General features: G+C 73.0%; 74 protein-coding genes, 2 tRNA genes, 8 pseudogenes and 1 riboswitch (1 of these 85 running past the window's edge). Of the genes and pseudogenes, 47 read left to right on the forward strand and 37 right to left on the reverse strand.

Annotated features, from left to right (window positions below; all coding sequences use genetic code 11):
- The first annotated feature begins 355 nt into the window (after positions 1–355).
- The 6 genes and pseudogenes from NX801_RS19595 to NX801_RS19620 all read left to right on the forward strand — a co-directional run.
- On the forward strand, positions 356–2,281 hold the full coding sequence (locus NX801_RS19595) for an outer membrane protein assembly factor BamB family protein (RefSeq protein ID WP_258789091.1): 1,926 nt from the start codon (positions 356–358) through the stop codon (positions 2,279–2,281).
- A gap of 326 nt (positions 2,282–2,607) precedes the next feature.
- Positions 2,608–3,285, forward strand: a complete 678-nt coding sequence (locus tag NX801_RS19600) for a helix-turn-helix transcriptional regulator (protein ID WP_258789092.1) — start codon at positions 2,608–2,610, stop codon at positions 3,283–3,285.
- A gap of 146 nt (positions 3,286–3,431) precedes the next feature.
- Positions 3,432–4,556: a galactose-1-phosphate uridylyltransferase gene (gene galT / locus NX801_RS19605; RefSeq protein WP_258789093.1), complete on the forward strand. Its 1,125-nt coding sequence runs from the start codon at positions 3,432–3,434 to the stop codon at positions 4,554–4,556.
- Positions 4,553–5,596 (forward strand): UDP-glucose 4-epimerase GalE, encoded by a 1,044-nt coding sequence (gene galE / locus NX801_RS19610; RefSeq protein WP_258789094.1) that lies wholly within the window; start codon positions 4,553–4,555, stop codon positions 5,594–5,596. The genes galT and galE overlap by 4 nt, the downstream gene beginning before the upstream one ends.
- Positions 5,593–6,924 (forward strand): galactokinase, encoded by a 1,332-nt coding sequence (gene galK, locus NX801_RS19615; RefSeq protein ID WP_258789095.1) that lies wholly within the window; start codon positions 5,593–5,595, stop codon positions 6,922–6,924. Before galE ends, galK begins: the two co-directional genes overlap by 4 nt.
- Positions 6,925–7,257: 333 nt before the next feature.
- Positions 7,258–8,010, forward strand: a pseudogene (locus NX801_RS19620) (LuxR C-terminal-related transcriptional regulator); the annotation flags it as partial.
- Between the two features lie 168 nt (positions 8,011–8,178).
- On the opposite strand, the gene NX801_RS19625 reads toward NX801_RS19620, so the two are convergent.
- The gene (locus tag NX801_RS19625; protein WP_258789097.1) at positions 8,179–8,676 is read right to left on the reverse strand and encodes a MarR family winged helix-turn-helix transcriptional regulator; all 498 of its coding nucleotides are present in this window, start codon (positions 8,674–8,676) and stop codon (positions 8,179–8,181) included.
- A gap of 156 nt (positions 8,677–8,832) precedes the next feature.
- Between NX801_RS19625 and NX801_RS19630 the strand changes: the two genes are divergently transcribed.
- Positions 8,833–9,672, forward strand: a complete 840-nt coding sequence (locus NX801_RS19630; RefSeq protein ID WP_258789098.1) for a trans-aconitate 2-methyltransferase — start codon at positions 8,833–8,835, stop codon at positions 9,670–9,672.
- A 405-nt stretch (positions 9,673–10,077) separates the two neighbouring features.
- Here the strand turns inward: NX801_RS19630 and NX801_RS19635 are convergent, their stop codons facing one another.
- The 3 genes from NX801_RS19635 to NX801_RS19645 all read right to left on the reverse strand — a co-directional run bounded on the left by NX801_RS19635 (position 10,078) and on the right by NX801_RS19645 (position 13,930).
- Positions 10,078–11,889, reverse strand: a complete 1,812-nt coding sequence (locus tag NX801_RS19635) for an FG-GAP-like repeat-containing protein (protein WP_258789099.1) — start codon at positions 11,887–11,889, stop codon at positions 10,078–10,080.
- 335 nt (positions 11,890–12,224) lie between these two features.
- Positions 12,225–12,905 carry a TetR/AcrR family transcriptional regulator gene (locus NX801_RS19640; protein ID WP_258789100.1) on the reverse strand — a complete coding sequence of 227 codons (681 nt, stop codon included), beginning with the start codon at positions 12,903–12,905 and terminating at the stop codon, positions 12,225–12,227.
- Positions 12,902–13,930 carry an acyl-CoA desaturase gene (locus tag NX801_RS19645; protein WP_258789101.1) on the reverse strand — a complete coding sequence of 343 codons (1,029 nt, stop codon included), beginning with the start codon at positions 13,928–13,930 and terminating at the stop codon, positions 12,902–12,904. The genes NX801_RS19640 and NX801_RS19645 overlap by 4 nt, the downstream gene beginning before the upstream one ends.
- A 652-nt stretch (positions 13,931–14,582) precedes the next feature.
- Here NX801_RS19645 and ppc point away from each other — a divergent pair.
- Positions 14,583–17,312, forward strand: a complete 2,730-nt coding sequence (gene ppc / locus NX801_RS19650; RefSeq protein ID WP_258789102.1) for a phosphoenolpyruvate carboxylase — start codon at positions 14,583–14,585, stop codon at positions 17,310–17,312.
- A gap of 232 nt (positions 17,313–17,544) precedes the next feature.
- Here the strand turns inward: ppc and NX801_RS19655 are convergent, their stop codons facing one another.
- The 7 genes from NX801_RS19655 to NX801_RS19685 all read right to left on the reverse strand — a co-directional run bounded on the left by NX801_RS19655 (position 17,545) and on the right by NX801_RS19685 (position 23,548).
- Positions 17,545–18,015, reverse strand: coding sequence for a hypothetical protein (locus NX801_RS19655; protein ID WP_258789103.1), 471 nt, complete (start codon positions 18,013–18,015; stop codon positions 17,545–17,547).
- 87 nt (positions 18,016–18,102) lie between these two features.
- Positions 18,103–18,699: an aminoacyl-tRNA hydrolase gene (gene pth, locus NX801_RS19660; RefSeq protein WP_258789104.1), complete on the reverse strand. Its 597-nt coding sequence runs from the start codon at positions 18,697–18,699 to the stop codon at positions 18,103–18,105.
- A 169-nt stretch (positions 18,700–18,868) separates the two neighbouring features.
- Positions 18,869–19,468 carry a 50S ribosomal protein L25/general stress protein Ctc gene (locus NX801_RS19665; RefSeq protein WP_258789105.1) on the reverse strand — a complete coding sequence of 200 codons (600 nt, stop codon included), beginning with the start codon at positions 19,466–19,468 and terminating at the stop codon, positions 18,869–18,871.
- A 437-nt stretch (positions 19,469–19,905) separates the two neighbouring features.
- On the reverse strand, positions 19,906–20,883 hold the full coding sequence (locus NX801_RS19670; RefSeq protein ID WP_258789106.1) for a ribose-phosphate diphosphokinase: 978 nt from the start codon (positions 20,881–20,883) through the stop codon (positions 19,906–19,908).
- Positions 20,884–20,992: 109 nt separating this feature from the next.
- Positions 20,993–22,444 (reverse strand): bifunctional UDP-N-acetylglucosamine diphosphorylase/glucosamine-1-phosphate N-acetyltransferase GlmU, encoded by a 1,452-nt coding sequence (gene glmU / locus NX801_RS19675; protein WP_258789107.1) that lies wholly within the window; start codon positions 22,442–22,444, stop codon positions 20,993–20,995.
- A gap of 144 nt (positions 22,445–22,588) precedes the next feature.
- Positions 22,589–22,660, reverse strand: a tRNA-Gln gene (locus tag NX801_RS19680).
- A complete protein-coding gene (locus NX801_RS19685; RefSeq protein ID WP_258789108.1) occupies positions 22,661–23,548 on the reverse strand; it encodes a hypothetical protein in 888 nt (295 codons plus the stop codon).
- Between the two features lie 158 nt (positions 23,549–23,706).
- On the opposite strand from NX801_RS19685, the gene NX801_RS19690 reads away from it, so the two are divergent.
- On the forward strand, positions 23,707–25,113 hold the full coding sequence (locus NX801_RS19690) for a sensor histidine kinase (protein ID WP_258789109.1): 1,407 nt from the start codon (positions 23,707–23,709) through the stop codon (positions 25,111–25,113).
- A 270-nt stretch (positions 25,114–25,383) separates the two neighbouring features.
- On the opposite strand, the gene NX801_RS19695 is transcribed toward NX801_RS19690, so the two are convergent.
- On the reverse strand, positions 25,384–25,872 hold the full coding sequence (locus NX801_RS19695; protein WP_258789110.1) for an SUKH-3 domain-containing protein: 489 nt from the start codon (positions 25,870–25,872) through the stop codon (positions 25,384–25,386).
- A gap of 11 nt (positions 25,873–25,883) precedes the next feature.
- On the reverse strand, positions 25,884–26,396 hold the full coding sequence (locus NX801_RS19700) for a YwqJ-related putative deaminase (RefSeq protein WP_258789111.1): 513 nt from the start codon (positions 26,394–26,396) through the stop codon (positions 25,884–25,886).
- 248 nt (positions 26,397–26,644) lie between these two features.
- Here NX801_RS19700 and NX801_RS19705 point away from each other — a divergent pair, with 248 nt between their 5' ends.
- Together NX801_RS19705 and NX801_RS19710 are read left to right on the forward strand one after the other, a co-directional pair.
- Positions 26,645–27,625 carry an SMI1/KNR4 family protein gene (locus NX801_RS19705; protein WP_258789112.1) on the forward strand — a complete coding sequence of 327 codons (981 nt, stop codon included), beginning with the start codon at positions 26,645–26,647 and terminating at the stop codon, positions 27,623–27,625.
- Positions 27,626–27,632: 7 nt separating this feature from the next.
- Positions 27,633–30,365: an SUKH-4 family immunity protein gene (locus NX801_RS19710; protein ID WP_258789113.1), complete on the forward strand. Its 2,733-nt coding sequence runs from the start codon at positions 27,633–27,635 to the stop codon at positions 30,363–30,365.
- Positions 30,366–30,491: 126 nt separating this feature from the next.
- Here NX801_RS19710 and NX801_RS19715 read toward each other — a convergent pair whose 3' ends face one another.
- Positions 30,492–32,345, reverse strand: a complete 1,854-nt coding sequence (locus tag NX801_RS19715) for an MDR family MFS transporter (protein WP_258789114.1) — start codon at positions 32,343–32,345, stop codon at positions 30,492–30,494.
- A gap of 291 nt (positions 32,346–32,636) precedes the next feature.
- Between NX801_RS19715 and mfd the strand changes: the two genes are divergently transcribed.
- The 7 genes from mfd (at position 32,637) to NX801_RS19750 (ending at position 50,168) form a co-directional block, all read left to right on the forward strand.
- Complete coding sequence (mfd, locus tag NX801_RS19720; protein WP_258789115.1) at positions 32,637–36,167, forward strand: transcription-repair coupling factor; 3,531 nt, start codon at positions 32,637–32,639, stop codon at positions 36,165–36,167.
- A gap of 42 nt (positions 36,168–36,209) precedes the next feature.
- Complete coding sequence (locus NX801_RS19725) at positions 36,210–36,509, forward strand: ribbon-helix-helix protein, CopG family (RefSeq protein WP_258789116.1); 300 nt, start codon at positions 36,210–36,212, stop codon at positions 36,507–36,509.
- A complete protein-coding gene (locus NX801_RS19730; RefSeq protein WP_258789117.1) occupies positions 36,506–36,913 on the forward strand; it encodes a hypothetical protein in 408 nt (135 codons plus the stop codon). Before NX801_RS19725 ends, NX801_RS19730 begins: the two co-directional genes overlap by 4 nt.
- Before the next feature lie 55 nt (positions 36,914–36,968).
- Positions 36,969–37,727 carry an HNH endonuclease family protein gene (locus tag NX801_RS19735; RefSeq protein WP_258789118.1) on the forward strand — a complete coding sequence of 253 codons (759 nt, stop codon included), beginning with the start codon at positions 36,969–36,971 and terminating at the stop codon, positions 37,725–37,727.
- A gap of 584 nt (positions 37,728–38,311) precedes the next feature.
- Entirely contained in the window at positions 38,312–38,656 is a 345-nt protein-coding gene (locus tag NX801_RS19740; RefSeq protein WP_258789119.1) for a hypothetical protein, read from the forward strand.
- The gene (locus tag NX801_RS19745; RefSeq protein WP_258789120.1) at positions 38,653–39,297 is read left to right on the forward strand and encodes a BMP family ABC transporter substrate-binding protein; all 645 of its coding nucleotides are present in this window, start codon (positions 38,653–38,655) and stop codon (positions 39,295–39,297) included. The genes NX801_RS19740 and NX801_RS19745 overlap by 4 nt, the downstream gene beginning before the upstream one ends.
- A gap of 128 nt (positions 39,298–39,425) precedes the next feature.
- Complete coding sequence (locus NX801_RS19750) at positions 39,426–50,168, forward strand: LamG-like jellyroll fold domain-containing protein (protein WP_258789121.1); 10,743 nt, start codon at positions 39,426–39,428, stop codon at positions 50,166–50,168.
- A 747-nt stretch (positions 50,169–50,915) separates the two neighbouring features.
- Here the strand turns inward: NX801_RS19750 and NX801_RS19755 are convergent.
- Positions 50,916–51,707: a class I SAM-dependent methyltransferase gene (locus tag NX801_RS19755; protein WP_258789122.1), complete on the reverse strand. Its 792-nt coding sequence runs from the start codon at positions 51,705–51,707 to the stop codon at positions 50,916–50,918.
- A gap of 371 nt (positions 51,708–52,078) precedes the next feature.
- Here NX801_RS19755 and NX801_RS19760 point away from each other — a divergent pair, with 371 nt between their 5' ends.
- Positions 52,079–61,753: a polymorphic toxin-type HINT domain-containing protein gene (locus NX801_RS19760; RefSeq protein ID WP_258789123.1), complete on the forward strand. Its 9,675-nt coding sequence runs from the start codon at positions 52,079–52,081 to the stop codon at positions 61,751–61,753.
- 13 nt (positions 61,754–61,766) lie between these two features.
- Positions 61,767–62,315 (forward strand): hypothetical protein, encoded by a 549-nt coding sequence (locus NX801_RS19765; protein ID WP_258789124.1) that lies wholly within the window; start codon positions 61,767–61,769, stop codon positions 62,313–62,315.
- Between the two features lie 75 nt (positions 62,316–62,390).
- Here the strand turns inward: NX801_RS19765 and NX801_RS19770 are convergent.
- A pseudogene (locus tag NX801_RS19770) lies at positions 62,391–62,746 on the reverse strand (replication initiator); the annotation flags it as partial.
- Between NX801_RS19770 and NX801_RS19775 the strand changes: the two are divergent.
- From NX801_RS19775 to NX801_RS19785, 3 genes and pseudogenes are all read left to right on the forward strand, one after another.
- Positions 62,739–62,837 (forward strand): annotated as a pseudogene (locus NX801_RS19775) (XRE family transcriptional regulator); the annotation flags it as partial. The pseudogenes NX801_RS19770 and NX801_RS19775 sit on opposite strands and share 8 nt — an antisense overlap.
- A 2-nt stretch (positions 62,838–62,839) precedes the next feature.
- A pseudogene (locus NX801_RS19780) lies at positions 62,840–62,950 on the forward strand (DNA mismatch repair protein MutT); the annotation flags it as partial.
- A gap of 276 nt (positions 62,951–63,226) precedes the next feature.
- Positions 63,227–63,865: a SurA N-terminal domain-containing protein gene (locus NX801_RS19785; RefSeq protein ID WP_258789125.1), complete on the forward strand. Its 639-nt coding sequence runs from the start codon at positions 63,227–63,229 to the stop codon at positions 63,863–63,865.
- Between the two features lie 52 nt (positions 63,866–63,917).
- On the opposite strand, the gene NX801_RS19790 is transcribed toward NX801_RS19785, so the two are convergent.
- Positions 63,918–65,903, reverse strand: a complete 1,986-nt coding sequence (locus tag NX801_RS19790) for a tachylectin-related carbohydrate-binding protein (protein WP_258789126.1) — start codon at positions 65,901–65,903, stop codon at positions 63,918–63,920.
- Between the two features lie 174 nt (positions 65,904–66,077).
- Between NX801_RS19790 and NX801_RS19795 the strand changes: the two genes are divergently transcribed.
- The 8 genes from NX801_RS19795 (at position 66,078) to NX801_RS19830 (ending at position 76,257) form a co-directional block, all read left to right on the forward strand.
- The gene (locus NX801_RS19795; protein ID WP_258789127.1) at positions 66,078–67,133 is read left to right on the forward strand and encodes a nucleoside triphosphate pyrophosphohydrolase; all 1,056 of its coding nucleotides are present in this window, start codon (positions 66,078–66,080) and stop codon (positions 67,131–67,133) included.
- Between the two features lie 922 nt (positions 67,134–68,055).
- Positions 68,056–69,333 carry a cytochrome P450 family protein gene (locus NX801_RS19800; protein ID WP_258789128.1) on the forward strand — a complete coding sequence of 426 codons (1,278 nt, stop codon included), beginning with the start codon at positions 68,056–68,058 and terminating at the stop codon, positions 69,331–69,333.
- 159 nt (positions 69,334–69,492) lie between these two features.
- Positions 69,493–70,611, forward strand: a complete 1,119-nt coding sequence (locus tag NX801_RS19805) for a LysM peptidoglycan-binding domain-containing protein (protein ID WP_258789129.1) — start codon at positions 69,493–69,495, stop codon at positions 70,609–70,611.
- A gap of 307 nt (positions 70,612–70,918) precedes the next feature.
- Positions 70,919–71,091: riboswitch (cyclic di-AMP (ydaO/yuaA leader) on the forward strand.
- Between the two features lie 3 nt (positions 71,092–71,094).
- A complete protein-coding gene (locus tag NX801_RS19810; protein ID WP_258789130.1) occupies positions 71,095–71,856 on the forward strand; it encodes a LysM peptidoglycan-binding domain-containing protein in 762 nt (253 codons plus the stop codon).
- Positions 71,857–72,652: 796 nt separating this feature from the next.
- Positions 72,653–73,939, forward strand: a complete 1,287-nt coding sequence (gene eno / locus NX801_RS19815) for a phosphopyruvate hydratase (protein WP_258789131.1) — start codon at positions 72,653–72,655, stop codon at positions 73,937–73,939.
- A 200-nt stretch (positions 73,940–74,139) separates the two neighbouring features.
- Entirely contained in the window at positions 74,140–74,628 is a 489-nt protein-coding gene (locus NX801_RS19820; protein ID WP_258789132.1) for an FtsB family cell division protein, read from the forward strand.
- A gap of 172 nt (positions 74,629–74,800) precedes the next feature.
- Positions 74,801–75,337 (forward strand): DUF501 domain-containing protein, encoded by a 537-nt coding sequence (locus tag NX801_RS19825; RefSeq protein WP_258789133.1) that lies wholly within the window; start codon positions 74,801–74,803, stop codon positions 75,335–75,337.
- The gene (locus NX801_RS19830; RefSeq protein WP_258789134.1) at positions 75,334–76,257 is read left to right on the forward strand and encodes a Ppx/GppA phosphatase family protein; all 924 of its coding nucleotides are present in this window, start codon (positions 75,334–75,336) and stop codon (positions 76,255–76,257) included. The genes NX801_RS19825 and NX801_RS19830 overlap by 4 nt, the downstream gene beginning before the upstream one ends.
- A gap of 121 nt (positions 76,258–76,378) precedes the next feature.
- Here NX801_RS19830 and NX801_RS19835 read toward each other — a convergent pair whose 3' ends face one another.
- Together NX801_RS19835 and NX801_RS19840 are read right to left on the reverse strand one after the other, a co-directional pair.
- A complete protein-coding gene (locus NX801_RS19835) occupies positions 76,379–76,648 on the reverse strand; it encodes a type II toxin-antitoxin system RelE family toxin (RefSeq protein ID WP_258789135.1) in 270 nt (89 codons plus the stop codon).
- Positions 76,645–76,923, reverse strand: a complete 279-nt coding sequence (locus NX801_RS19840) for a type II toxin-antitoxin system Phd/YefM family antitoxin (RefSeq protein WP_258789136.1) — start codon at positions 76,921–76,923, stop codon at positions 76,645–76,647. Before NX801_RS19840 ends, NX801_RS19835 begins: the two co-directional genes overlap by 4 nt.
- Positions 76,924–77,444: 521 nt before the next feature.
- Here NX801_RS19840 and NX801_RS19845 point away from each other — a divergent pair.
- Both NX801_RS19845 and NX801_RS19850 read left to right on the forward strand, forming a co-directional pair.
- Positions 77,445–78,827, forward strand: a complete 1,383-nt coding sequence (locus NX801_RS19845; protein WP_258789137.1) for an NAD(P)/FAD-dependent oxidoreductase — start codon at positions 77,445–77,447, stop codon at positions 78,825–78,827.
- 528 nt (positions 78,828–79,355) lie between these two features.
- Positions 79,356–80,648 (forward strand): SAM-dependent methyltransferase, encoded by a 1,293-nt coding sequence (locus tag NX801_RS19850; protein ID WP_258789138.1) that lies wholly within the window; start codon positions 79,356–79,358, stop codon positions 80,646–80,648.
- A gap of 401 nt (positions 80,649–81,049) precedes the next feature.
- Here NX801_RS19850 and NX801_RS19855 read toward each other — a convergent pair whose 3' ends face one another.
- Together NX801_RS19855 and NX801_RS19860 are read right to left on the reverse strand one after the other, a co-directional pair.
- The gene (locus NX801_RS19855) at positions 81,050–83,581 is read right to left on the reverse strand and encodes an ABC transporter permease (RefSeq protein ID WP_258789139.1); all 2,532 of its coding nucleotides are present in this window, start codon (positions 83,579–83,581) and stop codon (positions 81,050–81,052) included.
- Between the two features lie 187 nt (positions 83,582–83,768).
- Complete coding sequence (locus tag NX801_RS19860; protein ID WP_258789140.1) at positions 83,769–84,539, reverse strand: ABC transporter ATP-binding protein; 771 nt, start codon at positions 84,537–84,539, stop codon at positions 83,769–83,771.
- Between the two features lie 600 nt (positions 84,540–85,139).
- Here NX801_RS19860 and NX801_RS19865 point away from each other — a divergent pair.
- Positions 85,140–85,221, forward strand: a tRNA-Leu gene (locus NX801_RS19865).
- A 202-nt stretch (positions 85,222–85,423) separates the two neighbouring features.
- On the forward strand, positions 85,424–86,302 hold the full coding sequence (locus NX801_RS19870; protein ID WP_258789141.1) for a Bax inhibitor-1/YccA family protein: 879 nt from the start codon (positions 85,424–85,426) through the stop codon (positions 86,300–86,302).
- A 218-nt stretch (positions 86,303–86,520) separates the two neighbouring features.
- On the opposite strand, the gene NX801_RS19875 is transcribed toward NX801_RS19870, so the two are convergent.
- Positions 86,521–86,751 carry a DUF4287 domain-containing protein gene (locus NX801_RS19875; RefSeq protein WP_258789142.1) on the reverse strand — a complete coding sequence of 77 codons (231 nt, stop codon included), beginning with the start codon at positions 86,749–86,751 and terminating at the stop codon, positions 86,521–86,523.
- 101 nt (positions 86,752–86,852) lie between these two features.
- Between NX801_RS19875 and NX801_RS19880 the strand changes: the two genes are divergently transcribed.
- Positions 86,853–87,197 carry a hypothetical protein gene (locus NX801_RS19880; protein WP_258789143.1) on the forward strand — a complete coding sequence of 115 codons (345 nt, stop codon included), beginning with the start codon at positions 86,853–86,855 and terminating at the stop codon, positions 87,195–87,197.
- Here the strand turns inward: NX801_RS19880 and NX801_RS19885 are convergent.
- The 3 genes from NX801_RS19885 to NX801_RS19895 form a co-directional block, all read right to left on the reverse strand.
- Positions 87,181–88,005, reverse strand: coding sequence for a hypothetical protein (locus NX801_RS19885; RefSeq protein ID WP_258789195.1), 825 nt, complete (start codon positions 88,003–88,005; stop codon positions 87,181–87,183). The genes NX801_RS19880 and NX801_RS19885 overlap by 17 nt on opposite strands.
- A gap of 511 nt (positions 88,006–88,516) precedes the next feature.
- The gene (locus NX801_RS19890; protein ID WP_258789144.1) at positions 88,517–89,737 is read right to left on the reverse strand and encodes an acetyl-CoA C-acetyltransferase; all 1,221 of its coding nucleotides are present in this window, start codon (positions 89,735–89,737) and stop codon (positions 88,517–88,519) included.
- Positions 89,738–89,965: 228 nt separating this feature from the next.
- Positions 89,966–90,967, reverse strand: a complete 1,002-nt coding sequence (locus NX801_RS19895; RefSeq protein WP_258789145.1) for an SGNH/GDSL hydrolase family protein — start codon at positions 90,965–90,967, stop codon at positions 89,966–89,968.
- 105 nt (positions 90,968–91,072) lie between these two features.
- Here NX801_RS19895 and NX801_RS19900 point away from each other — a divergent pair, with 105 nt between their 5' ends.
- Positions 91,073–92,458: a cystathionine beta-synthase gene (locus tag NX801_RS19900; protein WP_258789146.1), complete on the forward strand. Its 1,386-nt coding sequence runs from the start codon at positions 91,073–91,075 to the stop codon at positions 92,456–92,458.
- A gap of 289 nt (positions 92,459–92,747) precedes the next feature.
- Here the strand turns inward: NX801_RS19900 and NX801_RS19905 are convergent, their stop codons facing one another.
- Positions 92,748–93,161: a hypothetical protein gene (locus NX801_RS19905; RefSeq protein ID WP_258789147.1), complete on the reverse strand. Its 414-nt coding sequence runs from the start codon at positions 93,159–93,161 to the stop codon at positions 92,748–92,750.
- A 267-nt stretch (positions 93,162–93,428) separates the two neighbouring features.
- Positions 93,429–93,932: pseudogene (locus NX801_RS19910) on the reverse strand (helix-turn-helix transcriptional regulator); the annotation flags it as partial.
- Positions 93,933–93,935: 3 nt separating this feature from the next.
- Between NX801_RS19910 and NX801_RS19915 the strand changes: the two are divergent.
- The gene (locus tag NX801_RS19915) at positions 93,936–94,313 is read left to right on the forward strand and encodes a hypothetical protein (protein WP_258789148.1); all 378 of its coding nucleotides are present in this window, start codon (positions 93,936–93,938) and stop codon (positions 94,311–94,313) included.
- An 8-nt stretch (positions 94,314–94,321) separates the two neighbouring features.
- Here NX801_RS19915 and NX801_RS19920 read toward each other — a convergent pair.
- Positions 94,322–94,536: pseudogene (locus NX801_RS19920) on the reverse strand (aconitase family protein); the annotation flags it as partial.
- A 213-nt stretch (positions 94,537–94,749) separates the two neighbouring features.
- Here NX801_RS19920 and NX801_RS19925 point away from each other — a divergent pair.
- Positions 94,750–95,586 (forward strand): MurR/RpiR family transcriptional regulator, encoded by an 837-nt coding sequence (locus NX801_RS19925; RefSeq protein WP_258789149.1) that lies wholly within the window; start codon positions 94,750–94,752, stop codon positions 95,584–95,586.
- 161 nt (positions 95,587–95,747) lie between these two features.
- Here the strand turns inward: NX801_RS19925 and NX801_RS19930 are convergent, their stop codons facing one another.
- The 7 genes and pseudogenes from NX801_RS19930 to NX801_RS19955 form a co-directional block, all read right to left on the reverse strand.
- Positions 95,748–96,122 carry a hypothetical protein gene (locus NX801_RS19930; protein ID WP_258789150.1) on the reverse strand — a complete coding sequence of 125 codons (375 nt, stop codon included), beginning with the start codon at positions 96,120–96,122 and terminating at the stop codon, positions 95,748–95,750.
- The gene (locus NX801_RS19935; protein ID WP_258789152.1) at positions 96,080–96,535 is read right to left on the reverse strand and encodes a roadblock/LC7 domain-containing protein; all 456 of its coding nucleotides are present in this window, start codon (positions 96,533–96,535) and stop codon (positions 96,080–96,082) included. The genes NX801_RS19930 and NX801_RS19935 overlap by 43 nt, the downstream gene beginning before the upstream one ends.
- Positions 96,536–96,614: 79 nt before the next feature.
- Positions 96,615–97,394 (reverse strand): transcriptional regulator, encoded by a 780-nt coding sequence (locus NX801_RS19940; protein ID WP_258789153.1) that lies wholly within the window; start codon positions 97,392–97,394, stop codon positions 96,615–96,617.
- Positions 97,391–97,579, reverse strand: a pseudogene (locus NX801_RS31035) (hypothetical protein); the annotation flags it as partial. The gene NX801_RS19940 and the pseudogene NX801_RS31035, both read right to left, overlap by 4 nt.
- Before the next feature lie 654 nt (positions 97,580–98,233).
- Positions 98,234–98,443: pseudogene (locus NX801_RS19945) on the reverse strand (roadblock/LC7 domain-containing protein); the annotation flags it as partial.
- 221 nt (positions 98,444–98,664) lie between these two features.
- Positions 98,665–100,056 carry an APC family permease gene (locus NX801_RS19950; protein ID WP_258789155.1) on the reverse strand — a complete coding sequence of 464 codons (1,392 nt, stop codon included), beginning with the start codon at positions 100,054–100,056 and terminating at the stop codon, positions 98,665–98,667.
- A gap of 563 nt (positions 100,057–100,619) precedes the next feature.
- Positions 100,620–102,137: a type III PLP-dependent enzyme domain-containing protein gene (locus NX801_RS19955; RefSeq protein WP_258789156.1), complete on the reverse strand. Its 1,518-nt coding sequence runs from the start codon at positions 102,135–102,137 to the stop codon at positions 100,620–100,622.
- Between the two features lie 261 nt (positions 102,138–102,398).
- On the opposite strand from NX801_RS19955, the gene hutU reads away from it, so the two are divergent.
- The 4 genes from hutU to hutI all read left to right on the forward strand — a co-directional run bounded on the left by hutU (position 102,399) and on the right by hutI (position 108,143).
- Positions 102,399–104,135: a urocanate hydratase gene (gene hutU, locus NX801_RS19960; protein ID WP_258789157.1), complete on the forward strand. Its 1,737-nt coding sequence runs from the start codon at positions 102,399–102,401 to the stop codon at positions 104,133–104,135.
- Positions 104,136–104,152: 17 nt separating this feature from the next.
- Positions 104,153–105,343 carry an allantoate amidohydrolase gene (locus NX801_RS19965; RefSeq protein ID WP_258789196.1) on the forward strand — a complete coding sequence of 397 codons (1,191 nt, stop codon included), beginning with the start codon at positions 104,153–104,155 and terminating at the stop codon, positions 105,341–105,343.
- On the forward strand, positions 105,334–106,671 hold the full coding sequence (locus tag NX801_RS19970; RefSeq protein ID WP_258789158.1) for a formimidoylglutamate deiminase: 1,338 nt from the start codon (positions 105,334–105,336) through the stop codon (positions 106,669–106,671). The genes NX801_RS19965 and NX801_RS19970 overlap by 10 nt, the downstream gene beginning before the upstream one ends.
- Positions 106,672–106,889: 218 nt before the next feature.
- The gene (hutI, locus tag NX801_RS19980; RefSeq protein WP_258789159.1) at positions 106,890–108,143 is read left to right on the forward strand and encodes an imidazolonepropionase; all 1,254 of its coding nucleotides are present in this window, start codon (positions 106,890–106,892) and stop codon (positions 108,141–108,143) included.
- 301 nt (positions 108,144–108,444) lie between these two features.
- On the opposite strand, the gene NX801_RS19985 is transcribed toward hutI, so the two are convergent.
- Positions 108,445–109,404: an RNA polymerase sigma factor SigF gene (locus NX801_RS19985; RefSeq protein WP_428986183.1), complete on the reverse strand. Its 960-nt coding sequence runs from the start codon at positions 109,402–109,404 to the stop codon at positions 108,445–108,447.
- Between the two features lie 248 nt (positions 109,405–109,652).
- Here NX801_RS19985 and NX801_RS19990 point away from each other — a divergent pair, with 248 nt between their 5' ends.
- Together NX801_RS19990 and NX801_RS19995 are read left to right on the forward strand one after the other, a co-directional pair.
- Positions 109,653–110,021, forward strand: a complete 369-nt coding sequence (locus NX801_RS19990; protein WP_258789160.1) for an STAS domain-containing protein — start codon at positions 109,653–109,655, stop codon at positions 110,019–110,021.
- A gap of 225 nt (positions 110,022–110,246) precedes the next feature.
- Entirely contained in the window at positions 110,247–110,810 is a 564-nt protein-coding gene (locus NX801_RS19995) for an ATP-binding protein (RefSeq protein WP_258789161.1), read from the forward strand.
- Positions 110,811–111,656: 846 nt separating this feature from the next.
- Here NX801_RS19995 and NX801_RS20000 read toward each other — a convergent pair.
- Positions 111,657–113,174, reverse strand: coding sequence for a peptide MFS transporter (locus tag NX801_RS20000; protein ID WP_258789162.1), 1,518 nt, complete (start codon positions 113,172–113,174; stop codon positions 111,657–111,659).
- Positions 113,175–113,700: 526 nt separating this feature from the next.
- Here NX801_RS20000 and NX801_RS20005 point away from each other — a divergent pair.
- Both NX801_RS20005 and NX801_RS20010 read left to right on the forward strand, forming a co-directional pair.
- The gene (locus NX801_RS20005) at positions 113,701–114,378 is read left to right on the forward strand and encodes a response regulator transcription factor (RefSeq protein WP_258789163.1); all 678 of its coding nucleotides are present in this window, start codon (positions 113,701–113,703) and stop codon (positions 114,376–114,378) included.
- 404 nt (positions 114,379–114,782) lie between these two features.
- Positions 114,783–115,343: the start of an ATP-binding protein gene (locus NX801_RS20010; RefSeq protein ID WP_258789164.1), read on the forward strand. 726 nt of this gene lie beyond the right edge of the window; 561 of the gene's 1,287 nt are visible here — the first part of the coding sequence; the start codon lies at positions 114,783–114,785; its stop codon lies beyond the right edge, outside the window.

Genomic DNA, 115,343 nt, shown 5'->3' on the forward strand with positions numbered 1-115,343 from the left:
TGAAACAAAACGGGGCTCTTCATCACAGGGGCGGGCGGAACCGGCGCGAAAACGACGGGGGCAGAAAGGAGGAACGGGCGTAGCACGGCTTCGGGAAGGTGCGGCCGGGGGGGGGGGGGGCGGGCGGGGGGGGCCCCGCCGCCCCCGCCCCGCCCCGACGCCGTTTCCCCCGCCCCGACGCCGTTTCCCCCGCCCCGACGCTGTTTCCCCCGGCTCACGGCCGTTTCCCGGCCTGCCGCCGTTCTCCGCCCCATCGCCGTTTCCGGCCCCGCAGCCGTTCCCGGCTCACCGACCGGCCGTGCTCCGTGCTCCCCTCCCCGCTCATTCCGCAGAGGCCCGTAGAGGTACGCAGACGATGACCCAGCCCCCGCCGCCCCCGAACCAGCCGCCCCACCAGCCCCCGGCCCAGCCGCCGCCCCCGCCCCCCGCCCAGCCGCCGGCGCCTCCCGCCCAGCCGCCGCAGGGCGGGTTCGGCGCCCCGCAGGACCCGCCGCCCGGTGGCTTCGGCGCCCCCACCGCGCCTCCGGAGGACCCGGGTCCGGGCTACGGCTACCCGCAGGCGCCCCCGCCCCCGGGCGGTGCCGGTTACGGCTACCCGCACCCCGCCGCCCCCGGCCCGCAGGCCCCGTACGGTCAGCCGGGCCAGCAGCCGCCCTACGGCCAGCCGGGTCAGAACACCTACGGCCAGCAGCCCTACGGCGGGCCCGCCCCGCAGCAGCCGTACGGCGGGCAGCCCCCCGGCCACGGCCCCGGCGGGTACGGCTACGGCCACCCGACCGCGCCCGTCCCGGCGGCCGGACCCCAGGGGAGCGGCGGCAAGAAGCTCTCCACCCAGATGCAGATCGTCATCGCGGCCGCCGTCGCCGTGGTGCTGATCGTCGGCGCCGGCGTCTGGTACGCCGACTCCGGTGACTCCGGCAACCGCGCCGAAGCCACGGGCTCGGCCGGCACCACCGGCGGCGCGGACGGCTCCACGGGCGGTGGCGGTTCGGCGAAGGACGGCCCGGGCCAGGAGAAGGCGCCCGACGACACCGCGGCGAAGATCGGCGTGCAGCTGCCGCCGCCCCCGATCACCGACCTCACCGGGGTGATGGGCTCCTGGCTCACCGAGAAGGCGTATGTGAAGCCGAGCGTCGACTCGGTGGTCGCCTACGACCGGGACAAGGGCACCCCGCTCTGGACCCTGACGCTCCCCGGCCAGGTCTGCGCCGCCTCCCGGCACGTCAGGGACGGCAGGACGGCCATCGCCTTCGAGGCCACCAAGCGGGTGCCGCCGAAGAACTACCAGCCCTGCACGGAGGTCGGCGCCATCGACCTCGCCACCGGCAAGCTGCTCTGGAGCAAGTCGGTGAGCGGCGGCACCGGGGGCGACGAGAAGGTCCGGTTCGACGAGGTGACCGTCGGCGCGTCCACCGTCGCGGCGGGCGGCACCAAGGGCGGCGCGGCCTGGGACCTGGCCACCGGCAAGGAGCACTGGCGGCCGCAGGTCAACGCCGAGTCCTGCTACGACATGGGCTACGGCGGCGGCGAGGCCCTGGTGGCCGCCCGCAAGTGCGGCCCGTACGGCAGTCAGTACGTGGTCGTCCAGAACCTCGACCCGGTCTCGGGCGCCCCGCTCTCCTCGTACAAGATGCCCGCCGGTGTGGAGTACGCGGGCGTGGTCTCCACCAAGCCGCTGGTGGTCGCCGCCGATGTGGGTGACACCGCCGGGGACGGCTCCAGCATCTCGGACTTCTTCTCCATCGACGAGAAGACCGGAAAGCTGAAGGCGAAGATCGCGGCCGACGCGGACCGCTATGACGCCGAGTGCGGTTCCACCGAGGTGGAGGAGTGCAACCGGGTGGTCGTCGGCAACGGCCGGCTCTATCTGCCGACCGAGCGGCACGAGGGCGGCGGCGAGTACGGCGACACCAACGAGATCGTCTCCTTCGACCTCACCACCGGCAAGCCCACCACCGACAAGGCGGAGGCGGGCGACCGCTACTCGATGTTCCCGCTGCGGATGGACGGCGGCAATGTCATCGCGTACAAGATGGCCCCCTACGACAAGGGCGGACAGGTCGTCAGCATCGACGGCGGCACCTTCAAGCAGACCCTGCTGATGGAGAACGCGTCCGACGAGGCGTCCCGGAACGCGGAGCGGAGCTTCTCCCTGGAGGACGCCGAGATCCGCTACGGCGACGGACGGCTGTTCATCTCCAAGAGCCTGCTCTCCAGGCCGAGTCCCGTCGCGGACAGCAGCCGTAAGGTCTACATGGCGCTCGGGTACACCACCCACTGAGCCCGTCGTCCGGTCCCTTTCCGCCGTCCGGCCCGGCACACCGACCCCGGTGTGCCGGGCCGGCGCCGTTCCGGGCGGACCGCGGCCGGCCGTCTCTCCGCCCCCCGACCCCTCCCCCCCCGTCCCTCGTCCTCTCTCCGGCCGGGAAATCGCACCGGGGAGGGAACCGAATTCGACAATCCGGGGGGTATCTGTCAGGTAACCGGTCCATGACGTCGAACAAGCGTGTAGCTTGCCGGGGCGAACCGGGCCGGGGGCGGCGGTTCGCGGGGGCCGAGGGGCTCCGGGGCGCTCCGGGCCCAGGGGAGTGGGGGAGGCAACGGCGCATGGGCGTGCGGCTGATGGTGGTCGACGATCACCGATTGCTCGCCGAGGCACTGGCCTCGGCGCTGAAGCTGCGCGGGCACCGGGTGCTCGCCGCCGCCGCGCCGGTGGCCGGGGCGGCCGAGCTGGTGGTGCAGCGGGCACCCGAGGTGTGCCTGCTGGGCACCGCCGCGCCCGCCGAACCGGGTGCCTTCGATCCCGTCGTACGGATCAAGCGGGAGCGGCCCCAGGTGGCGGTGGTGGTGCTCGGGCCGGTGCCCAGTCCGCGCGGCATCGCGGCGGCCTTCGCGGCCGGCGCCTCCGGCTATGTGCGCCACGACGAGCGCATCGAGGGTGTCGAACGCGCCATGGTCAAGGCCCGAGCGGGTGAAGCCGCGGTGGCCCCGCAGCTGCTCCAGGGTGCCTTCGACGAGCTGCTCAACCCGCCCGTCCAGCCCGACGACGAGGGCCGCCGGCTGCTGCGGATGCTCACCCCGCGCGAGGCGGAGGTGCTGGTGCGGGTGGCCGAGGGAGAGGGCACCCGGGGCATCGCCGCCGGGATGGGGATCGCCCCCAGCACCGCCCGCACCCATGTGCAGCGGGTGCTGATGAAGCTGGGCGTCGGCTCCCGGCTGGAGGCGGCCGCCCTCGCCGCCCGCACCGGACTGCTGGACCGTACCGGGGGGCCGGGCAGGCGGTAGGGCCGTACCGATGTCGAGCCGGCCCGCGAGCGGGTGGCCGACCACCGCCGGACCCACCCTGTCGATGTTTGATTCTGATTGTTTACTCGTGTTTATGTTGGGGAGTGTTGCCGGGGTGTGCTGAGGAGCGGAAGCTGAGGTAGGGCGTGCGCAAGACATCGGTCCGGCTGGCCGACGGCCGGGAGCTGATCTACTACGACGCGGACGCCGTCAGGGACGGCGTCACGAGCGGCGACGCGGGCGGCGTCAGGGACGGCGTCACGGGTGGTGCCACGGACAGGGCCACCGGGGGCTCCCGCCGGGACGTCCCCGACACCCGGCCGCTCGATCCGGTGGCCACCGGCTCCGAGATCCGCCGGGACCCGCTGCTCGGGGAGTACGTCGCCGTCGCCTCGCACCGCCAGGGCCGTACGTACCACCCGCCGGCCGACGCCTGTCCGCTCTGCCCCTCGCGGGAGGGTCGGCCCAGTGAGATCCCGGCCGGCGACTACGACGTGGTGGTCTTCGAGAACCGCTTCCCCTCGCTCGCCGGTGACACCGGGCGCTGCGAGGTGGTCTGCTTCACCGCCGACCACGACGCCTCCTTCGCGGACCTCACCGAGGAGCGGGCCGCCCTGGTCCTGGAGGCGTGGACCGACCGCAGCGCCGAGCTGGCGAGGCTGCCGGAGGTGGCGCAGGTCTTCTGCTTCGAGAACCGGGGCGCCGAGATCGGTGTCACCCTGGGCCATCCGCACGGCCAGATCTACGCGTACCCCTTCGTCACCCCCCGGACCGAGGCGATGTGCCGGTCCGCCGCCGCCCACCGGGCGCGCACCGGCGGGAACCTCTTCGACGAGGTGGTGGCCCGGGAGCGGAAGGAGGCCGAACGGGTGGTTCTGGAGACCGACGAGTGGATCGCCTTCGTGCCGTACGCCGCCCACTGGCCGTACGAGGTGCATCTGCACCCCCGCCGCCGGGTGCCCGACCTGCCGGCCCTGGACCGCGCCGCCCGCGCCGAATTCCCGCGCGTCTACCTGGAGTTGCTGCGCCGCTTCGACCGGATCTTCGGTCCGGACCAGCCTCCCACCCCGTACATCGCCGGCTGGCACCAGGCCCCGCTGCGGGACCCGGAGCGCGAGGAGTTCGGACTCCATCTGGAACTTTTCACCGTCCGCCGTACGTCGGGCAAGCTGAAGTTCCTCGCGGGCTCCGAGTCCGGGATGGGCGTCTTCATCAACGACGTACCGCCGGAGGCCGCGGCCCGGCGACTGCGAGAGGTGGCAAGCGCATGAGGTACCTGGTGACCGGCGGGGCCGGCTATGTCGGCGGGGTGGTGGCCGCCCGGCTGCTGGCCGAGGGACACACGGTGACCGTGCTGGACGACCTCTCCACCGGCTTCCGGGAAGGGGTGCCGGAGGGTGCCGCCTTCATCGAGGGCCGGGTGCAGGACGCCGCCCGCCATCTGGACCCGTCCTATGACGCGGTGCTGCACTTCGCCGCGTACTCCCAGGTCGGGGAGTCGGTCGCGGACCCGGAGAAGTACTGGACCAACAATGTCGGCGGCACCCTCGACCTGCTCGCCGCGATGCGCGGGGCAGGGGTGCGCAGGCTGGTCTTCTCGTCCACCGCGGCCACCTACGGGGAGCCCGTCTCCGAGCGGATCACCGAGACCGACCCCACCGCGCCCACCAGCCCCTACGGCGCCACCAAGCTGGCCGTGGACCACATGATCGCGGGCGAGGCGGCCGCGCACGGACTGGCCGCCGTCTCGCTCCGGTACTTCAATGTGGCGGGCGCGTACGGGAGTTGCGGTGAGCGGCACGACCCGGAGTCCCATCTGATCCCGCTGGTCCTCCAGGTCGCCCTCGGCACCCGGGAGTCCATCTCCGTCTACGGCGACGACTACCCGACCCCGGACGGCACCTGCGTCCGCGACTACATCCATGTCGCGGACCTCGCCGACGCCCATCTGCTGGCCCTGAGGGCCCTGGAGGGCGGCGAGGTGCCGGCCGGCGAGCATCTGATCTGCAACCTGGGCAACGGCAACGGCTTCTCGGTCCGCGAGGTCGTGGAGACGGTCCGCGCGGTCACCGGTCACCCGGTCCCCGAGGCGGTCGCCGCCCGCCGCCCCGGCGACCCGGCGGTACTGGTCGCCTCCGCCGACCGGGCCCGCGCCCGGCTCGGCTGGAAGCCCACCCGGCCGGAGCTGGCCGGAATCGTGGCGGATGCCTGGGAGTTCGCCCGCGCCCGGGCCGCCGGGGCCGCGACCCGGGACGTCGCGGGGGCGGACGGCGGGGCCGCCGACCGGGCCGCCGGAGGGGCGGACGCATGAGCGGTACGGGCGCGGCGGCGGCACACCGGGGCGCGATCCCGGGTACGGACCCGGCCGCACCGCCGCCGGCCGCCGCTTCCGCCGCCGAACCGGCTGAGCCGCCGGCCGCCGAGGAGCGGGCGGAAGCGGTGGCGGCCCGGTTCCGGGAGCTGTACGGCGCCGCGCCCGAGGGAGTGTGGGCGGCGCCCGGCCGGGTCAACCTCATCGGTGAACACACCGACTACAACGAGGGGTTCGTCCTTCCGCTGGCCCTCCCGCACACCGTGGTGGCGGCCGTCTCCCGGCGCACCGACGGCCGGCTGCGCCTCCACTCCGCCGACACCGCCGACACGGACGGCACCGACGACACCGCCGACACCGCCGGCACCGCCGGCACGGACGGCGACGGGGTGCGGGAGACGACCGTCGCGGAGCTGGCGCCGCCCGGCGGCGGGCTCGGCTGGGCCGCCTATCCGGCCGGGGTCGTCTGGGCGCTGCGCGAGGCGGGCCACCCCGTGGCCGGTGGCGCCGACATCCATCTGGCGTCCACCGTGCCGACCGGCGCCGGGCTCTCCTCCTCGGCCGCGCTGGAGGTGGTCACCGCGCTGGCCCTGGACGAGCTCCACGGCCTGGACCTCGGGCGGAAGCGGCTGGCGCTGCTGGCCCAGCGCGCCGAGAACGACTTCGTGGGCGTCCCCTGCGGGGTGATGGACCAGATGGCCTCCGCCCGCGCCACCGAGGGCCACGCCCTCCACCTGGACACCCGCGACCTCGGCGTCCGGCAGATCCCGTTCGACGCGGCGGCGCACGGGCTGCGGCTGCTGATCGTGGACACCCGGGTACGGCACGCCCTCGGTGACGGCGCCTATGCCGACCGGCGCGCGGCGTGCGAGCGGGGCGCGCGGGAGCTGGGGGTGCGCACACTCCGCGAGGTGGCGTACGAGGGGCTCGCGGAGGCACTGGACCGGCTGGCCGATGCCACCGTGCGCTCCTGCGTCCGCCATGTGGTGTCGGACAACGAGCGGGTGCGGCGGGTGGCCGCGCTGCTGACGGCCGGCGACATCCGGGCGGTGGGCCCGGTGCTGACCGAGGGGCACGCCTCGCTCCGGGACGACCTCCGGGTCTCCTGCCCCGAACTGGACCTCGCCGTGACGGCCGCGACCGGCGCCGGGGCGCTGGGCGCCCGGATGACCGGCGGCGGCTTCGGCGGCTCGGCGGTGGTCCTGGTGGCGGAGGCGGACGCGGACCGGGTGGCGGCGGCGGTGACGGAGGCGTTCGCGTCCGCCGGACACACCGCGCCCCGGATCTTCCCCGCCGTACCCTCGCCGGGCGCCCGCCGCCTGGTCTGACGGCTGGCCTGACGGCTGGTCTGACGGCGCCCGGCGGCTGCCCGGTCCGACCCGGTGCGTCCCGGTCCGGCCCGGCGCGCGTACCGCTGCCGCCCGGTGGTACGGGGCGGGTCCCGGGCCGAGTTCCGGCGTTCGGGTCCCCGCGCGGGGCGCCCGGCCGTACCCTGGGCACGGCGCCGGTGGGGGCCGGTGCCGATCAGGGGGCGAGACAGCCGGGTACGACGTACGGCGCGGGGGCGGCACTCCCGCCCGGCGGCGGCCGCGGGGGACCGTGGCCCCGGCACCGGCGCCGTACCCGCCGCCGCTCCGCTTCCTTGACCCTTGGGAGTGTCCGTGGTCCGTATCCGGGTTCTGGTGGTGGACGACCACCGCATCTTCGCCGAGTCGCTCGCCGCCGCACTGGCCGCCGAGCCCGATGTGGAGGTGACGGCGGCCGGCAGCGGTCCGGCCGCGCTGCGCTGTCTGGAGCGGGCCGCCGCCGAGGGCCGCCGGGTGGACGTCCTGCTGGTCGACGCCGACCTGGGCGCCGCCGCGCCCGGCGCCATACCCGGGACCGCCGGTGTCCCCGGCGCCACCACCGGTACGGCTCCGGGCGCCGGGGACGGCATCGCGCTGGTCGCCGCCGTCCGGGAGGTCCGGCCCGAGGTGCGCCCGGTGGTGCTGGCCGCCCGGGACGACTGCCGGCGGGCGGCGGTGGCGCTCGGTGCCGGAGCGTGCGGCTGGGTGGCGAAGGACAGCTCGCTCCAGCGGCTGCTGGCGGTGATCCGGGGCGTGCTGCGCGACGAGACCCATCTGCCGCCCGCCCTGCTGACCGGGGTGCTGCGGGAGTTGACGGCCGCCCGGAACCGGCGCACCGAGAGCGAGGTGCTGGTCGAGTCGCTGACCCCGCGCGAACGGGAGGTGCTGGGCTGCATGGTGGCCGGGCTCGGCCGCAAGGCGGTGGCCGAGCGGCTCTATCTCTCCCCGCACACCGTGCGGACCCATATGCAGAACGTGCTGGGCAAGCTGGGCGTGCACTCCACCCTGGCGGCGGTGGCACTGGCCCGGCGGGCCGGCGTGGGCCCCGCACCGGCCGTCGCTCCGGCACCGGCCGCCGCTCCCGCCACGAGCGCGGCTTCCGTCACGAGCGCCGCCGTCCCGGCTCCCGCCGCGTCCGCCGGCCCGGTCCCGGCCACCACGGGCCGTGACGCCACGGCCGGCTCTCCGGCCGCCGCCGCTCCGGTCCGGTCCGCCGCCCGGTCCGCCGTTCCCGCGTTAGCCGGGGACGTTGTCGAACGGGGCGGTCAGCCGGCGTAGCAGGGCGGCCAGTTCGGCCCGCTGGGCGCCGGACAGCTCGGCCAGGATCGCCCGCTCCTGGGCCAGCAGCCCGGCGAGCGCCTGATCGGCCCGGTCGCGGCCCTCGGCGGTGAGCCGGACCAGCACCCCGCGCCGGTCGCTGGGGTCGGGGAGCCGTTCGACCAGGCCCTTCTTGGCGAGCCGGTCGATCCGGTTGGTCATCGTGCCGGAGGTGACCAGCGTCTGGGTGAGCAACTGACCGGGGGAGAGCTGATACGGCGCTCCCGCGCGGCGCAGCGAGGTGAGGACGTCGAACTCCCAGGGCTCCAGCTGGTGCTCCGCGAAGGCCAGCCGCCGGGCCCGGTCCAGGTGGCGGGCGAGCCGCGAGACCCGGCTGAGCACTTCGAGCGGCTCCACGTCGAGGTCCGGGCGCTCCCGGCGCCATGCTGAGACCAGACGGTCGACCTCGTCCTCCATGGCGATCAGTGTAGGCGATCTGTCGATGTAAAGTCTCTTGACGTCAAGATACTGTTCCCTTGACCACTGTCCGAATACCGCCCCCGCCGGTTGGGCAGGACGGGGCGGGGACATGATTCCGCTTCGGCACACCGTTCCAGCAAGGGGGCTTCGAACATGCATTCCGCACCAACGTCCGCACCGACGTGGGACCCGCAGCAGTATCTGCGCCACTCCACTCTCCGGACCCGGCCGTTCCTCGACCTGCTCGCCCGGATACCGGAGCTCCCGGCCACCGCCGCGGGGCGGCCCGCCCGGATCGCGGACATCGGCTGCGGCCCCGGCAATGTCACCGCCCTCCTCGCCGACCGCTGGCCCGACGCCCGGATCACCGGCTTCGACGTCTCGCCGGAGATGCTGGAACAGGCGGAGAAGCACCACGCGGGAACCACCCACGGCGGCGGCTGGCTGGACTTCCGCCCCGCCGACGCGGCGCACTGGAAGCCCGACGAGCCCTACGATCTGATCGTCTCCAACGCCGCCCTCCAGTGGGTGCCCGGCCACCCGGAGTCCTTCCCGGAGTGGATCGCCGGCCTCGCCCCCGGCGGCACCCTGGCCTTCCAGGTCCCCGGCAACTTCGTCTCCCCCAGCCACGCGCTGCTGGGCGAGCTGTGCGACACCCCGCGCTGGCGGGAGCGGCTGGGCGGCCGGGGGCGGCAGTTCGTCCATGTGCTGAGCCCGGCCGAGTACCTGGACCGGCTGGCCGCGCTGGGCTGCGACGCGGAGGCGTGGGAGACCACGTACAGCCAGCTGATGCACGGCCCGGACCCGGTGCTGGACTGGGTGAAGGGCACCGCTCTGCGCCCGGTGCTCACCGCGCTCGACGGCGACGACGAGGCCGTGGCCGCCTTTGTCACCGAATACCGCGACCTGCTGCGCCGGGCCTACCCGGCGGGGCCGCACGGCACGGTCTTCCCGTTCCGCCGGGTCTTCGCGGTCGCCCGCCGCCGCGACTGACCCGCCGCCGCGACTGACCCGCCGCCGCGACTGACCCGCGTCATGCCTGCCCCGCGCCGTGACTGACGCCCCGCTGTCGTGACTGATCCCCTGTCGTGACCGATCCGCTGTCGCGACTGACCCGCTGTCGTGACCGATCCGCTGTCGCGACTGACCCGCCGTCGTGAGTGACGCCCCGCTGCTGTGACCGATCCGCTGTCGCCGCCGGGCCGCCTTCGCCGCCGGCCCTCCGGAGGGGTGGGTGCCGGGCGGCGGGCGGAGGGCCCGGGCGGATGGGGAACCCGGGCCCGCGCCCCGCCCGTACCGGCCGTCGACCGGTACGGGCAGACAGCACCGGCCGTCACCGCGGGCCGTCGGTACCGGCCGTCAGGTCAGGCCGTCGCCGCGGGCCGCCGGTACCGGCCGTCAGTGCAGGCCGCGGTAGGTGTTCCAGCCGGTGCCCAGGCTCACCCGGGGGCTGAAGACGGCCGTGCCCGCGCCGCCGGTCGCGGTGTAGCGGTAGAGCGTGCCGCCCGGGGTGGCGGCGACCAGGTCCGCCCGGCCGTCGCCGGTGAGGTCGCCGGGCGCAGCCAGCTGGGCGTACGCCTGCCAGCCGGAGCCGATCAGCACCCGCGCCCGGAACGGCGCCGAGGCGCTGCCCGTACCGGCGTACAGATAGAGGGCGCCGCCGGGGGTGCGGGCCAGCAGGTCGTCCCGCCCGTCGCCGGTCATGTCCCCGGCGCCGACCAGCTTGTCGTACGCGTTCCACCCCGCGCCCAGCGCCACCCGCGAGCCCAGCCCCCGGCCGGTGCCGTCGCCCCGGTAGAGGTACAGCACCCCGCCGGAGGTGCGGGCCAGCAGATCACCCCGGCCGTCCCCGCTCAGATCGCCCGGTCCCACCAGGGCGGTGAACGCGCCCCAGCCGGAGCCCAGTTCGACCGGGCCCTCCGGGGTGTGCCGGTACAGCCGGCCCGCGTAGACCTCCAGCAGATCGGCGCGGCCGTCCCCGTCCAGCGAGGAGGTGTGGAGCACCTTCGCGCCCTGGAAGCCGCCCACGTCGCTGAGCTGGTAACGGGCGCTCAGCCTGCCGTTCTCGGCCGACCAGTACTCCCATAGAGTGCCCTTGGTGTCGAGACCGAGCAGCTCCTGCTTGCCGAAGTCCGGGTTGCCGCCCGTCCCTGCGAGCAGCGGCACGCTCCAGCCGGAGCCGAACCGGGTCGCCGCCGCCAGGGCGCCGTGGGTGGTGGCCCGGTAGGAGAGCAGGGTGCCGTCGAGCTTCCGCCCGATGAGGTCGGCGCGCCCGTCGCCGTCGAGGTCGTCGATGCTGAAGATCTGGTTGTAGACCCCCCAGCCGGTGCCGACCCGCACCCGCGCCCGGAACGGCGCCACCGGGTTCCCGGAGCCCGGGTAGAAGTAGAGCTCGCCCGCCGGGGTGCGGGCGTACAGGTCCGCGACCCCGTCGCCGTCGGAGTCCGGCACCCCGACCAGCTGGTCGTACGCCGCCCAGCCGGTGCCGAGCCGGACCCGGCCCGCGAACGGGTCGGTGAGCGAGGTCTTCCCCCGGTACAGATACAACTCGCCGCCCGGAGTGCGGGCCAGCAGGTCGTTCCGCCCGTCGCCGGTCAGGTCCCCGGGGACGACCACCTTGTTGTACGCCGCCCAGCCCCGCCCGGACCAGACCGCCGGGCCCGTCCCCGAGGTGCCCTGGGCGGTGTACGCGGAGAGCGTCCCGTCGAAGGAGACCGTCAGCAGATCCGGGTTGCCGTCGGCGTCCGGGTCGCCCAGCGGCACCACGTCCTTGAGCTGCTCGCCCGGCCGGCTCCGCAGCGCGAACTCCGGGTTCTCCGGCCGGTCCGAGAGCACCGACCGGTACACCCCGTCGAAGCCCCGGTACAGGCCCTCGCTGAAGCCGTCACCGGTGAGGTCGAAGCGCGGCTTCGGCACGGCGGCGGCCCCGGTGCGGCCGGCCTTCCGGTCCTCGGCGGCGGCCCCGGTACGCGCCGCCGCCCGCTCCTTGAGCAGCCCGGCCGACGGGGTCAGCCGGGGTGCGGCGGCGGGCGGCGCGACCCGCTCCCGCAGGGCGCGTCCGGGCGCCGGGTGGTCCTCCGCCGTCGCGGGCGGGGCCAGCAGGGCGCCGGCGGCGAGCACCAGCGCGGTGCAGGCGGCGAGCCGCACCCGGCGGGTGCGGCCGGCGGCGGGCCGGGTGCGGGCAGGGCCGAACGATTCCAGGTAAGACAAGATCCCCCCACGGAAGCGATGGAACCGGGCCGGAGAGGTCCGCCCGCCGCGCGCCCCCATCCCCGTACGGCGGCCGTACGGCGAAGTGATGCGAAGGGCGCCGTGCGAGGCCGTACGGAGCGGTGCGGGAACTGCGGAGGTACGCAGCAGGTACGCAGGTGCAGAGACAGACAGATACGCAGGTGCAGAGACACGCAGAATCAGAGACACGCAGATTCGGAGGTACGGAGGTACGGCGGTACAGCCGTGCGGTGCGGGGCGGACCGAGCCCGGTGAGCCGGGAGCCTACCGCCGGACACGGACAGGAGTGGAGGAAAAAGCGAAGATCACGCGCGTCAGCTCTTGCGGTGCCCTATCAGCCGCGGCTTCGCCTCCAGGCCGTCCAGCCCGTGCCAGGCGAGATTGACCAGGTGGGCGGCCACCTCGGCCTTCTTCGGGCGGCGGGCGTCCAGCCACCACTGGCCGGTCAGTGCCACCATGCCCACCAGCGCCTGGGCGTAGAGCGGCGCCAGCTTGGGGTCGAAGCCCCGGGCCTTGAACTCCAGGCCCAGGATGTCCTCCACCTGCGTGGCGATGTCGGAGATCAGCGAGGCGAAGGTCCCGGTGGACTGGGCCACCGGGGAGTCCCGGACCAGGATGCGGAAGCCGTCGGTGTACGCCTCGATGTAGTCGAGCAACGCGAACGCCGCCTGCTCCAGCAGCTCCCGGGGGTGCCCGGCGGTCAGCGCGCCCGTCACCATGTCGAGCAGCTGGCGCATCTCCCGGTCGACCACGACCGCGTACAGCCCCTCCTTGCCGCCGAAGTGCTCGTAGACCACCGGCTTGGAGACCCCGGCCTTGGCCGCGATCTCCTCCACCGAGGTGCCCTCGAAGCCGCGCTGGGCGAAGAGCGTGCGACCGATGTCGAGCAGCTGCTGCCGGCGTTCCGCACCGGTCATCCGGACCCGGCGCCCGCGCCTCGGCTTGTCACTGCCACTGTTGGTGTTGCTTGCATCGATCGCCACGCCGTCCATCATGCCGCGTCGGCGGACCGGCTCCCGCGCCGGGCGGATCCCGGGTCACCGGCCTCCGCCCGCCTGGCGTCCAGCCGGGAGGCCGTCGGCCAGCGCACGTCGTACGCCCAGCCCAGCTTCTCGAACCAGCGGATCAGCCGTGCCGAGGAGTCCAGCTGCCCGCGCATCACCCCGTGCCGGGCCGAGGTCGGGTCGGCGTGGTGGAGGTTGTGCCAGGACTCGCCGCAGGAGAGCACCGCCAGCCACCAGACGTTGCCCGACCGGTCCCGGGACTTGAACGGCCGCTTGCCGACCGCGTGGCAGATGGAGTTGATCGACCAGGTGACGTGGTGGAGCAGGGCGACCCGGACCAGCGAGCCCCAGAAGAACGCGGTGAACGCGCCCCACCAGGACATGGTCACCAGCCCGCCGACCAGCGGCGGCAGCGCCAGCGACACGACGGTCCACAGCACGAACTGCCGGGAGACCGCCCGCAGCGCCGGGTCCTTGATCAGATCGGGCGCGTACTTCTGCTGCGGGGTCTGCTCCTCGTCGAACATCCAGCCGATGTGCGCCCACCACAGGCCCTTGAGCAGCGCCGGTACGGTCTCCCCGAACCGCCAGGGGGAGTGCGGGTCGCCCTCGGCGTCGGAGAACTTGTGGTGCTTGCGGTGGTCGGCCACCCAGCGCACCAGCGGCCCCTCCACCGCCAGCGAGCCCATCACCGCGAGGGCGATCCGGAGCGGGCGCTTCGCCTTGAACGAGCCATGGGTGAAGTAGCGGTGGAAGCCGATGGTGATCCCGTGGCAGCCGATGTAGTACATCGCCACCAGCAGTCCCAGGTCGAGCCAGCTCACCCCCCAGCCCCAGGCCAGCGGCACCGCCGCCAGCAGGGCGAGGAACGGCACCGTGATGAACAGCAGCAGCGCCACCTGTTCGAGTGAGCGCTTGCTGTCCCCGCCGAGCGTGGCGGACGGCAGCCCGGGGGCGGCTCCGGCGGTCCCGGCGCTGCCGGCGGGGTCGTCGAGCACCTCGGGGGTCATGGTCATGGATTTCCTCTGGGGGTGAGGGGCACATGGACGGCCTGGTCACGGTCGCGGTCACGATCGCCGGGCCAGGGGCGCGATCGCTGGTCGGGGCGTGGTCACCGGACCCGCGCCACCGGACCCGGGGCCCGCGCCCCGGATCCCGGACTCCCGGCCCGGCGCTCCCGGGTCCGGTACTCCCTGGCCCGGTACTTCCCGGCCCCGGACCCGGTCCCGTGTTCCTGCGGCTTCTGCGGTTCCTGCGGCTCTTCTGCGGTCTCTGCGGTCTCCACAGTTCCTACGGTTCCGTAACCTACGGCTTCGTAAGTATGGCAGTGCCCCGGCGCGCGGCAAGGGGGTCGGCCGGGGCGCGGCGCGAAGCCGGGGGGCGAAGCGGGGCGAAGCCGGACTCCGGGCGCCGGGGGAAGCCCGGCCCGCGACGGAGGGGCGCCGCCGGGGCCCGGCCCGGCTGCCGGGGCGCCGCGGCCCAGGTCCGGGGCACGGCCCCGGGAAACCCCGGCCCGGCCCCGGGGCGCCGCCCCCCGGGGAAAACCGGGAAGCGGCCGGGAGAAAATGCCGGGAAGCTGACACCTATCCTGGGAGGCGTCGGACAGCGCGGTCCGCCAGCCTCCAGTACCCCTCCAGACGTGCTTCAACATCGCTAGGAGCCGCACCTGTGAGCAGTGCCGACCAGACCCCAACCGCCAGCGCCGAGCTGCGTGCCGACATCCGCCGACTGGGCGATCTGCTCGGGGAGACGCTCGTCCGCCAGGAGGGGCCCGAGCTCCTCGAACTCGTCGAGAAGGTGCGCCACCTCACCCGGGAGGACGGTGAGGCCGCCGCCGCGCTGCTGGGCGACACCGACCTGGAGACCGCCGGGCGGCTCGTACGGGCGTTCTCTACTTACTTCCATCTGGCGAACGTCACCGAGCAGGTGCACCGCGGCAAGGAGCTCCGCGAGCGACGCGCCGCCGAGGGCGGACTGCTCGCCCGGACGGCCGACATGCTCAAGGACGGCGACCCCGACCACGTCCGGGACGCCGTGCGGAACCTCAACGTCCGGCCGGTCTTCACCGCCCACCCCACCGAGGCCGCCCGCCGCTCCGTCCTCAACAAGCTCCGCCGGGTCGCGGAACTCCTGGAAGCCCCGGTCAACCCCTCCGACCGGCGCCGCCACGACCTCCGCCTCGCCGAGTGCATCGACCTCATCTGGCAGACCGACGAGCTCCGGGTGGTCCGCCCCGAGCCCGCCGACGAGGCCCGCAACGCCATCTACTACCTGGACGAGCTGCACGCCGACGCCGTCGGGGACGTCCTGGAGGACCTCGCCGCCGAGCTCGAACGCGTCGGCCACGAGCTGCCCGCCGGCACCCGGCCCCTCACCTTCGGCACCTGGATCGGCGGCGACCGGGACGGCAACCCCAACGTCACGCCCGCCGTCACCTGGGACGTCCTGATCCTCCAGCACGAGCACGGCATCACCGACGCCATCGAGCTGATCGACCACCTCCGCGCCCAGCTCTCCAACTCCATCCGCTACGCCGGCGCAACCCCCGAGCTGCTCGAATCCCTCCAGCGGGACCTGGACCGGCTCCCCGAGATCAGCCCCCGCTACAAGCGGCTCAACGCCGAGGAGCCCTACCGGCTCAAGGCCACCTGCGTCCGCCAGAAGCTCGTCAACACCCGCGACCGGCTCGCCAAGGGCACCCCCCACCAGGACGGCCGCGACTACCTCGGCACCGCCGGGCTGCTCCAGGATCTCCAGCTCATCCAGACCTCGCTCCGCGCCCACCGGGGCGGCCTCTTCGCGGACGGCCGGCTCGACCGCACCGTCCGCACCCTCGCCGCCTTCGGCCTCCAGCTCGCCACCATGGACGTCCGCGAACACGCCGACGCCCACCACCACGCCCTCGGCCAGCTCTTCGACCGGCTCGGCGAGGAGTCCTGGCGGTACGCCGACATGCCTCGCGAGTACCGGCAGAAGCTGCTCGCCAAGGAGCTGCGCTCCCGCCGCCCGCTCGCCCCGACCCCCGCCCCGCTGGACGCGGCCGGCGAGAAGACCCTCGGCGTCTTCCACACGGTCAAGGAGGCGTTCGAGCGGTTCGGCCCCGAGGTCATCGAGTCCTACATCATCTCGATGTGCCAGGGCGCCGACGACGTCTTCGCCGCCGCCGTCCTCGCCCGCGAGGCCGGCCTGATCGACCTGCACGCCGGCTGGGCCAAGATCGGCATCGTCCCGCTCCTGGAGACCACCGACGAGCTCAAGGCCGCCGACGTCATCCTCGACGGCATGCTGGCCGACCCCTCCTACCGCCGGCTGGTCGCGCTCCGGGGCGACGTCCAGGAAGTGATGCTCGGCTACTCCGACTCGTCCAAGTTCGGCGGCATCACCACCTCTCAGTGGGAGATCCACCGCGCCCAGCGCCGGCTGCGCGACGTGGCCCACCGCTACGGCGTACGGCTCCGCCTCTTCCACGGCCGGGGCGGCACCGTCGGCCGGGGCGGCGGCCCCTCGCACGACGCCATCCTCGCCCAGCCCTGGGGCACCCTGGAGGGCGAGATCAAGGTCACCGAGCAGGGCGAGGTCATCTCCGACAAGTACCTCATCCCGTCCCTGGCCCGGGAGAACCTCGAACTCACCGTCGCCGCCACCCTCCAGGCGTCCGCCCTGCACACCGCGCCCCGCCAGTCCGACGAGGCCCTGGCCCGCTGGGACGCGGCCATGGACACCGTCTCGGACGCCGCCCACCAGGCGTACCGGAAGCTGGTCGAGGACCCGGACCTGCCCGGATACTTCTTCGCCTCCACCCCCGTCGACCAACTCGCCGAACTCCACCTCGGCTCCCGGCCCTCCCGCCGCCCCGACTCGGGCGCGGGACTCGACGGACTGCGCGCCATCCCCTGGGTCTTCGGCTGGACCCAGTCCCGGCAGATCGTCCCCGGCTGGTTCGGTGTCGGCTCCGGCCTCAAGGCGCTGCGCGAGACCGGACTCGACGCGGTGCTGGACGAGATGCACGAGCACTGGCACTTCTTCCGCAACTTCATCTCCAACGTCGAGATGACCCTCGCCAAGACGGATCTGCGGATCGCCCGCCACTACGTCGAGACCCTCGTCCCGGAGAACCTGCGGCACGTCTTCGCCACCATCGAGGCCGAGCACGAGCTCACCGTCTCCGAGGTGCTCCGCATCACCGGCGGCAAGGAACTGCTCGGCTCCCACCCGGCGCTCCAGCAGACCTTCGCCATCCGCGACGCCTATCTGGACCCGATCTCCTACCTCCAGGTCGCCCTGCTGGCCCGCCAGCGCCGCACCGCCGAGGCCGAGGAGGACCCCGACCCGCAGCTCTCCCGGGCCCTGCTGCTCACCGTCAACGGTGTGGCGGCCGGCCTCCGCAACACCGGCTGAGGCCCGGCGCCCCCGCTCTCACGGCGAAGGGGGCGCCCGCTCACGACGAAGGGGGCGCCCGGCAGCTCATGCCGGGCGCCCCCTTCGCGCTCACCATCGCCGGACGGCCGACGGAGACAACCGGCGGACGGCCGGTGGACGACCGGGCGCGGTCGGGCCGGGGCCGGCCGGGCAGCCGACCAGCCGGTCGGCCGGACGACCAGCCGGTCCGACGACCGGCCGAGTCGGCGGGTCAGACGATCAGAAACGTCCCCACCAGCAGTGCCGCGCCCGACAGCGCCGAGATCCAGGCCGCCCGGGTCAGCCGCAGTCCGCCCGCGAGCACCGGGGCCGCCAGCAGCAGCGCCCCGCCCAGCGGCAGCCAGGCGTGCAGCCCGCCCGCCCATCCGGCGCGGACCGTCTCCCGGGTGCCCGGCTTCACCACCACCGGGTACGACTCGCCCTTCACCACCGCCACCGAACGGTCGATGGTCAGATCCGTCCGCACCCCGGCGGGGCCGTCCGGGTCGAACCGGCCGGTGCATATCTCCGCACCGCACCCGGTGACCGTCAGCACCCCGTGCTCGCGCCCCTTCGACAGCAGCACATGCTGTGCCGTCCCCCAGGACGCCCACACCCCCGCCACCACCAGCACCAGCGTGACCAGCGTCATCGCGACGATCCGGGCCCAGGGAAGGACGGAGAACTTCCGCTTCTTGCTCATGGGCCCGGATACTCGATGATCTGACCGCACGCGGTCAATCCGAGCGGGCGCCGGGCGCGGGCCGGGCGCGGGCCGGGCGGGGGCCGCTCAGGAGTTGTACGCCGACTGGGCGCGCTCCAGGCCCTCGGTCACCAGGCACTCCACCGCGTCGGCCGTCCGGTCGACGAAGTACTCCAGCTCCTTGCGCTCGGCCGAGGAGAAGTCCTTGAGCACGAAGTCCGCCACCTGCATCCGGCCCGGCGGACGCCCGATCCCGAACCGCACCCGGTGGTACTCCGGGCCCATCGCCTTGGTCATCGACTTCAGCCCGTTGTGCCCGTTGTCGCCGCCGCCCAGCTTCAGCCGCAGCGTCCCGTAGTCGATGTCCAGCTCGTCATGGACCGCCACCACCTGGGCGGTGGGCACCTTGTAGAAGTCGCGCAGCGCCGTGACCGGGCCGCCCGAGAGGTTCATGTACGACATCGGCTTGGCCAGGATCACCCGCCGGTTCGCCGGTCCGGGCGGGCCGATGCGGCCCTCCACCACCTGCGCCTGCGCCTTCTGGGCCCGCTTGAACTTCCCGCCGATCCGGGCCGCGAGCAGCTCGGCCACCATGAACCCGACATTGTGCCGGTTGCCCGCGTACTCCGGGCCGGGGTTGCCCAGCCCCACGACCAGCCAGGGCGCACCGGTGTCCGTCGTCATGTCCCCTCAGTCTCCTCGGCCAGTACTACAGAAATGCGGTGAAGCGGAACGGAGCAGCCAAAAAGAGGGGGTGGCGGGCCGTGGCCCACCACCCCGTCGCAGACACCCGCACCACCGCGGTGACGTCGATACGACCGTCACACCGGTGCGGCTGTCATGCCGGTACGGCTCAGGCCTCGGCGGCCTCGTCGCCCTCGGCCTCGGTCTCCTCGGCGGCCGGCTCCTCGGCCTGCGCGGCCAGGACCTGGAGGACCACCGCGTCCTCCTCGACGGCCAGCGAGACGCCCGACGGCAGCGAGATGTCCTTGGCGTGGACGGAGGCACCGGCCTCCAGGCCCTCCACGGAGACGGAGAGGGACTCGGGGATGTGGGTGGCCTCGGCCTCGACCGGCAGCGCGTTGAGGACGTGCTCCAGCAGGTAGCCGCCCGGGGCCAGCTCGCCCTCGGCCTCGACCGGGACCTCGACGGTGACCTTCTCGCCGCGCTTCACCAGCAGCAGGTCGACGTGCTCCAGGAAGCCCTTCAGCGGGTCGCGCTGCACGGACTTCGGGATGGCCAGCTCGTTGGTCTTGCCGTCGATGTCCAGGGAGATCAGGACGTTCGGGGTACGCAGCGCCAGCAGCAGGGCGTGACCCGGCAGGGTCAGGTGCTGGGGCTCGGAGCCGTGGCCGTACAGCACACCGGGAACCTGGTCGGCACGGCGGATGCGGCGGGCGGCACCCTTACCGAACTCGGTACGGGTCTGGGCGGTGATCTTCACCTCGGACATGGGCACTCCTCGTCAGCGGAAGCGAAAGTCGGAAACGGTCGCGGTCACCCGGCCACGACTGGACTTGGCCTGCTACGAAGAGCGCGTCGATAACGGACCGCCGCACCCATCGGTGCGGCCTCCCTCGCCGAGCAACTGCAACAGTCTACGCACGCCCGGCCGTCCGCCCAAGTCGATCACCCGGACCGGTGCCGGAGCGGGGAACGGGGCGGGGAGCCGGGCCGCGAACGGGACCCGGGCGGGGACGTGAACGGGACGGGAACGAGAGCGCGAACGGGACCCGAGCGGGGCCGTGAACGGGACGGAAACGGGAGACAGGAGCGGGGACGCGAGCGGGGGCCGCTCCCCGAAGGGAACGGCCCCCGCTCACGTACGGTCGGCCCGGCCTCCGGAGCCCCTCGGGTCCGCGCCGGAGCCGGGGCCGGAGTCGGAGTCGCTCAGCCCTGCTCCTCGAAGAGGCTGGTCACCGAACCGTCCTCGAACACCTCGCGCACGGCGCGCGCGATCGTCGGGGCGATCGACAGCACCGTGATCTTCTCCAGCTCCAGCTCACCCGGGGTCGGCAGGGTGTTGGTCAGCACGAACTCGCTCACCTTGGAGTTCTTCAGCCGGTCGGCCGCCGGGCCGGAGAGAATGCCGTGCGTCGCCGTCACGATCACGTCCTCCGCGCCGTGCGCGAAGAGCGCGTCGGCGGCGGCGCAGATGGTGCCACCGGTGTCGATCATGTCGTCCACCAGGACGCACACCCGGCCCTCGACCTCACCGACGACCTCGTGCACCGTCACCTGGTTGGCGACGTCCTTGTCGCGTCGCTTGTGGACGATCGCCAGCGGCGCGTCCAGCCGGTCGCACCAGCGGTCCGCGACCCGCACCCGGCCCGCGTCCGGGGAGACCACGGTCAGCTTGTTCCGGTCGACCTTGGCGCCCACGTAGTCGGCCAGCACCGGCAGCGCCGACAGGTGATCCACCGGGCCGTCGAAGAAGCCCTGGATCTGGTCGGTGTGCAGATCGACCGTGAGGATCCGGTCCGCGCCCGAGCACTTCAGCAGGTCCGCGATGAGCCGGGCCGAGATCGGCTCCCGGCCGCGGTGCTTCTTGTCCTGCCGGGCGTAGCCGTACGACGGGATGATCACGGTGATGCTCCGCGCGGAGGCCCGCTTCAGAGCGTCGATCATGATCAGCTGCTCCATGATCCACTTGTTGATGGGAGCCGTGTGGCTCTGCATCAGGAAGCAGTCGGCGCCGCGCGCCGACTCCTGGAAGCGGACGTAGATCTCGCCGTTGGCGAAGTCGAAAGCCTTCGTCGGCACCAGGCCGACTCCCAGCTGGTGCGCGACCTCCTCGGCCAGCTCGGGGTGGGCGCGGCCGGAGAAGAGCATCAGCTTCTTCTCGCCGGTCGTCTTGATCCCGGTCACAGCACTGTCTCCTCAGACGTGTTCCCTGGCCGCGGACCACCGACGCGCGAGCCAGCCGAATTTATGTGCATGTATCACGGTACGCCGAGAAAGGCGCGCCTGTTTCCGGTCAGCCCTCTCCACCGGACCGCCGCTCGGCCTCGGCGGCGGCCTGCGCCGCCGCGCTCCCCGGGCGCTTCCGGGCCACCCAACCCTCGATATTCCGCTGCTGACCACGGGCCACGGCCAGCGAACCGGCCGGCACATCCTTGGTGATCACCGAGCCGGCGGCGGTGTAGGCACCGTCCCCGACCGTGACAGGAGCCACAAACATGTTGTCCGAGCCGGTCTTGCAGTGCGACCCGATCGTGGTGTGGTGCTTGCTCTCGCCGTCGTAGTTCACGAACACGCTCGCCGCGCCGATGTTGGTGTACTCACCGATCGTCGCGTCCCCGACGTACGACAGATGCGGCACCTTGGTGCCCTCACCGATCGACGCGTTCTTCATCTCGACGTACGTCCCCGCCTTGGCCCTGGCGCCCAGCCGGGTGCCCGGCCGGAGGTACGCGAACGGCCCCACCGACGCCGACTCGCCCACCTCGGCGCTGTCCGCCACCGTGTTGTCCACCCGCGCGCCCCGGCCCACCGTGGTGTCCCGCAGCCGCGTGTTCGGACCCACCTCGGCGTCCTCCGCGATGTGCGTCGCGCCCAGCAGCTGCGTACCCGGGTGGATCACCGCGTCCCGCTCGAACGTCACCGTCACGTCCACCAGCACCGAGGCCGGGTCCACCACCGTGACACCGGCCGTCATCGCTGCCTCCAGCAGCCGCCGGTTCAGCAGCGCCCGCGCCTCGGCCAGCTGCACCCGGTTGTTGATCCCCAGGATCTCCCGGTGGTCCGCCGCCACCGACGCGCCCACCCGGTGTCCCGCCTCGCGCAGGATCCCGAGCACATCGGTGAGGTACTCCTCGCCCTGGCTGTTGTCCGTCCGCACCTTGCCCAGCGCGTCCGCCAGCAGCTTGCCGTCGAACGCGAACACCCCCGAGTTGATCTCCCGGATGCCGCGCTGCGCCTCGGTGGCGTCCTTGTGCTCGACGATGGCGGTCACCGCGCCGGTCGCCTCGTCCCGCACGATCCGGCCGTACCCGGTCGCGTCCGGCACCTCGGCCGTCAGCACCGTCACCGCGTTCCCGTCGGCGGAGTGCGTACCGGCCAGCGCGGCCAGCGTCCCGCCGGACAGCAGCGGGGTGTCGCCGCACACCACGACGACCGTGCCGCCCAGCGCCCCGGCGCCCAGCTCCTCCAGCGCCATCCGCACCGCGTGCCCGGTGCCGTTCTGCTCGTACTGCACCGCGGTGCGGGTGCCCGCGTAGTGCTCGTCCAGATGCGCGGTCACCTGCTCCCGGGCGTGCCCGACGACGACGCAGAGGTGCTCCGGGTCCAGCTCGCGGGCGGCGGAGACGACATGTCCGACGAGCGACCGCCCGCAGATCTCGTGCAGGACCTTGGGGGTCTTCGACTTCATGCGGGTGCCCTCACCCGCTGCGAGGACGACGACGGCGGCCGGGCGTGTGGCGCTCACGGGAATGCCCTTCGGCTTTCGGGTGGGGTGGACACCCGCAGGATACCTAGGGGTTTCCGAGCCGAAACGGGGGCGGGGGCCACCTGCGGGAAGGCCCGAGGCGGGCGGGGGCCTTCCGGGGGGAGCGGAGAGGTGCGCGCGCGGCTCCGCCGGCTGGATTCGAACCAGCGTCTCAAGGTTCCAAAGACCTGCGGGATGCCACTACCCCACGGCGGATCACTGCCTCAGACCATACCCGAGCCTGACTTGTGCTTCGGCGGCGATTCCGTGCCAGCTCCCTTCGATACGGCGGTAGAGGTCGGCGGCGCGCAGCACCCCGATCACCAGGCAGCCGTGATAGCCCTCGCCCACATTCTTCCGCCTGGTCTTCGGGTTGTGCTTCTTGAGCGTCGTCTTCCCGAGGGCCTCCGGACCGATTCCCGCCAGCGCGGACCAGTACCGCTCGGCGCCGGTCACATCGGCCGACTCGAGGATCATCACCCGGAGCCGCAGTCTTTCCCGCTCCACGCCGAGCAGATCGAGCCAGGCGAGAAAGGTGAGGACCATGTCGGGGTCGCTGTTCACGAAGACCACCGACTCGCGGCGGTCGTACGACTTGTCCTTGGCGCCCTCCGCCCAATAGAGCCCCACTCCGACGAGGAACAGCTCCCGGTCGGTCAGCCGGCCGACGGCCTCCCGGGCGGCCGCCTTCGCACGTCGGCGCTCGGCGCCCCGCACCTCCCTCTCGTGCTCCCAGCGCTTGCGACCGGCCAGACGTGCCTGTTCGTCGGGCGGACGCCGGGCGGGCTTGGGCAGGTCCCGCACCCAGAGCGAGATGGAGCTGGTCGAGCACCCCAGCTCGGCCTGGATCCGGTCGTAGGTCATGCCCTGGAGGCGCAGCTCGCGCGCCCGGGCACGGAGGTCGTCCTTGGCGTTGGGGCGCCTGGTCCAGTCCGGCGGCGGCTCGCCCTTCACCAGGCGCTGGAGGAGGTCGTGGTTGTGGACGCCCAGCCGGTCGCGGATCTGGCGCAGGCTGAGCCCCGACCGCCGGAGGGCGACGGCCTGGCTGCGCAGGCTCTCGAAATCGGCGTACTTCTCGTGAACCTTGCTGCGAACGGAGGTCATAGAGGAGAGCTTCGGGCGGAATGCGTGATTCCTGGTCGAAATGGTGAGCGATTCATTTGTTCGGGTGAAGAAGGGGTGCTTTCGCTGGTCAAGGGTGGGGACGTGTGCTGATCGCCCCGTTCGGAAATCGGGTGGCGGGCGACCGTAGGCTGGGAGGCATGAGCACTACGGGGGCCCATCGGGCAGCTCCGGGCCGGGAGGTCCGGGGCTGGTGGTGGTGGGAGCGGCGGCGGGGCGCCGTGCTGGATGTGACGCTCGGGCTGCTGTCGGCGGCCGAGTGCGCGGCGGAGGGGCCGGGGTTCGCGGACGCGGCGGGGCTGCCGGTGCCGGTGGGGGTGCTGTTCGGCCTGGTGGCCGGGGCGGTCCTGGTGGTGCGGCGGCGGTGGCCGGTCCTGGTGGTGCTGGTCTCGGTGGCGATCACGCCCGCCGAGATGGGCTATCTGATGTCCTTCGTCGGCCTCTACACGCTGGCCGCCTGCGAGGTGCCCCGGCGGATCATCGGGGCGCTGGCGGGCATGTCGTTCGTCGCGTTCTTCCTGGTGACGTTCCTGCGGGTGCGGCAGGACGTGGCGTCGGCGGACCTGGATCCATGGCCCTGGTACGTCCCGGTGATGGCCCTCCTGGTGTCGCTGGGCCTGAACGCGCCGCCGCTCCTCTCCGGCCTCTACATAGGGGCCCGCCGCCGGCTGCTGGACAGTCTGCGGGAGCGGGCGGACAGCCTGGAGCAGGAGCTGTCGCTGCTGGCCGACCGGGCGGAGCAGCGGGCGCGGATGGCGCGGCAGGAGGAGCGGACCCGGATCGCCCGGGAGATGCACGACGTGGTGGCGCACCGGGTGAGCCTGATGGTGGTGCACGCGGCGGCCCTCCAGGCGGTGGCGCTGAAGGACCCGCAGAAGGCGGCGCGGAACGCGGCGCTGGTCGGGGACATGGGCCGGCAGGCGCTGACCGAGTTGCGGGAGATGCTGGGCGTGCTGCGGACGGCGGAGCCGGAGCCGGGTGCCGGGCCGGCCGGGCCGGGTCTCCGGGCCTCCGCTCCGGCCGGCGGCCCGCCGCCGGGAGCCGGGGGAGCGGCGGCGGCCGGGGCGCCGGGGGCAGCGGGTCCCGGGCCGGTGGTGGCGGTGGCGGCGGGCCGGGCGGTTACGACCCCGACCCCGATCGACACGGCGGAGGACGGGCCGTGCCTGGACGAGCTGCCGGATCTGGTGGAGCAGTCGCGGCAGGCGGGCATGGCGGTGGAGCTGCGGGTGAGCGGTGCGGTGCGGCCGTACGCGCCGGCGGTGGAGCGGACGGCGTACCGGGTGGTGCAGGAGGCGCTGACCAACGTCCACAAGCACGCGGCCGGCGCCGCGGTGGTGGTCCGGCTGGCACACCGGGAGGCCGAGGTGGCCATGCAGGTGCAGAACGGTCCCTCGGACGGCGCGGCGGCGGACGCGGGACTGCCGAGCGGCGGCAACGGCCTGCTCGGCATGCGGGAGCGGGTGACCGGCCTGGGCGGGGTCTTCGTGTCCGGGCCGACGGACGAGGGCGGTTTCCGGGTCTCGGCGGTGCTCCCGGTCGGCTCCTGAGCCGGGACACGCGGTGCTCCGGGTCGGTTCCTGGCCTCGGGCACGCGGTGCTCCCGGTCGGTTCCTGAGCCGGGACACGCGCTGCCCCCGGCTCCCGGTCGGTTCCTGGCCTCGGGCACGCGGTCCTCCCGGTCGGCTCCTGAGCCGGGACACGCGGTGCTCCCGGTCGGCTCCGTCGGCTCCCGAGGACCGGGACCGGCCCCGTACCCCGGCGGGGAGCCCGGAGGATCCCGTACCCCCTGAAATCCGGAAACCGTGAAACGGGCCGGTTCAGGGGGAGGCGAGGCGGGTGGGCTGGATGCCGGTGACCAGTGCGGTGAGGGCGTGGTCGACGGTCGGCCCGAGGTACCAGTCGCCGGCGTGGTCCAGGCTGTAGACCCGGCCCCGGGCGTCGATGGCGAGCACCGCCCCGCTGTGGGTCTCCTCGCCGATCGGCGCGGTCTCGGTGTCCAGGGCACGCCCCAGGTCGGCCAGGCTGCGGGCGAGGTGGAGCCCGGCGAGCGGGTCCAGGTGCAGCGGGGCCGGGGCGATCTGGCGGCCCGGGCCCGGCGGGGTGACCCGGAGCCCGCCGAACTCGGCCCACGCCTCCACGGCGGCCGGGAAGACGCTGTGCCGGTGCCCGGCCGGTGAGGTGTGGGCGCGCAGGGTGTCGGCCCACTGCTCGGCCTGGCGCATGTCCCAGCGGCCGGGCTGCCAGCCGGCTTCGCGCAGCGCGGCGTCCACGTTGACGGGGAAGCGCGTGGTGTTGAGGTCGGGCATGGGGAGCGGGGTCAGCCCTTCTGGGCGGTCGGGTCGACGGGGCGTACGCCGAAGTGGGCGAGGAGCGCGGCGCAGGAGCGGCAGGGGGCGGCGTAGCTGCCGTGCAGCGGGTCGCCGTCCTCGCGGATGCGGCGGCTGGTGAGCTTGGCGTTCTTCAGGAAACGGCGGGCCTCGCCGGCGGTGAGCGGTTTTCGCCGGGCCCGTTTGGAGCGGCCGGCCTCGGCCGCGGCGAGGTGGCGGGAGAGCAGGATCGCCTCGGGACAGCGGCCGGTGAAACGTTCGCGCTGGCCGCTGGTGAGGGTGTCCAGGAAGTCCTGCACCAGCGGGTGCAGGACGGGCGGCCGTTCGCTGCGGCCGGCCGTGCAGGTGAGGGTCTCGCCGCGCACGGAGAGTGCCGCCCCGATGGTGGGCAGGATGCCGTCCCGGCGGTGGCGCGGGACGGGTGCGCGGCCGGGGTCGCTGCTGCCCCAGCTCAGTCGTGGATCGCCGGTGGCCGGTGTCGTGGCTGGTCGTGCGGTGGTCATGGTGCGGTCGTCCCCTCTTGCGCAATCCCCCCAGTTGCGTGGGACAGCCTGCCAAATGGGTGAGCGAATGGGGAAGCTGGGGCGCGGAAAGACACCGGTACGCGTATGTCGGTCATGTCGTGGTGACGGCTGGTCATCCTGGGGTGTCGCCGTTCACCGTGGTCACCGGTGCCGTGACCGGGTTCCCCCGGATGGCCCACCGCTTAGGCTGTGCGGAACCAGCGAGCACGCAGCAGGGGGCTACCGCCATGACGACAGGTCGGCTCGGGCACGCCGCGCCACCGAACGCGGCCTACGCCGGGCAGGTCGTGCACTTCCCGGACCCGGTCCGGGCCGCCCGGCACCCGCACGGGGTGCGGATGGACGGCGACGGCCACCCGGACTTCTCGCCGTACGCGCGGGCCGCCGCCGAGATCGCCGAGCCGCCGGAAGGATTCGGCGTGGACGAGCTGCGGCTGACGGACTATGTCTCCGCCAACGCCGCCCTGCACGCGGCCGGCCATGAACTCTGGGACACCCTCGGCCCGGTGGCGACCCCGCACGGCTGGACCTGGCACCACGTGGCCGGCACCCGGCGGATGGAGCTGGTGCCGGTGGAGGTGAAGGCGCTGCTGCGGCACCACGCGGGCCTGACGACCACCCCGGTGGACCTGGAGAAGCGGGGCACCCGGCCGCTCCAGGAGGCGCGCCCGGCGCACTTCGCGGTGCCGAAGGGCGACCCGGCGGTCCCCGAGGCGCAGCTCCAGGGCGTCGAGGAGGACCTGGGCCACCGGCTGCCGGGGGCGTACCGCTCCTTCCTGAAGGCGGCGGGCGGCTGCGCCCCGGTGGGCGTGGCGCTCGATCCGGAGCTGGGCCTCCTGGTGGACCAGCCGTTCTTCACGGTCCGGGACCGGGCGGCGGTCAACGACCTGGTCTATATGAACAAGTGCCTGCGGGATCATCTGACCAAGGAGTACCTCGGCGTCGCCTTTGTGCAGGGCGGGGTGCTGGCGGTCCGGGTGCGGGGCACGGACGCCGGTTCGGTGTGGTTCTGCGCCTACGACGACGCCCGGGACCGGGACGGCTGGTCGGTGGCGGAGCGGGCGGAGCGGCTGCTGCTGCCCTGCGGCGCCGACTTCGACGCGTTCCTCGGGCGGCTGGCGGGCAGTCCGCCCGAGCTGGAGACGGTGGCGAATCTGATGGTGGACGGTGGCTTCGCGCGGGCCGTTCCGGTGACGGGTGAGGAGTGACGGCCCGGTGGTGACGTACGCGCAGGCGCAGGAGCGCGCCGAGGAGTGGATCAACGGCGACATGCCGGCCTACCAGCACCGCGAGGTGCGGGTGCGGGAGTTCGAGCTGGGCTTCGTGGTGTGGGCGGAGGACCGCCCGGACGGCCCGGTCTCGGACGGCGGCCGGCAGCGGCTGGTGATCGCCCGCGACAGCGGTGAGGTGACCCTGTGGCCGGGGCTGCCGGTGGGCGAGGTGATCCGCCGGTACGAGGAGGAGTACGGCGCTCCCGCCGAGGCGCCGGGCCAGGTCTCCCCGGCCCCGCCGGAGCGGATCGACCTGAACCAGACGTCCTTCCTGCTGACCCCGCCCGAGTGGCTCCAGGACGCGGCCGACCGGATGGGCGTCCCGGACCGCCGCCCGGGGACGGACGACACCTCCGGGGCCGGGGCCTCCGCTGTCGGTACCGCCGGGGCGGACGCCTCCGGGGTGGACCCGGCCGGCGCCCTGGTGGCGGCCGGCGCGGAGTCCGCCGGTCCGGCCGGTGACGCCGGGGCGCCGGAGTCCGCCGGTGCGGCCGGGACCCCGCCGGCCGCCGCCGCGCACCCGGACGCCGACCTGGACGCGGACGCGCACTCGCGTGCGGGCACGGCTCCGGACTCTCGCGCGGAAGCAGAAGCGGGTGCGGGCGTGATCGCCGAGGCGGACGCGGGCAGGAACGCGGGCCTGGCGCCGGACACGGGCTCCGCCGCCCCGGCCACCGGAAGCGCCCCGGCCCCTGGAGCCCCGGCCCCCGGAAGCGCCCACGTCCCCGGAGATCCGGCCGCCGGGGACGGGGTGGCCGCCCCGGCCGCGTCCTGGGACGCCGTGGACGCCCGGCGGGGCAAGGGCGGTGCCGGCGGCGACAGCGGCGACGACGGCTCCGTACCGCTGCCCGCCACGGTGTTCGCGCCGCCGCTCTCGGGCGCGGACACCGACGACACCCCGCCGCCCGTCGTGGGGCCCGACGCCCCCACGGCACTGCTGCCGGGCGGCAGCGCGCTGCCCGCGACGCGGATCACCCCGCTGCCGGACCCGCAGGGGGCCGCGCCGCACGCCCCGGAGACCGCCGGCGCCGGTTCCGGCACGGACGCCGGTCCGGGTGGGGACTCCGGTTCCGGTACGGGCACGGCGGCCCCGGCGGCCGGTTCCGGCGCGGGCTCCGTTCCCGGTACGGGCGCGGGCTCAGGTTCCGGTCCGGGCGCGGCCGGCGGGTACGTACCGACGCAGCTGGTCTCGCAGCTGGGTCCGGAGGGACCGCCGCCGCCCGGCGCGCCGGCCCCGCACCAGCAGCGGCAGCCCGCCCCGGGGGCGACGGGCACTCCGCCGCCTCCGCCCGGGCCCCCGCGTCCGCCCGGGGCCACCCCGGCGCCCGGGGGCGACGCCCACCACGCGGCCACCATGCTGGCCCGGCCCGGTGCGGGGGGCGCCACCCCGCCGCCTCCGCCCGGTCCGCCGCGCCCGCCCGGCGCCACCCCGCCCCCGCCCGGCGCCCCCGGGGTGCCCGGCGGCGGGGTCCACCAGGCCGCGACCATGCTGGCCCAGCCCGGCCCGGGTGCGCCCGTGCCCCCGCCCGGCCCGGCCCCCGCTCCGGGCGGCACCCCGCCGCACGGCGCCCCCGGCATGCCCGCCGGGCCGGTGCCGCCGCCTGGCGCCCCCCCGGCCCCGCCCGCGCCCGGTCACCCGGGCTCGCCGGTCCACAGCCATCCGGCCCCGCCCGCCCACGGCCACCCGCAGCAGCCGGCCGGGCCGCCCACCGTCGGGCCCGGCTATCAGGCGGTGCTCCGCTACCGGGCGCCGGACGGTTCGGAGGCCCGGCTGATCCGCCGCTCGGCGCCCGGCACCCCGCACCCCGAGTGGCAGATCCTGCACGAGCTGCGGGCCCTGAACGTGCCCCCGCAGCAGGTGCTGGAGCTCCACACCGAGCTGGAGTCCTGCGAGCTGCCCGGCGGTTACTGCGCCCGGATGATCCGGGAGACCTGGCCGCAGGCCCGGATCACCTCGATCGCCCCGTACGGCCGTGACCACGCGGGACGCCGGCAGGGCATGGACCAGCTCCTCGCGCACCAGGGCGAACTGCACCAGGTGGCGGACGGTCCCGCGCGCCCGGCTCCGGTGCGCGCTCCGCTGCCGCCGGTCCAGCCGGCGCCCCCGCTGCCGCCGGAGGGCGTGGCGCAGGAACTGCTGGCCGCGTTCGGGCCGCAGGGCTTGTGCCGCTTCGACCAGCGGGCGGTCTCCCGCCAGGGGGTGCCCGAGCTGGTGGCGCGGACGCTGGTGTGGGCGGGGCTGCCCGCCGACTTCGGCCCGTTCTTCTGGGCCCAGCCGGCCCACCCCGTGGTGCCGACGCTCGCGGAGCTGGCGGCGCAGCGGCAGGTGGCGGCGGCACCGGACGCCGCCTCGTATCTGGTGGTCGGCTCCGACTTCGGGCGGGCCCTCTGCGTCCAGTACGGCACCGCCCATATCGTCGCCGTACCGGTGGAGGCCGGGCCCGGTGGCGGGCCGGTGGCGCCGCAGTTCGTCAACTCCGGGCTGCCCGAGTTCACCCGCTGCCTGGCGCTGCTGGGCCGGATGTGGCGGCTGCGCTACGGGCTGACGCCGGAACAGGCGGGCCGCTGGACGGTCGACTTCCAGGCCCAGCTGGCGATGCTGGACCCGGCGGCGCTGGCCTCGCCGGAGAGCTGGTGGTCGGTGCTGCTGGAACAGATGTGGGACGGCCTCCTCTGAGACGTCCCGCAGGACGCCCCGCGAGACGTCCGCGGGCCACCCTCCCGGCCCCGGGTCGGGCGGCGGCCCGCTCGGCCCGGGCCCGGTGTCAGGCCCGGTCCCGGGCCGACCGGGCCTGACACCGGGTCACTCGGCGGCCCGGGAGGGAGCCGTCCGTTTCCCCTCGGGCCCGTCCGCACCGCCGGCCTCCTCGGCCCCGTCCGCCCCGTCGGCCCCGTCAGGGTCTCGTACCGGAAAGCGGCGCGGGGCGAGGGTCAGCAGCACCAGGACGGCGAGCAGTCCGGCCCCCGCCGCGCCGAGGAACACGTACTCGACCGCCGTGTCCACCGCCTCCGGGGTCAGTGCGGCCGGGTCGTCCAGGCGGCCCTCGCCGACGCGGGTGCCGAGCACGGCGTTGGCGATCGCGCCGAACAGCGCGGCGCCCAGGCTCTGGCCGACCTGTCGGCAGAAGAGCACCGAGGCGGTGGCGGTGCCTCGCTCGGCGTGCCCGACGGTGGACTGGACGCCCACGATCAGCGGCAGCTGGAAGAGGCCGAGCGCCGCGCCCAGCGCCAGCGTCACCAGGGTCGGCTGCCAGGGCTCCCCGGGGTAGGGCAGCAGCGGGAAGGCGAGCAGCGAGAGCACGGCCAGCGTCATCCCGGTGACCGCGCTCAGCCGGAAGCCGATCCGGCGGTAGACCCGGTTCGACAGGGCGGCGCTGATCGGCCAGGTCAGCGTCATGGCGGAGAGCACGAACCCGGCCGCCACCGGCCCGAGTCCCAGCACCGACTGGGCGTACATCGGCAGGAAGGCGGTCGGGGCGACCATCAGCAGGCCGAGGGCGCCGAGCGCGAGATTGACGGCGGCGATGGTACGGCGGCGCCACACCCAGCCGGGGATCACCGGCTCGGCCGCCCGGCGTTCGACGGCGACCGTGAGCGCCGCTCCGGCGGCGGCACAGCCCAGCAGGGTGAGGGACGGCGCGGAGAGCCAGGGCCAGGCCACCCCGCCCTGGACCAGCGCGGTGAGCAGCAGGGCGCCGGTGGCGAAGACGCCGAGCGCCCCGGCCCAGTCGACCGAGATGGGGGCGCCGGCCGGGCGGGCCGGTTCGCGGAGGTGGCGGGCGATCAGCCAGAGGGCGACGAGCCCGACGGGCAGGTTGACCAGGAAGATCCACCGCCAGCCCGCGTGTCCGGCGAAGCCGGCGGATCCGGCGAGCAGCCCGCCGAGCGCCGGTCCGGCCAGCGCCGACACGGCCCAGACCCCGGAGAGCCGGGCCTGGATGCGCGGGCGCTCCCGGAGCGGGTACAGATCGGCGGCGATGGTCTGCACGGTGCCCTGGAGCGCGCCGCCGCCGAGCCCCTGGACGACCCGGAAGGCGATGAGGGAGGCCATGTTCCAGGCGGTGGCGCAGAGCAGTGAGCCGGTGAGGAACAGCAGGATGCCGGCGAGCAGCACGGGCTTGCGGCCGAAGGTGTCGGAGAGCTTGCCGTAGACCGGCAGGGTGACGGTGTTGGCGAGCAGATAGCCGGCGAACAGCCAGGAGAAGACGGAGAGTCCGCCGAGGTCCCCGACGATCTGCGGTACGGCGGTGGAGACGACGGTCCCGTCGAGCGCGGCGAGCGCCATGCCCAGCATCAGCGCCGCCACCACCGGCCCCCGTCGGCCGGGCGTGGTGGCCGGAGCGGCGGCCTCCCCGGTACGCGCCCCACCCGCCCCGCCCGTCCCGCCCGCCGCACGGACCCTGTCCGCCCCGCAGGACTCGTTCGTCCCGCCCGCCTCGGCCGCCTCGTGTGCCTTGCCCGCCCCGGTACGCGTCCCGCCCGCCCTGCCCGCCTCGCTCCCCGCGCCGGTCCCGCTCGCCCCACCCGCCTCGGGCGCCCCGTGCGCCTTGCCCGCCCCGGTACGCGTCCCGCCCGCCCTGCCCGCCTCACCCCTCTCGCGCGTCTCGCTTCCCCCACCTGTCTCGCCGACCCCGTTCGCCTCGCCTCCCTCGCCCACCGAAGTCCCTTCCCCCTGCACGTATATGGCCCGGGTCAGCCTCTCACCGCCACCCGCCGGGCGCGAGGGGGCGACCGCGACGAGAGCGGCCGACGAGGCCGGCCACGACAGGCATCCCCTGCCCGTGGCCCGGCCCCCGGCCGCGGGGCCCCGTCCCCGGCCCCCGCCCGGGCCGCCCGGACCCGTTGATCGGTGGGCGGCGGGGGTCCCACTGGGCGTACGCTGGGAGACCCCCGGCCCGTGCGACGTGTCGGGCGGTTCGCGTTGCCCCACTCCCTGGGATGGAAGCCCATGAGCCTGCACGGCCTGCTGGACGTCGTCGTCAAGGACCCTGCCCTCGGCCAGGCCGTCAAGGCCGCCGCCGACGGCCACCGGCCGCAGGTGGACCTGGTCGGGCCGCCCGCCGCGCGCCCGTTCGCGGTGGCCGCGCTGGCCCGGGACGCCGGGCGGCCGGTGCTGGCGGTGACGGCGACCGGCCGGGAGGCGGAGGACCTGGCGGCGGCGCTGCGCACCCTGCTGGACCCGGACACGGTCGCGGAGTACCCGTCCTGGGAGACGCTGCCGCACGAGCGGCTCTCGCCCCGGTCGGACACCGTGGGCCGGCGGCTCGCGGTGCTGCGGCGGCTCGCCCACCCGGCCCCGGACGACCCGGCGACCGGTCCGGTCTCGGTGGTGGTGGCGCCGGTGCGCTCGGTGCTCCAGCCGCAGGTCAAGGGGTTGGGTGACCTGGAGCCGGTGAGCCTGCGGACCGGCCAGCAGGCGGACCTGGAGGAGATCGTCGCGGGGCTGGCGGCAGCGGCGTACAGCCGGGTGGAGCTGGTCGAGAAGCGCGGCGAGTTCGCGGTGCGCGGCGGCATCCTGGACGTCTTCCCGCCGACCGAGGAGCACCCGCTGCGGGTGGAGTTCTGGGGCGACGACGTCGAGGAGATCCGGTACTTCAAGGTGGCCGACCAGCGGTCGCTGGAGGTGGCCGAGCACGGGCTGTGGGCACCGCCCTGCCGGGAGCTGCTGCTCACCGACTCGGTGCGGGAGCGGGCGGCGGCGCTGGCCGAGGCCCATCCGGAGCTGGGCGAGCTGCTCGGGAAGATCGCCGAGGGGATCGCGGTCGAGGGCATGGAGTCGCTGGCCCCGGTGCTGGTGGACGAGATGGAGCTGCTGCTCGACGTGCTGCCCGCCGGGGCGATGGCGGTGGTCTGCGATCCGGAGCGGGTGCGCACCCGGGCGGCGGACCTGGTGGCGACCAGCCAGGAGTTCCTCCAGGCGTCCTGGGCGGCGACGGCGGGCGGCGGGGAGGCGCCGATCGACGTGGGCGCGGCCTCGCTGTGGGGGATCGCGGACGTCCGGGACCGGGCCCGCGAGCTGGGCATGCTCTGGTGGTCGGTGTCGCCGTTCGCGGCCGACGAGGAGCTGGACGAGGACACCCTGACGCTGGGGATGCGTGCCCCGGAGACGTACCGGGGGGACACCGCCCGGGCGCTGGCGGACACCAAGGGCTGGCTGGCGGACGGCTGGCGGACGGTCTTCGTGACCGAGGCGCACGGCCCGGCCTCCCGGACGGTCGAGGTGCTGGGCGGCGAGGGGATCGCGGCCCGGCTGGACCGGGACCTCACCGAGATCTCGCCGTCGGTGGTCCATGTCTCCTGCGGCGCCATCGACCACGGCTTCGTGGACCCGGGGCTGCGGCTGGCGGTGCTCACCGAGACCGACCTGTCCGGGCAGAAGGCGGCGGGCAAGGACGGCGGCCGGATGCCGACCCGCCGCCGCAAGACGATCGACCCGCTCACCCTGGAGGCGGGCGACTACATCGTCCACGAGCAGCACGGCGTGGGCCGGTACATCGAGATGGTGCAGCGCACCGTGCAGGGCGCCACCCGCGAGTATCTGCTGGTGGAGTACGCGCCCGCCAAGCGCGGCCAGCCGGGCGACCGCCTGTACATCCCCACCGACCAGCTGGAGCAGGTCACCAAGTACGTCGGCGGCGAGGCGCCCACCCTGCACCGGCTGGGCGGCGCGGACTGGACGAAGACCAAGGCGCGGGCGAAGAAGGCGGTCAAGGAGATCGCCGCCGACCTGATCAAGCTCTACTCGGCCCGGATGGCCGCGCCCGGCCACGCCTTCGCCCCGGACACGCCGTGGCAGCGGGAGCTGGAGGACGCCTTCCCGTACGCGGAGACCCCCGACCAGCTCTCCACCATCGCCGAGGTGAAGGAGGACATGGAGAAGACGGTCCCGATGGACCGGCTGATCTGCGGTGACGTGGGGTACGGCAAGACCGAGATCGCGGTGCGGGCGGCGTTCAAGGCGGTGCAGGACGGCAAACAGGTCGCCGTCCTGGTGCCCACCACCCTCCTGGTCCAGCAGCACTTCGGCACCTTCTCCGAGCGGTACGCGCAGTTCCCGGTGGTGGTCCGGGCGCTCTCCCGGTTCCAGAGCGACACCGAGGCGAAGGCGACCCTGGAGGGGCTGCGGGACGGCTCGGTGGACCTCGTCATCGGCACCCACCGGCTCTTCTCGTCGGAGACCAAGTTCAAGGACCTGGGCCTGGTCGTCGTCGACGAGGAGCAGCGGTTCGGCGTCGAGCACAAGGAGCAGCTGAAGAAGCTGCGCGCCAATGTGGACGTGCTCACCATGTCCGCGACCCCGATCCCCCGGACGCTGGAGATGGCGGTGACCGGCATCCGCGAGATGTCGACCATCACCACCCCGCCGGAGGAGCGGCATCCGGTCCTCACCTTCGTGGGGCCGTACGAGGAGAAGCAGATCGGCGCGGCGATCCGCCGTGAACTCCTGCGCGAGGGCCAGGTGTTCTACATCCACAACCGGGTGGAGTCGATCGACCGGGCGGCCGCCCGGCTGCGCGAGATCGTGCCGGAGGCGCGGATCGCCACAGCACACGGGCAGATGTCCGAACAGGCCCTGGAGCAGGTGGTGGTGGACTTCTGGGAGAAGAAGTCCGATGTGCTGGTGTCCACCACGATCGTGGAGTCCGGCATCGACATCTCCAACGCCAACACCCTGATCGTGGAGCGCGGCGACAACTTCGGTCTCTCCCAGCTCCATCAGCTGCGCGGCCGGGTGGGCCGGGGCCGGGAGCGGGGGTACGCGTACTTCCTCTACCCGCCGGAGAAGCCGCTCACCGAGACCGCCCACGAGCGGCTGGCGACCATCGCCCAGCACACCGAGATGGGCGCCGGCATGTATGTGGCGATGAAGGACCTGGAGATCCGGGGCGCGGGCAATCTGCTGGGCGGTGAGCAGTCCGGTCATATCGCGGGCGTCGGCTTCGACTTGTACGTACGGATGGTGGGCGAGGCCGTCGCCGACTACCGGGCGTCCCTGGAGGGCGGGGTCGAGGAGGAGCCGCCGCTGGAGGTCAAGATCGAGCTGCCGGTCGACGCGCATGTCCCGCACGACTACGCGCCCGGCGAGCGGCTGCGGCTCCAGGCGTACCGGGCGATCGCCTCGGCCACCACGGAGGAGGACGTCAGGGCGGTCCGCGAGGAGCTGACCGACCGCTACGGCAAGCTCCCCGAGCCGGTGGAGAACCTGCTGCTGGTGGCCGGCCTGCGGATGCTCGCCCGCGCCTGCGGGGTGGGCGAGATCGTGCTCCAGGGCCCCAACGTCCGGTTCGGACCGGTGGAGTTGCGTGAGTCCCAGGAGCTGCGCCTCAAGCGGCTCTACCCGCGCACCGTCATCAAGCCGGCCACCCACCAGCTCCTGGTCCCGCGCCCCACCACCGGCAAGATCGGCGGCAAGCCGGTGGTCGGCCGCGAACTCCTCGCCTGGACCGGCGAGTTCCTGACCTCGATCCTGGGCTCGTAGGGAAGCAGGGCACTGGTTCATACGCGGCCTTACCCTGGCCTCATGGCCAAGACCAGGGTGACCTTCACCATCGATCCGTCGGACGCGGACCGGCTGCGCCGGGCCGCTCGGAACGCGGGGCTGACCGTCTCCGCGTTCATCGAGGCGCGGGTGCTGGAGGCGGTCGGGCAGGACGAGGCCATAAGGGCCGCCTTCCGGGACGCGGACGCGGCGACCGCCGCCGCCTACGCGGCGGCGGATGCCGCGATCCGGCCGGACCCGGAACCGCTGTCCGAGCGGGACAAGGCGGAGGCGGATGCCGTACTGGACCGGATGTTCGCGAAGCTGCGGCACACCGCGTGACCGCGGATGTCGTCTACGACGCCGGTGCCCTGATCGCGGCCGAGCGGGGAAGCGCCAAACTGCGCTACTTGCACCGGGCGTGGCGTACCGCCGGGGTCGTCCCGGTGGTGCCGGGACCGGCACTGGCTCAGGTGTGGCGTGGCGGCGCCCGGCAGTACGCGGTGGCAGAGTTCCTCAAGCAGTGCCAGGTACTCACGGCGTACTCCGTGGACGACTACCGGCGAGTCGGCTGGATGCCGGGGCAGGCCGATCTCCCGTCCAAGAAGCGTCCGGACGTGGTGGCCGCCCTGGTCGTCCTGACCGCTGTGCTGCGTCACGCCGAGGTGATCGTCACCTCGGACCCCGAGGATCTGGCCGCCTGTGCGGCGACCCTGGGCTGGAAGGCCGATCTGGTCACTCCGTAGCCCCTCGGGGCACCGCCCCCTCGGCAGCGCGCGCGGGCGGGCCTACCATGCGGGGATGGCCGCTTCGACCCGCGCTCGTACCGTACTCGCCCTCACCGCCGCCACCGCGCTGCTCGCCGGATGCGAGGGTCTGCCCGCCGACCAGCCGTCCGGGGGGTCCGGCGCGGCGGCTCCGGACGGGCGGTCGGCCCGGCCGCTGGACAACGCGGACGGTACGAAGCCGGGGCTGGCCGCGCTGGTCTCGGCGGCCGACCGGGCGGAGGGGCGCCGGCTGGTGGAGCGGCTCACCACCAAGGGGCGCGGCCCCAAGACGGGGTACGAGCGGGACAAGTTCGGGCACGCCTGGCTGGACACCGCCGACGGGGTGCCGCTGGCCCGCAACGGCTGCGACACCCGCAACGACGTACTGCGCCGGGACGGCCGGCAGCCGGCCTTCCGCAAGGGCTCGGACTGCGTGGTGGTCTCGATGACCCTCCACGACCCGTACACCGGCAAGGACATCGCCTGGAAGAAGGCGGAGGCGGCCCGGGTGCAGATCGACCATGTGGTGCCGCTCTCCTACAGCTGGCAGCTGGGTGCCGCCCACTGGCCCGAGGCCAAGCGCCGCCAGCTCGCCAACGACCCGCTCAACCTGCTCCCCGTGGACGGCCCCACCAACGGCCGCAAGAGCGACTCCGGCCCGGCCGCCTGGCTGCCGCCGGACAAGACGATCCGGTGCGCCTACGCCACCCGCTTCGCCCAGGTCGCGCTCAAGTACCGGCTCCCCGTCACCGCCCCCGACAAGCAGACCATGCTGGCCCAGTGCGCCGGCTGACGGAGGCGCCGGGCGGGGACCGAGCGGGCGCCACGCAGGAGCCGGGCGGGCGCTGAGCCGGCCGGCCGGGCCCGGCCGGGTGCGCCGCCCGCGTTCCCGGACCCGCCCGCGCTCCGGGACCCGCCCGCGCTCCGGGACCCGCCCGGGTGCGGTGGGCCCGCGCCGAACGCGCCGGAGCCGTACGGCCCGAGCCGGAGCCGTACGACCCCGAGCCGAAGCCGTACGACCCCGAGCCGAAGCCGTACGACCCCGAGCCGGAGCCGTACGACCCCGCGCCGGGCAGCCGGCCCCGGCGTCCGGCTGCCCGGCCCGCGCGGCGGGGCGCTCGCCGGGCTGCCCGCCCCGGTCCGGCGGCCCGTCGGTGGTACCCCCGGAGCGGAGGGTTCCGGAAGCAGGATGTACCGTACGGCGGTCCCGTGCCCGTACCGCCGGGCGCGGTCGCCGCGGCCGCCCCGACATGGCCCGGCACGCCCGTGGCGCCGCGCCGCGCCGGTGTGCCCGGGTGCGTACGGGACCGCGACCCCGGCCCGTATCGCCGTACCGCCTATCGCTGTACCCCGCCCGTCCCCGAGAGGTGTCCCAACGTGAAGCAAGCCCTGGCCGTCGAGAGCGCGGCCCGTCCGACGACCGGGAACCCGCCGGGGGCGGGGCCCCGGCTGCTGCTGGCGCTGGTGCCGGTGGTGAGCCTGGGTCTGCTGGGGGCGCTGCCCTCGCTGGTGCTCGCCTGGCGCACCGGCCGCCGGGCGGAGTGGCTGGCCGCGGTCGGCTTCACCGCCGTGACGGTGGCCTGGCTGTTCGAGGCGGTGCTGACCCCGGAGGAGACCCATGGCGCCGCGTTCGGCCTGGACCTGCTGCTGATGTCGGCCGCCACGGTCGGTGCCGCCGCGCACTGCCTGTGCGTCCGGCCGGGCCGTGGGGAGCGGGCGTGAAGACCCGGCGGACCTGGCGCGGTTCGGCACCGCGCCCGTCGGACTCCCGGGCCGCCCGGGTGCGCGGGGCGCTGGCCGCCGGGGCGGGGGCGCTGCGCGGCCGGAACGGCTGGGCGCTCGGCGCGGTGGCGGTGCTGGTGCTCGGCGTGGTGGCGGCGGTGCTCATCGCCGGGCGCGGCGGCGAGAGCGGGCCGCCCGACCCCCGGGCCCGCCAGTACAAGGAGTTCGACGCCTGTCTGCTGACGGACGAGAAGGGCATCGCCGAGGGTGCGCCCGGGGCGCCGGTCTGGGCCGGGATGCAGCGGGCGTCCCTGGAGACCCGGGCCCGGGTCACCTATGTCCCGGTGGTGGGCGAGCAGTCGGTGAAGAACGCCGGGCCGTTCCTCAACGGCCTGCTCCAGCGCGACTGCGAGCTGGTGCTGGCGGCCGGCCGGGCGCCGGTGGCGGCCGTCACCGCCGCGGCGGGCGACCACCCGGACCTCCGGTTCGTGGTGGTGCCCCCCGCGGGCTCCACGGGCTCCACCGACCCGGCCGCCAAGGGCGGGACGGCGAAGAACGTGACGGCGGTGGCACCGGGTGCGGGCGTCCCGGACGAGGTGGCCGAAAGGCTTCGACGGGCCGTCAAAGCCGCTGGTCTATAACGCTCCAGCACCAGCGAGGCGTGTCCGATAACAATCGGATCTCCTGGCCGGTCTGGAGTGGAACGCTTGTGCGTGTATCAGGCAAGCTCACGAGGCTCATATAAGCATCGTGTAAAGAAGGCTCGCCCATGCGCGTTCGCTGGGTCCGTAGCCCTCGCCTCTTCCCGCCGGGTCGCTCCGGCAGGCGCAGAGCGAGGGCTACGGCTCTTTCGGTTCTTGTCACCTTCTCCTTCGTCCTCAGCACCGAGACGGCCGCCGCCACCGGCGCCACCCTCCCCGCGCTGAGCATGCCCCGGCTCTCCCTCTCCGAACTGCTGGACTTCGGCGGCGACGCGGCCCCCGACACCCCCGACCAGGAGGGCGGGACCGCCGGGGGGAAGAGTCACACCGCCTCCGCCGACGCCACCAGTGCCGACGGCGGGTCCGGGCGGGAGCCCGGCAAGGGCAAGGGGGAACTCGACCCCTATCAGCGGCCCGTCGACAAGCCGCCGACGGCCACCACCGCCGCCGCCCCCGGCACGGCGGCCAGCTTCGACTCGGACACGAGCGAGCGGGACGCCCGCAAGTCGACGGCCACCTCGGACTACTACGTCAACGCCGACGGCTCCACCACCGTGCGCCACTTCACCGGGCGCGCCAACTTCAAGGCCGGCGACGGCACCTGGAAGCCGATCGACACCCGGCTGACCGAGGACGCCGACGGCCGCTTCCAGCAGCGCGCCAACTCGCTGGACGTCGAGTTCGCCCCGGACGCCGCCGACCGGCAGCTCGCCTCCGTGGACTTCGGCTCCGGCCGCAGCCTGGCGTACGCGCTGCGCGGCGCCGCCGGGGCCGAGCCCGCGGTCGCCGCCGACGGCACCGTCACCTACCCGGGCGTGCTGCCGGCCACCGACCTCCAGCTGGTGCCGCTCGCCGAGGGCTTCAAGGAGAACATCGTCCTGCGCTCGCGGGACGCCGCCAACTCCTGGCTCTTCCCGCTGGACGCCAAGGGTCTGACGCCCCGGATCGCGGACGACGGCGACGTGGAGTTCACCGCTGCCGACGGCACGGTGACCGCCACCATCCCGCACGCCTACATGACGGACGCCAAGACCGACCCGCGCTCCACCGACCCGGTCCAGTCCCGCGCCGTCAGCTACGAACTGACCACCGCCGACGGCAAGCCCGCCCTGCGGCTGACCGCCGACCGGGCCTGGCTCGACGCCCCGGAGCGGGTCTACCCGGTGACCGTCGACCCGACCGTCACGGCGAGCAACTCCACGTACGCCCAGAACACCATCGCCGGGGACCACTCCACGGAGAACATCCTCAAGGTGGGGTCGTACGACTCCGGCACCAACCAGGCCGTGTCGTTCCTCCAGTTCCCCTCGCTGGGCACCACGCTCAAGGGACAGCGGGTCACCGCGGCCAAGCTCAACATGTACGCGATCTGGTCCGCGACCTGCACGGCGATGCCGTTCTCGGTCCACCCGATCGTCAAGACCTGGACCCCGTCCGGCGTCAAGAGCTACCCCGGCCCGGCGTTCGACCCGACCGCCATCGGCACCGCGTCGGCCGCGCCCGGCGCCTCCTGCTCCAACGCGGACGGCTCCACCGACGTCGGCGTGAAGATGCCCGTCACCCTGGGCACCGACTGGTTCGACTACCTCGCGGCGGGCGGGGCCAACAACGGTCTCGCGCTCAGCGCGCCGGTCAACGACGGGCTGCACTGGAAGAAGTTCCACAGCGACAACTCGGCCACCGCCGCCTGGCGCCCGGCCCTGGAACTGACCTACTCGCCCAACACCAAGCCGCAGGTCAACGCCCAGTACCCGCCGGAGAACTTCCAGGCCAACACCCTTCAGCCGGAGCTGCTGGTCTACGCCAGCGACGCCGACAAGGGCCCCTCGCCGCTCGGCTACACCTTCGAGGTGTACGACGCGGACAGTGACAGCACCACCCCGGTCGTCAGCTCCGGCGCCACCCCGCTGACCAAGAGCAACTGGAAGATCCCGGCCGGGAAACTCTCCTGGAGCAAGAACTACGTCTGGTACGTCGGCGTCAACGACGGGCTCGACGAGGTCACCTACTCCAGCCGGTTCTCCACCGCCGTCCCGCAGCCGCCGGTCACCTCGGGCCTCGCCCAGAACACCGACGGCCACGAGTTCGACCCCAGCGACGGCAACTACACCACCGACGACACCGACGCCGATGTGGAGGTGGTCGGCCCCTCGCTGGAGATCGACCGCTCCTACAACAGCCTCGACCCGCGCACCGACAGCGCCTTCGGCGCCGGCTGGTCCACCGTGGCCGACATGCAGGCGGCCGAGGTCAAGGACGGCGCCGGGCAGATCGCGAGCGTCGTCGTCACCTACCCGGGCGGCGAGCAGGTCGCGTTCGGCCGCAACGGCGACGGCACCTTCGTCCCGCCGCTGGGCCGGTACGCCCGGCTCCAGCCGGTCAGCGGCGGCGGTTACACGCTGACCGACAAGGACTACACCGTCTACACCCTGACCCAGGCCACCGGCCGGGCGGGGGTGCGCGCGATATCCCGGATCACCGACTTCGCGGGCCGTGCGGAGACCTTCGCGTACGACGGCTCCAGCCGGCTGACGAAGATCACCAACACCAGTTCCCAGCGGTCCCTGACGCTCACCTGGGCCACCCCCTCGGGGGCGAGCGCGCCGCACGTCGCCACGGTCACCACCGATCCGGCCACGCCCGGCGACGCGTCCACCGCCCAGCTGTGGAACTACGGCTACTCCGGCGACCAGCTGACCAAGGTCTGCCCGCCGTCGGGCACCAGCGCCTGCGCCACGTACGGCTACACCACCGGCAACCACTACCGCACCACGGTCCTGGACGCCGACCCGTTCGCCTACTGGCGGCTCGGGGAGACCTCCGGCACCCAGGCCCGGGACAGCGTCGAGAACAACCAGGGCCGGTACAACGGCACCTACCGCGGTGTGACGCTCGGCTCGTCGTCCGTGCTGGCCGGCTCCACCCAGAAGACGGCCACCTTCAACGGCACCACCTCGTACGTCGAGATGCCCAGCGCCCCCGGCGCCACCCCGTCGTACATGACCGTCTCGCTGTGGTTCAGGACGACCCAGAAGGGCGGTGTCCTCTTCTACTACGGCGACAAGCCGCTGAGCGCCGCCGACCCGGTCGGCACCACCACCAAGAACACCCCCGCGGTGTACGTCGGCACCGACGGCAAGCTGCGCGGCTGCCTGGCGATGTCGCCCGGCTGCATGTCCACCACCGTCTCCAAGACGGCCGTGGACGACGGCAAGTGGCACAACGCCGTCCTCACCGGGGTGGCCACCAGCCAGACCCTGTACCTCGACGGCGCCGCCCAGGGCTCCCTCTCGGGCGCCATCAACGACTGGGTGCAGCCCTACATCTCGCTCGGCGCCGGGGTGAACACCGACGGCTGGCCCGCGATGAACGCCTCCGACAAGCTGGGGCACTTCGCCGGCCAGCTCGCCGAGGTGGCCGTCTACGCCGAACCGCTCGACCCCACGGTGATCACCGCCCAGTACCAGGCGGCCACCCGGCCCGCCGGGCTGCTGAACAAGGTGACCGCGCCGAGCGGCAAGGTCCAGTCCTCGGTCGTCTACGGCACCACCGACGACCTGGTCCAGCAGGCCACCGACGCCGACGGCGGCACCTGGAAGCTCAACCCGGCCACCGTCACCGGCTCCTCGCAGGTCTACCGCTCCGCCGTGATGGGCTCGGCCCCGGCCGGCTACTGGCGGCTGGACGACACGCTGGGCGCGCCGCAGGCGGCCAATGAACTGCACACCGGGTTCGGCACCTACAACACCGTGACCCAGGGCGTCGCCGGTCCGTTCGGCTCCGGGGACGCCACCGCCGCGCAGTTCGACGGCACCACGTCCTACGCCGAGGTGCCCTACGGCGTCTGGCACGGCAAGAAGGACCGCGCGGTCGAGCTGTGGTTCCGTACCACCAAGCCCGGCGCCCTGGTGACCGACCAGGACGGCGCCCTCACCGACGCCGCCCCGGGCTCCCACTCGGGCGTGCTGTACGTCGGCTCGGACGGCAGGCTCCGCGGCCACTGGTACAGCGGGGGCGGCAGCGGCGGCGCCGACGTCGGTTCGGCGAAGACCGTCACCGACAACGCCTGGCACCACGCGGTGCTCTCGGCCACCGGTGACACCCAGACGCTCTACCTGGACGGCGCGAAGCAGGCGACCCACGCCGGCGCCGCCAAGGACGAGAACAACCGGCACACCTACATCGGCGCCGGAGCCCTCAAGGACTGGAAGAACGCCCCGGCCGACGTCAGCCGCTTCACCGGCGCCATCGCCGAGGTCGCGGTCTACGCCCAGGGGCTGTCCGAGGACGAGGTCCAGCAGCACTGGTCCGCGTACAAGGCGTCCTCCGGCGTCGCCCCGGTCCGCACGGTCCGGCTCACCGACCCCCGCGGCAGGACGCTGACCTACGCGTACGACGCCGAGATGGGCAACCGCCTGCTCGCCGTCACCGACACCAACGGCGCCCGGACCACCTACGGCTACGACACGGCGGGCTTCCAGCGCACCGTGACCGACGCCAACGGCAACCGGAGCGTCACCGGCCACGACATCCGGGGCAACACGGTCTCCCAGACCGACTGCCAGGACACCGCGGCCGGCAAGTGCGCCACCGAGTACTACACGTACTTCCCGGACGCCACCACCGCGTTCCCGCCGATGGACCCGCGCAACGACCTCCCGCTCACCGAGCGGGACGCCCGGTCCAGCGGTCCGGCGGACAACACGTATCTGACCAGCTACACCTATGACGCGGCCGGCAATGTCACCTCGGTGACCACCCCGCCGGTCGCCGGGCAGCCGGCCGGCCGCACCGCCACCACCACCTACACCACCGCCGCCACCCCGGCGGCCGAGGGCGGCACCGCCAAGGCGCCGGCCGGGCTGATGGAGACGGTGACCACACCGGGCGGCCGGAAGACGACGTACCGCTACTCCGCCGGCGGCGACCTCGCCTCGGTGACCGACGCCAACGGCGCCGTCAAGAAGTTCACCTACGACGCGCTCGGCCGGAAGCTGACCGAGACCGAGGTGACGGAGGACCGGCCCGACGGGCTGACCACCACCTTCACCTACGACAAGAACGACCAGGTCGCCACCGAGACCGGCCCGCCGGTCACCAACCGGGTCACCGGCGCGGCGCACCAGGCGCGGACGACCACCTCGTTCGACCTCGACGGCAATGTCGTCACCCAGTCCGTCACCGACCTGACCGGCGGTGACGCACCGCGTACGACGACGATGACGTACGACGGGCACAACCACCTGGAGTCCCGGACCGACCCGGGCGGGGACACCACCTCGTTCGGCTACGACGACTACGGCAACAAGGTCCGCGAGACCGACCCGGCCGGCAACGTCAACACCTACACCTTCGACGGCGAGGGCCGGCCCCTCACCACCAATCTGCTGGACTACACCGGCGACCCGGCGGACCCGTCCGAGCCGTCCACCCTGGTGCAGGAGTCCCGGGCGTACGACCCGGCAGGCCGGCTGGCGTCCATCACCGACGCCATGGGCTGGGTGACCGCGTACACCTACACCGACGACGGGCTCTCCGCCTCGGTGACGCGCCAGGACCCCGCGAGCGGGAAGTCCTTCACCGAGCAGTCCAACACCTATGACATGGCCGGGAACCTGACGAAGCAGGTGACCAACGACGGCCGCACCACGACCACCTTCGCGGTGGACGCGGCGGACCGCACCACGTCCACGGTGATCGACCCGGCCGGTGCCAACCGGACCAGCACGGTCTCCTACGACCCGGACGACAACCCGGTCTCCGAGACCGAGCACGACCCGGCGACCGGGGACACGGCGACGACCGACACCACGTACGACAACCTCGGCAACGTCACCGGCTTCACCACCCACGACGGGACCACCGCCCCGGTGGCCCGCTACCGGCTCGACGAGACGTCCGGCAGCACGCTGACCGACTCCTCGGGCGGCAACCGCAACGGCGTCTACGGCTCCGCCGCCGGCCACGGCACCGAGCGCGGCGGCAGCGCCGTCCTCGCCGGCAAGGCCGACGCCTGGGCCGGGACCGAGGGGCCGGCCGCCGACACCGGCGGCAGCTTCACCGCCGCCGCCTGGGTCAAGCTGGGCTCCACGGCGACCAACCTCACCGCCCTGGGCCAGGACGGCGACTACCACTCCGGCTTCTACCTGGGCTACCTCCAGACGGCCAACCGGTGGGCGGTCCGCTTCCCGACCCGGGACGACTCCTCCGGGGGGCTCACGCAGCAGCAGGTGACCTCCACGGCGGCCCCGGCCACCAACCAGTGGACCCACCTGGCGACCAGCTACGACGCCACCACCGGCAAGATCGCGCTCTATGTCGACGGCGTCCTCCAGGGCACCGACGACCGCACCTCGGTCTGGTCCGCCACCGGCGGCCTCCAGATCGGCCGGGCCAAGTACAAGGGCGCCTACGTCGACGCCTGGAACGGCGCGATCGACGACGTCCAGGTCTACGGCGAGGCGCTCACGGCGGCCGAGGTCGCCGGAGTCAAGGGCGGCACCCTGCCCGCCGCGGGCAGCGCGGTCCGCGCCACCACCTGGAAGCTGGACCAGCGCGGTCTGCCGCTCGCCATGACCGACCCGAACGGCAACACCACCGACTACGGGTACGACGAGGCGGGCCAGCAGGCCACGGTCACCGAGCCGGCGGTCCAGGCCGAGCGCGGCGGCACCGCCCCGGTGACCGTCCGGCCGGTCTCCATGACCGGCTACAACACCTTCGGCGAGACCACCGAGGTGTCCGACCCGCTCGGCAACGTCACGGTCACCGCGTACGACGCCGAGGGCCAGGAGACCTCGACCACCTCGCCGGAGTACACCGCGCCCGGCGCCGGCACCCCGGTCCGCGCCACGTCCTGGAACGAGTACAACAAGCTCGGCCAGGTCACCGCGGAGGTGGACCCGCTGGGCAACCGCACCGGCTACACCTACACCCAGCTGGGCGACCTCGCCTCGGTCACCGAACCGGGCGGCGGCACGACCCGCTACACCTACAGCGCCAACGGCGACCAGCTCTCGGCGGTCCGCCCCGACGGCGCGCGGCAGGAGACCACCTACGACTACCTCGGCCGGCCGCTGACCGACACGGACATCGTCCGCCAGCCGGTCCGGCGGGCGTACACCTCGATCAACGAGTACGACGCGCCGGGCGGCGAGCTGTCCCGGACGGTGAGCCCGACCGGCGTCACCCAGTCGTACACGTACAACGCCCTGGGCGAGACCACCGGCGTCACCGACGGCGCCGGCAACACCTCCGCCTTCACCTACGACATGGACGGCCAGGTCCGCACCGCGACGGACCCCGACGGCACCAGCACCCGCAACAGCTACGACGGCTTCGGCCGGCTCGTCGCCACCAGCGACCTGGACGCCACCGGCAAGGTGCTGCGGACCGCGCGCGCCGAGTACGACCGCGCGGGCAACGCCGTGGCCACCACCGACTACCGGAACCACACCACCCGGCTGACGTACGACGCCTCGGGCCTGGTCACCAAGGTGGCCGAGCCGGTCTCCGCGACCGAGTCGATCACCACGACCTACGGCTACGACGCGGGCGGCAACCGGACCCGGTTCACCGACGGCCGGGGCAACCCGTTCCTGACCACCTACAACTCCTGGGGGCTGCCCGAGTCGCTGATCGAGCCGTCCACCCCCGCCCATCCGGACCTCGCGGACCGCACGTTCACCAATGTGTACGACGCGGCCGGCCGGATGAGGCAGCAGCGCGCTCCCGGCGGGGTGACGGTCGACCACGAGTACGACGCCAAGAGCCGGCTGACCCGCCAGACGGGCCGCGGCGCCGAGGTGGAGACGCTCGACCACACCTACGCGTACGACGCCGACGACCGGGTGACGGCCGTCGCGGGCGCCGGGGAGGACAAGGACACCTTCTCCTACGACGACCGGGGTCTGCTGCTCTCGGCGACCGGGCCCTCGGGCGACTCGTCCTTCGCCTACGACGGCGACGGTGCGATGACCTCGCGGACGGACGCCTCGGGCACCTCGTCGTACGGCTACGACACGGCGGGCCGGCTGAAGACCGTCAAGGACGGGATCACCGGCACCCAGGCGACCTACGCCTACGACGTCAACAACAAGGTGACGTCGGTGGACTACGGTCCGGGCAAGGCCAAGCGGACCTTCAGCTACGACGCGCTGGAGCAGATCACCGGCGACCGGCTGACCTCCGCCTCCGGCAAGCAGGTCTCGTCCCTCACCTACGGGTGGGACGAGAACGGCAACATGACGTCGAAGAAGACGGCCGGCGTGGCGGGCGCGTCCGACAACACGTACACCTACGACTGGTCGGACCGGATCACCTCCTGGAACAACGGTTCCGCCACCGAGGTCTACGGCTACGACGCCTCCGGCAACCGCACCCGGGTCGGCGGTGACACCTACACCTACGACGCCCGCAACCGGCTCACCTCGGACGGGCACAGCAACTACGCCTACACCGCCCGGGGCACGCTCTCCTCGGTGACCGCCGAGGACGGGACGCAGACCGCGCTCCGCTCCGACGCCTTCAACCGGGTGATCACCGAGGGGGACCGCACCTACACCTACGACGGACTCGACCGGCTCCTGGACGCCAAGTCGGCCCAGGACGGCGGGGCGTCGCTGCACACCTTCCGCTACAGCGGCGCCGGCAACGACGTGGCCTCGGACGGTTCGACGTCCTACAGCCGCGACGCCGACGGCGGGCTGCTGGGCGTGCGGACGGCGGTCTCGTCCGTGCTCGCCCTGACGGACGTGCACGACGACGTGATCGGCCAGTTCACGGCGGACGGCGAGGCACTGACCGGCTCGGCGAGCTACTCGCCGTTCGGCAAGGTGCTGAACAGCCAGAACCTGCTGGGACAGCTGGGCTACCAGTCCGGCTGGACCGACCCGGAGACCGCCAAGGTCAACATGGCGGCCCGCTGGTACTCGCCGGAGACCGGCCAGTTCAACAGCCGGGACTCCGTGGGGCTCGACCCGGTCCCGGACTCGATCGAGGCCAACCGGTACGCCTACGCCAACGACAACCCGATGACCGGCACGGACCCGACCGGCCACTGGTTCGGCTTCGTGAAGAAGGCGTTCAAGAAGGTCGCCCGCAAGGTCAAGAAGGCCGTCAAGTCGGCCTACCACAAGGTCAAGAAGGCGGTGAAGAAGGCCGCCAAGGTGGTCCGCAAGGCCGCCAAGCGCATCAAGCACGCGGTCAAGCGGGCGGTGCGCAAGGTCTACCGGGCGGTGCGCAAGACCGTGCGGTACGTCTCCGACAGCGTCCGGCGCGTCAAGAGATACGTCAAACGCACCTATCACCGGGTCAAGCGCTACGCCCACAAGGTCGTCAAACACGTCAAGCGGGCGGTGCGCAAGGTCGCCAAGGCCGTCAAACACGTCGCCAAGAAGGTGGTGAAGGCGGCCAAGAAGGTCGGCAGAGCCGTCAAGAAGGCGGCCAAGGCGACGGCCAACTTCGTCAAGCAGCACGCCTCCACCATCGCCTCGGTGGCGGTGGGCGTCGCGGTCTTCGCCGGCTGCACGGCACTGACCGCCGGCGCGGGCGCCATCGCCTGCGGTGCCCTCGCGGGCGCGGCGGCCAACGGCGTCGGCTACCTGATGAGCGACGGCCCGAAGACCCTGGGCGGCTTCGCCATGGCGGCCGGCGTGGGCGCCGTGACCGGTGCGCTCGGCGGCGCGGCGGGCGGCGCGGCCTCCGGCGCGGTGGGCCGGCTGCTCGCGGGCGCCGGCGGCCGGGTGGCGACCGGCGCGGCCATGGGCGCGGCGGGCGGTGGTGCCGAGGGCGCCGTCGGCTACGGCGTCTCCTGCGTGGCCAGCGAGGAGGGCTGCAGCGTCGGCGGCGCGGCCAAGGCCACGGCCATCGGCGCGGCCACCGGCGGCATCTTCGGCGCGGCGGCGAGCAAGTTCGGCCCCAAGTCGAAGTCCCAGCGCTCCGACGACGCCTCCCCCGACACCCCCCGGGGCTGCCCGGCCAGCCGTACGCCGCACAGCTTCACCGGCCTCACCGGTGTGCTGATGGCCAACGGCACGGTCAAGCCCATCTCCCGGGTCAAGGCCGGCGACACCGTCCTGACGGCGGAGCCCGGCTCGAAGAAGAAGGAGAAGCACAAGGTCAAGGCGGTGATCGTCACCAAGACCGACAAGGAGTACGTCGACGTCGTCGTCTCCACCAAGGCCGGTCCCCGGACGATCCAGACCACCAGGCACCACCAGTTCTACGAGGTCATCCGTAACTCCTGGACCCAGGCCACCGACCTCGCCCCCGGCCGCCGCCTCCAGAACGCCGACGGCACCCCGACCCCCGTCCTCGACATCAGGCGCTACACGGCGCACCGCGTCACCTACGACCTGAGCATCGAGGGCCTGCACACGTACCATGTGCTGGCGGGGGCCACTCCGGTCCTCGTTCACAACTGTGGTGAGGCCGACGATGACTTGCTCGACTTCGCAGACGATGCGCTGAGCATGAGCCCGGGATCGCGTCCCAACGTCGCCACGAAGGTCACTTCTGCGAAGGGAGGGCATGTCCGTCTCTCCTATGCGACGGATACGCGTAGCGGTGCAATGCCTCCGCAGACAGCGAGGGCCGTGGCAAACTCCGGGCACCACGGCGGATGCGGGGAAATCGGGTGCGCCATTCAGCTCGAGAAAGCCGGCATCCCGCTGGAGGGGGCGACATTCCAGTCCGTCAAGATCGGCGGTGGCGGCAGGGGAAATTCGTTCCCCATTGAGGATCATGGTGAGCTGATCGCGCCATGCCCTGCCTGTCAGCGGTTCTTGCCTCTCATCGGTGGACGTGGGTGAGTATCATGCCTGTCCCTCCAGAATTGCGGGATGCGCTGCGGAGATTGAGAGAAGTGCGGTCCGAAAGGCCCGGAGATGAGTGCGACAGCGAATCCTTTGCCGCATGGCGGGAAAGGATTGCAGACGCATTGGATTCACTGGCCGTTGTTCTGATCCATCAGGCGGATCGTCAGAAGGCTGCCGCTGAAGCCGCTGCTGCTCGCGCTGAAGCGGTGAGGATCCGTACCGCACTGGATCAACAGGGCTGATCGAGAGGTCTCCGCACCGGTCCGTCTGCTTGTGTGACTGCAGGCGGAAACGCCCTTTACGCCTCAGAAGCCCCACCGAGAGTGAACTCGGTGGGGCTTCTGTGCTGTCTTGCGCGCCGCTTGCGCTACTGGGGCTCAGCCCAGGTTGGCCAATGGGGGCCATCGGCCGGTCGAGGCAATGAATGTGGAGCTCACCCGGCAGCCCTTCCACGTACCGGCATGGCAGTCCTGGGGCTGTGTTGGTCGACGTTCCGGATCTCTCGGTGATGGAAATGGAACCGGTCTTCGCGTCGGTGCGAGCGGAGATCGACGGCGGCACGGCATTCTGGGAGTGGAGCGACGCCCGGCTCTTCCGCTCCGCCTGACGGGGCATGGAACACGGAACGCCGCGTACCGTCCGCGGCGGGTCGCGACCGGCGGCTTGTCATCGCTCGCCGCAGCTGCGGCCTGAGGACTGACGCCCCCGCCCGGCCGACGTGCGCCCGGCCCGGCGGGGGGCCTATCGGGGTGCCCGGTGGTAGTCGGAGGCGGCCACCCGGCCCAGGAGGCGGAAGCCGGGGGCCGGGGTGTTCGCCGGGGTGACCAGCAGGGCGCCGGGGGCGGCCAGCGCGGACAGGTCCGGGAGTCCGGGGCCGTCGGCCAGCAGAATGCCGTAGCGCCGGTCGGCCAGCCGGGTCCGCGCCTCCGGGTCGCCGGGGGCGCCGGCCACGAAGCGGGCCTCGCCCTCCGGGGCGTGGCCGCCGCACAGGGCCAGGTTGGCCCGGACCGCCTCGGCCCGGGCGGCCGGACCCAGCACCGTCAGCCGGGCGTCGGCACCGGCGCGCCGCAGCATCCGGCCCAGCGCCACCGCGAACAGGCCCGAGCCGCCGTCCACCGCCAGCACCTCGCCGCCGGGCGGGTCCAGCAGTGACAGCGCGGCCAGCCGCCCGCAGACGTCCGACAGGGTGCCCGCGAGACCGCCCACCCCGAGCGCCTCCAGGGCAACCAACTGGCGGTACGCGACCGTCAGTTCGTCACGCACCCGGTGGTCGTCGCACCCGGTCAGGGTGCCCACTTCCCGTACCAGGGTGTCCATCTGGGTCTCGGTGGGCATCCGGTGCCCGTCCCGCCCCGTCTGGTCGAGCAGCAGTCCCAGACCGTAGCTGCGCCGCCGCAGATCGGCCACCTGGTGGTGCAGGGCGTCCAAGTCGGCCTGGAAGGCGGCGCTTTCGCGCTGAAGGCGCTGCTCCACCATGGCCATCGCGGGCTTCAGGACCCGCTTCGCCAGCCGGTTGCTCAGGAGAGAGGGCATGCCGCGGAACCTACGCCCTCCCGACGGGCCGCGGACGACCGAACGGTGGAGCGCGGATGAAGTCTCGGCAGCGGTGGGATGGCGATTCCGGTGGCGCCGGGGCGGGGGGTGGTTGCGTGCGGCCCGGCCGCCGGAGGGCGAGCGCCCGGTCGTGTGCTCGTGCCCCGGCGCCGCGAACGGTGGGTGTGGGGATGGGTGCGTGTAGTGATCACATATTGATCACAGAAAGATGATGATTCATACAGGTAATCAAAAGCGTACGCACAGGTGTAGCAAAATCGCGGAGGCTTCCGGACCTGACCGACCGGGGTCTTCTCGATTGAACGTCCTGTGGGGGGACCGTGCCGACGTACCGCCGAATCGCGCGCGACATGCTGATCGCGAAGCTGTTGCGCAGCCGCTGGGGCAAGATCGTGGCACTGGCCCTGATCATGGTCGTCGGCGTCGGCTCGCTGGCGGTCGCCGGCGTCGGCATCCCGCTCTTCCCGGAGCCGCTGCCCGGCGCCAGGGGCCCCGGCCAGTGGTCCGGCAGTGCCGAGGGGCGCGCCCATGTCGTCCTGGGGCGCGGCAACCGCGAGGTTCCGCTCTCCCTGCGCGCGAAGTACCCCACCACCGTGTCGGCGCCGGCGCGTCCCGAGGCACGGGGCAACGCCGTCGAGGTCACCCCGCCGCCCGCGCCCGAGGTCACCGGATTCGACCGCAAGACCAGCAAGGAACTGCCGGGCGAGCGGGACGAGCGCAGCCGCACCTATCTCAACGAGGACGGCACACGCACCACCGAACTCGCCGCCGCCCCCCTCAACTTCCGTGATGACAAGGGGCAGTGGCGCCCCATCGAGCCCGATCTGGTCGAGCGTTCCGGCGGCTGGGACAACTCGGCGGACGCTGTGGGCGTGCGGATCGCGGACCGGGCGGACGCGGGTGGTCTGGTCACCCTCACCCTTCCCGCCGGCGAGGTCTTCGGCTACGGCCTGGACGGCGCGGCGACGAGCACCGGTGAGGCCGACGGTAGCCGGGTCGCCTACGAGAAGGTGCTGCCCGAGACCGACCTCTGGCTGGACTCACGGGCGGGCGGCGTCAAGGAGACCCTGGTCCTCCGCTCGGCGGGCGCACCAGGCGCCTTCGACTTCCCGCTGCGCACCACGGGGCTGACGGCCCGCCTCGACGGCGGAACCGTCGTCCTCAGCGACCCCGCCGGCCGCACCAGGGCGGTCGTCCCGGCCGGCTTCATGGAGGACGCCAAGGGCGCGGTCTCCGCCGCCGTCCGCTATGACCTGATCGAGCGGAACGGCGGCCAGACGCTCCGGGTGACCCCCGACCGCACCTGGCTCACCGACCCGGCACGTGCCTTCCCGGTCCGGGTCGACCCGTCCGTCGACACCTCGTCCGCCACCACCTCCATGTACGTCAGGAGTGGCGGCTCGGTCGTCGGCTCCGGCGAACTCCACGTGGGCAAGGGCCCGGAGGGTGCGACCGCCGCGTACCTCGGCTTCCCCGGACTGGAGACCCGGCTCAAGAACCACCAGATCTTCGGTGCGCAGCTCCAGGTGGTGAACTACGACTCCGCCTCCTGCCGGCCCCGGCCGGTCTCCGTGCACCCGGTGACCGAGTCCTGGACGGCGGGCACCGGTTCGGCCTACCCCGGCCCCTCGGTCGGTTCGGCGCTGGCCTCCCGGTCCTTCGCCTACGGATACATCGGCCTCGGCCAGCCGCAGTCCGACTGCCCCGCCGCCGGCGAACTGTTCGACCTGGGTAAAGCCGGCCGTGACCTCGTCCAGCGGTGGGCGGACGGCACCCAGCCCAACAACGGCCTCTCGCTGCGCGCCTCCCCCTCCGATCCGCTCGGCTTCAAGAAGTTCGCCGGCCACGGCACGGCCAACCCGCCCCGGCTGTACATCACCCACAGCCCGTACAACGCGACGTACACCTTCCCGAAGCCCGTCCCGGACCCGCCGGTCATGCAGAACCAGGCCGGCAAGGTGAAGATCACCGTCACCAACAAGGGCGCCGAGACCTGGACGCCCAGCACCTACTACCTCGCCTACCGCGTCTACAACAGCAAGGGCAAACTGGTCGGCCAGCAGCGGTCGGCCAATCTCACCGGCAACGTCGCCAACGGCGCCAAGGTGACCCTGGACGCCACCATCAAGGCCCTGCCGCCCGGCGGCTATCTGGTCGACTTCACGATGGTGCGCGCCGGCGGAAAGGTCTTCACCGACGAGCAGGTCCCGCCCGGCCGGCTCACCCTCCAGGTCTTCGACATCGCCCCGGTCGTCAAGGAACAGTTCCCGCCCAACGGCTACCAGGCCCAGACGCTCACCCCGCAGCTCTGGGCGGCGGGTGTCGACGCGGACGCCCCGGCCGGCCTGAAGCTCCAGTACAAGTTCGAGATCTGTGAGGCCGACAAGGCCGGCAAGCCCACCGGCTGCACCACCTCCGCGTACCAGCCGGGCTCCGCCTACCCGGTACCGGCCGGCCGGCTGAAGTGGGGCAAGACCTATCTGTGGCGCGGCTTCGTCAAGGACGCCTCCACCGAGGTGCCGACCGCCCAGCTCGCCCTGATCACCGCCGTGCCGCAGCCCGAGATCACCTCGCGCCTCTCCGAGGCCCAGGGCCAGGAGTTCGACGCCAATGTCGGCAACTACACCACCAGGGCGGTCGACGCCTCGCTGGCCGGTGTGGGCCCCGACCTCACCCTGGTGCGCACCTACAACAGCCTCGATCCGCGCCGCGACCTGGCCTTCGGCGCCGGCTGGACGTCCCGGTACGACATGCGGCTCACCCCGGACGACGACGGCACCGGCAACGTCGTCATTCGCTATCCGGAAGGCCAGGACGTCCGGTTCGGCAAGAACGCCGACGGCACCTTCACCCCGCCGCCCGGCCGCTTCGCCAAGCTGACCGCGGATACCGCCACCGGCAGCTACCGGCTTCAGGACAAGTCCGGTACCGGCTACGACTTCGGCTCCTCCGGACTGCTGACGAAGATCACCGACTCGTACGGCAAGACGGTCAGCTACACCTACACGGGCGGCCGGCTCGCCACCGCCGTCAACAACCGGACCAACCGCTCCCTGACCTTCACCTGGACCGGAGCCCACGTCACCAAGGTGTCCACCGGCCCCGTCGGCGGTGCCCCGCTCACCTGGACGTACACCTACGACGGCGACCGGCTCACCAAGGTGTGCGACCCCCAGGACGGCTGCACCCTCTACGATCACGGCACCGGCAGCCACTACCGCACCACCGTGCTCGACGCGCGGCCCGAGTCCTACTGGCGACTCGGCGAGGAGGAGGGCACCGCGGCGGCGAGCGAGAACCCGGCCAACCTCGGTAAGGACCGCGGCACCTACACGGGCGTCACACTGAAGACGCCCGGCGCCATCGCCGGCGACCCCGGCACCGCGGCCTCCTTCAACGGCTCCGGCTCACGCGTGACCCTGCCCTCCGGCACCCTCAAGAAGAGCCGGGACGCCGCCGTCGAGGTCTGGTTCCGCACCCTTCCCACCGGTGTCGGCGGCCCGCTCGTCGGCTACCAGGACAAGGCGTGGGGCACGGCACCGGCCACCGGCGTTCCGATGCTCTACGTCGGCACCGACGGCAAGCTGCGCGGCCAGTTCTGGACCGGCGCCGCGGCACCCGTCACCGACATCGGCAAGAACGTCAACGACGGCAAGTGGCACCACGCGGTGCTCTCCGTCGCGGGTACCACCCAGAGTCTCTACCTGGACGGCAAGCTCTCCGGGACGAGCACCGGCAAACAGCTTCTCCAGAGCGCCCTGACCTACAACCAGATCGGCGCCGCCCACGCCTCCGCGCCCGGCTCCTGGCCGGGCTGGGGCACCACGGGCGCCAGGTCGTTCGCCGGAGCCATCGACGATGTCGCCGTCTACCACCACCCGCTGGGCGCGTCCGCCGTGGCCGCGCACTACCGGGAGGGCGGGCGCGCCGCCGACCAGGTCACCCGCGTCACCATGCCGACCGGCCGGACCGCCTCCGAGGTGACGTACGACACCGCGCTCGACCGGGTCGAGGAGTACACCGACCGCAACGGCGGCACCTGGCGCGTCGGCACCCCGGCGGTCTTCGGCGACGACAAGGACCTGCGGCGCACCGTCGAGGTCCGCGACCCGATGAACGGCCCCCGCTTCTACGAGTACGACGGGCTGTCCTCCCGGCTGCTCCGCTATGGCGAGCCCACGGCCCTGACCGCCCGGGAGCCGGTCACGGCCACCCCCTCACCCACCCCCACCGGACCCGTCGAGGTCTGCACCACGCCCGATCCTGGCGACCCCCAGTTCTGCACCACCCCGCCGGCCGGCAGCGGCAGCGAGCCCGACTTCATCCGCTATCCGGTGGACGGCGTCGCTATCCGGTCCTTCGCCTACGACGACAACGGCTTCCAGACCGCCATCACCAGCGAGAACGGTGACACGATCAGCCTCGGCCACGACGACCGCGGCAATGTCACCAGCCGCACCACCTGCCGGGCCAAGGACGACTGCCAGACCGCCTACACCACCTACCCGGCCACCACCGACGACTTCGATCTGCGCGCCGACCAGCCGGTGGAGACCCGGGACGGCCGCTCGTCCGGCCCGGCCGACAACCGCTACCTGACCAAGTACACGTACAACACGTACGGCGGGCTGGTCACCCAGACCTCGCCCGACGGTGGCACGGTGACCCACACCTACACCACCGGTGCCGAACCGGCGGCGGGCGGTGGCGGTGGCATGCCCGCCGGGCTCCCGCTCACCACCAAGGACCCGCGCGGCAAGATCACCCGTTACGCCTACTTCGCCAACGGAGACCTGGCCTCGACCACCGAACCCTCGGGCGAGGTCACCCGGTTCACCTATGACACGCTCGGCCGGAAGATCACCGAGACGGCCGTCACCGACGTCCAGCCGGGCGGGGTGACCCGTACCTACACCTACGACCAGCTGTCCCGTCTGGTCTCCACCACCGATCCGGCGGCGACCAATGTCGTCACGCTCGCCAAGCACCAGCAGCGGACCGTCACCGACTACGACGGCGACGGGAACGTGCTCCGCACCGAGGTCTCCGACGCCACCGTCGGCGGCGACCCCGCCCGGGTCATGACCTTCGACCTCGACGACCGCGGCCGCCCGGAGAAGGTCACCGACGCCGAGGGCAACGAGACCTCCTACACCTACGACGTCTTCGGCAACAAGACCTCGATGACGGATGCCAACGGCAACCGGTACGAGTTCAGCTACACCGCCCGCAATCTGCCCGCCGAGACCCGGCTGCGCGACTGGGACGACGACGGCGGTGACGAGGACTACACGGTGCTCAAGTCGTACGCGTACGACCTGGGCGGCCGGATGGCCCGCGAGACGGACAGCATGGGCCGTACCAGCGTCTACGCGTACTACGGCGACGACTCGGTCAGGTCCGTCACCCTCAAGGACTTCCACAACCCCGACGGCACCAAGCGGGACCAGGTCCTCTCCGCCCTCACCTACGACGGCGCGGGCAATGTGCTGGCGGAGAAGTCAGCCAACGGCAAGGTCACCACGCAGTACACCTACGACGCCGTGGGGCGGAAGAAGTCCGAGGTCACCGACCCCACCGGGGTGGCGCGACGCACTTCCTACACCTACGACCTCGCGGGCAACGTGGAGTCCGTCGTCTCCGGCGGCCTGGTGTCGAACGTGCCCTGGCCCGTCTCCACCACGGGGACGACCGTCCGCTACTCGTACGACGACGCGGGCAACACCCGCACGGAGTCGATCGAGGACGGAACCCAGTCCAGGACCACCACCTACGCCTACGACCAGCGCGGTCTGCTCACCTCGGAGACCGATCCGGCGGGCAGCCGCACCGACTACGGCTACGACGAGATCGGCCGCCAGGTCTCCGCCACCTCCCCGGCCGTGGAGACCGAGAGCGACGGCTCGTCGCCGCTCACCTCGCGCCCCGTCGTCTACACCGGGTACGACACCTTCGGCTCCGTGACGGAGTCGGTGGACGCGCTCGGCAGGACCAGCCGGACCGGCTACGACCGGCTCGGCCGCCCGGTGACGGCGTCCGCCGCCCCGTACAAGGCGCCCGGCTCGGACGAGACCGTGACGCCGGCCACCACCACGGTCTACGACCCGCTGGGCAATGTGACCGAGTCCACCGATCCGCTCGGCCGGACCAGCAGATTCCGGTACGACCGCCAGAACCGGCTCACGGTCAAGGACCTCCCGGTGGGCACCGGGGACGACCGGGCCCAGTGGAAGTACACCTACACCCGCGCCGACCAGGTCCTCTCGGTGACCGACCCGAACGGCGCCCGCGCCGAGAGCACCTACGACGACCTCGACCGGCCGGTCACCCAGACCCGGATCGAGCGCACCCCGGTCCCCGCGGCGTTCACCACCCGCCACGAGTACGACGACGCCGGCAACGTGCTGAAGACCACCGCTCCCGGCGGCGGCATCACCCGGTACGCCCACGACGGGCTCGGCCAGGTCCTCCGGGTGACCGAACCCAGCGGGGTGCGCACCGAGTTCGGCTACGACATCGCCGGCCGCGAGGTCCGCTCCACCGACGGCAAGGGCCGCACCGAGGCCACCTGGTACGACCAGTTCGGCCAGGTCACCCGCGACGCCGACCTGGACGCGACCAACAGCCCCTTGCGCGAGGTCTCCTACGCCTACGACAAGGCCGGCAACGTCCTCTCGGCCACCGACGCCGACAAGCACAGCACCACCTACACCTACGACGCGCTGGGCCGGCTGAAGACCCAGACCGAGCCGGTCTCCGACACCAGGACCATCACCACGTCGTTCGGCTACGACGCGCTCGGCAACCGCACCCGCTACACCGACGGGCGCGGCAACACCACGGTCTACACCACCAACGCGCTCGGCCTGCCCGAGTCGGTGATCGAGCCCGTCACCCAGCGGCACCCGGCTCCCGCCGACCGGACCTGGACCACCTCCTACGACGCGGCCGGCCAGGCCGTGAAGGTGGCCATGCCCGGCAAGGTGGTGCGCGAGCGCTCCTACGACAAGGCGGGCGCCCTGATCCGGGAGACCGGCTCCGGTGCCGAGGCCACCACCCCGGAGAAGCGGTTCCAGTACGACGCGGCCGGCCAGCTGGTGAAGGCTTCCGCGCCCAAGGGCGACAACACCTACGAGTACAACGACCGCGGCAACCTGGTGAAGGCGAGCGGTCCGTCCGGGAACGCCACCTACGACTACGACGCGGACAGCCTGCTGCTCAGCCGCACCGACGCCTCCGGCACCGCCGCCTTCACCTACACCGACCAGCGGCTCTCCTCCGCCCAGGATCCGGTCACCGGGGTCCGGCAGAGCTACGGCTACGACGGCGCGGGCAAACTGGAGAAGATCGGCTACAGCGCGGGCCAGTCCCGGACGTTCACCTACGACAATCTCGGCCGGCTCGGCACCGACACGGTGAAGAGCAGCGGTGGGGCGACCGTCACCTCCACCGACTACGGGTACGACTCGCAGAGCCGGCTCACCTCCAAGAAGACCACCGGCACGGCGAAGGCCGGCACCAACACCTACGGCTACGACTACGCCGGCCGCATGACCTCCTGGACCGCCGACGGCAAGACGGTCGGCTACGCCTGGGACGACAGCGGCAACCGGGTCAAGAACGGCGACAAGACCGCCACCTTCGACGAGCGCGACCGGCTGCTCTCCGACGGTGACTACACCTACGACCACACCCCGCGCGGCACGGTGGCCTCCCGCATCAGCTCCGGTCTGAAGGAGGAGTTCGCCTTCGACGCCTTCGACCGGCTCACCAAGGCGGGCGAGTCCGGCACCGAGTACACCTATGACGCGCTGGACCGGGTGGCCGCCCGCAACGGCACCGACTTCGTGTACGAAGGCACGTCACCGGACCCGGTGAAGGACAACTCGGCCACCTACGGCCGCGGCGCCGGCGGCGAGCTGATGTCCGTCCTGGAGGGCGACACCGCACGGCTGTCGGTGGCCGACGCCCACGGCGACGTGGTCGGCAGCATGTCCGCCACCGACGGCGCCGCCGCGTCGCTGGAGCAGTCCACGGCGTACGACCCCTTCGGTGTCCCGACCGCCGCCACCGAGGTCGCCGGCAACCTGGGCTACCAGGGCGACTACACGGACCCGGACACCGACCAGGTCAACATGGGCGCCCGCTGGTACAACCCCGGCTCCGGCTCCTTCGACTCCCGGGACACCTACCAGTACTCCTCCGGTGCCTCCGTCCTGGCCAACCGCTACACCTACGGCTCGGCCGCCCCGATGAACTACAGCGACCCGGACGGACACTGGTCGTGCAGCTGGTGCTCCTGGGCCGGGGACCAGATCTCCAGTGGTTACCACAAGGTCAAGCGCGGCATAAGCCAGGGCTACAACAAGGCCAAGCAGGGCCTGAGCTGGGGCTACAACAAGGCCAAGCAAGGCTTGAGCTGGGGCTACAACAAGGTGACGAGCGGCGCCCAGTACGTCTGGAACGCGGTGACTCACCCCCGGCAGACGCTGAGCAAGGTCTGGGATGCCGTCTACCGCGGCAGCGGCCTCAAGACGGTGGTGGACACAGGAAGCCGCCTGGTACGGAAGTACGGCGGCGCGGGAGTCCGCTATCTCCACGAAAAGGCCGCGGAAACCCGGCAGCGGATCTATCAGGCCAAGGTCGCGATCACGGTCCAAGCCCGGTCGGTCGCGTCGTTCGCGGCCAAGCACAACCCGATACCGGCGATCAAGGCGGCGCTGCGGCCGCTGGTGGCGGTCGGGGTCCAGGTCGTCACCGCGGTGGCGAGCGTCCCGGCCATGGTCGTGGCCGCGCAGGTCAACGTGGTCAAGGACATGGCCAGGGCAGCCGACGACTTCCGTAAGTCGGTCGTCGCGAAGACCGGCTATGTGATGGAGACCGTCAAGGAGTCGGTCGACTGGGGCGCGGTCTGGGAGGGCACCAAGACCGTCGCCAACGTCGTCGGCGAGGTCACCGGGTTCAACGACATCAAGAACTGCGTGACCCAGGGCGACATGGAAGCCTGCGCCTGGGCCGCCGCCACCGTCGGCGGTCTCGTCCTCGGCGGCGCCGGCGCCGGCGCGGTCCGCGCCGCCCGGATGGGCCGGCTGGCGACCAAGGTGGCCGCCCACTCGGACGACATCGCCGCGCTCTCCAAGCTTCGCTTCGCGGGCAAGGCGGAGCGCGCGGCCGACAAGGTCGACGACGCGGGCGACGCCGCCCAGTGCATGGCCAGGGCCAACAGCTTTGTCGCCGGTACGGAAGTCGTGCTGGCCGACGGCTCCCGCAAGCCCATCGAAGAGGTGCGCGAGGGCGACCAGGTCCTGGCCACCGATCCGACGACGGGGAAGTCCTCGAAGCAGGAGGTCACCGCCACCATCGTCGGCAAGGGCCAGAAGCAGCTGGTCCGGCTGACCGTCGACACCGACGGTGACCGGGGCGGCGCCACCGACACGATCACCGCGACGAAGGGCCACCCCTTCTGGGTGCCGGATCTGAAGAAGTGGCTGACGGCCGGCGAACTGAAGCCCGGCCAGTGGCTCCAGACCGGCAGCGGCTCCTGGGTGCAGGTCGACGCCGTCCGCGCCTGGACCCAGCAGGCGGCCGTCTACAACCTGACGGTGGACACGGCGCATACGTACTATGTGCTGGCCGGGGCGACGTCGGTCCTGGTTCATAACTGTAATGGGGCGAATCTTGAGCTGACCTATAAGCCGGATTGGACGCCGGAGCAGATTGCCGCAGCGGATGCCAAGGTCGCGGCTTTGAATGACGCTCCGCAGCTCGTTGTAACCAAGGTCAACCGCTCCGGAAGCGCTGCTGAAGTTTGGCGTCGAGCTGGAAACAATACGGTTCCAGGAACTGATATCGATCACAAGATTGATCTCCAGCTTGGTGGGGCTGACAATGTCAGTAATATGTGGCCACTCGATAGTTCCGTCAATCGAAGCTTGGGCCCCCAGATTTCCGGCCAGATGAAGAGGCAGGGTCTACAGCCGGGTGATCTGGTGTGTAGCATCACGATCACAGTCAGACGATGTTAGGTGAGGTAGGGTCATGCAGTTGCGAGACCTGAACGTCTCCCGCGCTGTAGCGACCGATGCCGGCATGTTCGGCATCTGGCGCACAAGTGTCTTCGCGCACGTCAGTGAGCTGGATCAGTGGGAGGACGAAGTTGCTGAAGACTCCGCCCTCTCGCGCCAGATCGCCAGTGGTGCCTTCGTCCCCCTCAACATCGGTGGAGGCGGGGCTTTTCAGGCGGCCGTGCGAGGCGTGGAGTCTCCAGGGCAGCTCAGTGCGAGAGAGAGGGAGTATTTGCTCGTTTCGTCGGAGCCCTACCTACTAATTTCCGATGGCGAGCTTGAGCTCGGCGGTCTTGAAGGCGTCGGGAACTATTCGGGAGTCGAAACCGTCGGGATCTCTCTCGATAGTGGCCAGTATGCAGTTGTTGTGCATCTACTGGACTGGCAAGCGGAACCGGGTAGTCGGGGGGGCGATGGAAAGCCCTCTCCTAATGCTCTTCCTGACTTTATTGTGGAGATTTTTGCAGATTCGCGAGGGCGTTCTGGCTATCGCGTCAAGATCGAAACGTTCGAGCGGACCTAGGAAATAGCAAAGGCCCCGCCGGATATCTTCCGGTGGGACCTCTGTGGCGTCTGACAGCAGTAGTTGACGGCAACGTCAGCGGACGGATGCTGCGCAAAGCGGTGGTTCGTCGTTCTCGTCGGGCTTGCGCCGTGCGAGTTCTCTGCGGTGCCAGACGGCGGCGAGGAGCGCGGTACCGGGGCTGTAGCCGGTGCCGAGGTGGTTCCAGCGACCGACGACGAGGGTGGTGTCCGGGTTGGGCTCGGCAGGCCGGCGTGGGCGCGGGCGTGTTCGGTGCGCCAGGCGCGGCGGGCGTCGCGCAGCGCGCCGAGGGTGGTTGGAGTAGCGCGGGATTTGGTGGAGAAGTGGCCCCGGAAGCCGGGCATGTGTGCCCGCTTCCAGAGCTTGAGGTCGGCGAACTCCGGCCGCCTGCCGAGTTCCCAGCATCTTCGCCGACATGAGACAGGCGGCATGTTCGACACCTACGCCGAGAGCTTCGATGCCGTGTGGACGACGGCGACGCCGGTACGAGGAAAAGGCTGACCGTGGCCCGCACCGAGCACTACGACGGCCCGACCGCGCCCAAGCCGAACAGCATGGTCGTCGCCGCTTCTGCCGTCGTCACTGACGACCACGGGCGCATCCTCCTCTCTCGGCTTTCAGGCGGGTGCTCGGTGACGCCGATGTGAGCGGTACCCAGGAGGCCGTGGGAGCGGATCGTCCGGAGACCTGGGCGCCGGCGGAGGCGGCTGTGGGGTGGCGGCATTGCCGAAGCGGGGGCGGCGGGCCACGCGCATCCCGGTTCGGTCGCGCTCGTTGATCCCGGGCGGCATCGGGTGTGTCGGGGCGGTGGTCCTCGGCACGTCCACTGCCTACCATCGATCACCGCAAGGTCGTCCACGCAGCCGCACGACCCACGCCGGGAGGCTCCTTTGCACCGCCGCCGTCGCACCGCGCTCTCTGTGTCCGCCGGGCTCCTCGCCGCGGCCCCCCTGCTCGCCGCGTGCGGAGGTGGGGCGCATCCGGGGGCGGCGGCCGTCGTCGGGGGCGACCGCATCGAAGTGGCCGCGCTCCAGGCGCAGGTCAAGGAGGTGCGCACCGCCCAGCAGGCCGCGCCGGAGGCGGAGCAGCTGATCCAGGCGACCGGCGACCTGAACCGCGAGAAGCTGAACGTCATGATCTTCGACCGGGTGGTCCAGCGGGTCGCGGACGACCACGGGATCACCGCCAGCCGCAAGGAGATCCAGCAGACCCGGAAGGCCGCCGCCGGGCAGAGCGGCGGCGAGGAGCAACTGGCCGCGATGCTGCTGCAGCAGCAGGGCGTGGCCCCCGGCCAGATCGACGCGGTCGTCCGGCGCAATGTGCTGATGGACAAGATCGCCGCCAAGCTCGGCGCCGGGAACACCCCCGAGGGGCAGCGGAAGCTCACCGAGACCTTCACCGCTGCCGCCCGGAAGCTGAACATCGACGTCAATCCGCGCTACGGCACCTGGGACCAGCAGCGGATCCAGCTCGGCGCCTACCGCGCCCCCTGGATCAAGCCCCGCCCCGAGCAGCGGACGGCGAGCTGACAACCGGGCATCCGCCGGCCGGGCGGCACCCGCCCGCCCGGCCGGCGGACGGTCACTTGGCCGGCGGGGCGGGCAGGGCATAGGCGCCGAAGGACGGCTTCTCCGTCCCGGCCGCGAGCGACGCCCGGAAGGAGGACGTCTGCCGCACCTGGTAGACGCTGGTCTTGTTGGCCTCGTTGCGGACCGCGTAGGCCCAGGTGGGGCCGGTGCTGTCGGAGTACATGAAGGCGGCCGGGTCAGTTGCCGCCGCATCGGCCGAGGCCAGCTGCCACGGGCGCCAGGCCCCGCTGCCCTGCACCGTCTCACCGGTGTTGTGGACGTAGCCGTCGGTGCCGCGGACGACCACCTCGGTGACGCCGGTGAGCGGGCTGATGACGGCGCTGGGGGAGCCGGCGGCGGTGACGCCCTCGACCGGGCTCCACGGCGCGTAGGCGCCCTTCTCGGTGGTCTGGGCCGTGCTCACCACACCGCCGTCGGTGGTGGTGGCGAAGACCCGGATCCGGTAGCCCGGGTACACCACGACGGCGGGCGTCCCGCTGACGGCCTGCGCACCCAGGGGTGTCCAGGCCGAGAGGGTGCCGGCCGAGCCGAACAGAGCGGTGCTCAGCACACCGGACGCGTTCTTCCCGAAGAGCTGGATGCCGTCGCGCACGGTCGCCGCGGTGAACGGGCCGGTGAACCCGCTGCCGGTGAGCGGCATCCAGCCCTTGAGAGCCTCCTTGGCACTGTCCTGCGTCCGGTACCAGGGCCTGCCGGAGGCGTCGGCGGCGAACTGGGTGACCAGACCGCCGGGTGTCTTGGCGGTGACCGGCGGCTGGGCCATGGCGCCCGCGAGGTCGGTCCAGGCGGCCCAGTCGGTGGCGCCCTTGGCCTTCTGGACGCGCTGCCGGACGCTTCCGGAGGTGGTGTACCCGGTGACGCTCACCCGGCCGTCCGCGTACTGGGAGAGCGACGGCTGTCCGGAGAATGCCTCGTTGCCCGAGATGGTCGTCCACTGGGTGCTGTCGAAGTTGGACGGGTCGCTCTGCCGGCCGTGCACCAGCCGGCCGATGTTGTCGGTGTAGGCGTACTCGAGGGTTCCGGCCGAGGACTGGAACACCGATGTACGGCTGAACGACTCCAGTGCGACGGCCGGAGCGGCCGGCGTGTGGTTCTGAAGCGTGCGGCAGGTGTTGGGGGAGGCGGACACCTGCGAGAACTTCTGCCAGCCACCGCTGCCGACCTCTACCGCGTTGACGGCCCAGGTCCGGGTGTTCTCGTCGAAGCGGTAGTAATAGGCCTCGCCCGCCTCCTTCTTGGTGGCGATCAGGGTGTCGCCGCCGTTGGACGTGATGTGCTTGAAGCCGCGCCAGTCCCCGGAGTGCACCAGCACATGGCGCTCCACCCAGCGCTGGCTGGTGACGTCGAAGCGCGACCGGTAGAGCTTGCCGTCCGTCGCCGACCGGCCGTAGAGGACTCCGGCGTCACCGGCGACGATCAGGTCGTAGCGGTCCCAGCCCCGGTCGTGCGCCTTGGTCGGGATCTCGCTCCAGGTGTCCTTCAGCGTGTCGTATACGTAGGAGAGGAGCGCGCCGTCGTTGTCGACCACCCACAGCCGGCCCTCGCCGTCCACAGCGGCGTGGCCACGCCCCTCGGCGTTCGCCAGCCAGCCGAAGTCACTGCTGACCTTTTTGGGCATCACATCCCAGGTGCCGCCCGGCGAGTGGTGCGCGTAGTAGGTGCCGTCGGGCTTGAAGGCATAGATGGAGCGCGTGGGACCGGCGAGTACCAGGCCGAAGTTCTGCCAGCCGCCGGAACCGACGACCGTCGCACCGCCGAGACCGCCGCTGCCGCTGAGCGGGGACTTCATCTTGTACTGGAGCAGTTCGCCCTTGGCGTTGACGGCGTAGGTGGGTCCGTCGGCCGTACAGGCGGCGGCGTCGGCCGCATGGGCGGGGCCACCGGTGCCGAGAACCAGGGGCAGGGCGGTGGCCGCCGCGGCGAGTATCGCGGCCCAGCGGCCGGATCTGTCGGAGGAACGGGAAGAACCAGGACGCACGTCATGCTCCAGGGGCTAGTGCGGACGACACCGGATGTCCGGCGGAGAGTCAGCCTCATCCGCCGGTCGAATGTGTGCGCGTAGGGCGCAGATAAGTAACTTTATGTGAAGAGTGCATACGCCCTGTTGATGGGCCCCACCGGGAAGGGGAGGCACGGGAGGTAGGTTCGAGGGGTGACCTCCGACGCCCCGCTGACCCCTGATGCCACTCGTGCCGCCGATGACCCGGACGCTCCCGGGCGCCTGGTGCTGCTCACCGCCAGCCACCGGGTGGCGCCCGGGCTGCTGTCCTGGCCCGCCTGGCAGGTGCTGCACGCGGCCGGGCGGGTGCTCTGCGCCGACCCGGACCACCCGCAGTTGCCGTATCTGCGGGAGGCCGGGGTGGCCGTGGAGGTCGCGGCGCCGTGCGCGGAGGAGCTGGTCGCCGCCTGCGCCGGCGGGCGTACGGTCGTGGTGCTGGCCTCCGGCGAGGGGGACCCGGCGCTCACCGACGGGCTCGCCCGGCTGGCCGGCTCCGGCCGGACCCGGATGCCGGACCTTGAGCTGCTGCCCGGTTCGTACGACCTGCCGGGGGCGCGGCTGCTGGACCTGGTCGAGGTGATGGACCGCATCCGCCGCGACTGCCCGTGGTCGTCCCGGCAGACCCACCGGAGCCTGGTGAAGTACGCCATCGAGGAGGCGTACGAACTGGTGGAGGCGATCGAGAACAGTACGGATGACGCCGAGGAGACCGACGGCACCGGCGGCGGTGCGCGGGCCGAGCTGCGGGAGGAACTGGGTGACGTCCTGCTCCAGGTGGTCTTCCACGCCCGGATCGCCGAGGAGCACCCGGAGGAGCCGTTCTCCGTGGACGACGTGGCGGGCACCCTGGTGGAGAAGCTGATCCACCGCCACCCGCACATCTTCGGGGAGGCCACCGCCGGGACCCCCGAGGAGGTCCGGGAGCAGTGGCTGCGCACCAAGGCGGTCGAGAAGCGGCGCACCTCGGTCACCGAGGGCGTGCCGCTGGGCCAGCCCGGGCTGGCCCTCGCCGCCAAGCTGGCGGGCCGGGTGCGGAGCGCCGGGCTGGACGTGCCGCTGCCGTCCGGCCCGGGTGTGGGGTACGACCTGCTGGCCCTCGCCGCCCGGGCCGAGGCGGCGGGCACCGACCCCGAGGCCGCCCTGCGCGCCGCCGCCCGCGCCTACCGGGACGCCATCCTGGCCGCCGAACGGGCGGCGGGGGCGGAGTAGCCCGCGCGAGCCGAGGCGGTCGCGGACTTCCCCGCCGGAGCGGGGCCGCCCGGGCCCGGAGCCGGGGGAGCCGGACGCCGGGGTGTGACCCGGGGCACAACGGGGAGCCGGGCCCGCGCTCGTGCCGGGAGGCCCTGGCCGCCGAGCGGGCCGCCGGACATCCGCCCGTGACCGGGGGCCACCGGGCTCCGCGCGTACCAGGAGGGGAGCCGACCCGACCGCCGGGCCCGCGACCGGGAGGGCTGTCCACTTCGCCTACGTCGGGGACACCGCGCGGGTGTGCCGGGCCCGCGCCCGGGACGATTGTCCGGCTCTGCCCGTACCGGGGGCCACCGCCGGATTCCGGATGCTCCGGGAGACCCTGGCCGCCGAGGGAGCCGCCGGGGCCGACCGGCTCGCGCCGAGCCGGAGGGGGACGGGGCCGGTCCGGGACGGCCGCCGGGCTCCGGCCGTGCCCGGGAGGAGCGCCCCGCCGCCGGGCCCCGGCCCGTACTCCCGCACCGGGACGGGCCCGTCCGTCGCCGGGACGGCCGCCGGGCTCCGGCCCGTACTGCTGTACGCGGGGTCGCCCACCGGGCCGTACCCGGGGCCGCCGCCGGGTCCCGCCCGTCCCCGGGGGCCCTGCCGCCGGGTGCCGGCCGCTCCGGGAGGACCCTGCCGCCGGGCCCCGTCCGTCGCCGGGACGGCCGCCGGGCCCTGGCCCGTACTGCCGTACGCGGGGCCGCCGCCGGGTGCCGGCCGCTCAGGGAGGACCCTGCCGCCGGGCCCCGTCCGTCACCGGGACGGGGCCCGGCGGGCTCCGGCCCGTACTGCCGCACGCGGGGTCGCCCACCGGGCCGTGCCCGTAGCCCCCGCACCTGGGGGCCGGGTGCCCGCCCGGACCCGGGAGGGGCGGCGGGGCGGGGGCGGATACTGTCGGGGGATGCACGACCAGCCGCCCGCCGCCGGCCCCGCTCCCGCGCTCTTCAGCTGGGAGTTCGCCACCGATCCCTACCCCGCCTACGCCTGGCTGCGGGAGCACTCCCCGGTCCACCGGACCCGGCTGCCGAGCGGGGTCGAGGCGTGGCTGGTCACCCGGTACGCCGACGCCCGGCAGGCGCTCGCGGACCAGCGGCTCAGCAAGAACCCGGCGCACCACGACGAGCCCGCGCACGCCAAGGGCAAGACGGGCATCCCGGGCGAGCGCAAGGCCGAGCTGATGACCCATCTGCTCAATATCGACCCGCCCGACCACACCCGGCTGCGCCGGCTGGTCTCCAAGGCGTTCACCCCCCGGCGGGTGGCGGAGTTCGCGCCCCGCGTGCAGGAGCTGACCGACCGGTTGATCGACGGTTTTGTCACAAAGGGCAGCGCCGACCTCATCCATGAATTCGCCTTCCCGCTCCCCATCTACGCCATTTGTGACCTGCTCGGGGTGCCCCGCGAGGACCAGGATGACTTCCGCGACTGGGCCGGGATGATGATCCGGCACGGCGGCGGGCCGCGCGGCGGGGTGGCGCGTTCGGTGAAGAAGATGCGCGGCTATCTCGCGGAGCTGATCCACCGCAAGCGGGAGCACCCCGGCGACGACCTCATCTCGGGGCTGATCCGGGCCAGCGACCACGGCGAGCACCTCACCGAGAACGAGGCCGCGGCGATGGCCTTCATCCTGCTCTTCGCCGGCTTCGAGACCACGGTCAACCTGATCGGCAACGGTGTTCACACCCTCCTGCGCACCCCGGACCAGCGGGCCCGGCTCCAGGAGTCGCTGGCCGCCGGGGAGCGCGGGCTGCTGGAGACCGGGATCGAGGAACTCCTGCGCCACGACGGGCCGGTGGAGCTCGCCACCTGGCGGTTCGCCACCGAGCCGCTGACCATCGGCGGCGAGCGGATCGCGGCCGGCGACCCGGTGCTGGTGGTGCTCGCCGCCGCCGACCGGGACCCGGCGCGGTTCGACGGGCCGGACACCCTCGACCTGACCCGCCGGGACAACCAGCACCTCGGCTACGGCCACGGCATCCACTACTGCCTGGGCGCCCCGCTCGCCCGGCTGGAGGGGCAGACCGCGCTGGCCGGCCTGCTGACCCGGCTGCCCGATCTGCGGCTCGCCGTGGATCCGGACGAACTGCGCTGGCGGGGCGGGCTCATCATGCGCGGGCTGCGCACCCTGCCGGTGGAATTCACCCCGAATGAGCGGGTTCTGACACCCAATTCCGGCTGACCCCGGCCGTTTCCGGCCATTCCCGGCCGACGTGATCTCCTCTTCGTGATCTGTACGTTACCTCCAGTGCATCGACTTGTGACTGACGTTCGAATGCCGCTACGTTCACCGTCACCTCGGCTCAGCAGTCCGGTTGAGTCACAGGCGAAAGGCAACCGCATGCGCTCCGGGAACGGTCGGCACCGACGTCCTCGTCAAGCACCCGCCATCGTCGTCGCGGCGGGGGTCACCGGATCGGCCATCGCGCTTCCGCTCCTCGGCGCGGGCAGCGCCACCGCGGCCGACGGCGCCACCTGGGACCGGGTCGCGGAGTGCGAGTCGGGCGGTGCCTGGAGCGCCAACCTGGGCAACGGCTTCTACGGCGGCCTGCAGTTCTCCCAGGCGGACTGGGAGTCGTTCGGCGGTACGGACTACGCCGAGCGCGCCGACCTCGCCAGCCGCTCGCAGCAGATAGCCGTGGCCGAGAAGGTCCGCGCGGCCCGGGGCGACAAGGCGTGGGAGACCTGCGCGGCCATCGCCGGCCTGAACGCCACCACCGACCCGGCCGGCACCGGTACCGGCAAGCCCGCGCCCGGCCCGTCCGCCTCGCCGGAGGACCCGGAGGGCCCGGAGGACGCCGAGACCCCGGAGCACACGGACTCCCCGAAGCCCTCCCACGAGCCCGGTGACACCGCGACCCCGGACGCCCCCGGGGCGACGGAGACCTCGCCCGCGCCCGAGGGCGACCGCGACAACGGCGAGCGCCCGGCCGGTGAGACCGCCCCGGGCACCGGCAGGCACCGCGGTGAACCCGCCGAGGAGGCGCCCCCGGCCACCGGTCCGGGCGCCGGGACGACCGCGCCGGCCACCCCCACCGCCCCGCCGGTCACCGGCGACCCGGACGGCGCCGCCGGCACCACCGCTCCGGGCGCTCCGGCCCCGGGCGCGGCCGAGGGCGACCGGGAGCCCGGGCAGCACGCCTCGCGCGGCGCCGGGGCGGGCCGTACCGGCGGGGACCTCACCGACCCGGCCAACACCGGCCAGTACACGGTCCGTCCGGGCGACAACCTCTCGGCCATCGCCCAGTCCCACGAGGTGGCCGGCGGCTGGACCGCCCTGTACGACGCCAACAAGTCCACCGTGGGCGGCGATCCGGACCTCATCCTGCCGGGCCAGAGTCTGGAGCTGGCGGCCCCCGCCCCCAAGGCGGCCACCGGTGAGGCCGCCGGCGAGAACGCCGACAAGGGCGCATCGACGGCGAAGTCCGCGCCTCAGCAGCCCACTGCCCCTGAAAAGTAGGCATATACGCCCGTAGTGACGCGAGGTCAGTGGCGGTTTCGGTGGCGTATGTCCGGTTCTGTGCTGGCAGAGATAAGTGAGACAAGAGTCTCTTTGCCTCAACTCGCGCCCTGCGCCCGTCCGATCCGTCCACTTCGCTCCTCACCTGCGCAAATCACCTTCAAGAGGGGGCGCGTACGAGTGGATTGAGCACAATGTCCGTCTTTGATCTCGGGATGGATCTGTGTCTACGGTCGTGACCGCTCGCCACCGCGGGCCCCATCGACCGGTACGCCGAATCCTGCCGCCGGCCGCTGGGAACAGTCGTCGCTGAACAGCGCCGGAGGCAGGAGCGGGGGACCCAGGTAAGTCGCCGGGCCCGGCCGTCGAAGGACGGCACGGAACCGGCTCGGGGTGAAGCCGCGCGACTCGTTCGTGCGGCCGGGCAGCTCACTAGCCCGAACCCGACAGCTCACCTCGCAGGCGTCGGTGAGGAGTAGTTCCATGCTGCTTTCCAGCAAGGGCAAGCACCGTCGCCCGTCCAAGGCCGTCCGGTTCGCCGCCTTCGCCGGCATCACCGGTGCCGCCGTGGCCGCCCCGCTGATGGGTGCCACCAGCGCCTCCGCCGCGACCTCCGCCGAGTGGGACCAGGTCGCCCAGTGCGAGTCCGGCGGCAACTGGTCGATCAACACCGGCAACGGTTACTACGGCGGCCTGCAGTTCAACGCCTCCACCTGGGCCGCGTACGGCGGCACCCAGTACGCCTCCAGCGCCGACCAGGCGTCGAAGTCGCAGCAGATCGAGATCGCCGAGAAGGTCCTGGCCAACCAGGGCAAGGGCGCCTGGCCGAGCTGCGGCGTGGGCCTCTCCGGCGCCTCGGCCGGCGGCTCGTCCGACAGCGGCTCGTCCGGCAACTCCGGTTCCGGCAACTCCGGCTCGAACAGCTCGAACAGCTCGAACGGCTCCAGCGGCGGCGGGTCCGCGCAGCAGTCGGCCCCGAAGCAGGAGTCGCAGGAGACCGCCCAGGCGCAGCCGAAGAAGGCCGAGACCCGGTCGAGCGACTCCGGCGCCGCCTCGCGCTCGCAGAGCCGTACCGTCGTCAAGAAGGGCGACGGCGAGTACAAGGTCAAGTCCGGCGACACCCTCGGCAAGATCGCCAAGGCCGAGCACGTCGAGGGCGGCTGGCAGAAGCTGTACGAGCTGAACAAGGACGTCGTCCCGGACGCCAACCTTATCTACCCGGGTCAGCAGCTCCACCTGAGCTGACCCCCCGAGCCGGCCCGGCACGCACTTCCCCCCGGAGCGTGCCGCGCCGCCGCCGGTCCGGCGGGCTCTCCCCCCGAATGCCCGCCGGACCGGCACCCCTTCCTTCCCCGGCCGGACGGGCCCGCTCCGGCGGGCGGCCCGCCCGGCACCGAAAGGCCGCTCACCCCGGCCCGGCGCGCCTTCCTCTCCGGCGCCGGGCCGGGGCTTTCGCGTCCGGGGCTCTCGCGACCCGGGCCCGGCGCGGAACACCCCGAGGCCCGGCGCGGGAACGCCCCGAGGCCCTCGGGCCCGCGGATACGCCCCCGAGGCCCTCGGGCCACCGGGTACGCACCCGAGCGCCCGGCACCTGTACGGCGGCCCCCGGCCACCCGCGCCATGGCCGCCTGCGGTACCCGCGCCACGGAGCCGTCCGGCTCCCGGGCGTACGGCTCCGCCCGGCCGCCTGCTCCCCGGCCGTACGGCTCCGTCCGACTGCCCGGCCTCCGGGGCGTACGGCTCCGCGCGGCCGCCCGGCCCGGGGGCGTACCGCGCCACCGGGCACCCGGGTCCGGCCCGGGGGCGTGCCGCCCCGCCGGGCGCCCGGCGCCCGCGCGGAGGCCCCGGCGCCCGGAACCGCCCCCGTCACGCACCGTCACGGAATGCGGCGGTCCGTACCGCTCCACCCCCTCCGTCCGGATTTTCATCCTGGTGGACGGGCGTACGGCGAGCGGGGGCGGCGGGGCCGGTTAGGCTCTTGTCGCAAGGCCGGGGCGACCGCACCGCCTCGCGCCCCATCAGCGTCACATCCCAGAAGGAGATGCTCGTGCCGTCCATCGACGTCGTCGTAGCCCGGGAAATCCTGGACTCCCGAGGCAACCCCACGGTCGAGGTCGAGGTCGGCCTCGACGACGGCAGCACCGGCCGTGCTGCCGTGCCCTCCGGTGCCTCCACCGGTGCGTTCGAGGCCCTGGAGCTCCGTGACGGCGACCAGAACCGCTACCTCGGCAAGGGTGTCGAGAAGGCCGTCCTCGCCGTCATCGAGCAGATCGGCCCGGAGCTGGTCGGCTACGACGCCACCGAGCAGCGGCTGATCGACCAGGCGATGTTCGATCTGGACGCCACCCCGGACAAGTCCTCGCTCGGCGCCAACGCCATCCTCGGCGTCTCGCTCGCCGTGGCGCACGCCGCCTCCGAGGCGTCCGACCTGCCGCTCTTCCGCTACCTGGGCGGCCCGAACGCGCACCTGCTGCCCGTTCCGATGATGAACATCCTGAACGGCGGCTCGCACGCCGACTCCAATGTGGACATCCAGGAGTTCATGATCGCCCCGATCGGCGCGGAGTCCTTCTCCGAGGCCCTGCGCTGGGGTGCCGAGGTCTACCACACCCTCAAGAAGGTGCTGAAGGACAAGGGCCTCGCCACCGGTCTGGGCGACGAGGGCGGCTTCGCGCCGAACCTGGAGTCCAACCGGGCCGCGCTCGACCTCATCCTGGAGGCCATCAAGCAGGCCGGTTACGTCCCGGGCAAGGACATCGCGCTGGCGCTGGACGTCGCCGCGTCCGAGTTCTACAAGGACGGCTCGTACGAGTTCGAGGGCAAGTCCCGCTCGGCCGCCGAGATGACCGAGTACTACGCGGAGCTCGTCGCCGCCTACCCGCTGGTCTCCATCGAGGACCCGCTGTTCGAGGACGACTGGGACGGCTGGAAGGCCATCACCGACAAGCTGGGCAGCAAGGTGCAGCTGGTCGGTGACGACCTGTTCGTCACCAACCCGGAGCGCCTGGCCCGCGGCATCGAGGAGGGCAGCGCCAACGCCCTGCTGGTCAAGGTCAACCAGATCGGTTCGCTGACCGAGACCCTGGACGCCGTCGAGCTGGCCCAGCGCAACGGCTTCAAGTGCATGATGTCGCACCGCTCCGGCGAGACCGAGGACGTCACCATCGCGGACCTGGCCGTCGCCACCAACTGCGGCCAGATCAAGACCGGTGCCCCGGCCCGTTCCGAGCGCGTCGCCAAGTACAACCAGCTGCTGCGCATCGAGGAGATCCTGGACGACGCCGCGGTCTACGCGGGCCGCTCGGCCTTCCCGCGCTTCAAGGGCTGACCGCCCGGCCCGGCCCCGGCCCCCGCCGGACCCGGCCGGGCCCCGGTTACCCACGTCCCCGCACCCGGTCCCGTACCGTGTGCGGGGACGTACGTACGTGACACTCCGCACCACCCGCCGGGCACCGGCAGCCACGAGAGCCAGTGCCGCGCGGCCGGACGGGACGGCGGCGGAGCGGGCAGGACAGGGAGGGTGCGGCGATGGCGCGGGACCGGGACCGGTTCTCCACGGCCACCAGACTGCGGCTGCTCGGCGAGCAGACCGCCGCCCGGGTCTACCGCTCCCAGACCCGGCGTCAGGACCGTCGCTCCCGGCTCACCGGGCGCGCCGCCTTCCTCGCCCTGGTGGTCTGCTCGCTGGTGGTGGCGCTCGCCTATCCGATGCGGCAGTACGTCTCCCAGCGCGCCGAGATCGCCGAGCAGAAGCGGCTCGCGGAGGAGGCGGCCGTACGGGTGGAGCGGCTGCGCGACGAGAAGGCCCGGCTCCAGGACGACGCGTACGTACGGCGGCTCGCCCGCGAGCATCTGCACTATGTACGTCCGGGGGAGACCGGTTACACGGTCGTCGACCCGGACGCGGTGCGGGAGCGCCGTGCCGACCAGGGCGCGGCCGACCGGCCCTGGTACTCGAACCTCTGGGACGGCGTGGACAGCGCCGACCGGGAGGACGAGCCCGCCGACGACCGATAGCACCCGGTCCGCCCGGCGCCCCCGCAGCGGCACCACCCCCACACCCCGCACCGGTCGGACGGCCGACGGCTGACGGCTGACGGCTGACGGCTGACGGCCGATGACGGATGACTGACAACTGACAACTGACGACCGACGACTGACAAGCGATACGAGGCAGGCCACAGCAGGCATGGAAACGCCCCCTCCGCAGACCGGACGCACCGAGCCCACCGAGGCGGACGTCGAAGCCTTCAAGGAACAGCTCGGCCGCCCGCCGCGCGGTCTGCGGGCCATCGCGCACCGCTGCCCGTGCGGCAACCCCGATGTGGTGGAGACCGCGCCCCGGCTCCCCGACGGGACGCCGTTCCCGACGACGTACTACCTCACCTGCCCCCGGGCCGCCTCCGCCATCGGCACCCTGGAGGCCAACGGGGTGATGCGCGAGATGACCGAGCGGCTCGCCACCGACCCCGAGCTGGCCGCCGCCTACCGGGCCGCGCACGAGGACTACCTCGCCCGCCGGGACGCCATCGAGGTCCTGGAGGGCTTCCCCAGCGCCGGCGGCATGCCCGACCGGGTGAAGTGCCTCCATGTGCTGGTGGGCCACTCGCTGGCGGCCGGCCCCGGGGTGAACCCGCTGGGCGACGAGGCGCTGGCGATGCTGCCGGAGTGGTGGGCGAAGGGCCCCTGCGTCACGCCCGGCGGCTGCGGGGAGGACGCCCGATGAGCGGGACGACCCGGGTCGCCGCGGTCGACTGCGGCACCAACTCCATCCGGCTGCTCGTCGCGGACGTGGACCCGGCGACCGGGACCCTCACCGACCTGGACCGGCGGATGACCATCGTCCGGCTGGGCCAGGGCGTGGACCGCACCGGCCGGCTGGCGCCCGAGGCGCTGGAGCGCACCTTCGCGGCCTGCCGGGAGTACGCCGCCGCGATCGCGGAGCACGGCGCCGAACGGATCCGGTTCGTCGCCACCTCCGCGTCCCGGGACGCCGAGAACCGGGACGACTTCGTCCGGGGCGTCCGGGAGATCCTGGGCGTCGACCCCGAGGTGATCACCGGCGACCAGGAGGCCGAGTTCTCCTTCACCGGCGCCACCAAGGAGCTGGCCGGCCCGGACGAGTACCTGGTGGTGGACATCGGCGGCGGCTCCACCGAGTTCGTGGTCGGCCGGGAGCACGTCCGCGCCGCCCGCTCGGTGGACATGGGGTGCGTACGGCTCACCGAGCGCCACATCCGTACCGACCCGCCGGCCGGGGCCGAAGTCGCGGCGATCCGGGCGGACATCGCGGCGGCGCTGGACCTCGCCGAGGAGACCGTGCCGCTCCGCGAGGCGGACACCCTGGTCGGCCTGGCCGGCTCGGTCACCACCGTCGCCGCGATCGCGCTGGGGCTGGCGGAGTACGACTCCGCCGCCATCCACCGCTCCCGCATCCCCTACGACCAGGTGGCCGCCGTCACCGACCGGCTGCTGGCCGCCACTCACGACGAGCGCGCCGCCATCGGCGTCATCCACCCGGGCCGGGTGGACGTCATCGTCTCCGGCGCGCTGGTGCTGCGCGCCGTCATGGAGCGCGTGGGCGCCCGCGAGGTCGTCGTCAGCGAGCACGACATCCTCGACGGCATCGCCTGGTCCCTCGCCTGACCCCCATCGCCCGGTCCCTCGCCTGACCCCCGGCCCCGCCCGACCCCTGTACGACCCGGGCGGGCCCGGGTGGTCCGGCCCCTGTCGCGCCCGGGGCCCGGACCCTGTCGAGCCCGGGAGGTCAGATGTGACGGTGAACGTCCCTCCGGTCGCCCACCTTGACGATGAAGACCACGAGTTCGCCGTCCAGAATCCGGTAGGCGACTCGGTAATTGCCGACCCGGAGCCGATAGAGACCTGACTGGCCGGCGAGCTTCTTGACATCGGCGTCGTCGCGGTACGGGTCGTCGCCCAACGCGGTCAGCGCGGTCAGGATGCGCATGGCGGCCGGCCGGTCGATTGCGCGGAGTTGGCGTTGAGCCGCTGTGGTGAATCGGAACGCGTACTTCACGCTGCGTCTTCGTTGTGCTCGGTGAACAGGTCCGCCAGCAGTTCGGCCATCGTCACCGTGGGACCACCCTCGGCCAAGACCTCTTCCGCCTCACGGGCAAGCACCAGATCGGCTGCTTCCTCCAGCGCATCGAAGTCCGCGATCGGAACCAGCGCCGCCACAGGCGCACCATTGCGAGTGATCACCGTGGGCGTGCCCTCTTCGGCGCGATTGATGTGGTCCGCAAGGTGCGCGCGGGCATCCCTGACGGTCACTGTGTTCTCGGGCTCAGTCATGTTGCCAGTGTACGTGTATGTGTGTACACGCCGTCACCCTGTGCGGCCCGGGCGGGCCCGCCCCGCCGGAGGGTGTGCGGCAGGCCCCGACGGAGCCGTGTGGCGCCCGGATGAGCGGGCTGAGCTGCGGGTGAGCGGGGTCGCGGGGGTCGGAGGGCGCTTCGCGGCGAGGTGCCGAAAAAGGTTCGTGAAGTTCTTCACAAGGAAAAGGGCCCGCACGGTGGCCCGGACGGCCCTTTTGGGGGGTTCGGGACTCTGCTAGGGCCTGGATTCCCGGGCGGGGCGGCCGGGTTGCCTTGTTTCGGGGGAGTGAACGGCGGGGTCGGTCCGGTGTTGCGAAGGCCGGAGCCGCCCAGTTCAACGGGGGTGCGGAGGAATGATCAACGTCCTCCGGGGCGCCCTGGTTCCCGGTCGGTGCCGTGGCCTGGGTCACGTGGGCCGCGCAGTGTAGCAGAGGTAGTTGGGATCCTTGTGAAGGGGCGCACGAGCAACCCCCATGTGGCGGGTGGATACTCGATGGCATGAGCACCACGGAGCGTCCCAGGATCCTCGTAGTAGGCGGTGGGTACGTAGGCCTGTACGCAGCTCGCCGCATCCTGAAGAAGATGCGCTACGGCGAGGCGACCGTCACGGTCGTCGACCCGCGTTCGTACATGACCTACCAGCCTTTCCTGCCCGAAGCCGCCGCCGGCAGCATCTCGCCCCGGCACGTCGTCGTCCCGCTGCGGCGCGTACTGCCCAAGGCGGAGGTCCTCACCGGCCGGGTCACCACCATCGACCAGGACCGCAAGGTCGCGACCGTCGCCCCGCTGGTCGGTGAGGCGTACGAGCTGCCCTTCGACTACCTGGTCATCGCGCTCGGCGCGGTCTCCCGGACCTTCCCGATCCCCGGCCTCGCCGAGCAGGGCATCGGCATGAAGGGCATCGAGGAGGCCATCGGCCTGCGCAACCACGTCCTCGAGCAGCTCGACAAGGCCGACTCGACCACCGACGAGGAGGTCCGCCGCAAGGCGCTGACCTTCGTCTTCGTGGGCGGCGGCTTCGCCGGCGCGGAGACCATCGGCGAGGTCGAGGACATGGCCCGCGACGCCGCGAAGTACTACCAGAACGTCAAGCGCGAGGACATGCGCTTCGTCCTGGTCGACGCCGCGGACAAGATCCTCCCCGAGGTCGGCCCGAAGCTCGGCAAGTACGGCAAGGAGCACCTGGAGGGCCGTGGGGTCGAGGTCTACCTCTCCACCTCCATGGACTCCTGCGTCGACGGCCATGTGGTGCTGAAGAACGGCCTGGAGGTCGACTCCAACACCATCGTGTGGACCGCCGGCGTCAAGCCGAACCCGGCGCTCGCCCGCTACGGCCTCCCGCTCGGCCCGCGCGGCCACGTGGACACCTCCGAGACCCTCCAGGTCCAGGGCACCGACTACATCTGGGCCGCCGGCGACAACGCCCAGGTCCCGGACGTCGCCGCCCGCAAGGCCGGGGTCGAGAACGCCTGGTGCCCGCCGAACGCCCAGCACGCGCTGCGCCAGGCCAAGGTCCTCGGCGACAACGTGGTCTCCGGCATGCGCGGCTTCCCGCAGAAGACGTACAGCCACGCCAACAAGGGCGCGGTCGCGGGTCTCGGCCTGCACAAGGGCGTCGCGATGATCGTCATGGGCAAGACGAAGATCAAGCTCAAGGGCCGTCTCGCCTGGTACATGCACCGTGGCTACCACGGTCTGGCGATGCCGACCTGGAACCGGAAGATCCGCATCTTCGCGGACTGGACGCTGGGCATGTTCCTCAAGCGCGAGGTCGTGTCGCTCGGTGCCATGGAGACGCCGCGCGAGGAGTTCTACGAGGCGGCCAAGCCCGCCCCGGCCGCCGCCGCCTCCGCTCCGACGGAGAAGGCCAAGGCGTCCTGAACGTCCGGTCCCTGACGCGCCCTCTGGCGCTGATCGGATGATCCGCTGATCCAGGTCCGGACCGGTGATCCGGCTCGGGCCGGACCGCCGGGTCGGTCGGATCGCCGGAGTCCCGGCTCGGGACCCCGGAGTCCGGACCCGGACCCCGGGCTCCGGGAGCACACTGAGGCCGAAGGGCCGTCCGCCATCCGTGGTGCGGGCGGCCCTTCGGCATGTCCGGGGCCGGGAGCCGGAGTGCGAGGTCCGGGGCCGCCTTCGAGGCGCCCGGGCCCGGGCACTCCGGGCCGCCCTCGTGTATCCGGGCCCGGGGTCCGGGCCGCGCCCTCACGCGTTCCGGCCCGTCGCGTCCGGAAGGCGGCAGCGGCGACCGATCGGCTCCCGGCTTACATGCGTGGGCTGGGCAGCTATTTTGCCCGCTCATTGCGTGGTTTCGGGACTGTGCCGGGCCGCCCGTGGTGTTTACGTGGTGCGGAACGTTTCTGGGATTCCCCGTCACGGGTCGCTTCACGGATCACGGAGGTGTGCACCATGGCCGACGCCGCCCCGCGGCTGACCAGACTCGCCGAGGACCTGCTGGGGGTACCGCTCCCACTGCGGGTCCGCGCCTGGGACGGCAGTGAGGCCGGTCCGCCCGGCGCCCCGGTGCTGGTGGTACGTCACCGCCGGGCCCTGCGCCGCCTGTTGTGGAAACCCGGTGAACTGGGGCTGGCCCGGGCCTGGGTGGCCGGCGAACTCGACGTCGAGGGCGATCTGTACGCGGCGCTGGAACTGCTCGCCGGCTTCCTCTGGGAGCGGGACCCGGACACCGCCCCGGCCGTGCACCCGCTGCGTGACCGCCGGCTGCGGGACGCCGCGCGGGAGCTCGTACGGCTGGCCGGGCCCTGGCCGCCGCCCGCCCCGCCCGCCGAGGAGGTGCGCCGCCGCTCCGGCCCGCTGCACACCAGGACCCGCGACCGGGCGGCCATCAGCCATCACTACGACGTGGGCAACGACTTCTACCGGCTGGTCCTGGGCCCGTCCATGGTCTACTCCTGCGCCTACTGGGACGAGGACACCACCCTGGAGGAGGCCCAGACCGCCAAGCTCGATCTGGTCTGCCGCAAGCTCGGCCTCCGGGAGGGCGACCGGTTGCTGGACGTCGGCTGCGGCTGGGGCTCCATGGCGATCCACGCGGCCCGTGCGTACGGCGCCCGGGTCGTCGGGGTGACGCTCAGCGGAGAACAGGCGGCGTACGCCAGGAAGCGCATCGCGGACGCGGGGCTGACCGACCGGATCGAGATCCGCGTCCAGGACTACCGGGACGTCAGGGACGGCCCGTACGACGCCGTCTCCTCCATCGGCATGGCCGAGCACGTGGGCGCGGCCCGCTACCGGGAGTACGCCGACGACCTGTACGCCCTCCTCAAGCCGGGCGGCCGGCTGCTCAACCACCAGATCGCCCGGCGCCCGCTGCGGGACGAGGGGGCGTACGAGGTGGACGAGTTCATCGACGCGTACGTCTTCCCCGACGGCGAGCTGGCTCCGGTGGGCCGCACCGCCGGGCTGCTGGAGGAGGCCGGGTTCGAGGTCCGGGACGTCGAGGCCATCCGGGAGCACTACGCGCTGACGCTGCGCCGCTGGGTGGTCAACCTGGAGGCGCGGTGGGCCGAGGCGGTCCGGCTCGTCACGCCCGGGCGGGCCCGGATCTGGCGGCTCTACATGGCCGCTTCCGCCCTCTCCTTCGAGCGCAACCGGATCGGTGTCAACCAGATCCTCGCCGTCCGCACCCCCGAGGGCGGCCCTTCCGGCCTGTCCCTGCGCTCCCGCGCCTGGACCGGCTGACCCCCCGGTTCGTCCGGCTCCTGTCGCCGGCCGGTCGCCGCGCGGAGGCCCCTCACCGCCCGGTTGGCCGCGCGGAGGCCCCCACCACCCGGTCGGCGGCGCGGAGGCCCCCCACTGTCCGGTCGGCGCGCGGCGGGAGCGGCGTACACCGCCGGGAGGGTCGTCCATCGCGTCCATCGCGTCCATCGCGTGCACCGCGTATGCCGTTGCCGTCACTGTCGCCGTCGCCCCGGCGCTGTTGTGCGCCGGACGCCCGGCGCCGGGCGTGAGATGTGCGCTGTGCGCCGTGGGCCGTCGTGCCGCCGTACGCCGACGGGCCGGGCCCCCGTGTGGGAGCCCGGCCCGTCGGCAGTGGCCGAGCGGCGTCCGGCCGGTGTCCGGCTCGCGCGGCCGCCGGCCGGCTACTGGGCCTTGATGGCGTTCAGCATGTTCAGCTTGGCCGCGCTCCGGGCCGGCCAGAGCGAGGCCAGCACGCCGACCAGGCCCGCCAGCACCAGGAAGACTCCGATCCGGCCCCAGGGCAGCACCAGGGCGTAGCCCGGGATCGAGTCCGCGATCGTCTCACCGATGGCCCAGCCGAGGAAGGCACCGAGAGCCACGCCGACCACGGCGCCGAACACCGAGATGACCACGGCCTCCAGCCGCACCATCCGCTTCACCCGGCGGCGGTCCAGGCCGATCGCCCGGAGCATGCCGATCTCCTGCTGGCGCTCGAACACCGACATGGCCAGGGTGTTGACGACCCCGAGCACCGCGATGAGCAGGGCCATCGCCAGCAGCCCGTACATCATGTTGAGCATGATGTTGATCGCGCCGCCGAACTCGTCGCGGATCGCCCGGCCGTCCATCACCGTCATCGCCGGGTTGTTGCCCAGCGCGTCGACCAGCGCCTTCTCGTTGGCGGCCGTGGCGCCGCCGTCCATCTTCACGAACGCCTGCTGGATGCTCGGCTTGTCGTTGTGCGGGGCGAGGACCTTCTGATCCACCACCACGGGCGACAGGAACTCGTTCTCCTGGTAGATCGCGCCCAGGGTGAGCGTGCCCTTCTTGTCGTCCCCGAAGACGGTCGGCAGCGCGTCACCGACCTTCCAGCCGCGGTCCTCGGCGAGCTTCTCCGAGACGGCGAGCTGACCGCGGCCCAGCGCGTCCAGCGACCCGTTGACCACCTCGACCCGCAGGACCTTGTCCACCGCGCCGGAGGTGACGCCGGAGACCATCTCCCACGTGCCGCCCAGGGTCAGCCCGGCCGACTGGTCGGGCGAGACGGCGGTGACTCCGGGCGCCTTCGCCAGGGCGTCCACGGCCGACTGGTCGAGCCCGCCGAAGCCGGCCGTCTTGACCAGGTAGTCGGCCCTGATGTTGTCGGTGGTCGACTTGTCGATGGCCGCGCCGACCGTTGCACCCAGCACCGAGAGACCGGTGACCAGCGTCAGGCCGATGGCGAGCGCGGAGGCGGTGGCGCCGGTGCGGCGCGGGTTGCGGACCGCGTTCTGGCCGGCCAGCTTCCCGGCCACCCCGAAGACCCGGACCAGCAGCGGCCGCACCAGGGCGATCACCGGACGGGAGAGCAGCGGGATCAGCACGATGATCCCGACGAGGGCGAAGAACGCGCCGGCGGCGATGAGCGTCCGGCCGGACTCCTTGCCCATGGCGGCGCCGCCCACGATGGCCACGGCGCCCAGGCCGAAGAGGACGCCGCCGATGGAGTTCCGGACGACCAGGGACTTCTGGGTGGCGACCGCGTGGACACTGTTCATCGCCGCCACCGGCGGGATCTTGGCCGCGCGCCGGCCCGGCAGCCAGGCGGCGAACGTCGTGATGAGCACACCGACCGCGAGGGCGGACACCAGCGGGGTGGCGGTCAGGACGAGCGGCCCGTCCGGCATCTTCAGGTCGAACGCGGCCATGCCCGAGCGCAGGGCCACCGCGAGGCCGACGCCGAGACCGAAGCCGACCAGCGAGGCGACCAGGCCGACCAGGGCCGCCTCGGTCAGCACCGAGCGGGTGATCTGCTTGCGGGAGGCACCGACGGCGCGCATCAGCGCGATCTCCTTGGTGCGCTGCGCGACCAGCATGGTGAAGGTGTTGGCGATCAGGAAGATGCCGACGAAGAGCGCGATCCCGGCGAAGCCCAGCAGGATCTGGTTGGTGGCGCTCATTCCCTTCTCGATGTCCTCCGCCTGCTGCTTCGCCAGCTCCGCGCCGGTCTTCGCCTCGCCGTGCTCGCCGAGCAGCGGCTCGACGGCGGCGAGGATCTTGTCGTCGTCGGTGCCGGGGGCGGCCCGGACGATCAGATCGCTGTAGTAGCCCGGCTTCAGATAGAGCTTCTGGGCGACGGCGTTGTCGAACAGGACCAGGCTGCCGCCGGCGTTGACGGCGCCGTCGTCGGTGGTGAAGATCCCGGCGAGGGTGTACTCGCGGACCGGGCCGTTGGTGGCCACCCGGACCCGGTCACCGACCCGGTACTTGCCCTTGGTGGCGGTCTCCTGGTCCAGGGCGATCTGGTCGGCGCCGACCGGGCCCCGGCCCTCGCCGAAGGCGTACGACGGGTCCTTGCCGTTCGCGGCGGGCGCGAAGTTGCCGCCCTTGTTGGACCAGCCGGAGCCGATCAGCTTGCCGTCCGGGTCGGCCACCCCCGCGAAGCCGCTGACCCGGCCGGAGACGGAGGCCACCCCGTCCAGCCGGCCGACCTTGTCGGCGGTCTTCTGGGAGAGGCCGGGCTCGGCCTTGGAGTCGTCCGGGTCGGCGTACGAGGTGACCGCGACGGCCACGTCGTCGTAGCTCTTGGCGGACTGCTTGCGGAAGGCGTTGGAGAGGGTGTCGGTGAAGACCAGGGTGCCGGAGACGAAGGCCACGCCGAGCATCACGGCGAGCACGGTCATCAGCAGCCTGGCCTTGTGCGCCAGCACATTGCGCAGGGCGGTACGGAACATGAGGTCTGCGTCCTGAAGGAAGAAGGGGCCCGGAGCCCGGGGCCGGTGTCCGGGGGGCCGGGGCCGGAGAGGTCCGGGGGCGGTGTCCGGAGGTCGGGACCGGAGAGGTCCGGGGCCGGGAGAAGTCCGGGGGCGTACGGAGGGGAGTGGGGGCGCACCCGCCGTGCGGGCGGCGCGCGGCCCCGGGTCAGCTGGTGCGGCCCTTGGTGTCGAACTCCTTCATCCGGTCCAGCACCCCGTCCGCCGTCGGCCGCAGCATCTCGTCGACGATCCGGCCGTCCGCGAGGAAGATCACCCGGTCCGCGTAGGAGGCGGCCACCGGGTCGTGGGTCACCATCACCACGGTCTGCCCCAGTTCCCGCACCGAGTTCCGCATGAAGCCCAGCACCTCGGCGCCCGAGCGCGAGTCCAGGTTTCCGGTCGGCTCGTCACCGAAGATGATCTCGGGCCGGGAGGTCAGCGCCCGGGCCACCGCCACCCGCTGCTGCTGGCCGCCGGAGAGCTGGGACGGCCGGTGGCCGAGCCGCCCGGAGAGGCCCACCATCTCGATGACCTTGCGCATCCACTCCTTGTCGGGCTTGCGGCCCGCGATGTCCAGGGGGAGCGTGATGTTCTCCTGCGCGGTCAGCGTCGGCAGCAGGTTGAACGCCTGGAAGATGAAGCCGATCTTGTCGCGGCGCAGCTGGGTGAGCTGCTTGTCCTTCAGCGGCCCCAGCTCGGTGTCCCCGATCCGTACCGAACCGCTGGTGAACGTGTCGAGCCCGGCCACGCAGTGCATCAGGGTCGACTTGCCGGAGCCCGAGGGGCCCATGATCGCGGTGAACTCGCCCTGCCGGAAGTCCACGGTCACGTGATCCAGGGCGACCACCTGGGTCTCGCCCTCTCCATAGACCTTGGAGAGATCCGTGGCGCGGGCGGCCGCGGTGGTGGCCCGGTAGGCGGTGGAGGTGCTGGTCACGAGGGTGACTCCTGTCGGGGACGGTCGATCGGGGACCACTCCATCCTCCGTGTCCGCCCGGCGCCGCACGTCCCTCCGCGTACCCGTTCCCCCGGCCCTCTGGAGTCTGACCGGGGCGGCCTCCCGTCCTCCTGAGGTATGACACCGCCCCTGATACCGCAGTCGCGGGGAGCGCCGGAGCCCCGGCGCTTCGTCCCGGCGATTCGTCCTGGCGACTCGGGCGGGGGCCCCGGGCGCCGGGTGCCGGACGCCCTGGGGCGGGCGGCGGCGCGGGAAGCCGGGAGAAGGCCGGGGAAGGAGGGGGAGGACAGGAACGGGGAAGGGGTCCGGAAGGCCGGGAAAGCGCGGGAAAGTGCGGGAAGTGCGCGGGAAGGGCCGGCGGCGGAGCCGCAGCAGCCCGGAATGGGGCGATGACTTTCCGTCATTCCCTCGGGTGTGCCTGGGCGCCCGCATCCCCTTGCGGGGCTACCGAGATGGGCCCCCACCTGGCCTGACGAGCCCTCAGACGTCAATAGAATAAGACAACATCGGGCCACCGTTCCGCTGTTCGAGGGATGCGCCCCGGATAGGCTCCGTGTGCGACGCGGAGCCGCGCGCCACGCCCGGATGGTGGAATGCAGACACGGCGAGCTTAAACCTCGCTGGCCTACGGGCCGTGCCGGTTCGAGTCCGGCTCCGGGCACTCCCCGGGTCTCGGACGGTGACCGGAGGTAGTGGTTCCGTTTCGCTCCGCCGTCACGGTCCGAGGGTGGTCCCGGGAGGGTCCGGACGCGCCCCGGGACGGCTGTCGCCGGGCAAAGATCCTTCCCGGGCACGAGGCTCTTTCCTTTGCTCTCCCATTACTCTGGTTCCAAGGCCGCGCACGGCGGCCATGGAGGAGTGAGATGAGGAGCAGCAACCCGGTCTTCTCGCGACGGGGGTTCAGCCGTGACAGCGGCTACGCGGGCTTCAACGCGCAGCAGCCGCAGGCCGGGGGCCCCGCCGCTGGAACGAACCCGTACGCGCAGAACCCGTACGCCACCAACCCGTACGCGCAGGACGCCCAGGTCGGCGCCCCGCCGCAGGCCCCGGAGCGCACCGGTGTCATGACCATCGACGACGTCGTGGCGCGCACCGCCATGACGCTCGGTACGGTCTTCGTCACCGCCACGCTCGCCTGGTTCCTGCTGCCGGTCGACGTGGCGAACATCAACAAGTCCTACGGGATCGGGGTCGGCGCCGCGCTGGTGGCCTTCGTCCTCGCGATGGTCCAGTCGTTCAAGAGCAAGGCGTCGCCGGCGCTGATCCTGGGCTACGCGGCCTTCGAGGGCGTCTTCCTCGGCGTGATCTCCAGCGCCGTCTCCACCTATGTCACGCCGGGCGCGGTGCCGCAGGCGGTGCTGGGCACGATGGCGGTCTTCGCCGGTGTGCTCGTCGCGTACAAGCGGCGCTGGATCCGGGTGAACCGCCGGTTCTACGGCTTTGTGATGGCCGCGGCGCTCGGCTTCATGCTGCTGATGCTGGTCAACCTGGTGTTCGCCCTGATCGGCGGCGGTGACGGCCTGGGCTTCCGCAGCGGCGGCCTCGGCATCCTGTTCGGCGTCATCGGCATCGTTCTGGGCGCCTGCTTCCTGGCGCTCGACTTCAAGCAGGTCGAGGACGGCATCACCTACGGCGCTCCGCGTCAGGAGTCGTGGCTGGCGGCCTTCGGCCTCACCATGACGCTGGTCTGGATCTACCTGGAGTTCCTGCGGCTGGTCGCGATTCTCCAGGGCGACGACTGACGTCCTTCCCGGCCCTGCCCGGCCGTCGGCGCCGTACGCGCCGGGCCGCGCGGACCCGAGAGGCGAGGGCCCCAGAGCCCGCACAGGGCAGAGGGCCCGTCCGGCAACCGCCGGGCGGGCCCTCCGTCGTGTGCGGGTCCCTCGCTTCTTCGTCTTTCTCGTCCTTTTCCTCGTCCTTCTCGTCTTCCTCGTCTTCCTCGTCTTCCGTGTCTTCCTCGTCAGAGCAGCTTGCGGGCGGCTCGCCGGAGGTCGTACTCGTGAATGATCGCCTTGGCGTGGCCGTACGCGAGGTCGTGCTCGCCCCGGAGCCAGCTCACCTTCTCCTCGAACCGGACGAGGGAGGGGCCCTCCTCGACGGTGCGGAGCCAGTCGGCCACTTCACGGCCGGTGCACTGGGGGATGCGGGACAGCATGTTGCGGTGGGTCTCTTCGGAGAAGACATGCGACATCGGCGCCTCCGGACGCTTCGCGCGTGTGGTCCTTCACGTCACCGTGCCTGAGTGTTCGCCCGTTGGCAACAGTCGGTCCGGGGCGCATAGGGTCGGGGACCGTGGTGGATACGACGGATCTGAGCGCCGCTGTGGAACGCTTCGCGGACCGGCTGCGGGCCGCTCCGCAGAGCCGGCTGCAGCGGGGCGCGGCGGCCGAAGGGCTGGCGCTGGCCAGGGAGTTGGCGGAACGCGCCCAGCGTCTTGAGGCGCCCGGCGAGCCGCCCAGGATCATGCCGGACGCGGGGCTCTTCGCGGTCGCGGATCAACTGGTGGTGGCCGGCAACGATTTGGCGGAGATCCTGCGCACGGCCCGGGCGGACACCCCGGAGGCCGCGCGGGCGACCGCCGCGCGGGACGAGGCGCTGGAGGCGGTGCGGCGGGCGGCCGCTAGAGCGACGCTATGACGCGGTCCGCCAGGATGTAGACGTTCTCGTCCGCCCCGCAGGAGAACGTCAGGGCGTACGCGCCGGACACCCCGGAGCCGCCCAGCAGTACAGGTGCCTCGCCGTCCCGCAGCGCCTCCGCCAGCCGCTCGGCGGTCTCGCGGTGGCCGGGGGTCATGCAGAGGGTCGTCCCGTCGGTGAACACGTACACGTCCAGGGTGCCCAGCGGGCCCGGCCGTACGTCGGCGAGCGCGGTCCGGCTCTCGGCCAGCTCCTCCAGCCGGGCCACGGTGCGCTCATGGTCGGTGACGACCGGCGTCTGGACCGGCACGAAGTCGGGGTGCGAGGGGTGCCGGCGGCGGGCGGCGGCGATCTCGGGGGAGTCCTCGGGGAACTCCGGCAGCTCGTACTCCGCGAAGTCGGTGTAGTCACCGTCGCCGTCCGGGCTCAGGGACTCCAGCCCCACGAAGTCCGCCTGGCGCGGCACGAAGAACGGCCCGTCGTCCAAGCCGCCGGCCAGCCCGGCGGCACCGCCCAGGGCCGGGCCCGGTGCGTCGGTGGCGTCCCGGGCCTCCTGGGCGGCCCAGAAGGCCCGCGCCTCGGCCAGCTCCCGCTCCCGCTCCTCGGCCAGTGCCTCGGCCACGGCCGCGCGTATCTCCTCGGTGGAGCGGGCCTGGGGCACGGAGGGCACCGGACGGTCCACCGCGTGCAGTGCGGCCAGCTCGCCGCGCAGGGCCGTGACCTGCTTGCGCAGCCCCAGGGTGACCCGCAGCGCGGCAGCGCTCGCGACCGTGGCGGTGGCCGTGGTCAGCAGCAGGGCGAAAGACATGGCGCTCACTGACTTACTCCCGGTTTCAATCGATCCCCCGCACTTCCTACCTCAGCTTGTCGCGCCCCCGCGCGCCCTGTCAGTGCATTACGTCACGAAACGGACAGGTTTCCTGTGGGGGCGGATCCGACCCTGTGCTTGTGACCAGCAAAAACGAATCTCCCCCGGAGATAGGTCACATCCTGGGGGAGATTCGGTCACGACAGGGACGCGTAAGGATTGAACCCGGGCCTCTGCCCGGCTCCGGCCGCGGCTCAGCCGCTCGCCGCACTCACCGAGTCGAGCCAACCGCTCACTCGGCTCCTCACTCGGCTCAGCTCAACCGCTCGCGTTGTGGGTCGCGCTGAGCGTCGCTTCCGCTGCGGGCGGGTGTGCCCTCGTTCCTCGGGCGCCCCCACCCTCCACTTCAGCTCAGCTCAGCCGCTCGCGTTTTCGGTCGCGCTGAGTTTCGGCTCCGTTGCGGGCGCGTGCCGGCCTCGTTCCTCGGCCGACCCCCACCCTCCACTACGCCTCAGCTCAGCCGCTCGATCACCATCGCCATTCCCTGGCCCCCGCCCACGCACATGGTCTCCAGGCCGAACTGCTTGTCGTGGAACTGGAGGCTGTTGATGAGCGTGCCGGTGATGCGGGCGCCGGTCATGCCGAAGGGGTGGCCGACGGCGATGGCGCCGCCGTTGACGTTCAGCTTCTCCAGCGGGATCTCCAGGTCCCGGTAGGACGGGATCACCTGGGCGGCGAACGCCTCGTTGATCTCCACCAGGTCGATGTCGTCCATGGTGAGCCCCGCGCGGCGGAGGGCCTGCCTGGAGGCCTCGACCGGGCCGAGGCCCATGATCTCGGGGGAGAGGCCGGAGACACCGGTGGAGACGATCCGGGCCAGCGGGGTCAGCCCCAGCTCACGCGCCTTGATATCCGACATGATCACCAGCGCGGCGGCGCCGTCGTTGAGCGGGCAGCAGTTGCCCGCCGTCACCATGCCGTCCGGGCGGAAGGCGGGCTTCAGGCCCTGGACGCCCTCCAGGGTGACGCCCGGGCGCGGGCCGTCGTCCTTGGTCACCACGGTGCCGTCGGGCGTGGTGACCGGGGTGATCTCGCGCTCCCAGAAGCCGTTCTTGATGGCCTCCTCCGCGAGGTTCTGGGACCGGACGCCGAACTCGTCCATGTCCTGGCGGGTGACGCCCTTGAGCCGGGCCAGGTTCTCGGCGGTCTGGCCCATCGCGATGTAGGCGTCCGGGACGAGGCCGTCCTCGCGCGGGTCGTGCCAGTCGGTGCCCTCCTGCTCGGCGCGGGCGGCGGTCCGGGCCTCGGCGTCGGCGAAGAACGGGTTGTGGGTGTCCGGGAGGGTGTCGGAGTTGCCCTTGGTGAAACGGGACACCAGCTCGACGCCGGCCGAGATGAAGACATCGCCCTCGCCCGCCTTGATGGCGTGCAGGGCCATCCGGGAGGTCTGGAGGGACGAGGAACAGTACCGGGTGATGGTGCAGCCGGGCAGGTGGTCCATGCCCATCCGCACGGCGACGATCCGGCCCAGGTTGTTGCCCTGCTCGCCGCCCGGCAGGCCGCAGCCCAGCATCAGGTCGTCGATGTCGCGGGGGTCGAGCTCGGGCACCTTGGCCAGCGCGGCCTGGATGATCGTGGCGGTCAGGTCGTCCGGCCGCAGGTCCTTCAGGGAGCCCTTGAAGGCCCGGCCGATGGGGGAGCGGGCGGCTGAGACGATCACGGCTTCGGGCATCACGGCTCCAGGAGGCGAGAGGGCAGGACTGAGAGGGAAGTTACCCGTACGTAGAGCGCCTGGTCACCGCCCGCGCCATGTGATGCGGGCCGCACTTCTAAGCGCTCGCTCAGTCGGCTGGCGGGGTGGGCCTTCCCGGCCCCGGGCACCCCGAAACCGCCCGGGGCGCCCGGATCGCGCAGTCGCCCGGGAGCCCGGTCGGGCCGGGGGACCCGGGGCCCGGTCCGGTCAGGGGCGGGGGGCCTCCGGGAGCGGGGCGGGCTCGGGGGCGGTGGTGAGCCGGCGGCGGCGCCGGTGCTTGAGCAGCGCCCATGGGGCCCGGGCGCCGGTGACCTCCGTACCGGCCTGCTTCGTCGCCTCGGCCGCCGCCTGCGCCACCGGGAGCATGCCCTCGCTCCGGTCCGCGTCCAGCCGGTCGGTCTCCGGCCAGGCGCCGAGCGCCGCGCACAGGGTCGGCAGGACCGCCATGGCCGCCGTGGCGTACCCCTCGGCCGACGGGTGGTAGTTGTCGACCCCGAACATCTCCCGGGGGTTCGCCGCGAACTCCGGCCCCAGCAGATCGCCGAGCGACACCGTCCGGCCGCCCTGCTCCACCACCACGATGGTCTGGGCCGCCGCCAGCTGCCGGGAGGCCCGCCGGGCCAGCCACCGCAGCGGCTGGTAGACCGGCTCGATGGTGCCCAGATCGGGACAGGTGCCGACCACCACCTCGGCACCCGCCGTGCGCAGCCGCCGCACCGCCGTCGCCAGGCACCGCACGGACTCGGTGGCCGGCATGCGATGCGTCACATCGTTGGCGCCGATCATGATCACGCAGACGTCCGGAATCCGGACCGGATGCGTCAGCAGCAGGGTCACCTGACGCTCCAGATCGTCCGAGCGGGCCCCCGGAAGCGCCACGTTCCGCAGCTCGACCGGGCGCTCCGTCACCGCTGCGAGCCCCGAGGCCAGCAGCGCCCCGGGGGTCTGCCCGGACCGGCGCACACCCTGTCCGGCGGCGGTCGAGTCGCCCAGCAGGGCCAGGCGTACGGGCTCCGCAGGCCCGAAACCACGGCCGTACAGCCCGTCCGCGCAGGGCGGCAGCGGGGCCACCCCGCCGCCCACCGAACGCTTGGCCAGCTGCACCTCGGCCAGCACCACGCCCACCGCGGCGACCCCGACCAGGCCGAGGCCGCCGCCCCCGTACGCCGCGCCCGCGGCGATCCGCCGTGCCACCCTCGCCCTCGACATAGGGGCAGCCACCTCCTCGATCCCGTTCTAGAGCTAAGTGCCCCGTAAGCACCTCCGACTACGCATACGCTTGTTTGCACCATTACGGAGACCCCGGAGACTACGGTGCAATTCCACGACTCGATGATCAGCCTCGTCGGCAACACCCCGCTGGTGAAGCTCAACCATGTGACCGCGGGCATTCAGGCGACCGTCCTGGCCAAGGTCGAGTACTTCAACCCGGGTGGCTCGGTCAAGGACCGCATCGCCGTCCGCATGATCGAGGCGGCCGAGCAGAGCGGCGCCCTGAAGCCCGGCGGCACCATCGTCGAGCCGACCTCCGGCAACACCGGTGTCGGCCTGGCGATCGTGGCCCAGCAGAAGGGCTACAAGTGCGTCTTCGTCTGCCCTGACAAGGTGTCCACCGACAAGATCAACGTGCTGCGGGCCTATGGCGCCGAGGTCGTGGTCTGCCCCACCGCTGTCGACCCCGAGCACCCGGACTCGTACTACAACGTTTCCGACCGCCTGGTCCGGGAGATCCCGGGCGCGTGGAAGCCCGACCAGTACTCCAACCCGAACAACCCCCGTTCGCACTACGAGACCACCGGCCCCGAGCTCTGGGAGCAGACGGACGGCCGGATCACCCACTTCGTGGCGGGCGTCGGCACCGGCGGAACCATCTCGGGCACCGGCCGCTATCTGAAGGAGATCAGTGACGGCAAGGTCCGTGTCGTCGGCGCCGACCCCGAGGGCTCGGTCTACTCGGGCGGCTCCGGCCGTCCGTACCTGATCGAGGGCGTGGGCGAGGACTTCTGGCCGTCGGCCTACGACCCCGAGGTCACCGACGAGATCGTCGCCGTCTCGGACAAGGACGCGTTCCAGATGACCCGCCGGCTGGCCAAGGAGGAGGGTCTGCTGGTCGGCGGCTCCTGCGGCATGGCCGTGGTGGGCGCCCTGCGGGTGGCCAAGGAGCTGGGCCCGGACGATGTGGTGGTCGTGCTCCTTCCGGACAGCGGTCGCGGCTATCTCTCCAAGATTTTCAACGACGAGTGGATGGCCGACTACGGCTTCCTGGAGGACTCCGGCTCCTCCGCGAGCGTCGGTGACGTCCTCCGCCACAAGGAGGGCGACATCCCGAAGCTGGTGCACATGCACCCCGAGGAGACCGTCGGCCAGGCCATCGAGGTGCTCCGCGAGTACGGCGTCTCCCAGATGCCCATCGTCAAGCCGGGCGCCGGTCACCCGGACGTCATGGCCGCCGAGGTCATCGGCTCCGTGGTCGAGCGCGAGCTGCTGGACGCGCTCTTCGCCGGCCGTGCCTCCCTCGACGACCCGCTGGACAAGCACATGAGCGCGCCGCTCCCGCAGGTCGGCTCGGGCGAGCCGGTCGCCGACCTCATGGCGGTGCTCGGCACCGCCGACGCGGCGATCGTGCTGGTCGAGGGCAAGCCGACCGGTGTGGTCAGCCGCCAGGACCTGCTGGCCTTCCTGGCCCGGACCGCCAAGTAGGCACCGGGGGAGACCGGGCGGCCGGTGTTTCGCGCAAACGGTACGAGCACGTCACGTACCGGCAGCACCCGCTTAACACACCTCCTCCATCGTTGTATCCGTCGGCGCCAGGAACACCGGAGCGGCTCCCGGAACTCCTGACACGCCGCGGACGCGGACGGGCTCTGGCCCGGGACCGTGTCCCTCGCGGGGACCGCCGTCGTCCCGCCCCCCGGCAACGGGGGTGCGGCGGTCCCCGCGCAATCCTCTCCGCCCTTCCCCGGCCGTGCCCCCGGCGCCGGAGGCGCGGTCAGCCGGACTTCTCGTCGCCCCGGGAGCGGAACGGGAGGACGCCCCGGCAGGCGTGGGCGCCATTGACGGCGGCTATGCCGAGCCAGGTGACGATCAGACCCGGCAGACCGGCCTGGACCACGGCTATGGCGGTGAGCGGGACGGCCAGGATCATCATGGCGACGGCGAAACCGAAGCGCCGGCCGAAGTTCTCCCCGTCGGGGTGGGCCGGGCGGCCGCCACGGGCGGTCAGCAGCCGCTGCTCGGCGGCCTGACGCCGTACCCGGCGGTCGATCGCGGTGTCGATCCGCTCCTCGACCTTTTCGAGGAACGACTCGATCAGCGCCGACTCGTACTCGGTGCCCAGCTCGCGGCGGGCCCGCAGGGTGGCGTCGAGATCCTCGCGGAGATCGGTGGTGTCCGGGGCTTCCATGCACATCACGTTACGGATCCGGACACAGCGCGTCAGTAGGGCTAACCCCCGTCTTCGGCCGGGGGACGTCACCAGCCCCGCCCGGCCTCCGCCGCCCAGCCGCTGCCCCCCCGGCCCGGTCTCCCACGGCCGACCGCCCGGCCCGCCCCCCTGGGGCGACCGTCCGGCCTCCTCCGACCGCCCCGTCCCGCCGCCGACCGCCCGGCCCCCTCCGCCCCCCCCCGCCCTGCCGGAACCCCCCCGCCGCCGGGCACACCGGCCGGTCGCTCACACGGGGCGCAGCGCTTCCCTGGCGTCGGCTCCGCTGCGGACGTACAGACCGGGGGTGACGCCCAGCATCCGCTTGAAGTGCCGGTTGAAGTGGGACTGATCGTAGAAGCCGGCCGCGGTGGCGACGAGACGCGGTGCCATCCCGCCCAGCAGCAGCCGGCGGGTCAGGTCCACCCGGCGGCCGGTCAGGTACTGATGCGGTCCCATGCCGAACTCGCGGCTGAACACCCGGACCAGATGGGCCGGATGGACATGCAGGCGCTCGGAGGCGTCCTGCAGGCTGACACCCTCGACGTAGCGCTCGTCGAGCAGATCGCGCAGCCGGTACGCGATGCCGGAGTCCCGCGCCGGGGGGCGGTCCTCCACCCGCTTCCGCAGATGGTCCCGCAGCCGCTCGGACACCAGCGCCAGCCTGCTCTCCGCTTCCAGTTCGTCCCCCAGGTGCTCCAGCGCCACGTGCAGCTGGTGAACGCGACGGCGCAGCAGGGGGTCGTTCGTCACGGCATGGAGGACATCGCCGCGGCCGGCCCGGGCGCCGGTGACGGCGACTGGCCGAACCTCAGCCCCGGCAACCCCTCGCACATTCCCGAGATCGTGTCGGCCTGGCGGCGACTCACCCGGGAGGCACCGGACGAGCGGTTCGTGGAGGCCGGCGCCCACTACGGCCCCTCCCGTAGCAGCAGCGGCCTCGTCGAGGCACTGGTCGACTACTTCAACCTCACCTACGGCTGGTCGATCGGCCCCCGGAACGTGGTGGTGGGGCCCGGGAGCCAGATGCTGTCGTCCGTCGCGACCAGCCTCTTCACCGGCCCGGGCCCGGACGGCCGGATGCGCCCGGCGATTGTTCCAGGCAGTGGCCGAACGTGCCCTGATCACCCGTGACATCGACACTTGTCGATGTCACGGGTCGGGGTGTTGTGGTCCTCGGTGGCGATGGTGAGGTCGAGCCGCCGCACCCGCCGGCCGCTGCGCCGCAGCCGTCGAACGCCTGCGGACTGGTCACCTCGTGCAACAGATGCAGATCGATGAACAGCAGATCCGGCTCACCCTCCGCACGCCGCACCACATGCTCGTCCCAGACCTTCTCCGCGAGTGTCCTACCCATCGCTGCCCCTCCGGCCGGCGATCACTCCAGTCACGCCGCGACCGTAGGCGGAGCCCTCCCCGGGCCGTCCTTGATCGGTCCTCGCGGTGGATGGGACCCTGTCTCCGGGCCGGGCCCGAAGCGCCCGAACCGACCCCCTCGATCACCGTCGATGCATACACTTATGCAGAGTCATTGGCGGATGAATAAGAGGGAGAGGCGAAGGGGGACGGCATGAACGACAGTCCGGGCGGCCGGCTGCAGGCGCTCTTCGAGGGGCACCGGCTGACGCCCACGCAGCGGCGGATCGCCCACTGCATGGTGCGGCGCGCCGCCGATGTGCCGTTTCTGTCCAGCGTGGAGTTGGCCGATCTCGCCGGGGTGAGCCAGCCCTCGGTCACCCGCTTCGCGGTCGCCCTCGGCTTCGACGGCTACCCGGCGCTCCGCAAGCACCTCCGGGAGGTGGCGCCCGCCGGGCCGGCCGCCGGTGAGTCGGCCTTCAACGAGTACCAGCAGGCCGTGCTCGGGGAGATCGACAATCTGCGCCATCTCGCCGAGCTGCTCGCCGACCCGGGGCCGGTGGAGCGGGCCGGCCGGCTGCTCGCCGGGTCCCGGCCGCTGCCGGTGCTGGGGCTGCGCGCGGCCTCCTCGCAGGCGCGCGGCTTCGCGTACTTCGCGGCCAAGGTCCACCCGGACGTACGGCTGCTGGACGAGGGCGGCACCATGCTCACCGACCGGATCGACGCCGCCGTACGGGCCGGGGCGAGCGCCCTGCTGTGCTTCGCCCTGCCGCGCCACCCCCGGGAGGTGGTGGAGGCGCTGGCGTACGCGAGGGAGGCCGGGCTCACCGTGGTGACGGTGGCCGACTCGGCGTTCGCGCCCGTCGCCGCCCACAGCGACCTGCTCATTCCGGCGGCCGTCGGCACCGGGCTGGCCTTCGACACCGCCTGTGCCCCGATGCTGCTGGGCCGGGTGCTGCTGGAGGCGATATGCGACGAACTCCCTGACGCGCAAGCGCGGTTGGAAGAGTTCGACACGGCGGCGGCGGCACGCGGCCTCTTCGCGGAGTAGCCCCGGTGGGGCGCGGGGCGGCCGAGGGGCTCACGTGCCGCCGGCCCTGAACCGCCGGCCCTGAACCGCCGGGGCGCCGGATCGCCGGTCGGACCGGTGGCCGGACCTCCGGCCGGGGCTTCCGGGCGGACCTCCGGCCGGACCGGCGGCCGGGGCTCCGCTCAGATCTCCAGGTCCGCCTCGATCCTGCGCAGCTGGAGCCGGGCCATCGCCAGGTTGGCCCGGTTCTTGTCCAGGGCGAGATAGAGGAACAGCCCGTTGGCGCCCCGGCTCCGGAGCAGCCGGATCAGGTGGTACTGGGTGCCCAGGGTGATCAGGATGTCCTCGATCTCGTCCTGGATCCCGAGCATCTCCATGGTGCGCACCTTGGCCCGCACCACATCGGTGTTGCCCGCGGCGGCCACCGTCAGATCCAGGTCCTTGCCGCCGCCGACGGTGCCGAGGGCCATGCCGCTGGTGTAGTCGACCAGCGCGGCACCCAGGGCGCCGTCGATCAGTGTGGTGGCTTCCTTGAGGGCAGCTTCGGTGTTGGCCATGACGGTCGCACTTCCTTTTCGGGTTGGGATTCGTCCGGTACGAGAGCGTTCTCGACCAGTTCGCCGATGCGGGCGCTGGACCGGCGGGCTTCCAGATGCAGCCGGCCCACGTTGACGCGGGACTCCGCGAGCAGGGTGAGCACGGCCGAGCCGCCCGCCGCGTAGGTGGCGACATAGCCGTGCTCGCCGCGCACCAGCAGTTCGCGGAAGCCGCCCCGGCCGGTGGCGTCGGTGAGCCGCAGGGCGACGCCGAGGGCGGCTGCGGTCAGGGCCGCGATCCCCTCCGCGCCCTCGTCGACCGTGTCCTGGGCGAGCACCAGACCGTCGGCGCTCGCCGCGAGCGCCCCGGTCAGCTGGGGCACCCTGGCCCGCAGCCGTCTGAGTTCGGTGAGCACCTCGGTCTCGGCCGTCATCAGCAGTCTCCTCTCGGCACGCTGTCGCAGGGCACGCCTCATGACGGCCGAGTCGAGGCCCGGTGGATGGGACGGGTCGTCACAGGTGTGCCTCCAGGGCGTCACGGAGCCGGCGGAGCAGGGCGGTGTCGGGGTCGGACGCGATGTCCCCGACCCAGGCGGAGAGGGCCGGCCGGGTTTCCCGCACGGGTTCACCGGCGGGTTCACGGACGGTCAGGGGGTACGGCGCCGGGGCGGGCGGCCCGGGCTCCGGCGGGGTCCCGACCAGCCCGGCCGCCGCGAGGCGCCGCACGTCCAGCAGCGTGTGGAAGGCCGGCCGGCCCAGCGCCCAGGCGAGCCCGGCCGGGGTGCGCACCCCGTCGGCGGCCTCCAGCAGGGCGCGCTGGCGCAGCCCGGCCGTCTGGCCCGGGGCGGCCGGGCGCGGCACGACGGGCGCCGTGTCGACGGCCGGGTAGGGCCAGACACTGTCCAGCAGCTCCCGGCGGCGCAGGGTCTCCCGCTGCACGTCCAGCGCGGAGACCGGGCGCACCGGGGTGGTCCGGGGCACCGCGCCGTACCGGAAGCGGGCCGGCCGGCTCCCGGGGTGCAGGGCGAAGAAGGCGGCGTCGTACAGGGCGCCGAGCAGGCAGATCTCCAGCTCCCCGTCCCCGAGGCGGGCCCGGGGGCGCCGTCCGCCGCCGGTCAGCAGGATGTCGGGGCCCGGGGCGACCGGGCTCTCGGCGTGCACGATCCGGCCGTCGACCAGGTACAGGGTGCCGTGGTCCCGCAGCAGCGCCCCGGTGGCCCGCTCCCCGGCGAGCCGCAGCAGCATGGGGGAGACCACCCGGGTGCCGGCCCCGGCGGCGCGGGCGGCGCTCATGTCAGCACCAGCCGCTCGGCGAGTTCGCGGAGACGGAGGCGGGCCAGGGCCAGATTGCCGGTGGAGCGGTCCAGCCAGAGGTGGAGGAAGACGCTGCTCTCGAAGGTGGTCTCCACGAACCGGAGGACGTGGTAGCCGGTCCGGGTGGTGACGATGATGTCCTCGACGGGCGGCCCGGGCGGTGGCGCCGGGAGCCCGGAGGGCGGTGCGAAGCGCCCGGCGGCGCCCGGTGACGGAGGACCCCCGGCCGGACCCGGCGCCGCGCCACCGGGCACGAACCCGCCGGGCAGGGAGCCGCCGGGTATGGCCCCGCCGGGTATCGAGCCGCCCGGTATGGACCCGCCGGACAAGGACCCGCCCGGTATGGACCCGCCCGGCAGCGGCTGTCCGCCGGACGCGGACGCGGACGGGGGCGGGGGCGGGGACGGGGGCGGCGGGGCCGCCGGGGTGCCGGCCGGAGCCGCGGGCGGGTGCGGTGGCGGGAGAGGCAGCCCGGCCGGCGGCGTACCGCCGGAGTACGCGGGCCCTGGAGGCGTACCGGCCGAGTACCCGGGCTCCGGGGGCGTACCGCCCGAGGGCGCCGGACCACCGCTCCCGGTGCGGGAGGCGCCGGGGCCGGACCCGAGCCGGCCAGACCCCGAGCCGGTACCGGCCCCGCCGTCACCGGCACCGGACCCGAGCCCGGCGGGCCCGGCCGCACCAGAACCGGCACCGGACCCGAGCCCGGCGGGCCCGGCCGCACCCCCACCGGAACCGGCACCGGACCCGGGCGCGGATCCACCGAACCCCACCGCTCCGCCGAACCCCACCGCTCCGCCGGACCCGGCCGCTCCACCGAACCCCGCCGCCGACTCGGGCTGGACGAAGGATTCGTACTCGGCCGCCGCCCGGGCCAGCTCCGCCGTCTCGGCGGCGGTCGTCTCGTGGTCGCCCACCGGTGACTCGCCGGCCGTGCCGAGGGCGAGCCCGCTGGTCCAGTCGACGAGGGCCGCACCGCGTGCGCCCGGCAGGGCCATGGCTTCGCGCAGGCACTCGTCGATTCCGGGCACGCCGGCCACCCCTCCCTCAACCCGTGGTGCCCGTCCCGTGGTGCGGAACTTTCCCCGAGGCCCGGAACGCGCCTGTGAGCGAGACGCTACTCAACGTTTCCCAGACGAGGGGCAGTTCTGGCATTTTCCATGGGAACGTGCCCGAGATGAGTAGGGTCGCGCGAGGGCCGTCCGGCCGGGGCGGGGGCGGCCCGGAGGCCGTCCGGCGCCCCGGAGCGGGTTCAGTCCTCCTGCCGCACCCGCATCACCAGCCTGTTCACGCCCCAGAGCGCCACCCCGATCGCCACCAGGACGGCCGCGCGGATGTAGACGTCCGCCGAGCGCTCGGCGAGCGGACTGGCCAGAATCAGTGCGGTGACGGCGCCCAGGACCGGCAGCGCGGTCGGCGTCCGGAAGTGGTGGTGCGCCACCCGGTCCCGGCGCAGCACCAGCACGGCGACATTGACCACGGCGAAGACGCAGAGCAGCAGGAACGAGGTGGTGTCGCCCAGCCCCTCGATCTCGCCGGTGGAGACCAGCCCGATCGCCAGCAGGGTGACGAAGATGATGCCCGCCACCGGGGTGCGGCGCTTGGGCAGCACCCGTCCCATGGCACGCGGCAGGATGCGCTCGTTGGCCATGCCGTAGCAGAGCCGCGAGGCCATCATGATGTTGATGAGCGCGGAGTTGGTCACCGCGAAGAGCGCGATCAGCGCGAACAGCTTGGGCGGGAAGTCCAGCCCGCCCGCCTTGACGACCTCCAGCAGCGGGCCGCTGGACTTCGACAGGGTGCGGTGGTCCACCAGCAGCGACGAGACCAGGGCGACCAGTACGTAGATCACACCGGTGACGGCGACGCCGGTGAAGATGGCCCGGGGGAAGGTGCGCACCGGGTCCTGGGTCTCCTCGGCCATGTTGACCGAGTCCTCGAAGCCGACGAAGGCGAAGAAGCTGAGCGCGGTGGCCCCGAGCACGCCGGTGATCAGCGCGTATCCCGTACCGGAGCCCTCCAGGTCACCGAGCCGGGCGGTCTCCCCGTCACCGGAGAACACCGCCCAGGCGCCGATCGCCAGGATCACCAGCAGACCGGTCAGCTCGACCAGGGTGAGCACCACATTGGCCTTCACCGACTCCGAGACGCCCCGCAGATTGAGCGCGGCGAGGGCCACCACGAAGAGGATGGCGACCAGGGTGGGCGGCACGGAGTGGGTGAACTCCCCGAGATAGTCCCCGCTGAAGGCCCGGGCGGCGGCGCTGGCCGAGGAGAGCCCGGAGCACATCACCATGAAGGCGACGATGAAGGTGAAGAACGGCAGCTTGAACGCCTTCTGGGTGTAGAGCGCCGCCCCGGCCGCCTTCGGGTACTTGCCGACCAGCTCCACATAGGAGGCCGCCGTCAGGATCGCCACGAGGAAGCCGATCAGGAACGGCAGCCAGAGCGCCCCGCCGACCTTGCCGGCCACCTTGCCGGTGGTGGCGTAGATGCCGGTGCCGAGGATGTCGCCGATGACGAAGAGGATCAGCAGCTTGGGCCCGATGGCCCGCTTCAGCCCGGCTTCCTCGGTGGAACCGGATCCCGGTCCCGGGCCGGGGCCGGGATCCGGTTCCTGGGCGGGTGTGTCGGTCGTGTTCATCGGTGCCTCCCCCGGGAGCGGTGCGGTCGAGTCGGTCGAGTCGGTGATCAGGTCGGACGGATCGAGCGGATCGAGCTGATGGATCGGATGGATCGGATGGATCGAGCGGATGGACGAGTCGATGGAGCGGACGGACCGGGCGGGTCGGACGGACCGGGCGGGCCCGGTGCGTGGGTCGAGTGGGCGGCCGGAGCCGAACTCGCCGTACTGGGACGGACGATGAAGGGGTTCTGCCCGGTGCGCGCGGGGTGATGCCGCCCGGGGCACGGCGGCGCTCCCGCCGCCGGTGGGCGGGACGGGACGCCGCCTCGCACGGGGTGCCGCCTGTGGTGTGCCGCCCGCCGCGCGCCAGGTGTGCCGGCTGTGCCAGGGAAGAGTCTCCGCCCGCGGGCCCTCCCGCCGTGGCCCTCTTCCGGCGCGTCGGAAGGGCTCTGCTGTACGACTCCGCTCATCGGCCGTCCGGGCCCCGCGAAGTCCGTCGGGGCGCGGGGTCTTCCGGGGCCCGCATGCCTCCCGGGCCCCACCCACCCCCGGGCCCGGCCCGCCTGCCCGGCCCCGGGGGCTCAGCCGTCGAGCAGCGCGCCGGGGTCGTCGCCGCCGGCCTCCGCGACCAGGGTGGCCACGGTGCCGGGCGGGCGCACGGTGCCGAAGCGCGGCGCCCCGCCGTCCCGGGGGTCCTCGGTGTAGCCGTACACCCCGGGCCGCAACAGCGAGTTGTAGCCGTAGTGGTGGGCGAAGTAGTACGCGCCGGTGTCCAGCGCCGCCACCACGTCCCCGGGCTCCAGCGGCGGGAGCGCCCGGTTCACGGCCAGCAGGTCGCCGGCGAAACAGGCGGGGCCCGCCACGTCCTGGGCGACGGCGGGCCCCTCCTTGGGGCGGCCGTCGGCGTCGTACACCCGGATCCGCAGCGGCCAGGAGGCGGGGTCGTAAACCGTGCGGGTGGCCACCTGTACCCCGGCGTGGGTGACGGCGATGGGCCGGGCCCCGGAGGTCTTGGTGTACTCGACGCGGGCCAGCAGGGTGCCGTGCCGGGCCAGCAGGGAGCGGCCGAACTCGGTGACCAGCCGGTAGCGCCCGTCGAACAGCCCGGGGGCCTCGGTGGCCAGCAGCCGGGCGTACTCGGCGTGGGTCGGGGTGTCCTCGTCGGAGGCGAAGTTGACCGGCAGGCCGCCGCCGATGTCCACGGTGTCGACCTGCCGGCGCCCGGCGGCCCGGTTGATCTCCTCGGCCAGCTCGTACACCGCGCGCACCCCGGTCGCCATCAGGGCGAGCGGGACCCCCTGGGAGCCGGTGTGGAGGTGCAGCCGGGTGAGCCACGGACGGTCCAGAAAGGCGCGGACGACCCACTCCCTGGCCCCCTCGTCGCGCAGCGCGATGCCGAACTTGGCGGTGGGGGTGGCGGTGGAGAGGGCGTCGATGGTGCCGCCACCGATCTGCGGGTTGACCCGCAGCCCGAGCGGGGAGCGCGGGGCGGTGCCCGGTGCCCGGCCCATCAGGGCGTCGAGCCGGGCGAGTTCCTGCGGGTTGTCGGCGTTGACGGCGATGCCCAGGGCGAGCGCCTCGCGGAGTTCGGCGGGGGTCTTGGCGGGGGAGTCCAGCACGGTCAGCGCGGGCGGGACGCCGGCGGCCCGGGCGAGGGCCAGCTCTCCCGGGCTCGCCACCTCGGCGCCGAGCCCGGCGTCCCGGAGCAGCCGGAGCACCGGGACGAGCGGGCACGCCTTGACGGCGAAGGCGTGCAGTACGGGAGCCTCGGTGACCTGGGCGAAGGCGGCGCGCAGAGCGGCGGCCGAGGCGCGGATGCCGGCGGTGTCCAGGAGGCCGGCCACCGGCCGCTCCTCGGTGAGCAGCCCTCGCGCCACGGCCGCCCGCACGGCCCGGTCCCGGCGGCCGGTCACATCCCGGCCGGGCCGCACGGCCTGGTCGGGGGCGGTTCCCCGGTCCTCCCGGTCCCGGCGGCCCGGCGCGGACGGGTCGCGGTCGTCGCTGCCGGCCCGGTCGTGGTCCACGACCCGGGCGGGGTCGTCGTTCCCGGCGCGGTCGCGGTGGTCGCTCGTGGCGCGGTCCTCGCGGTGGGCAGCCATGCGTCCAGCCAACCATCCGCCCCCGGCCCCGGGCCAACCGTCCCCGCCTCTGGTCCACCGCGACCGGCCCCGGGCCAACCGTCCCCGCCTCTGGTCCACCGCGATCGGCCCCGGGCCAACCGTCCCCGCCCCGGGGCCGACCGCTGCCCGTCCGGCCGGGCGGCGCCACGAGCCCCGGCACCCCGTTGACTACATCTATTCACGCCGCCACTATGTGAATAACCAGTCTGCATGCCGTCTGTTCACCGAGGAGGCACCCCCATGTCAGGACCCCGCCCCGTACGGGCCCCGCGCGGTACGGAACTGAGCGCCCTGGGATGGCAGCAGGAGGCCGCCCTCCGGATGCTCCAGAACAATCTGGACCCGGAGGTGGCCGAGCACCCCGACAAGCTGGTGGTCTACGGCGGCACCGGCAAGGCGGCCCGCGACTGGCGCTCCTTCGACGCGATGGTCCGCACCCTCCGGACGCTCAAGCAGGACGAGACCATGCTCGTCCAGTCCGGGCGGCCGGTCGGTGTGATGCAGACCCACGAGTGGGCGCCCCGGGTCCTGATCGCCAACTCCAACCTGGTGGGCGACTGGGCGAACTGGGAGGAGTTCCGCCGCCTGGAGCAGCTCGGACTCACCATGTACGGGCAGATGACCGCCGGGTCCTGGATCTACATCGGCACCCAGGGCATCCTCCAGGGCACCTACGAGACCTTCGCCGCCGTGGCCGCCAAGAAGTTCGGCGGCACCCTGGCCGGCACCATCACCCTCACCGCCGGGCTCGGCGGCATGGGCGGCGCCCAGCCGCTGGCCGTCACCATGAACGACGGCGTGGCCATCTGTATCGACTGCGACCCGCGCGCCATCGAGCGCCGGATCGAGCACCGCTACCTGGACGTGCGGGCGGACTCGCTCGACCACGCCCTGGAGCTGGCCACCGAGGCGCGCGACCGCCGCAAGCCGCTCTCCATCGGCGTCCTGGGCAACGCCGCCGAGCTGGTGCCCGAGCTGCTCGCCCGGAACGCCCCGATCGACATCGTCACCGACCAGACCTCCGCCCACGACCCGCTCTCCTACCTCCCGCTCGGCGTCGCCTTCGACGAGATGGCCGCCTATGCCGCCGAGAAGCCCGCCGACTTCACCACCCGGGCCCGGGAGTCGATGGCCCGGCACGTGGAGGCGATGGTCGGCTTCCAGGACGCGGGCGCCGAGGTGTTCGACTACGGCAACTCCATCCGGGGCGAGGCCAAGCTCGCCGGCTACGACCGGGCCTTCGCCTTCCCCGGCTTCGTCCCCGCCTACATCCGACCGCTGTTCTGCGAGGGCAAGGGCCCGTTCCGCTGGGCGGCGCTCTCCGGCGAGGCGTCCGACATCCACAAGACCGACCGGGCGATGCTCGACCTCTTCCCGGAGAACGAGTCGCTGCGCCGCTGGATCACCATGGCCGGTGAGCGGGTCCACTTCCAGGGCCTGCCCGCCCGGATCTGCTGGCTCGGCTACGGCGAGCGCGACCGGGCCGGCGAGCGGTTCAACGACATGGTCGCCTCCGGAGAGCTCCAGGCCCCGCTGGCCATCGGCCGCGACCACCTGGACTGCGGCTCGGTCGCCTCGCCGTACCGGGAGACCGAGGCCATGCTCGACGGCTCCGACGCCATCGCGGACTGGCCGCTGCTCAACGCCATGGTCAATGTCGCCTCCGGTGCCTCCTGGGTCTCCCTCCACCACGGCGGCGGCGTCGGCATGGGCCGCTCCATCCACGCCGGACAGGTCACCGTCGCCGACGGCACCGCGCTGGCCGGCGAGAAGATCCGCCGGGTGCTCACCAACGACCCGGGCATGGGCGTCATCCGGCACGTGGACGCCGGGTACGACATCGCCGAGGAGGTCGCCGGCGAGCGCGGCGTCCGTGTCCCCATGCGCGAGGGCGACGAGGGCGCGGAGGGTGCCGGGAGCGCCGGGACGGGCGAGGGTGCTTTCGCGGCCGGCCGGCGGGAGGGTGATGGGGCGTGACCGCCTCCTTCCACGAGATGTGGCGGCAGCTGGCGCCGGTCGGCCGCCATCCGGACAGCGGCGGCTACCGCCGCCACGCCTGGACCGGCGCCGACGCCGACTGCCGCACCTGGTTCCAGGAACAGGCCGAGGCGCGCGGCCTCCACTACGAGACCGACCGCAACGGCAACCAGTGGGCCTGGCTCGGTGACCCCCTGGCCGGGGGCGCCGTGGTCACCGGCTCCCATCTGGACTCGGTGCCCGACGGGGGAGCCTTCGACGGGCCGCTCGGCGTCGTCTCCTCCTTCGCCGCCCTGGACGAACTCCGCGCCCGGGGGGCGGAGTTCACCCGGCCGCTGGCCATCACCAACTTCGGGGACGAGGAGGGCGCCCGGTTCGGCCTCGCCTGTGTCGGCTCCCGGCTCGCCGCCGGACAGCTGACCAGGGAGGCCGCGTACGAGCTGCGCGACGGCGACGGGATCACCCTGCCGCAGGCCATGGAGGCCGCCGGGTACGACCCCGCCGCCATCGGCCCGGACCCCGAACGCCTCGCCCGGATCGACGCGTTCGTGGAGCTGCACGTCGAACAGGGCCGGGCCCTGGACCTGACCGGGGACCCGGTGGGCGTCGCCTCCGCCATCTGGCCGCACGGCCGCTGGCGGTACGACTTCCGGGGCGAGGCCAACCACGCCGGAACCACCCGGCTGGTGGACCGGCGCGACCCCATGCCGACGTACGCCGAGACGGTGCTCGCCGCCCGCCGCGCGGCCGAACTCGCGGGCGCCGTCGCCACCTTCGGCAAGATCGCGGTCGAGCCCAACGGGGTCAACGCCATCCCGTCGCTGGTGCGCGGCTGGCTGGACTCGCGCGCCGCCGACCAGGCCACCCTGGACACCGTGACCGCCGCCGTGGAGTCGGCCGCCGCCGAGGCGGCCGCCCGGCACGGCGTGGACCTCACCGTGGTCCGGGAGTCCTTCACCCCGGTCGTGGAGTTCGACCACGCCCTCCGGGACGAGCTGGGCAAACTCCTCGGCGGCCGGGTGCCGGTCCTGGGCACCGGCGCCGGACACGACGCCGGTATCCTCTCCGCCGCCGTCCCCACCGCCATGCTGTTCGTGCGCAACCCCACCGGGGTCTCGCACTCCCCGGCCGAACGGGCCGAGGAGGACGACTGCGTGGCCGGGGTCCGGGCGCTCGCCGACGTACTGGAGGGACTCGCGTGCCGGTGACGACGTACTGGCTGGAACACGCCTGGCTCGACCCGGTGGTGGAGCCGGGCGTCGCCCTGGAGGTGACGGACGGCCGGATCACCGCCGTCCGCACCGGCACCGGGACCCCGCCGCCCGGTGCCACCGTGCTGCGCGGACTGACGATCCCGGGCCTCGCCAACGCCCACAGCCACGCCTTCCACCGGGCGCTGCGCGGCTCCGTCCAGGTCGGCTCCGGCACCTTCTGGACCTGGCGCGACACCATGTACCGGACCGCCGCCCGGCTCACCCCGGACAGCTACCACGCCCTGGCCCTGGCGGTCTACGCGGAGATGGCACTCGCCGGGATCACCGCGGTGGGGGAGTTCCACTACCTCCACCACAACCCCGGCGGCATCCCCTACGCCGACCCCAACGCCATGGGCGAGGCACTGATCGCGGCGGCCGGCGAGGCCGGCATCCGGATCACCCTGCTGGACACCGCCTACCTCTCGGCCGGCTTCGGTGAACCGCCCAGCCGCCACCAGCGGCGCTTCTCCGACGGCACGGCCGACGCCTGGGCCGAACGCGCCGCCGGGCTCAAGGAACGCGAGGGCGTACGGATCGGCGCGGCCGTCCACTCGGTGCGCGCCGTCCCCGCCGACCAGCTGGCCACCGTCGCCCAGTGGGCCCAAGAGCGCGGGGCGCCGCTGCATGTCCATCTCTCCGAGCAGACGGCCGAGAACGACGCCTGCCGCGCCGCCCACGGCCGCACCCCCACCCGGCTCCTCGCCGACCACGGGGTGCTCGGCCCGGACACCACCGGCGTCCACAACACCCACCTCACCGGCGAGGACATCGAGCTGCTCGGCGGCTCGTCCACCGGCACCTGCATGTGCCCCACCACCGAACGGGACCTCGCGGACGGCATCGGCCCGGCCGTCGCCCTCCAGCGGGCCGGCTCCCCGCTCTCGCTGGGCAGCGACAGCCACGCCGTGATCGACCTGCTGGAGGAGGCCCGGGCGCTGGAGCTGGACGAACGGCTCCGCTCCCGCACCCGCGGCCACTGGACGGCCGCCGCGCTGCTCCGCGCCGCCACCGCCGGCGGCCACGCCGCGCTGGGCGTGCCGGACGCGGGCCGGCTGGAGCCGGGCGCCCGGGCGGACTTCGCCACGATCGCCCTGGACACCGTCAGGACAGCGGGGCCACCCGCGCGTCTGGCAGCCGAGACGGCGGTATTCGCCGGGTCCGCGGCGGATGTGCGCCATACGGTCGTGGCCGGGCGCCATGTCGTACGGGACGGGGTCCACGACCGGGTCCCGGACGTGCCCCGGGCCCTGGCGGAGTCGATCGCCGCACTGCGCGACTGACCGGGGCCCCGGCCCCACCGCCCCACCCGGGGTCGGCCCCGCCGCCGGCGGGACCGGCCCCGGCGCCGGTCACGAGCCCCGCCCCGGATCCGGCGCCGGGCAGGGGCCCGGACCAGGTCCCGGCCGGGAACCCGGTCCGGGACCCACGGCCGGACCCGGCGCCGGACGCAGACCCGCCCCCAGGGCCGAACCCACGGCTGAAGGAGCCACCCCGCACCATGAACACCCCCGACACCCCCGAGACCACGAACACGCCCGCGGCCACCGCCGCGCCCGCCCAGACGAACAGCGCCGTCGCCGCGACGGCCACGGTGATCACCAACATCGCCAGTCTGGTCACCAACGACCCCTCCCTCGGTGACGGAACCCCCCTGGGCCTGATCCAGGACGCGGCGCTCGTCATCGAGCACGACCGCGTGGTCTGGGCAGGCGAGAACAGCAAAGCACCCGCCACTGACAACCGGGTCGACGCGGCGGGCCGGGCGGTCTTCCCGGGCTTCGTGGACTCCCACTCCCACCTGGTCTTCGCGGGCGACCGCACCGCGGAGTTCAACGCCCGGATGTCCGGCCGCCCGTACGCCGCCGGCGGCATCCGCACCACCGTCGCCGCCACCCGCGCGGCCGACGAGGGCGAGCTGGAGGCCAACCTGGTCCGCCATCTGCGCGAGGCGCTGCGCCAGGGCACCACCACCTTCGAGACCAAGTCCGGCTACGGCCTCACCACCGAGGACGAGGCCCGCGCCCTGCGGCTGGCCGCCCGGCACACCGACGAAGTCACCTATCTGGGTGCGCACATCGTCGCCCCCGAGTACGCCGACGACCCGGCCGGCTATGTCGAGCTGGTCACCGGCCCGATGCTGGACGCCTGCGCCCCGCACGCCCGCTGGATCGACGTCTTCTGCGAGCGCGGCGCCTTCGACGGCGACCAGGCGCGGGCGATCCTCACCGCCGGGGCGGCGCGCGGGCTGCACCCGAGAATCCACGCCAACCAGCTCTCGTACGGCCCCGGCGTCCAGCTGGCCGTGGAGCTGGACGCGGCCTCCGCCGACCACTGCACCCATCTCACCGACGCCGACGTGGACGCCCTGGCGCACTCCGCGACCGTCGCCACCCTGCTGCCGGGCGCCGAGTTCTCCACCCGCGCCGAGTGGCCGGACGCCCGGCGGCTGCTGGACGCGGGCGCGACCGTCGCCCTCTCCACGGACTGCAACTCCGGCTCCTCGTACACCTCCTCGGTGCCGTTCTGCATCGCGCTGGCGGTACGGGACATGGGGATGACCCCCGACGAGGCCCTCTGGTCCGCCACCGCCGGCGGTGCCCGGGCGCTGCGCCGCACCGACGTGGGCCGGCTCGCCCCGGGCAGCCGGGCCGATCTGGTGCTGCTGGACGCGCCCTCGCACGTCCACCTCGCCTACCGGCCGGGCGTGCCGCTGGTCTCCGAGGTATGGCGCGCGGGCGCCCGGGTGGCCTGAGCCCCGCCCGGGCCGACCGCCGAGTCCGGCCCGCCGCCCGGCCGTCCCGGGCCGCCCGGCCGTGTCCTGCCCGGCGCCGGGTGCTCGCGCCGGGTGCCGGGGCCGGGCGCCGGGCCGCGCCCCCGGAAGCCCGCGAGGGCCCCGTTCCGCCGTGGAACGGGGCCCTCGCCGTCGTATCCGCCGTACGGCTCACACGGGTGACACCGCCGCACCGGCCGGCACCGCTGGCACGGCGTACGGCCGAACCGCGTCGCCGTGCCCGGGCCGTACCGCCGCGCCCGGGGCCGGTGCCGGGTGGGGCTCACTCCTCGACGGTGAGGCCCTTGCGCAGCTTGGTGAGGGTGCGGGAGAGCAGCCGGGAGACATGCATCTGCGAGATGTTCAGCTCCTCGCCGATCTCCGACTGGGTCAGCCCCGCGACGAAGCGCAGCGAGAGGATCTTCCGGTCGCGCGCGGGGAGCGCGGCGATCAGCGGCTTGAGCGACTCGATGTACTCGATGCCCTCCAGCCCGTGGTCCTCGTAGCCGATCCGGTCGGCGAGCGCGCCCTCGGAGTCGTCCTCCTCGGGCTGGGCGTCCAGTGAGCTGGCCGTGTAGGCGTTGCTCGCCGCCATGCCCTCGACGACCTCCTCCTTGCTGATGCCGAGCCGCTCGGCCAGCTCGCCCACGGTGGGCGACCGGTCGAGCCGCTGGGCCAGCTCGTCGCCGGCCTTGGCGAGCTCCAGGCGGAGCTCCTGGAGCCGGCGCGGCACCCGCACCGACCAGGAGGTGTCGCGGAAGAAGCGCTTGATCTCACCGACGATCGTCGGCATCGCGAAGGTGGGGAACTCGACCTCGCGGCTGATCTCGAAGCGGTCGATCGCCTTGATCAGGCCGATGGTGCCGACCTGGATGATGTCCTCCATCGGTTCGCTGCGGGAGCGGAAGCGGGAGGCGGCGAACTTGACCAGGGCGAGGTTCAGCTCGACCAGGGTGTTGCGTACGTACGCGTGCTCGGCGGTGCCTTCCTCAAGCCCTCCGAGGCGGGTGAAGAGGGTCTTCGACAGCGCCCGTGCGTCTGCGGGGGCGACCTCGTCGTACGGCGGAATCTCGGGCAGATCGAGCGCGAGCTCCGACTCGGGCGGCAGGATCTCCGGAAGGCCGGGGAGCGGCCGGACGGCCGGGGTGGTGGAATCGATCGGATCGATCTGTTCGGACAGTTTTGCCGACGGCGCGAGGGGGGTACGCGCTTCGTCGAGCCGGGGTGACATGGTCTCCTCCATCGTTCTCGGCATATGGCAGCCGATGCCCGTCAACATCGTTCGCGCTGTGCGGCGCCTCCAGAGCCGGCCGTTTCGGGTATCCCTACTAGCCCTACCCGGTCGCCGGGGATCGTTGCAAGTATCAAATGCGCCGTATGTCCGATCTGTAGGGGAGTCTGACCTCGCCCCGGCTGAGCTCCGGCTACCCTCCTGCGAAGGTAAGGGCGTAGTGTTCTCCCGACTCAACGGCATCGGCGAAGAGGGGCGGCATGGACCGCGGGACGGTCGGCAGCGCGAATCAGGGCCGGCTCAGGGTCGGGGTTCGGACCGAGGGACGCAGCGAGGTCCTCACTCCGGCAGGTGAGCTCGATCACCACACGGCGGAATTGCTGCGGGAACCTCTGGACGCCGCGATCGACCGCGGGTGCGCGCGCATCGTGGTCGACTGCTCACAGCTCGCGTTCTGTGACTCCACGGGGCTCAATGTGCTGCTGGGCGCCCGGCTCCGGGCCGAGGCGGCCGGGGGCGGGGTGCACCTGGCCGGCATGCAGCCCGTCGTGGCCAGGGTCTTCGAGATCACCGGCGCGGAGGCGGTCTTCGACGTCCACGAGACGCTCGAAGCGGCGCTGGCCGAATGAGCCGAACGAGCTGAGGTGAGTGGAGACGGGCCGGCCGGGTCCGTGTCCGACCACGGCCCCCGCAGGGGCCACCGGCCCGCGCGATACGCGTCGGCCGGTGCGGCGGGTGTCGTCCCCGGGCCTCCGGGCAGAAGAAACCCGCGGCACTCCGCAGAGGCCCGAGCACCCCGTGCTCCTCTGTACCGAAGTAATGGCGAACTGGTGAATCGGTGAGGTGAAGCGCTGATGGGCACCACCCAGCAGCATCCGCCGAGCGATCTCGGCCCGGAGTCCTCCGGCTCCGGGGCCGGCGGTGGCGATGGTGCCCCGGACCCGGCCGCGACCGCCGCGCCGACGGGTCCCTCCGGCGACGCGTCCGCGCCCGCGGCGACGGCCACCGCGCGGCAGGTCCGGCGGCTGGAACTCGGCGACGCCAGCGGCATTGTCCCGCTGGCCCGCGACTTCACGCGGCAGGCGCTGTACGACTGGGGCTGGTTGCCCGCCGAGTCGGCCGACCGCCGCGCCGCCGCCGAGGACGTGCTGCTGGTCGTCTCGGAGCTGGTGACCAACGCCTGCCTGCACGCCGAGGGACCGGAAGAGCTGCGGGTCTCGCTCGACGCCAAGGTGCTGCGCCTGGAGGTGACGGACCGGGGCCCCGGCCAGCCGGCCCCGCGCACCCCGCACCGCGCCGGACGCCCGGGCGGCCACGGCATGTTCATCGTCCAGCGCCTCTGTCTCGACTGGGGCGTCACCCGCGCCGACGGGGCCCCCGGCAAGACCGTCTGGGCCGAGCTGGCCGCCCCGGAGTAGCCGGGCGGGCCGGTCTGTCGCCTCTGGCGTGTGCCCGTGCGGGCCGACATGGGTCCGTGGCCGGGTGGTTCGCCGGTTCCGTCGCATGCCCGCGGCCGGATGTCTCCCGGTCCGGCGCGTGGCCGGGGCCGGGTGGTCCTCCGGTCCGGGACACGGCTCCGGGGCGGGCTCGCCGGTCCCCGGGGGCCCGTGACCGGGCGGTCCTCCGGCCCCGCCCGTTCCCGGGATCGGACGGTCCTCCGGTCCGGGGTACGGCTCCCGGCGCGCGCGTCCGGAGCGACTCCCGTCGCCGGAACGCGTCCGTACCGGAGGGGCCCGGCGTGCCGCACGAAGCCGGTGGGCCCGTCGCGACCGGAACCGGACCGAAGAGAGCACGGCGACCAGCCGTGCTCTTCGTGTTTCCCGCCGCTGTGCCGGAATCGCGGCCGCTCCGGCTCGGGGCCGGCTGCGGACCACCGGTCCCGCCTCCGTCGCCTGCCCCGTCCCGCAATGCCCCCGCTCCCCGTGGCGAGGCGCCCGGGCCCCACGCCGCCGAGGTACGTGCGGACGGGGCCCCACGCCACCGGGGCCGTACCGCGTACCCCGGGGACCGGCCCCGGAGCCGTGACCGTGCGTCCGGGGTGGCCGCCACCCCGGGAGCCGTACCGCGTGCACCAGGGAAGGGCCCGCCCCCGGAGGCGTACCGACTCGCCCGGCAGGGGCCGCCCCCAGGGCCGTACGCCGAAGGGCCGCCGGTCCGGGGGAGATCCGGAGCGGCGGCCCTTCGGGGTGCTGCCTACAGGTGCGCGCCGGCCGTCCGCCGGCGGACGCGACGGACGCGTCCGACGTGGCGGGCGTACCGGCTGCTCAGTGCACGTCGCCCATCAGGGCCTGCACGCGCTTGCGGGACAGGTAGATGCCCACGCCGATCGCGGCGGCCATCCCGGCCTCCAGGGCGATGATCCCCGTGCCGTTCAGGTCCACGCCGGCCAGCGACAGCAGACCGGTGACACAGTCGCCCGCGGTGACCGCGAGGAACCAGACACCCATCATCTGCGAGGCGTACTTCTGCGGCGCCATCTTGGTGGTCACCGAGAGGCCGACCGGGGAGAGGCACAGCTCACCGATGGTCTGGATCATGTAGATCGCGACCAGCCAGAGCGGCGACGCCTTCGAGCCGTCACCGGTCATCGCGATCGGGAGCATGAAGACGAAGAAGGAGACGCCGACCAGGAAGAGACCGATCGAGAACTTCACGATCGTGTTCGGCTCCTGGTTCCTGCGGGCCAGCCACAGCCAGAGCCAGGCGAAGACCGGGGCCAGCGCCATCACGAAGAGCGGGTTGAGCGACTGGTACCAGGTGGCCGACGGGACGAAGCCGCCGATGCCGCCGGTCTTGTCGTCCGCGAACAGCGACAGGGTCGAGCCACCCTGGTCGTAGATCATCCAGAACAGCGCGGCGGCGACGAAGAACCAGATGTAGCCGTTCATCTTCGACTGCTCGGTCCGCGTGAGGTCCTTGTCGCGCTTGATGCGCACCAGCACCGCGACCGGAATGAGCAGACCGGCCAGCGTCAGCGGGACCAGGGCCCAGTTCAGGGTGAACATGCCGAGGGCGACCACACCGCCGTAGAAGACGGCGGCGATCACCACGGCGACCGCGACCTTGACCAGAACCGCGGTGCGCTCCTCGGCGCTCAGCGGGTTCGGGACCTCGCTGCTCTTCGGGCTCAGGTGGCGGGAGAACAGGAGGAACTGGAGCAGGCCCAGGCCCATGCCGACGGCCGCCAGGGCGAAGCCCAGGTGCCAGTTGAACTCCTTGCCGATCGTGCCGATGACGAACGGAGCGACGAAGGCGCCCACGTTGATGCCGATGTAGAAGAGCGTGAAGCCGCCGTCCCGCCGGGGGTCCTCGGGACCCTCGTAGAGGTGGCCGACCATCGTGGAGATGTTGGCCTTCAGCAGACCGGAGCCCACCGCGACCAGGACCAGACCGACGAAGAACATCGCCTGGCCCGGGACCGCGAGCGACACATGGCCCAGCATGATCACGGCGCCGGCGATCGCGACGGTCTTGCGCGCGCCCCAGACCCGGTCACCGAACCAGCCACCCGGCATGGCCATCAGGTACACCAGGGACAGGTACACCGAGTAGATGGCCGTGGCCGTCGCGGCGGTCATCGCGAGGCCGCCGCCCTGGGAGCCCGTGGCGGCGTCGGCACCGCCCGAGACCAGGTAGTACACGAGCAGGGCGCGCATGCCGTAGTAGCTGAAGCGCTCCCACATCTCCGTGAGGAAGAGAGTGGCCAGGCCGAGGGGATGGCCGAAGAAGGTCTTCCCGGTGCCAGGGGTGCTGGCTGGGTCCTTCGTCAGGCTGGACGCCATGGTCGATCCTTGGGTGTTCGGGACGCGGCGCTTCGTGAGCGGTACGCGCCCGGTGGGGGTGGCCGGTACCGGGGCGGGGCCACCCTCGCCCCCGATGCCGGGATCTCGTCCCCGCGGGCCGCGGGAACGCAAGGACGGAACCGCTCCGGGATCCACACCCCGGACGCGGCGTCGCGTCGTGGGGCCCGGCCCAGAGGTCATTCTGTGTTATCGGCGTTTGCTGCGTTTTCTACGTTCTCTGCGCTTCCGCGTTGTCCGCCGACTACGCCTGCCGTGCGCAGAAAAAGAGACCCTCGGCGCCTCGCCGGCCCCAAGGGTCCCCAGGTAGTACATCAGGCGTCTCGCCACCATACGACACGACTGGGCGATACATGGAAGTGCCTGAGACATGAATCACAGGTTTGGCCGGAACCATTGACGGTCATTCCAAGGTGTTTCCTCGTTTGGCGTCGTACGGCTCCGGGGTGAGTGGATCATCGTCCGTTCGCCCCTCACCCCGTGCGGCCCGCGGACTACCATCATCCTCATGACCCGAGTACTGCTCGCCGAGGACGACGCATCCATTTCGGAGCCACTGGCTCGCGCACTGCGGCGGGAGGGGTACGAGGTCGAGGTCAGGGAGGACGGGCCCACCGCGCTCGACGCCGGTCTCCAGGGCGGTGTCGACCTGGTCGTGCTCGACCTCGGGCTGCCCGGCATGGACGGCCTGGAGGTGGCCCGGCGGCTGCGGGCCGAGGGGCACACCGTGCCCGTCCTGGTGCTCACCGCGCGCGCCGACGAGGTGGACACGGTGGTCGGGCTCGACGCGGGCGCCGACGACTACGTCACCAAGCCGTTCCGGCTGGCCGAGCTGCTGGCCCGGGTACGGGCCCTGCTCCGGCGCGGCGCCGGCGACCCGGCCCCCGCCCCCGCCACCCACGGGGTGCGCATCGACGTCGAGTCGCACCGCGCCTGGATGGGCGACGAGGAGCTCCAGCTCACCGCGAAGGAGTTCGACCTGCTGCGGGTGCTGGTCCGGGACGCCGGCCGGGTGGTCACCCGGGACCAGCTGATGCGCGAGGTCTGGGACACCACCTGGTGGTCGTCGACCAAGACGCTCGACATGCACATCTCCTGGCTCCGCAAGAAGCTCGGCGACGACGCGGCCAACCCCCGCTACATCGCCACCGTCCGGGGCGTCGGCTTCCGCTTCGAGAAGAGCTGAGCCGACGACGGCTCCGGTCCGACGAGCCCCGGGCCCCGGCCGGACACCGGTCCGACCACTCCCGGGATCCGGCCGGACGCCGGTCCGGGCCCGGAATCCGACGGGGCTCCGGTCCCCCCCCCGAGGGCCCGGCCGGACTCCGGCCCGTGCCGGGGCCCCGCTGAACCGGCCGGAGCCTGACCCGGCCCCCCGGGCCCCCCGGGCCCCGGTTCAGGAACCGCGGCCCCGGAGCCCCGCCCCCGGGCCCCCGGATCCGGCCTGGCTCCGGTTTCACAACCCCGGGACCGCCGGCCGCGACCAGGACATCAGCACATCAGGACAGCCGAACCCGGCCCGGGGTCCCCGAACGGACCGGGCCGGGAAGAACCGGGCCGGAGAACGGCCCGCCCAGCCCGGAGGGCACCGTGCGCCGCCGACTGATCAACTCCACGCTCGCCGTGGTCCTCGTCGTCATCGCCGTCTTCGGGGTCTCCCTCGTCATCGTGGAGACCCGCACCATCAGCAGCAGCGCCCAGGAGAGCGTGGACTCCGAGGCGTACCGGCTGGTCAGCATCGTGGACAGCCGGCTCATCGGCGGCGATCCGGTCAACCCCGACATCCTCTCCGACGAGAGCGGGGCCAAGCGGTACGCGATCATCCGGATCCCCGGCCGACGCCCCATCGAGATCGGTGAGCGGCCCGAGGGCGGCGCCATCCGGGGCTCCGCCGAGGGGGACCGGGGCGAGACGGTGACCGTCGAGGAGCCCCGTTCCGTGGTCACCGCCGAGGTCGGCCGGACCCTGCTGATCATCGGCGCGGTGGCGCTGCTCGCCGTGGTGGCCGCCGTGCTGCTGGCGGTACGCCAGGCCAACCGGCTCGCCTCCCCGCTCACCGACCTCGCGGAGACGGCCGAACGGCTCGGCTCCGGCGATCCGCGCCCGCGCCACAAGCGGTACGCCGTGCCCGAGCTGGACCGGGTGGCCGAT

Origin of the sequence: Streptomyces pyxinae (assembly GCF_024756275.1) — a bacterium.
In the GTDB taxonomy this organism is placed as follows: domain Bacteria; phylum Actinomycetota; class Actinomycetes; order Streptomycetales; family Streptomycetaceae; genus Streptomyces; species Streptomyces pyxinae.

What these genes read in the sequence shown, in the direction of transcription:
- NX801_RS19755 (WP_258789122.1), bottom strand. Translation starts at nt 51,707, where the DNA reads ATGCCCTCTCTCCTGAGCAACCGGCTGGCGAAGCGGGTCCTGAAGCCC.
- NX801_RS19875 (WP_258789142.1), bottom strand. Translation starts at nt 86,751, where the DNA reads ATGTCGCATGTCTTCTCCGAAGAGACCCACCGCAACATGCTGTCCCGC.
- NX801_RS19850 (WP_258789138.1), top strand. Translation starts at nt 79,356, where the DNA reads ATGGCCGACGCCGCCCCGCGGCTGACCAGACTCGCCGAGGACCTGCTG.
- NX801_RS19840 (WP_258789136.1), bottom strand. Translation starts at nt 76,923, where the DNA reads ATGACTGAGCCCGAGAACACAGTGACCGTCAGGGATGCCCGCGCGCAC.
- NX801_RS19595 (WP_258789091.1), top strand. Translation starts at nt 356, where the DNA reads ATGACCCAGCCCCCGCCGCCCCCGAACCAGCCGCCCCACCAGCCCCCG.
- hutU (WP_258789157.1), top strand. Translation starts at nt 102,399, where the DNA reads ATGTCAGGACCCCGCCCCGTACGGGCCCCGCGCGGTACGGAACTGAGC.
- NX801_RS19940 (WP_258789153.1), bottom strand. Translation starts at nt 97,394, where the DNA reads ATGAGCGCCGCCCGCGCCGCCGGGGCCGGCACCCGGGTGGTCTCCCCC.
- NX801_RS19630 (WP_258789098.1), top strand. Translation starts at nt 8,833, where the DNA reads ATGCATTCCGCACCAACGTCCGCACCGACGTGGGACCCGCAGCAGTAT.
- NX801_RS19695 (WP_258789110.1), bottom strand. Translation starts at nt 25,872, where the DNA reads ATGCCCGACCTCAACACCACGCGCTTCCCCGTCAACGTGGACGCCGCG.
- NX801_RS19685 (WP_258789108.1), bottom strand. Translation starts at nt 23,548, where the DNA reads ATGACCTCCGTTCGCAGCAAGGTTCACGAGAAGTACGCCGATTTCGAG.
- NX801_RS19950 (WP_258789155.1), bottom strand. Translation starts at nt 100,056, where the DNA reads ATGAACACGACCGACACACCCGCCCAGGAACCGGATCCCGGCCCCGGC.
- NX801_RS19870 (WP_258789141.1), top strand. Translation starts at nt 85,424, where the DNA reads ATGAGGAGCAGCAACCCGGTCTTCTCGCGACGGGGGTTCAGCCGTGAC.
- galK (WP_258789095.1), top strand. Translation starts at nt 5,593, where the DNA reads ATGAGCGGTACGGGCGCGGCGGCGGCACACCGGGGCGCGATCCCGGGT.
- NX801_RS19705 (WP_258789112.1), top strand. Translation starts at nt 26,645, where the DNA reads ATGACGACAGGTCGGCTCGGGCACGCCGCGCCACCGAACGCGGCCTAC.
- NX801_RS19800 (WP_258789128.1), top strand. Translation starts at nt 68,056, where the DNA reads ATGCACGACCAGCCGCCCGCCGCCGGCCCCGCTCCCGCGCTCTTCAGC.
- NX801_RS19725 (WP_258789116.1), top strand. Translation starts at nt 36,210, where the DNA reads ATGGCCAAGACCAGGGTGACCTTCACCATCGATCCGTCGGACGCGGAC.
- NX801_RS19935 (WP_258789152.1), bottom strand. Translation starts at nt 96,535, where the DNA reads ATGACGGCCGAGACCGAGGTGCTCACCGAACTCAGACGGCTGCGGGCC.
- NX801_RS19915 (WP_258789148.1), top strand. Translation starts at nt 93,936, where the DNA reads ATGGAGGACATCGCCGCGGCCGGCCCGGGCGCCGGTGACGGCGACTGG.
- NX801_RS19625 (WP_258789097.1), bottom strand. Translation starts at nt 8,676, where the DNA reads ATGGAGGACGAGGTCGACCGTCTGGTCTCAGCATGGCGCCGGGAGCGC.
- NX801_RS19890 (WP_258789144.1), bottom strand. Translation starts at nt 89,737, where the DNA reads ATGCCCGAAGCCGTGATCGTCTCAGCCGCCCGCTCCCCCATCGGCCGG.
- mfd (WP_258789115.1), top strand. Translation starts at nt 32,637, where the DNA reads ATGAGCCTGCACGGCCTGCTGGACGTCGTCGTCAAGGACCCTGCCCTC.
- NX801_RS19965 (WP_258789196.1), top strand. Translation starts at nt 104,153, where the DNA reads ATGTGGCGGCAGCTGGCGCCGGTCGGCCGCCATCCGGACAGCGGCGGC.
- NX801_RS19760 (WP_258789123.1), top strand. Translation starts at nt 52,079, where the DNA reads ATGCTGATCGCGAAGCTGTTGCGCAGCCGCTGGGGCAAGATCGTGGCA.
- hutI (WP_258789159.1), top strand. Translation starts at nt 106,890, where the DNA reads ATGAACACCCCCGACACCCCCGAGACCACGAACACGCCCGCGGCCACC.
- NX801_RS19925 (WP_258789149.1), top strand. Translation starts at nt 94,750, where the DNA reads ATGAACGACAGTCCGGGCGGCCGGCTGCAGGCGCTCTTCGAGGGGCAC.
- NX801_RS19830 (WP_258789134.1), top strand. Translation starts at nt 75,334, where the DNA reads ATGAGCGGGACGACCCGGGTCGCCGCGGTCGACTGCGGCACCAACTCC.
- NX801_RS20005 (WP_258789163.1), top strand. Translation starts at nt 113,701, where the DNA reads ATGACCCGAGTACTGCTCGCCGAGGACGACGCATCCATTTCGGAGCCA.
- NX801_RS19885 (WP_258789195.1), bottom strand. Translation starts at nt 88,005, where the DNA reads ATGTCTTTCGCCCTGCTGCTGACCACGGCCACCGCCACGGTCGCGAGC.
- NX801_RS19990 (WP_258789160.1), top strand. Translation starts at nt 109,653, where the DNA reads ATGGACCGCGGGACGGTCGGCAGCGCGAATCAGGGCCGGCTCAGGGTC.
- pth (WP_258789104.1), bottom strand. Translation starts at nt 18,699, where the DNA reads ATGACGACGGACACCGGTGCGCCCTGGCTGGTCGTGGGGCTGGGCAAC.
- NX801_RS19690 (WP_258789109.1), top strand. Translation starts at nt 23,707, where the DNA reads ATGAGCACTACGGGGGCCCATCGGGCAGCTCCGGGCCGGGAGGTCCGG.
- NX801_RS19810 (WP_258789130.1), top strand. Translation starts at nt 71,095, where the DNA reads ATGCTGCTTTCCAGCAAGGGCAAGCACCGTCGCCCGTCCAAGGCCGTC.
- NX801_RS19640 (WP_258789100.1), bottom strand. Translation starts at nt 12,905, where the DNA reads ATGATGGACGGCGTGGCGATCGATGCAAGCAACACCAACAGTGGCAGT.
- NX801_RS19995 (WP_258789161.1), top strand. Translation starts at nt 110,247, where the DNA reads ATGGGCACCACCCAGCAGCATCCGCCGAGCGATCTCGGCCCGGAGTCC.
- NX801_RS19750 (WP_258789121.1), top strand. Translation starts at nt 39,426, where the DNA reads ATGCGCGTTCGCTGGGTCCGTAGCCCTCGCCTCTTCCCGCCGGGTCGC.
- NX801_RS19825 (WP_258789133.1), top strand. Translation starts at nt 74,801, where the DNA reads ATGGAAACGCCCCCTCCGCAGACCGGACGCACCGAGCCCACCGAGGCG.
- galE (WP_258789094.1), top strand. Translation starts at nt 4,553, where the DNA reads ATGAGGTACCTGGTGACCGGCGGGGCCGGCTATGTCGGCGGGGTGGTG.
- NX801_RS20000 (WP_258789162.1), bottom strand. Translation starts at nt 113,174, where the DNA reads ATGGCGTCCAGCCTGACGAAGGACCCAGCCAGCACCCCTGGCACCGGG.
- NX801_RS19665 (WP_258789105.1), bottom strand. Translation starts at nt 19,468, where the DNA reads ATGTCCGAGGTGAAGATCACCGCCCAGACCCGTACCGAGTTCGGTAAG.
- NX801_RS19855 (WP_258789139.1), bottom strand. Translation starts at nt 83,581, where the DNA reads ATGTTCCGTACCGCCCTGCGCAATGTGCTGGCGCACAAGGCCAGGCTG.
- NX801_RS19930 (WP_258789150.1), bottom strand. Translation starts at nt 96,122, where the DNA reads ATGGCCAACACCGAAGCTGCCCTCAAGGAAGCCACCACACTGATCGAC.
- NX801_RS19905 (WP_258789147.1), bottom strand. Translation starts at nt 93,161, where the DNA reads ATGGAAGCCCCGGACACCACCGATCTCCGCGAGGATCTCGACGCCACC.
- NX801_RS19820 (WP_258789132.1), top strand. Translation starts at nt 74,140, where the DNA reads ATGGCGCGGGACCGGGACCGGTTCTCCACGGCCACCAGACTGCGGCTG.
- NX801_RS19805 (WP_258789129.1), top strand. Translation starts at nt 69,493, where the DNA reads ATGCGCTCCGGGAACGGTCGGCACCGACGTCCTCGTCAAGCACCCGCC.
- NX801_RS19845 (WP_258789137.1), top strand. Translation starts at nt 77,445, where the DNA reads ATGAGCACCACGGAGCGTCCCAGGATCCTCGTAGTAGGCGGTGGGTAC.
- NX801_RS19735 (WP_258789118.1), top strand. Translation starts at nt 36,969, where the DNA reads ATGGCCGCTTCGACCCGCGCTCGTACCGTACTCGCCCTCACCGCCGCC.
- NX801_RS19895 (WP_258789145.1), bottom strand. Translation starts at nt 90,967, where the DNA reads ATGTCGAGGGCGAGGGTGGCACGGCGGATCGCCGCGGGCGCGGCGTAC.
- NX801_RS19955 (WP_258789156.1), bottom strand. Translation starts at nt 102,137, where the DNA reads ATGGCTGCCCACCGCGAGGACCGCGCCACGAGCGACCACCGCGACCGC.
- NX801_RS19645 (WP_258789101.1), bottom strand. Translation starts at nt 13,930, where the DNA reads ATGACCATGACCCCCGAGGTGCTCGACGACCCCGCCGGCAGCGCCGGG.
- NX801_RS19600 (WP_258789092.1), top strand. Translation starts at nt 2,608, where the DNA reads ATGGGCGTGCGGCTGATGGTGGTCGACGATCACCGATTGCTCGCCGAG.
- eno (WP_258789131.1), top strand. Translation starts at nt 72,653, where the DNA reads ATGCTCGTGCCGTCCATCGACGTCGTCGTAGCCCGGGAAATCCTGGAC.
- NX801_RS19655 (WP_258789103.1), bottom strand. Translation starts at nt 18,015, where the DNA reads ATGAGCAAGAAGCGGAAGTTCTCCGTCCTTCCCTGGGCCCGGATCGTC.
- NX801_RS19765 (WP_258789124.1), top strand. Translation starts at nt 61,767, where the DNA reads ATGCAGTTGCGAGACCTGAACGTCTCCCGCGCTGTAGCGACCGATGCC.
- NX801_RS19985 (WP_428986183.1), bottom strand. Translation starts at nt 109,404, where the DNA reads ATGGAGGAGACCATGTCACCCCGGCTCGACGAAGCGCGTACCCCCCTC.
- NX801_RS19700 (WP_258789111.1), bottom strand. Translation starts at nt 26,396, where the DNA reads ATGACCACCGCACGACCAGCCACGACACCGGCCACCGGCGATCCACGA.